This is a genomic window from Nakamurella multipartita DSM 44233 (assembly GCF_000024365.1).
Lineage (GTDB): Bacteria > Actinomycetota > Actinomycetes > Mycobacteriales > Nakamurellaceae > Nakamurella > Nakamurella multipartita.
On record NC_013235.1, the window covers coordinates 2745778 to 2859036 of the forward strand.

Below are 113259 nucleotides of genomic sequence, written 5' to 3' on the forward strand. Positions count from 1 at the left end.
GGCTCTGCATGTCGGCGAGCAGGTGGCCCAGATGCTCGGTGTGCAGGCCCCGGCGACCGCCGCGGGACCGCCGGATGGGTTGCGGCTCGGTCAGTGTCGCTTGCGCCAGGACGGGCCGCAGGTAGTCGGACCAGCCACCGCGCAGGGTGCCGGGGTCCACGGCGATGCCCGGAAGGGCCAGCAGGTCATCGGCGATCTCGGCCGGGTCGAATAGTTCCTCGACGTAGGGCCAGGTCGCCTCCAGCGCGGCCTGCATCCGGGCGTGCGAGAGCTCGGTGCCGTCACCGAGCCGCAGGGTCCACTGGGCGGCGTGATCCCGGTGGTAATCGACCTCTTTGACCGCCTTGGCGGCCAGCGCGGCCAGGGTCGCGTCCGGCGCGCCGGCCAGCGCGCTGTACAGCTCGAACTGGTAGGCGGAGAAGATCAGCTGGCGGGCGATGGTGACCGCGAAGTCGCCATTGGGGATCTCCACCAGCTGCACGTTGGTGAACTCACGCTCGCTGCGCAGGTAGGCCAGGTCGTCCTCGCTGCGGCCCTGGCCCTGCACCTGACCGGCGTAGGTGAGCAGGGTGCGGGCCTGACCGAGCAGGTCCAGGGAGATGTTGGCCAGGGCCATGTCCTCCTCGAGCTGCGGCGCCCGGGTGATCCATTCGGCCAGCCGGTGCGAGAGCACCAGGGCGTCATCGCCCAGCCCGATCACGTAGCGGGCCAGGGCGTCCGCCGGCACCGGGCCCGGCGCGGGCGTGGACGGGACGGTCGAGGCGGTGCTCACAGGTGCGACACCCCCTCGGGCACGTCGTAGAAGGTCGGATGGCGGTAGGCCTTGTCCAGGGCCGGGTCGAAGAACGCATCCTTCTCGTCGGGGCTGGACGCCGAGATCGATGCGGCCGGCACCACCCAGATCGAGACGCCCTCGCCCCGGCGGGTGTAGACGTCGCGGGCGTTACGCAGCGCCATCGCCGCATCGGGGGCGTGCAGGCTGCCGACGTGCTGATGGGACAGGCCCCGGCGGGCCCGGACGAACACCTCCCATAACGGCCAGCCCCGGCTCCGGGCCCGCGGACCCGCGGCGTCCACGGGTTCGCCGGTTCCGGGCCCGGTCACGCGGCCACCACCGACCGGTCGGCGTGCTTGGCGGCGTAGGCACTGGCCGCCTCCCGGACCCAGGCCCCGTCGGTGTGCGCACCCACCCGGCGGGCCATCCGGTCGGCGTTGCACGGACCGTCGCCCCGGATCACCCGGTTCAGCTCGGACCAGTCGATCGGGCCGAAGTCGTAGTGCTGCCGCTGCTCGTTCCAGGTCAGATCCGGGTCCGGCAGGCGCAGACCGAGGATGCGGGCCTGGTCGACGCACATGTCGACGAATCGCTGGCGCAACTCGTCATTGCTGAAGCGTTTGATCCCCCAGGCCGCCGATTGAACCGTGTGCGCGGACGACTCGTCCGGCGGGCCGAACATCATCAGCGATGGCCACCAGAACCGGTTCACCGCGTCCTGGGCCATCTCGTGCTGGGCCGGCGAGCCGTGGGACAGGGTGTGCAGGATCTCGAAACCCTGCCGCTGGTGGAACGATTCCTCCTTGCACACCCGGACCATCGCCCGCCCGTACGGTCCGTACGAGCAGCGGCACAGCGGCACCTGGTTCATGATCGCGGCGCCGTCCACCAGCCAGCCGATCGCCCCCATGTCGGCCCAGGACAGGGTGGGGTAGTTGAAGATCGAGGAATACTTCTGCCGGCCGGTGTGCAGCTGGTCCAGCAGATCCTCCCGGTCGACCCCCAGGGTCTCGGCGGCCGAGTACAGGTACAGGCCGTGTCCGGCCTCGTCCTGCACCTTGGCGATCAGGATCGCCTTGCGGCGCAGGCTGGGGGCCCGGGTGATCCAGTTGCCCTCCGGCTGCATCCCGATGATCTCCGAATGCGCGTGCTGCGCGATCTGCCGGATCAGCGTCTTGCGGTAGCCCTCGGGCATCCAGTCCCGGGGCTCGATGCGCTGGTCCTGCGCGATCAGCCGGTCGAACTCCGCCTGTCGGGCCGCGGCTTCCTCGGTGTCCCCGGTGTCCTCGGTGTCCTCGGTGGACTCGGTGGACTCGGTGGCGGACGCTTCGATCCGGTCGATATTGCCGTACATACGGCCTCCCTGCCACGCTGCAGACGGTCGGACGATCGAATGGCTGTAACTGACCGAACGGTCAGTAAGAATTTTGCCGGCAACCGGACGAGCTGTCAACCACGATTGAGCGCACCTCGATGGGGCACCTGAATCGTGGTCCCCAGTTCGTCGGGCGGCCGGCGCACAGGGACGCACAGGGAGATGTGGATGACGCGGATCGCGGTGACCGGGGGAAGCGGCAAGCTCGGGCGGGCGGTGGTGGCCAGACTGGTCGATGACGGCCACGAGGTCGTCAATCTGGACCAGGTCGCCTCGCCCGAGGCTCGCTGCCCCTTCGTGCGGGTCGACCTGTCGGACTACGGACAGACCGTGGCGGCGCTGCTCGGGGTCGACGACCGATACGACCACATCGACGCCGTCGTCCACCTCGCGGCCATCCCGGCGCCCGGTCTGACCACCAACGAGGCGACCTTCGGCAACAACATTCTCAGCACCTACCACGTTTTCGCGGCCGCTCGGGCGGCCGGGATCAAGACCGTGGTGTGGGCGTCCAGCGAGACGGTCCTCGGCCTGCCGTTCGACGCCCAGGCGCCGCCGCCCTACCTGCCCGTCGACGAGGAGTATCACCCGCGGCCGAACTCGTCCTACTCCCTGGCCAAGACCCTGGAGGAGGAGATGGCCGGGCAGTTCTGCCGATGGGATCCGGAGCTGTCGATGACCGGGCTGCGGTTCTCCAACGTGATGGAACCGGCCGACTACTCGGCCTTCCCGGGATACGACGACGACCCGAGTCACCGCATCTGGAACCTGTGGGGCTACATCGACGCCCGGGACGGGGCCCAGGCTGTCGCGCTGGCCCTGGCCGCCGCCCGGCCCGGGGTGGACGTGTTCATCATCGCGGCGGCCGACACCGTGATGAGCCGGTCCAGCGCGGACCTGGCCGAAAGCATGTTCCCGGATGTCCCGGTGACCCGGCCCCTGGGCACCCACGAGACCCTGCTGGGCATCGACAAGGCCCGTCGCATTCTGGGTTTCGAACCGGCTCACTCGTGGCGCGACCAGCCGTCCGAGGCGCGCTGACCGGGCGCCTCGGCCCGGCCGCCGGTCAGGCCGGCGACTCGAGCTGCTCGTCGGCCAGCTGCTCGGGACGGTGCGAGTCGTCCAGGGTCGCGGCCCCGAGGAAGGCCACCGTACCGACCAGCACCGTGAGCACCAGGTAGGCGATCCGCTCGCCGTGGAAGTACGAGTCGACCAGCTCCGGGCTCCACGCGCCGAGCGGCAGGACGGTGACCACGAGCGCGGCGATCAACGTGCCGACCAGGGCGGTGCCGATGCTGGAGCCGACCTCCTGAGCGGTGTCGTTGAGGGCGGCCCCCAACGACGTGCGGTTCTCCGGCATGGCGTCGACCAGGCCGACCGCGCAGATCGTCATGACGGTGCGCAGCCCGAAGGTCATCACCACCATGCCGGCGGCGATCGCCAGGTACCCGTGGTCGACCGCCCAGGCCAGCCAGGCCAGACCCACGGTCAGCGCACCCGCGCCGACCAGGCAGGCCATCCGGCGGCCGAACCGGGTGACCAGGTACTCGGTGAGCGGGGTGGCGGCCAGCATGGTGACGATGAACGGCAGGTTGGCCAGGCCGGCGACCATCGGGCTCCAGCCGTAGGCGAACTGGAAATGCAGGACCAGGCTGAACATCACGCCGGCCATGGCGATGGCCGTGCCCAGCTGGGCCACGGTCGCACCACGCACGACGGGGTGGCGCAGCAACCGCAGATCCAGCATGGGGAAGGCGGTGCGACGCTCGCGCACCACGAAGCCGATCACGGAAGCGATCGCCCCGGCGGCCGAGAGCAGGGTCGGCAGGGACACCCAACCGTGCTCGATACCGCTGGTCAGCGTGTAGCAGCCCAGCCCGATGGCCAGGATGGTCAGCGCCGCGCCCGGCAGGTCCAGGGGGTCGGCGATGAGATCGTCGGGGTGGTCCTTGGCCACGCCCAGCCGCACGCCGACGGCGGCGATCAGGGCGATCGGCGCGTTGACCAGCAGCAGCCACTGCCAGCCGACGTGAGCCAGGGCGGAGCCCCCGATGAGGGGCCCGAGGATGAAACCGCTCATCCCGACGACGATCATCACCGTCATCGCCCGCCGCCGGAGCGCGTCGTCGTCGAACAGCCGGAACACCAGCGAGTTGGTGATCGGCGCCATGGCGGCGGCGGCGATGCCCAGCCCGGCCCGCAGGGCGATGAGTTCGCCGGTGGTGGTCACCGCGACGACGGCCAGGCTCATCAGGCCGAACGCCGACAGGCCCAGGAGCAGGACCCGCCGGCGACCGAACCGGTCGGCGATCGAGCCGGCCGTCAGCAGCAGCCCGCCGAAGGTGAGCGAGTAGGCGCCGGTGATCCACTGCAGCGAGGTGGTGCTGCCCTGCAGGTCCCGGCCGATCGTCGGCAGGGCGACGGTCAGCAGGGTGTTGTCGACCATCTCCACGAAGAACGCCAGACACAGTGCGGCCAAGGGAATCCAGGCCGCGCGCAGCGATGGGTAGAACCGGCCGGCCGGCGGCCCGGCCGGCGCGCCGTCGGCGGGCGGCAGGGGGACGGGGGAGACCGGGGCGGTGGTGGCCGGCGAGCCGCCCACCGGTGGGGGTGTGGTCATGGGGTACCTCTCAGATCGAACCGCGTTCGATAACCGAACGTCGTTCGAACTATAGAACCGCGTTCGATAGAGTGCAAGGGTGATCCAGGACCCGCAGCTCCGCTCGCCCACCCGGCCGGCCCGCCGGCGTGCCTCGCACTCGATGGAAGCGGTGCTGACCGAGGCGATCCTGCTGCTCGACGAGGCCGGTGAGCCGGCCCTGACCTTCCGGGCCCTCGCGGCCCGGCTCGGTGGCGGCGTCGGCAGCATCTACTGGTACGTCCAGAGCAAGGACGAGTTGCTCGACCGCGCGGCCGATTACGCGTTGGAATCGGTGGTCGCCGACACCGAGCACTTCGTGCACGAGGACGACCCCATCGATGGCCTCCGGGGGATCGCGATCGCGCTGTTCACCGCGGCCGCCGCGCGACCCTGGCTGAGCAGCTACTTCCTGCGCAACACCGGCTTCCAGCCGAACTCGCTGCTGCTCTTCGAACGGGTGGGCGGCCAGGTCCTGCGCCTGCAGTTGACGGCCCGCCAGTCCTTCGACGCCGCCTCGGCCGTGATCGGGTTCGTCATCGGCCTGGCCGCCGACATGAGCCAGGAACCGCCGGCCGAGGTGGCCGCCGGAGCGATGACCCGCGAGCAGTACATGGACGACGTGGTGAACCAGTGGCGGCATCTGGACCAGGCCCAATTTCCTTTCCTGCACAGCATTCTGGACGTCTTCCGGGTCCATGACGACGTCGAGCAGTTCCGCGCCGGCCTGGATCTGCTGCTCGACGGGCTCCGCCGGCAGGCCGAACGCGCCCGCGACGAACGCGCCCACCCTGGTGCAAGGCCGGACGGGAGGGTGTCCACCGCCGGCGGATGAACCCTCGATGTCGGCCCGCGGCGGATCGGTGGGTACGTTGGCGGAGGTGTCAGTGAAAGCGGTGCGGCCCGACCGGCCACGGCCTTCGGCCCCGCCACGATCGGCGACCCGGTCGACCGTGCCCGCCGCCGTCACGGCGTTCTGCCTGGACCAGCTGGTCCGCCGGAACCTGCGCGGGGTGTGGGTCCGCGGCGAGCTGCCGGCCGGGCCGGCGATCTGGGCGGCCAACCACCACAGCTGGTGGGACTTTTTCGTGGCCCGGGCCGCGGTGCGCTCCATCGGCCGGACCGACATCGGCGTCCTGATGGACCCGGCGAACATCGGCTCCCGGCGGATGTTCGGCTGGGCCGGGGCGGTCGGGACGGACCGGCTACGGGCGGCACTGGACGTCTTGCGCTCGGGTGGGGTGCTCGTGCTGTTCCCGGAGGGCGAGCTGCGGGCGCCGGGCCCGCTCGGCCCCGTCCGGCCGGGCGCGGCCTGGTTGGCCCACCGGGGCCGGCGCCCGACGCGGGCCGTGGTGACCCGGGTCGTCCTGCGCGGGCACCAGGCACCGGAGGCCTATCTGGACATCAGTCCCGTCCCGGTCGTGGCCGAGCTGGCCGCCGTCCTGGCCAGCCGGATCGAGGCGGTCGATGCCGAGCTGGCCGGGGCCGATCCCTCGCATCCAGTGCCGGGGTACCGGCCGGTAGTCAAGGGCGTGCGCAGCTGGTCGGAACGGATGTCCCGGTGACGGGACGGCTCACCGGTCGGTCGCCGGCCCGGAGGGCCGCGGTCGACGGTCTCGCCGTGCCCGTGCTGGCCTTCCTGTCGATCAAGCTGGCCGTCCTGATCGCGAACCTGTGGTGGTTCCCGACCCTGCGCCGGCCCCCGGGGCCACGCCCCGACGCGGGTGAGTCGGTGCTGCTCGTGCCGTTGCGCGACGAGGCGGATCGGATACCGGAGGCGTTGCCGGGCATGCTGGCCGCCGGTTTCGGCGAGGTCGTGCTGCTCGACGACGGGTCGACCGACGGGACCGCGGAGTTGGTGGAGCAGCTGGTGCGCAGCGCCTGGTCCGGCTCGCCGGCCCGGTTGATCCCCGGTCGGCCGCGTCCGGCCGGCTGGGCCGGCAAGCCGTGGGCGTGCGCGCAACTCGCGCAGGCCAGCGACGCCGCCACCCTGGTGTTTTGCGACGCCGACGTGCAGCTGGCCCCAGGGGCCGCCGAAGCGATCCTGGCCGAGATGGAACATCAAGGCGCGCAGGTTTTCTCGGTCTTTCCCCGGCACCGGACCGGCAGCTGGAGCGAGCGATTATTGGCGCCGCTGATCGTCGACGTCCTGCTGTGCGGGTTGCCGTTCGGGCTGCTGCGCAGCCCGGTCCGGTCGGCCGCGGCGGCCCACGGCGCGCTGCTCGCCTTTCGCCGCGAGGCGTACACGGCGGTCGGCGGATTCGGCGGCGTCCGGGACGAGGTCGTCGAGGATGTCGCCCTGGCCCGGCTCGCCCGCCGCCGGGGTCTGCGGCTCGGGCTCGCGCTCGGCGGGTCCACCGCGCAGGTGCGGATGTACCGCAACCGGCGCGAGGTGACCGCGGGCCTGGGTCGCGGCCTGCTGCCGATGGCCGGCGGCCGCCGCTGGCTGGTGGTGCTGGCCTGGGTCTGGCACGTTCTGGCGTACACCGCGCCGGTGCTGCTGGCCGTCGCCCGGCCCCGGTGGCGGGTGGCCGCCGCGCTGGGGGTCACCGAGCGGGCGCTGCTGGAGCTCAAGACCGGTGGTCGGGATTGGCTGGCCGCGCTGACGATCGCCGCCGCGCCGGTGGCCGCCGGGCCGGTCGTGGGGCAGGGCCTGCGCCGCCGGCAGGTCTGGCGAGGCCGGAGCTACGTCACGTGAGCCGTCCGGTCATCACGACGGACGCCCGCGCGTCCGGTCGCGCCGCCGCCGGGCTGCCGCGGCCGCCGGTGCCGAAACCGGCGGGGGCCCGGCTCAGCGGCCATCTGCCGCGCTGGGGCCGCGACGCCATCGCCCTGCTGGAGGAAGGGGCGCGGCTGGGACCGGTGTTCCGGGTGCGGCTCTGGCGGCCGGCCCTGGTCGGCTACCAGCCGGGCTGGAACCGGACGATCCTGAGCGACCTGGACGGCTTTCGGAGCCGGGGAAGTATGAGCCAGCTCTCGCCGTTCCTGCGCGGGGGCGTCATCGCCCTGGACGCCCCGGCCCACCGGCCGCGGCGGGCCCAGCTCAACCCGACGTTCCACCGCCAGGCCATCGCCCCGCTGTTCACCGGCCGGTTCCAGGACATCGTCGATCGCTCGCGGCCGCAGGGCACCTTCGACGCGGTGACGTGGGCCTCGGCCGTCGTGCGCCGGCTGTTGACCGAGGCCTTCTTCGGCCCCGGCCGGTCGCCGGCGCTCGAGGAGTTCCTGGCGCCGCTGGACCGGTCGCTGCCCGCGCCGCTGTTGCCGCGGCCGCTGCGGATCCGGCGGATGCGCCGGGTCCTGCGCGCGGCGTTGGCCGATCCACCGCCCGGCACGCTGCTCGCCGCGTTCGCGGCGCTGCCCGGCCCGTCCGACGACGCGGTCGAGGAGGCCAGGGTCGCGCTGGCCGCGGGGTACGACACGACCGCCCACACGGTGGCGTTCGCGTTGTGGGAGATCGCCGCCCGGCCCGACCTGAACGACCCCGATCGGACCGGCGCCGTCGTCCGGGAGGCGCTGCGGCTCTACCCGGCCGGGTGGATCGGCAGCCGGGTGGCGGTGCGGGACGTCGACGTCGAGGGCGTGCGCGTCCCGGCCGGGCACCTGGTCCTGTACAGCCCCTACCTGACCCACCGGGATCCGCAGGTGTGGGACCAGCCCGATCGCTTCCGACCGGAGCGCTTCGACCGGCCGTTGCCGGCCTGGGGGTACCTGCCCTTCGGCGCCGGCGAACGCATCTGCCTGGGTGCCGCGCTGGCCACCGCCATGGTGCAGGCGGCGGTCCGGGCCTTCGCCGGCGGTCGCCTGCGCCGGGTCGGCGGTGACCCGCGCCCGACCGGGGTGCTGACCCTGACGCCGCGCGGACCCCTGATCCTGGACCACCGCCCGTGACCGAGACCGATCCGGAGGTTCACTCGTGCAGCACCTGACGTACCTGGCGGTGTTGCTGGCCTGCCTGCTGCTCACCGCGCCGCTGGAGCTCGTGCTGCGGGCCCGCGTCTACGGCCGCTGGCGGCGGGCCGCCGCCGCGATCCTGCCGGTCGCCGCCGTCTTCGTGCTCTGGGACTACCTGGCCACCGCCGCCGGCTGGTGGTGGTTCGACGAGCAGTTCGTGACGGGCGTGTTCATCGGGATCCTGCCGTGGGAGGAGTTGATGTTCTTCCTGGTCGTGCCGATCTGCGCGCTGCTGACCTTCGAGGCGGTGCGCCGGCTCCGGCCGGGCTGGGCGGACGCGGCCGCACCGGACCTGGAGGCGCGGCGGTGATCGGCGCCTACACCGCTGGCGCGATCGGGGCGATCGTGGCCGCCGTCCTGATGGACCTGGTGATCGTCCGGACCCGGCTGCTGCGCACCCGGCTGTTCTGGGCCAGCTACGCGATCGTGGTGTTCTTCCAGCTGATCGTGAACGGAATCCTGACCGGTCTGGGCATCGTGCAGTACGACCCGGAGGTGATCCTGGGCGTGCGGCTGGCCTACGCGCCGATCGAGGATCTCGGGTTCGGGTTCGGCCTGGTCACGCTGACCCTGGTGATGTGGACCCGGTCGGGCCGCACCGCGGCCCAGCGGGCGACGGAGGAGACGAGATGACCCAGCAGAACGAGCGTGGCCGGTGGCGGCCGGGTCGCGACCGGATGGCCGTGTGGCACCCGGTCGGTGACGGGTCCGCGCGGGTGCCGGCCCCGGCCCCCCGGGTGCTCGTGGTCGGTGGCGGCATCGCCGGCCTGGCCGCGGCCACCGGATTGGCCGAGCGCGGGGCCCGGGTCGTGCTGGCCGAACAGCATCCCCAGCTCGGCGGCCGGGTCCGCTCCTGGCCGGTGACCCACGGCGAGGACCGGGTCACGATGAGCCGTGGGTTCCACGCGTTCTTCCGCCAGTACTACAACCTGCGGACCCTGCTGCGGCGGGTCGACCCCACCCTGGCCGGGCTGACCCGCGTGGCGGACTACCCGGTGGCGATGGCCGACGGGGCGGCGGACTCGTTCGCCCGGGTGCCGCGGACGCCGCCGGTGAACCTGCTCTGGTACGCCCTGCGCAGCCCCAACTTCGGGCCGCGCGCGTTGCTCAAGGCGGACATCGCCGCCTCGTCCCGGATGCTCGACCTGGACTTCCCGCAGGCCTTCGACGACTTCGACCAGCTGAGCGCCGCGGCCTTCCTGGACGAGCTGAACTTCCCGCCGGCGGTCCGGCACCTGGCGTTGGAGGTGTTCACCCGGAGCTTTTTCGCCGACCCCACCGAGTACGCCGCGGGTGAGCTGCTGGCGATGTTCCACCTGTACTTCGTCGGCTCCTCCGAGGGCCTGCTCTTCGACGTCGCGACCGACGACTTCGGCACGGTGTTCTGGGATCCGCTGCAGCGACATCTGGTGGGCCGCGGGGTCGACGTGCGCACCGGGGTACGGGTCGAGGACCTGCGTTTCCGGGCGGAGGGTGGGGTGCGGGCCGCCTTTGACGACGCGAACGGCCGGGACCTGGAGGTCGATGCGGTGGTGCTGGCCGCCGATCCGCGCAGCACCCGCCGGCTCGTCGCCGAGGCCACCGGCCTGGCCGATGACCGGTGGCGGGCATCGCTGGCCACGACGGGCAACGCGCCGCGCTTCGTGGTGTGGCGGCTGTGGCTGGACCGGCCGGTCCGGGCCGACCGGCCGGCGTTCCTGGGCACGGGTGGGTTCGAGCTGCTGGACAACGTCTCGGTGCTGGAACGGTACGAGGCCGGCGCCCGGCGCTGGTCGACCGACCACGGGGGATCGGTGGTCGAGGTGCACGCCTACGCGATCGATCAGGCCCGCTCCGAGCAGTCGTTGCGAGAAGCGTTGCGGGACGAGCTGGCCGCGGTGTTCCCGGAGACCGGGGCGGCGACCGTGCTGGCCGACGAATGGCTGGTCTCCGACGACTGCCCCTCGTTCCGGCCCGGCGAGCGGCGGCACCGGCCCGGGGTCCGCACTCCCGACCACCGCCTGGTGCTGGCCGGCGACGGCGTGCGCTGCGATCTGCCGGTCGCGCTCATGGAACGCGCGGCCACCACCGGCTGGCTGGCGGCCAACGCGTTGCTGGCCGGGTGGGGCACCCGCGGTCACGACCTGTGGTCGGTCCCGATGTCCTCCCGGGTTCCCGCCCTGCGCCGGCTGCGCCGGCTGGTGGCCTGATCAGGGTCCGGTGACCAGGATCCGCGCCGCGGTGCCGGCCTTGCGCCAGGTGGGCACCCGGGCGCGGGTCCGGAAGACGTCGTAGTCGGCGGCTTCGATCCGGTCCAGGATCCGGGAGTAGAGCACTCGGGCGGTGCCCACGCAGCGCGCCGAGCGCGGCGGCAGGAAGGGCAGGCCGCGGTCCGCGGCCCGGTACAGCTCGCGCGCGCGGTCGATCTCGTGGGCCAGGAACGCGCGCCACTGCGGGGTGACCCGCCGACGTCCCAGATCGACGGGTTTGACGCCGAACCGGCGCAGCTGGTCCTGCGGCAGGTAGATGCGACCCCGGTCCAGATCCTCGGCGACGTCGCGCAGGAAGTTGGTGTACTGGAAGGCGAATCCGAGCGCCCGGGCCGGCGCGAACGCCTCGGGGCCCAGCGGTTGCAGCATCGGCAGCATCATCTCGCCGATCACCGCGGCCGAGCCCTCCATGTACCCCAGCAGGTCGTCCCACGTCTCGTACCGGGTGGTGGTCAGGTCCATGGCCATCGCCCCGTAGAAGCGGTCGAAGCACTCCGGCGCGATGCCCACGGTGCGGACCGTGTGGCCGACCGCGGCCAGCACCGGGTCGGCCGACCCGTCGGTCACGGCGCGCCGGAAGTCGGCGGCGAAATCGGCCAGTTGGCTGCCGATCTCGGCGGCTGACCGGCCCGCGGTGGCCGCCTGGTCGTCGACGATGTCGTCGGCCAGCCGGCACAGCGCGTAGACGGCGTGCACGTGCCGGCGCCGCTCCCGGGGCAGCAGCTGGACGCCCCAGTAGTACGTGGTGCCGTTGCGCCGGGTGATCTCGGCGCACCGGCGATAGCCGTCCTGCAGCAGCCGGTCCTGGACGGCGGAGGTCATCGCGGGCCCGTCCCCAGGTAGCTGCCGATGCGGTCGGCGGCCAGCTTTCCGGAGATCAACACCATCGGCACGCCGACACCGGGCACGGTCCCGGAGCCGGCGAAGAACACGCCGGGGACGCGCTTTTCGACGTTCGGTGGCCGGAACGGGCCGGTCTGGCCGAAGGTATGGGCGAGCGAGAACGGCGTGCCCAGGTGCAGGCCGCCGCGTTCCCAGTCCAGGGGCGTGACCATCTCTTCGGCGACGATGTCGGTCGGGTACCCGGCACCGTCCAGGAACTGCAGCAGCCGCTCCCGCATCGGGCCGGCTTCGGTCGACCAGTCCGGGCCGGCCGTCAGGTTCGGCACCGGCTCGAGCACGAACAGGGTGCTCGCGCCGGGCGGAGCCGCACCCGGGTCGGACCGGCTGGGCACCGTGACCAGCCGGGACGGGTCGGGCATCAGCCGCCCGTCGTGCAGCAGGGCGTCGAACGCGGACGCCCATTCGTGCCCGAAATGGATGTTGTGATGGGCGATGTCGTCGTGCACGCGGCCGCGCACGCCCAGGTGCCAGACCACCGCGGAGGGCGAGTACGTGCCCTTGCGCACGGCGCGCGGCGGGCGTAACTCGGGCAGCAACCGGCGGTAGGCGACCGGCAGATCGGGGGTGAGCACCACCGCGTCCGCCCGTTCGGTCTCGCCGCCGGACAACCGGACGCCGGCGACCGCACCGGTGTCGCCGCGGCGCAGGATCTCGGTGACGTCGGCGCCGTACCTGATTTGGCCGCCCGCCTTCTCGACGGCGGCGGCCAGGGCGGCCGGAATGGCATGCATCCCACCGTCGGGATACCAGACCCCTTGGACGGTGTCCATGTAGGTGATGACCGCGTAGAGAGCCAGCGCATCGTCGGGGGACAGGCCGGCGTACAACGCCTGGAAGCTGAACAGCCGGTGCAGGCGCGGATCGGCGAAGCGCCGCCGGACGGCCGGTCCCAACCGGCCGAACGCGCCGAGCCGCAGCAACCGGGCCGCGGCCCGCGGGGAGGACACGAGATCCAGGGCGGTATCGAAGTTGCGGTCGATGAACCGCGACCACTCGGCGTCGTAGAGCTGCTCGAGCCAGTCCACGAAGCGGTCGTAGGCGGCCGCGTCGACCGGTCCGCTGGCCGCGGCGATCTCGGCGCGCATGGCCGCCCGATCGGCCGGCACACGCAAGGTGCTGCCATCGGCGTACACGGCCCGGTAGGCCGGATCGAGCCGGCGCAGGGTCAGCACATCGCTCATCCGGACCCCGGCGGCGCCCAGGGTATCGGCGATGAGCTGCGGCATGGTCAGCACCGAGGGTCCGGTATCGAACACGAAGCCCGCCGACTCCAGGCGGCCCGCCCGCCCGCCGGGCAGGGACTCCCGCTCGGTGACCAGCACCTCGTGCCCGCGACCGGCCAGGTGACAGGCGGCGGCCAGGCCGGCCAGCCCGGCACCGACCACCACGACCCGGCTCATCGCTCACGCCAGGCGATGGCGCGGGCGAGCCGGCGGAGCTCGGCGACGGCGTCGGGGTCCAGCTCCGGGTCGTCCAGGGCCCGCAGGGCCGTCTCGGCCGCCTGCCCGATCATCCGCTCGACGCTCGAGCGGGTGCCGTTCGTCGACAACTCCTCCAGCAGCACCGCCAGATCTGCGCGGCCGAACGAGGGCGTGCCGACCCGGTCCAGCGCGCACCGGGCGGCGGGGGATCGGGTGCGGTCCACCGCGATCGACAGCAGGACAGTCGGTTTGCCGCTGATCAGGTCGTCCCCGGCGGGTTTGCCGGTGCGGGCCGGATCGCCCCACACCCCCAGGACGTCGTCGCGGAGGGCGAACGCCTCACCCAGGTGCTGGCCGTAGTTGCTCAACGCCAGTCGCGTGGAGTCCGGCGCGCCGGCGATGACGGCCCCCAGCTCGAGCGGGCGCTGCACCGTGTACCGCCCGGACTTCAGGATCGCCACCGAATGCGCGAAGGGCAGATCCCGGCGGCGGGCCGCGGTGCCGGTGAGGTCCTGACGCTGCCCGACCACGAGTTCGACGACCAGGTGACGCCAGAGCCGGCGGGTCGCCGGCGGTGTCTCGGCGATCATGCCCTCGGCCTCGGCCAGGGCCAGGTCGCCGGCCAGGATGGCGATACTGGTGCCGAACAGCTCGGGGTCGCCGACGGCTCCGGTCGCGGCGTGCCGGCGGCCGGCCTGCCGGTGCACCGTGGGCACCCCCCGGCGCGAGTCCGACTCGTCCATCACGTCGTCGTGCACGAGGGCGAACAGGTGCAGCAGCTCGAGCGCGGCGCTGACCGTGACGATCTGCCGGCGTTCCCCGGTGCGGTCCGGGCCGGCGCAGGCGGCCCAGCCCAGGTAGGTCATCGTCGGCCGGATCCGTTTGCCGCCGCTGCCCAGCAGGGCCAGCAGCAGCTGGGGCAGATCGGCGTCGCCGAGCACATCGGGCGGCTGGCCGCCCGCCAGGTCCGTCCAGTGCCGAGTCAGGGTGTCCATGGTCTGACCCAGCAGGGCGTCGACGGCCGCGAGATGGTCCCGGACTCCGCCCGGGCGATCGAGCAGGGAGTCGGGTCGGGCGACCGGCCGGCCGGGTGCGGCGGGCTGGTCCGGGATCAGGCTGGTGGGTCGGGTCACGTCACTTCCGGCCGTCGGTCGGGTGGGCAGGTGCTATCGGTACCTGCCGAACCCGCCCTTTGGAGGCGGAGAACGCGGATTGGTGTTCCTGGGTGTGTTCCGGCCTCATCTGCCGCGTGTTCCCGACCCGCACCGGATCGACACCGTTGTCGGAAAACCCGCCCCGCCGGCGGGGCCGTCGACGTGATACATCGCCGGGAACGTCACCGGTGGGCGGTCTTCCGGGGACCCCGCGAACCGGGTCCCGTCCTGGCCGGGGTCAGGAACCGGCCGCGGCGGTGCGGGCCCGGGCCATCCGCGGCCGCATCAGCAGGTACGCGATGACGGCCATCCCGATCATGACGAACAGGCGGTTCGGGTCGACCGCGGGCAGCCACTTCACCTTGCCGCCCTGGACGACGTACGCACCGGCCGGAGCGCCGGTCATTCCGAAGCCGCCGCCCTCACCTTCCTGGCCCTTCTCGTCGTGACCGGAGCCGCCGCCGGCACCGCCTCGGACCGACGCGGCGGGGATGACCGCCAGCCCGTCGCGTTCGAACGGCTCCCCGAAGACCCGCTTGACCGTCAGGGTGTCCCGGGTCGAGTTCACGAGTTCGTCCAGCTTCATGGCTCCTCCTCCCCGGTGCCACCGAGCCGGTCGGCACCGTTCAGTCAACCTTCGTCCGCATTTGTCCGGATCCCCCAGAGGAGAAGGTCCCGCCGCCCTCGGCTGGACGGGGTGAGAGGTCAGTCCGGGGGCGCCCACCCGGTCCGGCCTGGGCGGCCAGCCGGTCCGGGACCGTCCGCTTGCGTTGACCGGATCCGCGTCCGGCCGGACCCTCGATCCGAGGCGATCACTCGGAATTCTCGGTGCTCTGGGCGGACACGGCCGCCTTCAGAAACTCCCTGATGAGGTGCTCCTGCTGCTCATCGGGTTGGCCGGACAGCGTGAGCATCGAGTCACCGACCGAGATTTTCACTCGGCAGTCCTTGGTGGTGCGGGTGACCCATCCGCGGATGATGGTGACCGCCTGAGCGATCGCCAAGGTGGAGCTGGCGACGGCCACCAGCAGCGATCCGAGCGTGGCGGCATCCACACCTCGGGCCCCCTCGGGCGCGCGATCACCCGCGGTCCGGCCGACGTCCCCGACGTCCGCGACGAGCAGTTCCTGGCGCAGGGCCAGCGTGAGGTCCTCGATCCGTCCGGGATCGGCGTCGGTTTCGGCGACCTGAACTCGCAGTTCGAGACGGTCCATCGATCACCCCTGCGGTTCTCGTGGGGCACTCACGCCCACGCCACCGGTTCCCGGGCCGTCTGCCCGACCGGCGCTCCGGCCAGGACGGGGGAGCTGGCCGATGACGCAACCGATCGCCACCACGACCGGGGGTAGGGCGAGCCGCCACCAGTCGGTCGCACCGAGCCACGGATACGCGCCGGCCGCGACGACCCAAGGGGCATCGTCGATCCACAGAACTACGAACGACACGATCATGGTCAGCGCCATCCTCCGCTGGGAGCCGGACAGCCGCAGCAGCGGGACGGGCAGAGCCAGGATGGCCAGCTCAACCGGGGGGACCCACATCCACGGCTCGGACTCGCTCTGCTCGGACAGATCGATGACGGCGGCGAGCAGCCCGACCACGACGACGACCAGACCGACCGCGCCTCGCCAGTCCCAGCGCGCGGCGACCGAATCCGTCAGCCCGGGGGCAGATCGGAGTGCGATCAGGCCGCCGGTGCCCGTGAGCGCCACGCCGGCCGCCTGGGCCAGCACGCCGGGGTACCAGGTGGTCTGGTCAGAACTCGCGGTCGCGATCACGGTGACGAGCAACAGGCCGAGGCCGGCGAGGGCCGTGCCCAGAAGGCCACCCACCGCGATCCCGCTCCACCGACCGGCCACCAGTGCGGCCACCGCGGCGAACACGACCGCAGCGGGCAGGAGCAGGATGACGCCAGGCGCCCGGGTGACGCTCCAGTAGCTTTCGCCACCGAACGCGCTGCTGGCCCACGGGAAGAACGGCGCCATGGCCAGCAGGATCCCGCCCCCGACGGCCAGCAGTGGGGCTGTCCCGTATCGATCCCCGGACCGATGGTGGGTGGCCGGCTCGTCGGCCGGGATGTCCGTGACGTCGGTGGCTGCCGTGACGGCCGCAGCGGCTTGGGCACGCACCGGGTCGGCCGTGTCCGCGTCGTCGGGACGGGACACCGGGTCGGCGTCGCGGACCACGCCGGTGAGCGGCACCCGAACCTCCCCGGCCGGCGACCGGACGGCCAGGGTGCCGGCGAATCGTCCGGGCGTCGACACGTCCATCCGCACGCGAACAAGCCGACCCTGCACCGACACTCGGAAAGTCTCCGGTTCCGCGGAGATCTCGGCGAGCTCCACCAGGGGCGGTCCGCGGAGCTCGCAGGTCAGCCAGATCGGGCTCCGGTCCGACCGGGACCTCACCGAAGGACAGCGCTGCCGCCGACACCGACATCGCCGTCGCGTCCAGCGCGGCCGCGGCTGCGGTTGCGACGCTGCGGCTGTCGTCGTCGCACAGGGACTGCAGGGATTGCCGGGCCGCCCACGCGACCGGCAGCTCGCCGCTGTTGGCCAGGCGGGCCAATTCCTCCACGGCGCCCCGCCGAACCACCGGGTAGGCATGGTCGATCACCTCGATCAACGGCGCCGGCAGGTCGCCCGGCCGCAGGGTCCGGCGCGGTGACCGGGCGATCACCAGGTCACCCTCCAGCCCGTACTCCCATTTCGACGGGGTCTGGTGGGGTGTCTGCCCGAGCACGCGGTCGTAGACGTAGTCGTACAGTTCGCCCAGCGAGACCAGACCATCGCCGTCGCGATCGGCCTCGCCCGAGCGAATTCCCTGCACGACCGCTCCGGTGAACAGCGACGGCGCGGGCGGCCCCTGCTCCTCGCTGAGCCGGGTGCCTTCGAACGCGTACTGGACGGCACTGGAGGCCGTGATCACCACCCGCCCCCGGCCGCCGCCCAGCGGCTCCTGGGAGAACTGGTCGCGGACGGCCACGTTGCCGGCGGCGCGGGCCGTCATGCCCCGTTCGAATGCCCCGCCGTAGCAGCAGTCCAGCAGCAACACGACGCTGCGGGCGCGGCTGCGGCGAATCAAGTGATTGATCAGCCCGGCGTCGGTCGCGGTCGAGGCCAGGCGGGTCGGAATGGTGTTCCGGGCGGCGAGGTAGAGCCCTCCGGATTCGTCCTTCAAGCCGTGACAGGAAAAGTGCAGTAAGGCCAGGTCGCCCGGCCGGCATTCCATCAGGAAGTCTTCCAGTATTTCGGCCGTCTCCGCGGATGTCGCGTTGTGGCTGGTCCGAACGTCGAAACCACCCAACTTCGGGTCGCCCAAGGTGCCGGCCAGCGCGTCGGCGTCCGCGACCGGGGCGGACAACCGCTGCAGGTCCGGATGGTCGTAGACGTCCACGGCGAAGATCAACGCCATACGGCGTTCCATGGCCGAATTGCACCTCCCATCGCCAACGCCGACAGGAACTCTCGCGCTGCCAAGAAGTGTTCGCCGACCAGATGCGGAAGGCAACCGGTTTGCCGTTCCTGGTGGCGGCTTGAGCGGCCGCAGAAAGGCTGGACGGTCGCGTCGGCCGGCCTGCAACGGCCGAGAGCGTCGAGTGCCCGGGCAGCGACGGCATCGGGTGGCCGCCAGCAGCCTCCATCTCAATGGTGGCCGGAGCGGGAGGGTCTGATCCGTACCACTAGGAGCATGAGCAGAGCCAGTGCGGTGACCAGTCCCGACGCGACGAAGACGCCGCGGTAGCCCAGGGCGCTGGTGGAACCGAAGGCGATGATCGCCCCGGAGGCGATCGCCCCGATGCGGCGGGTGTTCGCGTAGATGCCGACGGCCAGGCCCGGCTGCGGGATCATGTCCTGGAACAGGGTCATGCCGATCCCGGCGACGGCCGCGACCAACCAGGCACTGAGCACCTGGACGGCCAGCAGGGCGATGGGGCCGGACAGCGCGGCCATGGCCGCGCAGTAGGCGATGCCGGCCAGGCAACCGGCGATGATCAGTCCCAGGCTGGTGAAACGGCGGCTCAGCCGGCCCATGATCAGCAGGGCAGGAATCTCCAGCCCCGCCGCGACGGCCAGCGCGGCGCCGGCCCACACGACGCCGAGCCCCAGCGATTCGGTCACGTACAGCGTCATCACCGCAACGGCGGCCGCGTTCCCGGCTTGCACGGCCACGAACGCGCCGATCACCACCGCGACGGTCGACCGCGACGGTCTCATCGTCGTCTGCTGTTCGACGACCGGTGGTCGGAGGCGGTCCGACGCCGCTCCTCGCATCATCAGCGCGGTGACGGCCACACTGAGCACGCCGATGACGCCGAGTGCGGCCAACAGTGAGCGGTCGCCGAACGCCCCGACCAGGAAGGTGGCGATGGGCGGCCCGGCGACCCAGGCGAACGAGACCACGGCGCGGGTGTTGACCACCTGATTCGGTGTCGCTCCGGAATGCCGCAGGTGCGCGAACAGCAGCGAAAACCCCGAGCTCGCCGGCCCGCCCAGCACGGCCAGCGCCACTGCGGCGATCGGCAAGGACGTGCTCAACGCCAGCGCGGCGGCCAGTGCCGCAGTGAGGGCCGCGCAGACCACCAGGGACGGCAGGTACCGGCGCGCTCGGTCGGCGCGGGCCGGGATGACCAGCGCAGCAAGGAACCCGCTGGCGTTGTAGACGGCGATGACCCAGCCGACCTGCACGGTGGTCGCGTCGTACAGCGAGACCAGCAGCAATGCCAGCACGGGCGTGAGGAACGCCGCCTGCAGACCCCACAGCAGCGCCGCCGACGGCACCAGCACGCTCGATCGCGCCGGTGGCATCATCGAAGCGGCTCCGTCCGTGGGTCGATCTGGTGCGGCTGATCTCGATCAGTGAACAGGACCCGCCGACAGTCCGTGCCATTGCACCGGAATCGGAGCGGGCCAGGGACGGCATCGTCAGTCCTGCGGATCGACGGCAGCCAGGGCATCCACCGACGACCCTTCACCCACGCCTTGGTGATCGGCGAATCCAGGACCGCTGGGTCTGCCCGGCCGGCCCATCAACCGGCCGAGTCAGCTTGAATGGAGGTGAGCCGGCGGCGGAAGGGACATCGGATGTCCATTGGATCGGTCGAGTCAGGCACCATCGACCCGTCATCGAGTTGGCGATCAGCGGCGGAACTGGCCGCGTCGGCGCTGCCGCGAGCTCGGTCCGGCGAACCGACAACCGTGGTCGTCACCGGCGAGCCCGGCATGGGGAAGTCGACGCTGTTGGACGAGGTTGCCCGCCGAGCAGAGGGTTTCCGCGTCCTGTCGGCCGAGGGACTGACCGGGGACATCGACCCGTATTCCAGCCTGGCCGGCTGGGGCGTGTCGATCGGCCGGGCGGACCCGAGGATGTCCTCGCCGTTTCTCATCGCCCAGGAGATTCGCTCGGTGCTGGACGAGATCGGATCGGATCAGCCGGTCCTGCTGCGACTGGACGATCTGCAGTGGGCCGATCCGGAGTCGGTCCGGGCGCTGATCGCCTTGATGCGGCGGATGTCCGGGGATCGTCTGCTGTTGGTGGTGGCCACCCGGCCGCTGGGTGACGTGCACCCGCAATGGCAACGGTGGGTGGACCGGTCCGATCGGGTCGTGCGGGTGGGACTTCAGGGGGTGAGTCTGGCCGAGGCGGAGGAACTGGCCCGGCCTCGGCAGCCCGGGCTGGACTCGTCGACCGTCCGGATGTTGTGGGAGCACACCGGACGCAATCCGCTTTACCTGACCGCACTGCTGTCCGAGTACGACCGGGCCACGTTGGTGGGCAGCCGGGTCGCGCCGGCACCGGAACAGTTCGCCCGCATCGTCCAGCAGCAGGTGGCCCGGCTCGGTGCCCCGGCCGCGCGCATGCTGTGGGCCGTGGTCGTGCTGGGGGCCGGATGGGTGCCGCTCGCCGATGCCGCGCAGGTCGCGGGTGTCGCCGATCCGGAGGCGACGGTCGATGCGCTGACCGCCGCGGGACTGGCCGTGGCCCGCGACCTGGCCGGCGGCGTCGAGGTGCGGGCGGCCCACGCCCTGCTCCGATCGGCCGTGTACCAGCAGATACCACGCCTGGATCGACGCGAGATGCACACCCGTGCAGCGCAAGTCGTCGTGCTGCCGGAGGCCGTCCTGGATCATCGGGTGGCGGCCACGTCGGGATCCGACGATGCCCTGGCCGAAGACCTGGCCCACTTCGCCTGGTTGTGCTACGACCAGCAACGGTATCGCGACGCCGCCCGATTGCTCCGTCAGTCGGCCGGTCTGACCGCGGACGTCGACCGGCGCGAGCGTCGGTGGCTGGACTCGCTGTACGTGGGGGCGGTGGCGGGTGATGTCGGCGCCGTGCGTGCGGAGTCCGACCGCGTGCGGCTGGCCCGGGATGCCATCCGGCGCGCGCTGGTGCTGGGCGCAACGGAGGTCTTGCAGGGCGCTGCCGTGCTCGGCGTGCAGATCCTGACGGCGGACCCCAGCCTGCTGAGCGAGCCCGTGGGCGATGATCCCGATCGCGCCCGGGTCCACTACCGCCTGCAGGTCTTGCTCGCCTGGGCCCGAACGACGTCCGGGGCCCCGACGGACCTCGTGCTGGCCGGGATCCGGCGGTGCACCGAACTTGGCATTGGTCACCCAGTTGCGGCGCGCCGCGGGCCTGGCCAAGTCCGCGTTCATCGCTGATCGGGCCGCCGCCTGGCTGACCGATCATGCCCAGGCCACGCCCGCCGCGGCGGACGGGTGCGACCGTCCACTGATCATCTGGACCTGGCACCAGCAGGTCGCCGAAGCCATCGCCGCGGCCCTGGCCCACCACCAGGTCGCCGCCGACCGGGTGGGTGTCATCACCGGCGCGACGCCCGGCGCGGATCGCACCCGGCTCTGTGACGCCTACCAGGCCGGCCGGCTTTCGCTGCTGGTCTGCTCGATCCCGACGATCGGCGTCGGGGTCACCCTCACCCGCGGATGTGACGCATGGATGGCCGAGACCAGTTGGACGCCATCCGAGATCAGCCAGGCGGAGGACCGGCAATGGCGGCGTGGTCAGTCCCGCGACGTGGTCGTGACGACGTTCATCGGCGTCGGCACGCTCGACGAACGGGTCCAGGACAGCCTGGCCCGCAAGGCCGACGACCTGGACCAGGTACTGACCGGCGGCGACAACCAGGTGGCGGTGCTGAACCGGTCGAACCGCGGGGAGCAGGCGGACCTGTTGTACAAGGTGGTCGCCGACCGGGTCGCCCACCTCGACGGGGCACGACGCCGGACGGCCTGAACCGCGGCGCCGATCAGCAGGTCCCGCTCGCTGACCACGTCTGTTCCCTGGCGGCGACCCGAGGGCGTGCGACGCACACGATGGTGGCATGGGGAGATCGGCGAATCCGCCCGGCGCGTTCCGTGAGCACATCTGCTACGCGGACTTCGCGTGGGCGACGAATCGGATCGGGCCGGGCGAGGACGTGTATCTGCGCCACATGTTCACCCCCGCCCGGTACTTGGTGGTGGGTGCCCTGTCAGACTCCGAGTTTCTGGCGCGGGGTGAACGGTCAGGCGCACCTGTGCTCGCACGGCTGGAGCCGTCCCGGTTTCGCAGCGAGAATTTCGTGATCTTCGCGGGCTTGGTCGACAACGGCAGGGACGCGCAGGACGTCATGCTCGACGTCGACCGATGCAACACCTGGTTCGGGTTGGCGCCCAACCCGGAGATTGCGGGCCTGCGGCGCCGGATCCGGCTGCGTCTGCTGCGTAACCCGGGATGACCGGCGGGTCGCCGTGCCGTGCCGCACACGACGACGGCATGAGTGAAGCCACCGGCATTGTCGGCGTTGACCATCTGGCTGATACCGAACGAGGCCGTTCGATCGACTACCTCACCTACCTGCTGGACGAGTCGGATGATCCGGATCTGCTGGTGTAGCAAGCTGTTCACCCCCAGCAACTCGCTCTTGCTGGGGCCGCTGTGCACCCGGACCGGGAACAGTAGTCCGCCGGCGTTGAACTCGGCCATGGTGGCCGCGCGGCGCCGGTTCGGCCGAACACGGTGACCACGTACCGCAGCGCGTCCTGCACCCCGGTGTCCGGGTCCAGCACGACCTTGCGGGCCGGGTCGTCGACCAGGCCGACCGGCAGCGGCATGGCCAGTTGCCCGCGGCTCGCCTTGAACAGTTGCCCGCCGCGGAGCCGGGCCTTGATGAAGTGCAGTTCGGCCTCGCTTATGGTGCCCTCCAGGCCGACCAGGAGTCGGTCGTTGAACTCGCCGGGGTCGTGAGGCCGTCCTCGTCGCAGATCAATGTGCCGTTAGCGTACGGACCAAAGAGCGGGGCCTCGGCATACTCTTGGCAATTGGTCGATCGCTGCCTGTACCGAGGGGAATATTTCGTCGCGATTCTTGTAGTTCAGCAGTGACTTCGGTCGAGGCCGATTGCTCTCGCAAGCCCGGAGATCGTCAACGGCCGCTGTTCCGTCATGATGTCCTGCTGTGCCCACGCCGTCTGTCCGCGCTCGTTGAAGCCGGTGGCTTCCATGTGCTTGATGATGTGCGGGTCTTGCTCGTCGAAGTAGGCCTGGATAGCCATGCGGAGTTCAGTCTCGGTCTTGAATTTGAGCGACCGACCGACCGGATTCTTGTCGTCCGACTGATTCTGTTCAGCTTGTTGGGTGGTGGATTCTGCCATACATTTTCAACATAATATCAACTCGGCGGATTTACTTCGTATAAGCCATCGCTATTCTTCGCGACAACCACTACGCTCGTGGAGCTACCATCGATATCCAGGGTGCACTTAAACGAGGTGCCGGCCTTCACTGGCTGGTTCTCCGGGCACTTGAGATTAGTGATACCGTTAAGCCCGTAGCCGGAGGGTGGCAATGCGGATAGGACATTCAGAACGCCCTGCTCAACCTGGGCTCGGTCGAATACTCTGCTCAGTTGAGAAGAACCTTGAGTCTCAGTGACCTTAACGAAACTGGTAACGGTCACTGTCGGCTGGGTTTGGACTATCGTCGTGATCGTCGCCGCCGGCAGTGCCGAGGCAGACTGAACGACTGCGGGCGAGCAGGCGACTATTGACGCCAGGGGGATGAACGCAGGGAGCCGGCGCCAGTTCAAAGCCATGGGACATGTTAACGGATGCGCTTGCCGCTTTCGGTGTGGCAGGATGCCGCGGGTATGGGGGCCGGTCTGTCCAGTATGGGGGAGCAGCAAGTGGCGAAGTTCGAGTACGGCCAGTGGACCGAGTACACCACTCGCAAAGGCGGCTTCGTTCGCGGCGAGCCGGTCATGGCTTACTTCTTCACGACGGAGACGTCCGAAGTTCTACTGGCGGCCACGTCCATCATCGCCGCCTTGAACGAAGTCGGGCGTGATGGGTGGGAAGAGTATCGGGTTGAGAACCAACCCGAGCCACCTGGCAAGCGTCCAGGCATGGAAATCGAACGGGCCAAGCGATTCCAAGAGCGGCACGATTACATGCCGGGTTCGATAGACCTGCATGCGACGCGATGGTTCCGACGTGTGGACATAGTTGGGTACGCCGTCAACCTTGGAAAGAATGAGCTATAACAACCACGGCCGGGGCTCGACAGGCGGCACACCCAGTCAAGTCCGGGCCGAGCCCCGGAACCGGCGGGCTGGATCTTCGCGCGATCGCTACGCCATCCGGCCGAATTTCCAAGTTGTCGGTTGTCGAAACGGCTCCGTTCGGCGGCATAACTAAGCGATTACTGGTCGTCTTGTCTTGGCGGTGTTTGCCGTCTAGGCTGATCAGCAACTTTGCGGAGAGTTTGCAGGCATCGACATGGGATGGCCAGCCGATCGCCCACGGATCCGACCTGGAAGGAATCTGCATGAAGCAGAGATGGAGAATCGCGACCATTCTCGGTGCCGTGTGTCTGGGTGTCGGCGTGGCCCAGCCGGTCAGTGCGGAGCCCATCGGCGATTTTGCGCTTCCACTGCCAGCCGGGCAGGCCTGCGAATTTGACATTGCGTGGCCGGTACAGGCGGTGACCTCACCGTGGTCGAGAACCGCGGTAAAAACAAGAAGCTGGTCTCATCGCTCCTGGAGGGAACCGGCTCGAATTTGACATTCACGAATCCGGCGAACACGAAATCGGTCTACCTGGCATCGGCGCCGGTTTCGAACAAGACTTTCTATTATCCCAATGGCAGGCCGGAGCTGATGATAAATTCCGGTGCTAACCTCGATCTTTCTTCCGGTGGTCGGGCGGCCTCGTAGCCGTTCCTCATGATCATTTTTGTCCTCCTCTGTTGATCGTGGGTTGGCTGCTGAACCCGTGGTCGCCTGGGTGGGCGCCGGGTTCCACTGCCCGGTTCGGGTCCTTGGTCGGAGATGGTGGTCGGGTCGGTGGGTCAGGTCAGTTGCGGCAGGTTCCGCAGCCGGGCCAGGCCGTGCAGGAGGAGGTCGCGGTGGGGTGCGTGCGCGGACAGGCGGAGCCAGGTACGGCGGGCTTTGCGGCCGATCCGGGCGGCGACGCTGAACAGTCGGTGCCGCAGCTTCTTGGGCTCCCAGGTCCGCGCCGGGGTGCCGGTGAAGGCGAGCATCTGCATCCATGCGGTCAGTTCGGTGGCCAGTTGCACGACCGCGATCCACACTTGATTCTGGGCAAAGTCGTTGAGGGGCAGGTTGTTCAGGCCGGTGTCCTTCGAGTTGCGGATCCGGTCCTCGCAGCGGGCGCGGCGCCGATGCCGCAGTTCCAGATCCGCGAGCTGTCCGCCTTTGGTGTTCGTGGCGAACGCGGTGAGCCGGTTGCCGTTCGAGTCGGTGAACTTCAGCTGGGCACCGGGATGGGGTCGTTCGGCGCGGACGATGACCCGCATGTCCTTGGGCCAGCCCTTGAGCTTGAGGACCCCGGTCAGTTCGGCCACCCAGGCCCCGTCCCGGGGCTCCTGGTCGGCGTTGTACGCGGGTGTCCACGCCGCCTCCGGCAGGGCGTCGACCTTGGCGGTGATGTCGGTGGTCAGGGTGAACCCGACCGAGTACTGGACCCGTTGCCGGGCCATCCAGTCCACGAACTCGTGGGTTCCGCCGGCCCCGTCGGTGCGGACCAGCACACCGCGGCCGGGCCGTCGGTCCGCCGTGGTGCAGGGCAGTTGCGCGAGCGCGGCCTTGACCACGCTGATGTGGTCGGCTGCGGTGTTGGAGCCGGCGTTGCCCGGCCTCAGCAGCATCGCCAGGGGTTCACCGGTGCCGTCCGGGCCGTGGTCGGCCCACGCGCCGATCGGGTGGAACCCGAAGCCCTTCTTGAATGTTGCTGCTGCCAGCTGCTTTTCGGAGTGCGCGGTGACCAGGGTGGCGTCCACGTCGACGACCAGCGGCGCCTTCGCCGACCGGTCATGGTTCGGTGCGGCGGGTCCGGCCAGCTTCCACGCCCGGGCGCGGGCTGCCGCCCGCGCGGTGTCGATCGCCTTCAGCGCTGCCGTCGCGTCCGAGGCGAGGGTGTCGATCAGCCGGGACACAGTCGGGTCGGACGCCACATGACCGAACACGGCGGGCTCGGCCCGCAGTTGGGCGATGTCGGCCAGGCAGTCACCGCCGATCGCCAGCGAGATCGCCAGGTCGAGCAGGATCTTGCCCGGGTCGTGCACCGCCATCGGCTTGCGCCACGGCCTCAACGCCGCCGACAACCCACGACCCAAACCGACCCTGTCCGCGGCCAAGGCCAGCAGCACCGACCCGCCGTGGGACACCACCCGCTTGCCGGTGGCATCGACTCGGAGCGACGGGTACAGCCCGGTAGACTTCCGCATCGGAAAGGTGCTCCTGGTTCTGGTTCGATTGGTCCCTCAGCAAGACCTATCTTCCCAGGTCAGAGCACCTTTCCTCATGATCAACACTCTGCCGATCAGAATTACGATGAAAGCGGCAGGCTAACGTGATACTGCTGGACGTCACCGATTTGGGTGGCCCGTGGACCACCCTCTATCAAGGAACGGTCGTTGTCTCCATTGACCACAAGGGCGACTGGGATGTCCTGCAGCACACGGGCAGCACTCGCGACATCTGCACCGAGCTTTCGTGACGTCGCCGGTCTGGCTTGTCACCACCCAGACGGGTTGGGCACGGGTCGGGCCAAGATCATCGACCGGCGCTCGGCGTAGCGCTTGTTGTGATTCCAGCAGCGGATCGCTGACGAAAGACGACTTGGAGCTGGGGGCGTACTGACGTCGTGAGATGTCCTGGATCTGCTGCAGGCTCTGATCTCGCAAGGAGAATCGAGCCATGCCAGCACCACGCCAGTACGACCAGGAGACCCGTGACCGTGCGGTGAGGATGTACCGGGAACGCCGATCCGCGCATCCGGGTGAGTCGGCGATCGAGGCCCGCCGGCAGATTGGCGCGCTGATCGACGTGAAATCCGAGACCCTCCGGGGGTGGATCGAGCGGGCCGAGATCGACGCCGGGCAGCGTCCGGGCACCAGCAGCGACGAACACACCGAGTTGGTCCGGCTGCGCCGGGAGGTGGCCGAACTACGCCGTGCGAACGAGATTCTGCGCACCGCTTCGGCTTATGTGGGTGATCGGTGTCAAGTAGCGGTGTCGGCGAGTCGCTGAAGGAGTCCGTCGTAGACCTTCTGACGGCCGCTTTGACCCTTGCGGGCGGCGTCGTCACGTTGAGCCTGCAGGGTGGGTCGGAATTCGATGGTGGTGACGAAGAAGGTGCAGGACTCGCAGATCGTTTCGTAGTGGCATTCGAGTTCGGCGGGTCGGGTGCAGAAGCCGTTGCCGAGCATGCGTTTGCTGTGTTCGGCGCGGAGTTTGCGCATCGGGGCTGGTTCGTCCGCGGCGGGTAGCATTGCGGGTTGCTGCTGTTGGTAGAGAGCTTGGACCTTCTCGGTGACGGTGAAGTACTGGTCGGCGACGGTGCGGTCGGCGATGCGCGCGTAGACCAGGGTCATGCTCATCGTCTTGTGGCCCAGCAGCGCGGCGATCGCTTCGAGGCTCATGCCGCGGTTGATTGCCTGGGTGGCTAGCGTGTGCCGGAGTTGGTGTGGGTGCACGTGACCGATACCGGCTGCGGTGGCGGCTGTTTGAACGGCGTGGTCGACTCGGGTGGGTGGGATCGGCCGGCCCCGGTCGGTAAACAGCAGGTGGCTGTTTTGCCAGTCGGGTCGCTGTTCGAGCCAGTTGTCGATCATGGTTTTCAGTTGCGGGTGGAGAGGAACGTAGCGGTCGTTGTGGAGTTTGCCGACAGGGATCCGCAGCCAGTAGGCGGAGCCGATCTGCACAACGGCGTCGGTGGTCAGACCGAGTAGCTCACCCTTGCGCATGCCGGTGCGGGCCAAGATCTCGATGGCGAGCCGACCGAACGGGTCGGGCAGCTCCCGTGCCGCGGCCATGAACTTGGCGGTAGCAGCGTCGTCGAGGAACCGGGGCAGCGGCTTGTCTTTGGCCGGCCGGTCGGAGGAGAAGACCGGTGGCCGAAGGGGTGCGTCGGGGTAGCCCCATTCGATGATCCGGCGGAAGAACGCGCCGAGGTGACACATCCGCATCCCGATGGTCGTTTTGCTGATTGTGCTGTTCTTGCGGTAGCCGCCACGCCCGGCCAGCCAGGTCCCGTAGGCCTCGATCTGCGGCCGGCCGATGTCGGCGACCGTCGTGACGCTGCTGGTGGAGATCAGGTGCCCGGCGATCTGCCGCAGGGTGATCTCGATGCTGGCGACCGATGAAGCGCGCAGGCTGACCCGCAGCTGGTCCAGGTAGCGGTGCATGGTGGCGGCCATCATCGGGGCGGCGGCGGTGATCTGGTCCCAGCTGGTCTCCGGCACCGACCGGGCAGCCCATGACTTGCGTGTCGTGGGTCGGGGCGCTTGGCCCCGGTGGAACATCACGGCGTCCAGGCCGAACAGGGGGGTCGCCAGTGTTGTCGGGATCGTGCCGCCGTGTTTGGCGACGACCGCGGCCCAGAACGCGGCCCGCCCGGCCACGTAGTTGTCGCTGCTCAGTTCGTCCGGGCGGCTGCCGGTGATGACGCAGATCTGGGCGAGCTTGGACCACATCTTGTCGATCTCCAACCGATTGAAACTCAACGACGCGGCCTGGCGCCGGAATTGGTTAGCCTGCTCCGGATCTCGGTTCGCGACGTGATGGCCCCACCTCGACGTCACGGCTGCGACGTACTCGGCCTCGACCGGGACCCGGTCGTGCACGACAGCGAAGTGCGCGAAGGCTCGCGCCTGGTCTCCGGCGGCGAGCCGTTCGGGCACCGAGCAGGCCCGCCAACCGCTCACGTCACCGAACTCGGTGACGAACCGCCCGATGCTCCGCGACCGGGACAGTCGTGCCGGCTGGGTGCCAGCGTCGGCCAGGTAGGCCGCCCGAGCCTGGCCGATCCCGGGTTCCTCGGCCCGGGCCGCGGTCGATTCGGCGGTCCCGCTCATCCTTGAGCTCCCGCGATGTCGTCGAGGATGTCCATCGCCTTTCGGTACTCGTCGACCAGCCAGTCCGGGGCCAGATGCAGGTAGATCTTGGTGGTCTCGATCGAGACGTGCCCAGCCTGGGCCTGGATCGCCTCCAACGCCATCCCGGATTCGCGGAGCCGGGTGAAGCAGGTATGGCGCAACTCATGGCAGGTGGCGTGGGCGAGCCCGGCCCGCCGGCGGGCGCCGGAGAGCACCTCGTCCACCCCGGCCGCGGACAGCGGCTGGCCTCGGCGTTGTCCCTTCAACACAACGAACACCTGATCGGTGTCGGTGTCTGGTCGCTCCGTGGCGTAATAGCCGGCCAGCTCGGCGAAGAACACCTTCCCGACCGGCACGACCCGCTCGTGGCCGCCCTTGCCGGTGACGAACACTCGCCGCTCGCCCGGTTGGACGTCACGATGCCGCAGGCCCAGGACCTCGCAGCGGCGAAGGCCGCCGAGCAGCATCAGCCACACCATGGCCCGGTCCCGGGCCGTCCGCAGCGCGCTGATCAGCGCGTTCACCTCGGCCGGGCTCAGGATCCGCGGCAGCCGGCGCGGCGCCCGGATCAACGGAGCACCTCGCACAGGTGCCCGGCCCGGCCGAGCAGACAGACTGCGCGGCACCGGGTTCCGTGCCACCAACCCGCGAATGGCCAGATACTCGAACAGGCCGGAGACCGTCGCGAGACGCCGCTTGATCGTCGTCAACGCCAACCCCGACTCGCCATCGGCGAGCCGGACCACGTTGCCGTTACGGGCTGCCCGCTGCCGCTCGATGAAGCGAAGGACGTCGGCCGTGGTCACCTCCACCGGCGGCCGCCCCACGACCGTGAAGAACACCTTCAGGTCGAACATCTGAGCCAGCAGCGTATTCGGCCGACACCGCGCCGCGACGAACCGCAGGTACTCGTCCAACAGCACCTCCCCGAGCCGCGGCACCTCCCCGGCCGGGCGCTGCAAACAGGGCACGAACTCCATCACGGGACCTCCTCGCCCGGCCCCAACCCGGGGCCGGGCACCAAGGCTGACACCCGACGTGTCAGATCACCCGCATATCAAGCCGTTTTTTGCAGCGGCGGAGCTCGACCGCCGACTCAAGTGATCTGCGCCTACATCGACGCGCACAAGCATCGGTTCGGGGTCGAGCCGATCTGCCGGGTGCTGTCCGAGCACGCCATGCCGATCGCCCCGAGCAGCTACTACGCGCACCGCCGCCGGCCGGTCAGCCCGGCGCTGCGGGCCGAGGCGGAGCTGGTCAACACCGTCATCGACCTGCACCGCGAGCACCACGGCGTGTACGGGGTGCGCAAGATGTGGCACCTGATGACCCAGGAAGGGCACCAGGTCGGCCGGGACCAGATCGCCCGGCTGATGAGCATCGCCGGCCTACAGGGCGTGCGCCGCGGCGATCACACAACCACGACGACCCGGCGCCGCACGACCGATGACCGGCCGCGACCGGCGGACCTGATCAACCGGGACTGGGCGGCGCCGACCCGGCCGGACCAGTGGTGGGTCGCGGATTTCACCTACGTGTGGACCCCGGCCGGGTTCTGCTACGTCTCGTTCGTGGTGGACGTGTACTCCCGTCGGATACTGGGCTGGCGGGTCGCCTCGTCGATGACGACCGCGCTGGTCACCGCGGCCTTGGAGCAGTCCCTGTTCACCCGGCGCCGCACCGATACCCGTTTCACGGCAACCGGTCTGGTGCATCATTCGGATGCCGGGTCGCAGTACACATCGATCGCCTACACCACCGCGCTGGTCGAGGCCGGGATCGCGCCCTCGATCGGTTCGGTGGGCGACGCCCTGGACAACGCGCTCATGGAGTCGACCATCGGCCTGTACAAGACCGAGCTGATCGACCGGTACCGGCGCTCTTGGGCCGGCCCGCAGCAGGTCGAGACCGCGACCGCCGGCTGGGTGCACTGGTTCAACACCCGCCGACTGCACTCCTCGATCGACTACCGGCCACCCGTCACCTACGAGCAGCTGTACCGTCAGCAGACCAGCGCCCCGACCGGGGAGGCTGCGTAACCCGAGCCTCCAGCAAATCCAGGGCGATTCATCGCGCAGGTGAGTCCTGGTCACCAAGCGGCCAACACATGTCGCTCGCCCGGTGGCGCGCGGCTCCGTCGTCGAGCTCGCCAATGGTTAGCCGTTCAGTACCCGAGATCGAGCCGGCCGTCGTCCTCGTGCACCCAGATTGGGTTCTTCCTCCAGGCCAGTTGCTTGAGTGTAATCAGGTACCAGGTGCCAGCTCTGTCGGGCTCGTTCGACGAGGCGGTCTCAGCGTCGACGTCGCGGTGGCCGATCGCGTGCACCCGACACTTCACGTCGAAGTCGCTGCCCACAGGCTCGCGGCCGTCCTGGATGTGGACCCGGTAGGTGCCCCGCAGGTTAGTCGTGCACGACACCATCACGAAGGCCGGATCGTTGTCCATGCACCCACCCTATAGAGGACGTGAATCGGTCACACGGGCCGATCGCAGCGCCCAGGGAGCCTGGTCGTGTCAACTCGGTTCTTGAGAGTCGATGGGGCTCCGGGCCTCCGACCTGCGGCGGCGTGTCGGGTGCCCGCGACCGCCGCCGGTCGGGTGATCGACTGCGGGCGCCGACCCGGCTTGGGCGCAGGAACGGTTGGCCCAGGTGTACGACGTCGCGGCGGCGGCGAAACGGCTTGGTGTTCGTGTGGTATGGGCCTGATCCGGCGGGCCAGCGGCGTACGCGCAGCAGGTCACCGCGGATTTCAGCTCAACCTACCTCGGGATCAGCGCTCCGGCCGCGCATGAAGGGCATGTCGCCGCGACCGTCGCGGTCGAGCGACCGGAGGTGACGAGGGATGGCGACCTACGACATCCGACCCGTCGACGCGGTGATGCCTCGGAACCCGGCGTTCGACGAGCGGGCCGCCTGCCGCGGGTTGGACACCGAACTGTGGTTCTCGCCGAATGCGGTGGCACGCGAGTTCGCCGTGGAGACCTGCGCGGAATGCCCGATCCGGAGCATGTGCCAGGAATGGGGGATCGCGTCGAGGCAGACGGGAATCTGGGGCGGTGCACTGCTGGACCGGGGCCGTCCCGAGGGGGCCACGCGTGGCTGGCGGAACCCATATCCGACCCGTCCGGCGGGCCCTCGGCGCCGTCGTCCCGTGCCCGCGTGAGCGCGGCCGGCCATTGGCTGCCAACCGGCCAGCATCGCGAGTACCCAAGCGCCATCCTGGTCCTCTCTGGCCAGGTGACGCGCGTGACTGGATCCGGCGAATCGACGAGGGGAAGCCGATCCTTGCCCGGCCATGCCACCCGGCCGATCCGCAGGACGGTGTTCTCCTGGCTCGGCTGCGGTATTGGTCGGGCTGCGGTGGCCGCAGGCCGTGCCGACCCTCAGCGAACTTCGCCGCCCGCGTCTGGTTCGCCGTCGAGGCCTGGACACCCCGTGAATCCTCGCAGGCAGGCGTGCGACTCGGGACGGGTCCGATGAAGCGGCTCACTTGACGATCAGGACGGGTCCCGCTCGACCACGGGATACGAACGGGCCTCCTCAGCGATCTCGCCACGCATCTGCCCCTGTCGGATGTTCGTCCCTGATGCTTGGAGCAGCATCCGCGCCGGCACGAGATGTTCCTGGTGCAGGTAGTCGCCGTGCTGGATCTTCACCTGGTACCGGACGGCGCCGAGCCAACCGACGCTCGACAACACCCAGGCGTCCAACATTCCGACGACCTGGACGGACAGTTCGGCCAGCACGGTGACGTTCGGCCTGCGGAAGTGCGGTGGCCGACCGTACAGGGCACCCAGGTCGATCAGGACCATTCGAGGCGGCTGAACCGGCCTGATGATCTCGGTCGTCGCCGGCGTGCCTGACCAGCGGGAGGGCTGGGCAGGATTCAGCACTGATCGATCATACGTTCGATGGTGCCTGCTGCCTGGTCTGGTCAACGGCCAAGCTCGAGGCGTCGAGTCCTGGTCCGAGCACTTCCGGATCGCGGCCCCCCAAGTCGTCGGCTCAGTTCTTGGTGTAGCCGGCGTCCCGGAGTGCGCGTTCTGCCTGACGTTGCGTCTTGCCGCGGGTCAGGAAGTCCGCGTCCTGACCGTCGCGGATCCGGTTGACGGTCTCCGTCAGGTCGGCCAACTGCTGCGAGACCCGGTCCAGCTTTCCGAATCCGTGGACGGCCGGGTCGAGCCACACCCAGTCGGGATAGAGGCTGCGACCGTAGTGGTAGCAGACGTTGTTCCAGGTCAGGTCGCGGCCTGCCCAGGAAATTCCGGATGGTTCCGCCCGCACTCGCTCGAATTCCTCGTCGGCGAGTTTGGAATCCCCAGCCTGGCGGACAGCTCGCATGGCTCGGACGATCGATCTGACTTGCCCTGCTGGCATCGGCGCCGGAGGGAAATGGGCTTCCGCTTCGACGGCTGCTTGATGGTGACCGGTGTCCCATTCGGCACATGCCTGCTTCGACTCGGAGCTGAAGGCGCGCTCTTGGGGTCTGGTTCCAGGATGGGCCTTCTCGATCCGATCCTTGACGAGTCGCTGCCGGACCGCTGCATGCGACCGTTGAACCTGCGAGAGGACAGAGTCCGGAATCGGGCAACGACGCCAGAACGCGACGAGCTGCTCGGCATTGATCGGTTCCGGGGGGTAGGAGTAGCTGCCATCAGCGTTGTATTCGTCCCACTCCGTTTCCGGCATGCACCCATCATGAGCGTCGTCGCCGAGGGTGGCACGCGTGGTTGTGTCAGGTTTGAGTGGCCCCGCCGGAGCAGGGAATCGCAGGTTTGAGTGGCCCCACCTGCGACTCTCCGGGCAGGTTCTGTCAGGTTTGGGTGGCCCCACCTGATCGTCGTCGGAGGCGACGACGTCAGGAGGAGACGTGAGGTCCAAGGTCATGCTGTTCGAACAGATTGAATCCCCCCGGCGTGTCCGGAGGCTGTCTCAAACGGTGAGTCCGGCGGTTTGCTGGGCTCGGTGGTGAGCGTAGAACGCGTCCTCGAGTTCGGCTGGTGGGATGTCGCCGCAGTACTCGTGCAGGCGTCGGTGGTTGTACCAGTCGATCCATTCGGCGGTGGCGAATTCGACGGAGTCGATGCTGCGCCAGGGGCCGCGGTGACGGATCACTTCGGCCTTGTACAGGCCGTTGATTGTTTCGGCCAGGGCGTTGTCGTAGGAGTCGCCGACGCTGCCGACCGATGCTGCGATGCCGACCTCGGCGAGGCGTTCGGAGTACCGGATGGATGTGTACTGGGACCCGCGGTCGCTGTGCGCCACGACGTGTTCCACAGTCCGGTCGGCCCGTTGACGGGTCCAGATGGCCTGCTCCAACGCGTCCAGGACGAGCTGTGTGGTCATCGTGGTCGCGACCCGCCAGCCCAGGATGCGGCGGGCGTAGGCATCGGTCACCAACGCCACGTACACCCATCCCGACCAGGTACTCACGTAGGTGATGTCGGCCACCCACAAACGATCCGGCACGAGCGCGCCGAACCGTCGTTGCACCAGGTCAGCGGGCCGCTGCGCACCCGGATCGGCGACCGTCGTCCGCTTGATCTTGCCCCGGCGGACACCGACCAGGCCGGCGGAGCGCATCAGCCGTTCCACGGTGCACCGGGCCACCGAGACGCCTTCCCGGTTCAGCTGCAGCCACACCTTCCGGGCACCATAGGTGCCGTGGTTGTTCTCTGTGTGGACCCGGCGGATCTGCTCGAGCAGGGCCGCATCCCGCACCGCGGCCGGCCGCGTCTGGGCGGGCCGGGCGGCGTGCTCGTAGTAGGTGGACGGGGCGATCCGCAGACCCAGGTGCTCGGACAGGACCTTGCAGATCGGCTCGACTCCCCACCGCAGACCGCCGGCCTCCCGGCGGCCTGCGTGGCGGCGGATGAACTCCGCGATCAGTGGGAAGGCCGGTCGAGCTCGGCCGCGAAGAAAGCCGAAGCTGCCTTCAGAATGGCGTTGGCGCGCTTGAGTTCTGCGTTCTCCCGACGCAGCCGGCGCAGCTCGGCCGACTCCTCCGAGGAGGTGCCGACCCGGGTCCCGGTGTCGACCTCGGCCTGCCGCACCCACTTACGGACCGTCTCGGCAGTACCGACGCCGAGCAGCTCAGCCACGCGGCTCATCGCCGCCCATTCGGACTCGTGCTCACCCGCGATCTCCGCGACCATCCGTACAGCCCGCTGCTTCAGCTCCAGCGGGTACCGCCTCGTTGAATCTCCCGGCATGACTCCAACCTTCCCAAGCTCTGGAGTCTCCGGACACGCCGGGGGGATTCAGATCCGGCGGGATTCCCGGGTGGAGGGCTTGTCGGTGCGGGCGTTGGCCAAGCGCCACCATGTGCACCGTCGAACGGTGCGGCAAGCGTTGGCGTCGGCGGCGCCGCCGGAGCCGGCCCGGCGCAGGTGGCAGTCCCGCAAGATCGACCCGTTCGTGACCGCGATCGACGCAATGTTGCGGTCGGATCTGACGGCCCCGCGCAAGCAGCGACACACCACGGTGCGGATCCTGGACCGGTTGGTCGAGGAGCATCAGGCGACCGGGTTGTCGTATTCGACGCTGCGGGCCTATGTCGCCCAGCGGCGGCGGGAGATCTGGGCTGAGGCGGGCCGGCCGTTGGCGGAGGTGTTCGTCCCGCAGACGCATCAGCCGGCCGCCGAGGGTGAGGTCGACTTCGCCGAACTGTGGGTGGATCTGCCCGCCGGTCGGACGAAGTGCTACCTGTTCACGATGTGGTTGTGCTTCTCGGGTCGGTCGGTGCATCGGGTGTTCCCGACTCAGTCGCAGGAGGCGTTCCTCGAGGGTCATATCGCCGCGTTCACCGAGCTGGGTGGTGTTCCAACGGTGCACGTGAAGTACGACAACCTCAAGTCCGCGGTCTCGGCCGTGCTGTTCGGCACCGACCGGCGGCGGACCGAGAACGAGCGGTGGGTGCTGTTCCGTTCGCACTACCAATTCGATGGGTTCTATTGCCTGCCCGGCGTCCACGGAGCCCACGAAAAGGGCGGTGTGGAGGGCGAAGGCGGCCGGTTCCGGCGCAACCATCTGGTCCCGGTGCCGAAGGTGAAATCGTTGGCCGAGCTGAATGTTCGGCTGGCCAAGGCGGACCGGGCCGATGACCACCGGCGGATCAACGGCCGGGTGCGCACCGTGGGCGAGATGTTCGCCATCGAGCAGCCCCTGCTCCGGCCGTTGCCGACCGAGGTGTTCGAACCGGGCCTGTCGTTGAACCCGCGGGTCGACCGGCACGCCCGGATCATGGTGCGTAACTGTCAGTACTCGGTGCCAGCCAAGTTCATCGGACGCCGGGTCCGGGTCCACCTCCGGGCGGGTGAGGTGATCGTGTTGGATGGCCGGACCGTCATCGCCACCCACGAGCGGTCGGGCCGTAAGGGCGCCCAGGTGTTGGACCTGGATCACTACCTGGAGGTGCTCAAGTACAAACCCGGCGCCCTGCCCGGGGCGACCGCCCTGGTCCAGGCTCGCGCCTGCGGGGCGTTCACCAGTGCGCACGAGGCGTTCTGGGCGGCGGCCCGCAAGGCTCACGGCGACGCCGCCGGCACCCGGGAACTGATCGACGTGCTGCTGCTGCATCGGCACATGCCGGCGGTCGACGTCGTCGCCGGGTTGACCGCCGCCCTGCGAGTCGGCGCGACCCAGGCCGATGTGGTGGCCGTGGAAGCCCGCAAACAGCAGCGTGGGGCCACGCAACCCGAGCATCCCGTCGGTCAGGACGACAGTGCCGGGCAGCGGGTGGTCAGTCTGACCGAGCGGCGGCTGTCCGACCCGACCGCGGTGATCGCCGGGCTGCCGCCGGATTCCCGGCCGTTGCCGTCGGTCGACCGTTACGACGAGCTGCTCACCCGCCGCAAGACCGCGCCGCCGGCGGCGGACCTGTCGAAAGGCAACGTGTCATGACCGCACCGATTCGCCGCCGCCGCGGCCTGACCGAGCAGGCCGCGTCCGCGGCGATCGACACGGCCTGCCGGCAACTACGCCTGCCGACCGTCCGCGGGCTGGTCACCGACATGGTCACCGTCGCGGAGAAGGAACAACTCACCTACCAGGGATTCCTCGCCGAGCTACTCCTGGCCGAATGCGACGACCGGGCCCGTCGCCGCTCTGTCCGCCGGGTCAAGGCGGCCGGCTTTCCACGAGAGAAGTGGCTGGCCGATTTCGACTTCGACGCGAACCCGAACATCAACTCGGCGACCATCCACACCCTGGCCGGATGCGGCTGGATCCGCGCCGGGCAACCGTTATGCCTGATCGGAGACTCCGGCACCGGCAAGTCGCATCTGCTGATCGGGTTGGGCACCGCCGCCGCGGAGAACGGGTTCCGGGTGAAATACACCCTGGCCACCAAGCTGGTGAACGAACTCGTGGAGGCCGCCGACGACAAGATCCTGGCCAAGACCATTGCCCGATACGGACGGGTTGATCTTCTCTGCATCGATGAACTCGGCTATATGGAACTCGACAAACGCGGCGCGGAGCTACTTTTCCAGGTTCTCACCGAACGGGAAGAGAAGAACTCCGTGGCCATCGCCTCCAACGATTCCTTCTCCGGCTGGACAAAAACGTTCACCGACGCCCGCCTCTGCGCCGCGATCGTCGACCGGCTCACCTTCGGCGGGAACATCATCGAGACCGGAACCGACTCCTACCGGCTGGCCCGGACCAAGGCCCAACAAGCCGCCAGCTAAGACCCATCAACGTCAAGCTCCAGGCGGGGATCCGCTAAACCAACCTCGCCCACGGGTGGAGCCAACCAAACCTGACATGGTGGGGCCAACCAACGTTGACAAACCCACACGCGCGGGTTCCTCCAGCTGCAATGAGGATGAGGGCGCCAGATTCATCCGGCGATCGAACCGGCCATCTGAGGTTCGAGGTTGGTCGTCCCTCCGTGTGATAATGACGCCTCGGCGCCTTGATCATCTTCGAAGGGGCTGGCGGCGTCAGCCAGGCGTCGCGGTCGCGGCGATGGCGGACCGGCAAAATGATTGGCGGCAGGGTCAGGCTGCCCAATGACCTCACCAGTGACCTCTTGGTCGTCGTCGCTCCATCTGCGTCCGTTCGGGCGGGCCTCAGCGGCTTGATCACTGAGAGTTGGTGGTTGCCCGGTCGAAGACGTCGGCGGACCCCGGGGAGGCTCGTTCCCGCCGCTGGTTGTCGCCGCGATGTTCTTGCGGTACTGGTGAACGCGGTTGCGCAGGGCCTGGCCGGCGGCCGCGGTCATGGCTGTCGCGACGGGCGAGGCGATCGCGGCCCCGCCGGCGCCGGCGACGGTCTGGGCGGCGGCGACTACGGACAGCCTGGAAGCCGTAGAGCTGCTTGACGACACTGAACCGGCCCGGATCGGGGTTCCGGATCGATGACCCGCCGGGTGACCAGCTGATCTGCCCGTTGTAGCCTTGCGCGGCTTGGTCGATCGCGTCGTCGTCAGGGTTGTCCTTGGCGCCGAGGTCGGCCATGTAGTGGGCGGCGCCGAAGACGGCGTCGGCGAACAGCAGGACGTTCGGGTGCTCGGGGGAGCGGTAGGTTCGCTCCCAGATGGGCCCGAACTGGAATGGGCCGCGGAACGTGCCGCCCGCTGGCCACAGTCCGGTGCTGCCGTAGGTGGCCAGTTTCCATTGCGGGCTGCTGGTGCTGAGCCGGAACGCGGATAGGTTCCGGCCGTTGTCGTAGTACTGGTTGGCGAAGCTGAAGCCGTTGTTCTCGGTCAGGTAGAGCGCGGCGACCACTGACGGTGGCACGTCGTAGGCCTGGCCGGCCCGGATCGTCTCGGAGCGCATCGGCTCGGGGATCATCGCCGATGACAGCCCACCGCCGACGATGCCGGCGGATCCAGTCGATGCGGTGGTGGCGCAGGCCGCTCGAGGGATCAACGACCATCGCAACGCGATGTCGTAGACGGCGCCGGCGAAGGAATCCGAGTTGCCGGCGATCGGCAGCCGGCCGATGGCCGCGACCCAGGCGGACCGTTGTTCCTGCACAAGGTCTTGCATCCGTGCGGGGAACGCCAGGACCGTCGGACCGCCGTTGGCCTTCACCGCGCCGTCGACCAGCGTGCTGATCCGGCCCGGACCGATGGTGGCGGCCATGTCCGCGGCCAACAGTGCGCCCAGGGCCTGCTCGGAGCCGGCAGCGTCGGTGGACGTGGCCGCCCCTGTCGGGGCATCGGGGTGGACGTCGAGTGTTGTGTGGCCGCTCGTCGCGCCGGTGGGTGCGCTCGATCGCGTGGATGTCGCGGTCAATGGGTCGGTCGCCGGCGGAGTGGAACCGGTGGTGGTGAGCGCGCTTTCCATCAGATCGGTGCGGTTACGGACGTCGACGTGCAGGTGGTCGCAGCTGTCGGCGAACGTGTAGACCAGGCTGCTGTCGGGTGGGAAGACTGGGTTGACACCGCACTGCTTCTGGCCGATGCCGCCGTGCACATGGCTGCCGTCGCCTTGGCGGGGGAGCGCGGCCAGGAAGTCGGTGGCGAAGTCGCTGGCGATCTGCGCGTCCGCACCGACGAAATCGAGGCCGGGGCTGGATGCCTGCCCGGTCTGCCGGTTCAGCAGACCTTGCAGGTCGACCGCATTGCCCTTCGGGTGCTGGAAGCTGCCGGTCTCGCAGTACTCGCGGTCGCCGGGGAACCCGAAGTCGTCGATGGTGATCTTCCACCTGGCCGTCGTGAGGCCGGCCAGTGCGCCGAGCAGGATCGGGGAGAGCACCATCGGCTCACCGCAGGAGTTTACCGTGGGTTCCCCCGCCGCGGTGGCCCGCAGACCCTCCCGGGTGGCGTCCTGCTGGAGGGTGACGGTCGGGTCGTCGCCGCTGCTTCGGTCCAGGAGCTGCTGGGCGTAGGTCTTGGCGTCTGCCGGGGTGGTCCCGGTGATCGGCGCGTTGGCCGGGTCGGTGGTCGCGGCCTGCTGGTCAGACACCGCGTAGAGGGCTCCAAGGATCTGCCAGGGAATGCCCTGGGACGCGGCGACCGCGCGGATGCTCGCGGCCCGATGCGCCGGCAGCCCATCGGCGACGGCTGCCTGTTCGCCTTGGGACTCGGCTCCGGCGTGGCTGCCGACGGCAGAGATGGTCGCGATGAAGACGACCGCCCCGATGCCGGCGGCGATCATCGCCAAGATCAGGATCGGCACCAGGTACGGGGTCAAGGCGATGATCAGCTTCGACTTCGCCTTCCGGGCCGCCGGCCTGGTGATGGTCGCGACCGGTCCGCTCTGCTCGGATTCCACGCTTGTCCCATGCGCGGACGCCGGTATCACCGGCGGCCAGGGATACGCGGGGATCCGGTCAGCTGCCGGCGGCGGCGTAGCTGCGCCGGGGTGGGACCGTGGTGCAAGCCGAGGCCGGTCAGCGCGCGAATCGCCGTCAGGTCGTCGGCCATCAGTCCGACGGCCGAGTGGACCTTTACAGGGCGCTGCCGGCCGGATGTCGGGTGGCCAGGTAGTCGGCGTCGTCGCTGGTGACCTGGAGGTAGAGATGATGCCATGAGATTCAGCGCCTTGAAGCCCACCTCAGGCCCGGGTCGAATGAGTGCACCGGTGACAAGGTGTTCATCTCGATCACTTCAGAACGTTTTAAGGCCGTGCGATCTGGCGGTGCTGGCGTGGTTCCTCGTCAACGGCGGGATGTCGGGCCCTGGTGACGCCCACCGCCGACCACCTGCAACCTCGAGGACCGCGTTCGGGTCGAACCGGTGGCGGATGATCAGCCCTTCAGTCTCGGCCTGTTGCCATTGCCGGGTCGGCTGGTGGGTGGCGTCGCTGAAGAAATCCGAGCCCATCAAACATGCGATGCCCTTGTCCCAGGTCAGGAGGGGCCGGAGGCCGCGGCCATGGGGCGGGAAGCGGAAGGGCCGGTCGAGCAGGTGGTTGCGCTGGTCGACTGCATCATGCGGATCAGGTGGCGAATCAACGGGGTCGACGAGGCCGATGATTTCGTCGTGCGCAGGATTCACAGGACAACGCGGGATCCGCAGGGTATGCAGAACTCTCAGAACCACGATCCGGCGTCCTTGGCCGCCAGCCAGGACGATGAAGGAGGGGCTGCGGCCACCGCCGCCGAGCTACGCCGACGCATCCGCGACGTTGAAGTGAAGATCGCCAACCTGGTTGCCTCGATCGAGGCTGGGATCGACCCCATGATGATCGCACCCCCGATCGCGGCTCGAACGGCCGAGCGCAACGAACTGCAGTCTCGGCTGCGCACACCCACCAGCGCGAAGCGCGCGTCTGGTCAGCAGATCCAGGACGAGGTCAACTTCTTCGGTGGAATCGCCCCGATGTTAGCCAGGGCGACGCCCGGTGAGCTGCTCGAGATCTAGAGCTCGATGCAGCTCCAGCTGATCTACCACCCTGGGTCCAGAACAGTAAAGGCCCAGGTCACGCCGGGGGTGTGTGAGAACGTGCGTGTCCGAGGGGGGACTTGAACCCGTCCACCGGACCAATCGCCCGGTGTCGCGACGTTCTTGACCTGGTGAAACGTCTGGAAGAACGTGGTCCGGCCCGGGCTGTAGGCCGGTCTGTTGGCCCACGATGGGCCAGGCTCCGCGTTCTGGCCTTCGGCCCTAGTAGTACTTTGTTAAGTTGGGTACTGAGCGTGGCATGTGGGGCAGACTCCGATCCAGTACGCGAGGAACCGCTGGAGTCTGTCCAGCAGGGCGTAGAGGGTCAGGCCTGCCCAGATGCTTTTGGGTTGGTCATTCGGAGCCGGGTCAGGAACACGTGCGCGGCGGTGACCAGGGTGGCGTGGTGGTGCCAGCCGGTCCAGCTTCGGCCTTCGAAATGGTCAAGGCCCACACCGGTTTTCAGTTCGCGGTAGTCGTGCTCGATCCGCCAGCGGATCTTGGCCAGACGGACCATGGTGGAGATCGGGGTGTCGGCGGGCAGGCTGGCGAGCCAGTAGTCGGTGGGCTCGGGCGCGCCCGCCGGCCATTCCGCGATGAGCCACTGTTCGGGCAGGGTGCCGTCGTCTGCGCGGGGGATGTCTCGGTTGGCCGGTCGGATCCGTAGAGCGGTGAACTCCGACCGCATCGCGGCGGTGCGGTTGGTCGGACCGGTCCTGGTTCCGCGCCGCCAGGTGACTTTGCGGCGGGCGCTGCGGCCAGCAGCCATGATCAGGTCCTTGCAGTTGCTGGGCGGGTCCGGGTAGGACGGTCCGGGTGGCCGGCCCCGCCCGGGCGTGCGGGCAGGGGTGACCGGTACGGCGTCGGCGGGATGGGCGCTGGTGGTGCCCTTGATCGCGAGGACGTAGTCCAGGTCCCGCTCGGTCAGGGCAAGCCGGAACGCGGTGGTGTCCCCGTAGCCGGCGTCCGCGACCACCACCGGGGGGCGGTGGCCCAGGGCCAGCAGGTCGTCGATCATCTCCAGCGCGAGCTGCCACTTCGGGCGGTGGTGCTGGGTGTCCGGGATCTGGCATCGACGCCGCCGGCGCCGCACCTCGGCGGCTGACTCTTCGGTCGATGCGGACCTATCGTCCCAGCTCACGGGCATGAACAGGCGCCAGTCCAGGGGCGCGGACGCCTTGTCGGTGACCGCGTGCACGCTGACCGCGACCTGGCAGTTCCCGATCTTGCCCAGGGTCCCCGAGTACTGCCGGGCCACGCACGCCGACTCGGTGCCCTCCTTGGCCTGACCGGTGTCGTCGACCACCCACGCCTGCGGCTCGATGGCCTGGATCGCCAGCCGGGCCAGCGTCCTGCGCACGGGAACCACGTCCCACGGCGAGTTCGTGATGAACTGCTGCAACCGCTGGTGGTCCACTCCCAGCCGCGCCGCCATCGGCTGCATCGACTTGCGTCGACCGTCCAGCATCAGCCCCCGCAGATACACCCCGGCGGTGGCCCGCTGATCCGATCGCAACAACGACGAGAACACCTGCCCGGCAAAGGCGTCCAGTTCCTCACCCACAGCAGCGAAACCAGCAGCATCCACACCCCAATTCTCTCCGAAAACCGGTGCAGCACAACGTAGACACGCCGACCTAACAAAGTACTACTAGTGTGCTGAGTCATTGATTCGCTGACAATATGCGGCGAGGGTGTCGAGGATGTCGTCTGCGGTCTTGGTCCAGACGTAGGGCTTGGGGTCGGAGTTCCAGTTCTCGGCCCAGTTGGTGATGTCCTTGGCGAGGTCTTTGACGCTGCAGTGGACTCCGCGGCGGATCAGTTTCATGGTGATTTCGGCGAACCAGCGTTCGACCAGGTTGAGCCAGGACGACCCGGTCGGGGTGAAGTGCAGGTGGAATCGGGGGTGCGCCAGGAGCCACTTGTGGATCGCCGCGGTCTTGTGGGTGGACAGGTTGTCCACGACCAGGTGGACGTCGTAGCCGGCCGGGACCGCCTTATCGATCGCGACCAGGAACTTACGGAACTCGATCGCGCGATGCTGCGGGTGCAGTTGAGTGATCACCCGCCCGGCGGTGGGGCCGGCAACCTCGAGGGCGGCGAACAGGTCCAGCGTGCCGGCCCGGATGTAGTCGTGGGTGAGGCGTTCCGGGGTGCCGGGCATCATCGGGATGACCGGCTGGGATCGGTCCAGGGCCTGCACTTGGGTCTTCTCATCCACGCAGAACACCAGCGCCTGCTCCGGCGGGTTCAGGTACAGGCCGACGACGTCGCGGACCTTCTCCACGAATTGAGGGTCCGTGGACAGCTTGAAGCTCTCCTGCCGGTGCGGTTTGAGCCCGAACGCCCGCCAGATCCGCGAGATCGCCGTCTGGCTCATCCCGGTGGCCGCGGCCATCGACCGCGTCGACCAGTGGGTCGCGTCGACCGGCTTGGACTCCAGGGTTTTAACGATCACCCGCTCCACCGCGTCGTCGATCACCGTGCGCGGCGCGCCCGGACGCGGCTCGTCCGTCAGCCCCTCCAGCCGGTGCCGCACGAACCGGGCCCGCCACTTGCCCACGGTCACCTTGTTGATGCCCAGCTGCTCGGCGACCGCGGTGTTCGTGTGCCCGTCCGCGCAGACCAACACGATGCGAGAACGCAACGCCAGCTGCTGCGACGAGGTGGGTCGACGGGCCCACCTCGTCAACGCTTCTCGCTCATCATCAGCGAGCTCGAGGGCAGCCTTCGGGCGACCGGGATGCGGCATACCGTAGTCTACCGAATTTGCTTGCCTTTTTCTGACTCACCACACTAGTAGTACTTTGTTAGGTCGGCGTGTCTACGTTGTGCTGCACCGGTTTTCGGAGAGAATTGGGGTGTGGATGCTGCTGGTTTCGCTGCTGTGGGTGAGGAACTGGACGCCTTTGCCGGGCAGGTGTTCTCGTCGTTGTTGCGATCGGATCAGCGGGCCACCGCCGGGGTGTATCTGCGGGGGCTGATGCTGGACGGTCGACGCAAGTCGATGCAGCCGATGGCGGCGCGGCTGGGAGTGGACCACCAGCGGTTGCAGCAGTTCATCACGAACTCGCCGTGGGACGTGGTTCCCGTGCGCAGGACGCTGGCCCGGCTGGCGATCCAGGCCATCGAGCCGCAGGCGTGGGTGGTCGACGACACCGGTCAGGCCAAGGAGGGCACCGAGTCGGCGTGCGTGGCCCGGCAGTACTCGGGGACCCTGGGCAAGATCGGGAACTGCCAGGTCGCGGTCAGCGTGCACGCGGTCACCGACAAGGCGTCCGCGCCCCTGGACTGGCGCCTGTTCATGCCCGTGAGCTGGGACGATAGGTCCGCATCGACCGAAGAGTCAGCCGCCGAGGTGCGGCGCCGGCGGCGTCGATGCCAGATCCCGGACACCCAGCACCACCGCCCGAAGTGGCAGCTCGCGCTGGAGATGATCGACGACCTGCTGGCCCTGGGCCACCGCCCCCCGGTGGTGGTCGCGGACGCCGGCTACGGGGACACCACCGCGTTCCGGCTTGCCCTGACCGAGCGGGACCTGGACTACGTCCTCGCGATCAAGGGCACCACCAGCGCCCATCCCGCCGACGCCGTACCGGTCACCCCTGCCCGCACGCCCGGGCGGGGCCGGCCACCCGGACCGTCCTACCCGGACCCGCCCAGCAACTGCAAGGACCTGATCATGGCTGCTGGCCGCAGCGCCCGCCGCAAAGTCACCTGGCGGCGCGGAACCAGGACCGGTCCGACCAACCGCACCGCCGCGATGCGGTCGGAGTTCACCGCTCTACGGATCCGACCGGCCAACCGAGACATCCCCCGCGCAGACGACGGCACCCTGCCCGAACAGTGGCTCATCGCGGAATGGCCGGCGGGCGCGCCCGAGCCCACCGACTACTGGCTCGCCAGCCTGCCCGCCGACACCCCGATCTCCACCATGGTCCGTCTGGCCAAGATCCGCTGGCGGATCGAGCACGACTACCGCGAACTGAAAACCGGTGTGGGCCTTGACCATTTCGAAGGCCGAAGCTGGACCGGCTGGCACCACCACGCCACCCTGGTCACCGCCGCGCACGTGTTCCTGACCCGGCTCCGAATGACCAACCCAAAAGCATCTGGGCAGGCCTGACCCTCTACGCCCTGCTGGACAGACTCCAGCGGTTCCTCGCGTACTGGATCGGAGTCTGCCCCACATGCCACGCTCAGTACCCAACTTAACAAAGTACTACTAGTTCTCCATGACCTCGCGACGAGACTACCGTCCGAGCGGTTTGGCTGTCGGTATGGCAGGGATTGAAAGTGATGGTGACACTTCCGGAGGAAGTCCGGGATGCGGATCGGGGAGATCGCCAACGGGGTCAGGCCATTGTCCGCATACCGGCGCAGGGCGCGCTCCAGGGCCAGGTTGTAGGCGGTGTGGTCGACCGCACCCTTCGCCGCGCCCTCGGCGGTCAGCTCGGGCCAGCGACGCAGAGCGTCCGGGTACTCGTCGACCGGGAACCAGGCCAGCGCGAGTGTCCGCACGGGCCGCCGGGCGTGGCTTCGTCCGGCGTCGTCGATCCGGGCGGTTCCCTGTCCGGCCGTTCGGTCGGGATGCGGGGCCGTCGGAACGGGGACGCCGCGGGCGGCCCGGGCATCGTTGAGTCCCGCGCCGCGGATCGGCGGGGTGGGGGAGCGCTCGATCGGTGGCGGGCCGGGGTGGGCTGGTCCAGGAACTGCCGGGCTCGGGTCTGCATCCGGTCGGCGGACCGGCCGAGACGGGACAGCACGCCGCCACGCAAGTCCAGCAGCTGGTCGACCAGGCGTTCCGGATCGCCGGTGGCCAGGGCAAGCTCGAGGCCGTCGGTCAGCCACATCAGCGCAGCGGCGTCATCGCCGAGGGCGGCGTATTCCAGGCCGGCGTTGTTGTACAGCCACACATCGTCGGGGGTTTCCGCCTTCACCTGATTCCACAGCGGTGTCGCCTCGGCGACGCGGCCGGCGCGCATCAGCAGCTCGGCGATCCGGCAACGGCCGTCCGGGCGTCCCCGACAGCCCGCGGCGATCGCCGACCGCATCGCCGCGTGCGCGTCGTCGGTGCGACCCAGCTGCTCGTAGACGTCGACGAGCTCATCCAACAGCTCCGGCTCGTGCCACCGGTCCGCGGCCGCCGGATCCGAGCGGCAGGCGGCGACCGCACGTTCCAAAACCGCGGCCGCGGCCACCGGATCCACCGGCCGCTCGGCCAGGACGCGGTCCAGCTCGCCGGCCAGGACGTCCAGGCTCTCCCCGGTCACTCGGCTCCTCTCGGGTCGACGACCAACCCCGGCTCATCGGTGGCCGACCTGCGCTCGGCCGCGGTGTGGGACTGGCCCGAGCATGACGAATGTATGGGTGATGGTCTGCGCCCGGCGTCGCCGGCCGAACGCGCCGAGGCACGCGCTGGGGAGGCAGGCCTAGTGGCGGCAGCCGGGATCCTGGCAGGTAGCCGCACGATCATGCCTGCCGGTTCATGTCCGACGACGACCGGCGGGTGCTAGGCCGCTGGCGGTTGGGCGGGTTGGGGCACCCGTGTCACCGGCCGGGAGGAACCGTTCGAGCCGACGGTGCGCGGGCTACGGTATCCGGTCGAAAGCCTGCTGGAGTTGCTGTCGTCGGGCATGTCGATTGATGACGTACTGCAGGATTATCCCGACCTCGAGCGAGATGATCTGCTGGCCCCCCTGGAGTTCGGGGCACTCACGGCCGGCGGCGGCCGGGTGGTTCCGCGCGGCGCTGCGCGAAGTTCCTCGTCGACGCCCAGCTTCCTGCTCGACGCGCCGGGTTCCTGCAGCAGGCCGGCCATGACGCCGTGCACACCTCCGCACTGCCGACGGGCAACCGCACGACCGACACGCGGATCACCCGGATCGCCGACGGTGAGTCCCGGGTCGTGGTGACCAAGGACCGAGACTTCCGGGACGGTCACCTGCTGTCGGGATCACCGCGCCGGCTGCTGGTCGTCGCGACCGGCAACATCACCGACACCGAACTGCTGGCACTGTTCCAGGACAACCTCCACACAATCGTCGATTCCTTCGGTGAAGCCGACTTCGTTGAGCTGGGACCGCACACGTTGGTGATCCATCAGCGGCGTGACCCCGGCCCGCCGGGCAGCGAGCCACCCTCCACCTGAGGCGGGCGCGCACATCGGCCGTCGCCGGTCGCCCGGACAAATGGCGGCATCACCCCCGCGATTGTCACGGCGGTCGGTTGGCGCAACAGACGCCACAACTTTCGAGGGGGGCTGACCCGGACTCAGGCCGACGACCATCAGACATGGCCGGTGCGACGCGCCGGATCGAGAGCGCCGGGCCGGAATCAACAGGGATGAGAGCGACCGAGCCCTGGCAGATCCGCGTCGGGACATCCCCACCGGCATCGTGAGCCCGGCAACGGACCCTGGCCCGGGCCTGATGCACCGACCGCGACAGTCTTTCCGGCGGGCCCGGCCACCCGCGCCGGCACGTCGGCGATGTGGCCCGACGGGACGCCGCGGTCATCCCGTGGCCGCCGACCCGCAACCAGCACTCTGGTGCGGCTCGGGCCGCACGTCGAGCTGTGCTGCGGCCCCCGCCGGGTCACGGTGAGCCGGCCGGTTCGCGAGCAGGTTCGGCACCGTCCGACCCAGTACGACCAGAGTCAGGTCAGTTGATCGAGCAGGTGCTGCACGTTCGTCTCCAGCCAACCCTCCACCGCCTTGCCGTCCTGGATGCGGAAGATCTCAATCCAGGTGGTCGTCACCATCCGACCGCTGGGCGGTCGTCCCATGAACTCCCCGCGATGGGTGGCTTGGTCGATGCCGCGCACGGCCAACCGATCTCCGGCTGCGAAGACGTCGGCCAGCGTGGTGACCAGGTCCGGGAACGCTTCCCGCTACTGCAGGACGGCCCGGCCGTAGTCCAGGGGGCCGACGATGCTAACCTCGAACGAGTTGTGGCTGATGAACTCGGGGGCCAGGAAGTCGGCGGCCGCCTCGATGTCCGCCTCATTCCAGACCCGCTGAAAGACCCGGCGGACAGCCGTTTCCAGTTCCGACATGACAGCACCACCCTTTCGGCCACGGACCCGTCCGGCGCGTCGATCGGTTCGTCGCCGGACCACGGGTCTGAGCCTGCCGCTGATCCAGCGGAAAGGGAAGCCGTCCGACGACTCCGCGCCGCCCTGCCGTGATATGTGTCCAGTCCGTGCGACTCGCGTTCGGTGGATCGCCCCCGGGGGCGGGCTGGTGAATCGCGCCAGCAGGGCTCTGGCCGTCGACAGGCTCGGGCGCCCGATTCGGTCATCCCGGTGCGTGAGCCCGGTCCCAGCGACGGCGGTCACCAGCGATACTCGACCTGGTGGTGTCCGGTCGGGAAGGCGGGTTAAGCAGCGGGGGAGGAGGCCGGCCGAGTGTCCGAGGTGACGACTGCAGCGGTGCCGGTCCTGGGCCCGACCCAGCGGATCGAGGGCGGATGGCGGGTGCACTCGACCAGGCGGTTCCACGTCGACATCCTGCGGATGCTGGGTGCCAACCTCCGCTGGTGACCACTCCGGAGGATCAGCCGTTCACCTACACCCGGGCCTGGTGCTATCAACGCCCCCTGGTCGAGGTGGTGCTCGCCGCCGTTGCGCTGGACCCCGACGGTGACGGCGAGCCCGTGGGATGGATCAAACAGGTCGGGACCGAGCGCCGCGCCTGCGGCTGGCTTCGCCGGTCCCGGTTGCACAAGCATGCCGGCTTCGACCCGCAGTGCCCGGACTGCGGCAACGCCGCACTCGCGTAACCCGACGCCGGGGAGTGCTCGGGTTGCGCGATCCGATCGCCCGAGGCCAGCGGAGTAGCGCTCGTCGGGCGCAGAGTGATGGCCGCTTTCGGGTCACCACGGCGCTGTCGCTCTGGTCGAGCCACCGTCGGCGGGCACGCCGCCGACGTCACTGACCGCTCGGCGGACGAGGACGCCCAGCCTGAATCAATCACCGCGGTGGTGACCCTCTGCCGCAGCCATCAGGGTGTCTGGCAGTCCTGGGCGCGTGATTCGGTCATCCGGTGCGTGATCACCCGCCACGGGCTGCCTCGGATAATGAGCGATTATCAGTGGTAGCCGAACACCGGGTGAAGGTGACTACCCCCTAATCAGGGCGATCCTCCGCAAGATTCCGCCCACCGCCCGATACCTGTCCCGTGCCAGGGAAAATGGCACCTGTGCCAGGTTCTTGGCACCAACATGGCACCGGCGCCGGCTGCGATGGCACCGCTCTGCGGGCCACTGTCGGTGTCGTGGTGCAGGGTGCGGCTCGTGATCATCACCCGACCAGGGTCGCCGCGGCCCGCCGACCATCTCGAGCCATCGCCGTCGGCTTTGCCGTCGGATGTCGCGCTCGCCCACGTACCACCGGGCGGGCGCCGGACCGCGGTGACGCTGGCCGACGCCGGAAACGTCGCCTTCGAGTTGTCCGCGCCGGCCCGGCGAATTCCCGGCTTCCGGGGCCAGCGGAACCTGCCAGGCTGGTGGTGGTCGGCGACGACGCGAGGCCATGTCGTGTACGAGTCGTGGCTGGAGCGGCACCATCTGATGGTCTTCGACCGGTCGCCGCGGGTGGTCGGGATCAGCGCAGCCGTTCGTGCTGTCGTGGGCCGACGGGTTGCGCCGCGAGCGGCACGTCCCGGACCTGTTCGTGCGGTTCACCGACGGCAGGGGCCTGGTGGTCGACTGCCGACCGGTCGAGCGGGCCGACGAGAAGTTCCTCCGGGTCGCGGCCCTGACCAGCGCCGTCTGCGACGAGGTGGGCTGGGAGTACCGGTTGGCGGCGGAGCCGGACCCGGTGCTGGCGGCGAATCTGACCTGGTTGGCCGGGTACCGCCGGCCCTACGTGGCGGACGAGCGCACCCTCGGGTTGCTACTCGAGGCCACCGCGGACCCGGCGCCGCTGCTGCCGACCGCCGCGGCGGTCGGCGACCCGATGAGGGTGCTGCCGACCCTGTTCCACCTGCTGTGGACGGGCCGCCTGGTCTGCGACCTGGACCGTCCATTGACCGATCACACGACGATCTGGCAGGACTGTGGCTGACCGCGGGCCGACGATCGCCCTCGGACAGCGGCTCGTCTTCCAGGAGCGGACCTGGACGGTGGTCGCGGTGACCGGCTCCGGGGTGACGTTGCAGGGCCAGTCCGGGCAGGTGACCGCGGTACTGGTGACGCATCTGGTGGCGTCCGACGGGTTCGAGGTGCTGGACGAGCCCGCGCCGGTTCCGGTCCCACCGGATTCGCTGTTGGACGGTCTCGATCAGGGTGAGCGTGACCGGGTCCGGCGGCTGGAGCGCCACATCGGGCAGGTCGACACCGGGGTGCTGCCCGGCGACGAGGATCCGATCCGCGACGACCGCTACGACCTGCGCACCACGACGGTGAACGAGCGGGTCCACGCGAAGGTCGCCGAGTTGAAGGGGACGGATCTGGCCGTGAGCGTCCGGCAGTTGCACCGGCTGCGCGTCGCGTACCGCGCCGACGGCGCGATCGGACTGGTGGAGCGGCGGGTGCGGGATCGGTTGGCCGGTCGTGACCCGCTGGCCGCCGCGGACGGACGGGTGCTGACCGCGTTGGCGGAGGCGATGACCGGGCAGGCGGCGCAGTCGACGGTCTCCCGCAAGACGACGTTCACCCGGGTGCGGGCCGCGCTGACCGCCGAACACGGCGACGGGCTGATGATTCCGAGCGATCGGGAGTTGTACCGGTTGGCGGCAGCGCTGGACCGAGGCCGGCACACCTTCGGTGCGGCGACGACCCGACGCACCCGCGACAACCGGCCGGACCGGCCGTTCACCGCGTCGGTGCTGGTGCGGCCGGGGGAGCAGGTGCAGATCGACACGAACACGATCGACATCCTGTGCCGGTACCCCGACGGCGTCGCCCGACGAGCGGAGCTGACCATGGCGGTCGACGTCGCCACCCGCAGCATCCTGACCGGGGTGATCGCACCGTCCACGAAGGCGGTCGACGCGGTCGCCGTGCTGGCCCGCCTGCTGGTCCCGCAACCGCTGCGGCCGGGATGGCCAGAGACGCTGCTGCTGGCGCAGTCGGTGCTGCCGTTCGACCGGCTGGTGGGCATCGACGCCCGGTTCGAACTGGCCCAGGCGCTGCCGGTGATCCTGCCCGACACCCTGGTCTGCGACCGCGGCTCGGTGTACATGGCGGAGACATTCCGGCGGGCCTGCCGCCATCTGGGGATCTCGGTGCAGCCGGCCCGCCCCTACACGCCCACCGACAAGGCCACGGTGGAAAGAACATTCGGATCGATCAACACCCTGTTCTGCCGGCACATCCACGGGTATGTGGGGTCCAGCGTAGCCATGCGTGGGAAGGACCCGGCAGCCGAGGCGGTGTTCACCTTGGCGCAGCTGCAGGACCTGTTCGACGAGTGGGTAGTCGCGGTCTGGCAGAACCGCCCGCACGAATCACTCACGACGGTGTGGGGTGAGAACCGGCCGGTGTCCCCGAACGAGGCCTACGCAGCGATGGTCGCCCGCAGCGGCTACGTCCCGATCCCACGGTCTACCGCGGACTATGTCGAGCTGCTGCCGGGCGAGTGGCGGCGGATCAACGAGGAGGGCGTCACCCTGCACAACCGGGTCTACGACAGCGCCGAGCTGAACCCCTACCGGCGGGCCGATTCCGGGGTCACCGCGCAGAACGGCCGGTGGGAACTGCACCACGACCCGTACGACATCACCCAGATCTGGATCCGGAACCACCACAGCGCCGGGTGGATCACGCTACCTGGGTGCACCGGGACCTGGTCCGGCAACCGTTCAGCGCGACGATCTACGAAAACGTCCGGGCGCGCAGCGTCGCCGCCGGCGAACCTGTCCGGGACGACTACATCGCCCGCCGGGTCGCCGAGTTGCTCAGGAACCCGGACCGGACCGGCCAATCACCGGCGGACCGGCGGATCGTGGCGCAGGAGACGAACACGTCCCCGCGGTCGTCAATATCCACATCGTCGGAGGGCGCCGAGATTGCAGACGACGACCGGCCCGACCAGAGGATGGCCGGCGAGCACCCGGACACTGACGCGGCGGCCACCCTCAGCGAGGAAAGCGACAACGGCGGGGACCGTGTGCTGGCCGGGTTCGGAATGTTCGACCCGGCCGCCGGCGACTGGGGTCTGCGGTGACGGCGCCGCCGGTCGGCCCGCTGACCAGCCTGACCGGGTGGCGAGCGTTCGTGCACCGCACCATCAGCACTCCCACGCCGCTGCCCGCGGACCGGGCCAGCCTGGACCCCGGCGACCGAACCGCCGATGCAGAGGAACGGATCGGCTATCACGCCGAACTGCTGGCATTGCAGACACCGGACCTGCACAAGATCGTCTCCACCGGACGAAGCCTGCTGCTGCTGAACCACCGCCAGCCCGGTGCCCGCCGCGGGCTACTGGTCAGCGGGGCTCCCACCACCGGCAAGTCCACCGCGATCACCCAGCTGGGCCGGGCCGTCGAGCTGGCCCCGGCGCACCCGCCCCAACCCGGACGACGGCGCACCGGTCGTGTATCTGACGATGCCGCCGCGGGCCACCCCGAAGTCGTTGAGCATCGAGATCCTCAAGTTCCTCGGCGCCCCCTGGCTGGCCCGGGCCTCGCAGATCGAACTGACCCGGCAGGCCTGCCACCTGCTGGCCGATCTGGGCACCCGGCTGATCCTGGTCGACGAGATCCACAACCTGAACCACCATACCCGGGCAGGCGCGGACGCCAGCGACCACCTCAAGTACCTGGCCGAGAACGTCGCCGCCACCTTCGTCCATGCCGGTGTCGACGCCGCCCGCACCGGCCTGTTCAGCAACGTCCGCGGCCGGCAGCTCGCCGGCCGGTTCGTGCCGATCCACACCCAACCCTTCGCGTACACCAGCAAGGCGGATCGGGAGCAGTGGACCCGGCTAGTCGACGGGTTCGACAAGCTGCTGCGCCTGCACCGGCACCGTCCCGGTGCGGTCACCCGACTCGCCGGGCACTTGTACGGGCGGACCGCCGGGTCGATCTCGTCGCTGTCGATGGTGGTCCGGTCCGCGGCGATCACCGCGATTCTGGACGGCACTGAACACATTACCAAGACCGGCCTGGACGCCGTCCCCCTCGACCACGCGGCAGCCACCACCGCCGCCCAGAGCCGAAAAGACCGACCCGCCAAGGCACCCGCCGCCGGCGGCGCCGCATGAGTGGGGACCGGCGGGTCCGCCCGCACAATGTCGTGCCGCAGCTGCTTCCGTTCCGGGTGAGACCAAGGCACCGGGAACGAACCGGTTCGTTCCTGATCCGCCTCGCCGAGGCGAACCGCTGCCCACCCTGGTCGTTCCTGTGGCTACTCGGCACCGTCCGCGGCGGCCAACGAGCGGAACTCATCCCGCAGGCCCGCGTCACGCTCAACGGGGCGGCGCTGACCAGGCTGGTCGCCTACCTCGGCCGGCCGGTCGACCAGATCATCCGGGCCCTGCCCACCCTCCCGGCTACCGACCAAACCGGGGAACCCGCAGTGCGGATCCAACGACCCGGACGGAACTTCCTGCGCAGCTGCCCCGGGTGTGAGCTACGCGCCGGCGGCCTGTCCCTATTGCCCGGCTCGAACCCGCTGGACCTGACCTGCCGACGGCACCACGAGTGGCTGGTCGCCGGCGAGGACATCGCCCTAGACCAGGCGTCCGAGGTCCAGGCCGCGGTCAACCGTCTGCACCGTCTTCGTCGCCGCCACGGCGACCGGATCGTCAGCGGCGACTATCGAGGGATCCACCACTACCTGACCGACGACTGGCGGGGCACCCGCTGGCATCGGCTTCTCGCGCAACGCTGGTTGTTCCGCCAACGCATGATGTTCACGGCGGCACATCCGAACGATGAGTTCGTTCGCACGCACACCCACCACTGGTCCATGCTGCCCGAAGTCACCGCTCTGGTCTGGTCTCTTGCCAACTCGTCCTGCGCGGTGAGCTCGGCGGAGGGCATCAGCCGGGCACTTCGCCTCGAGGAGTACGGGTCGACCATCCGACTGGGCTCGGCGTGATTCGGCTGAACCGGTCGCCTTCTTCACGTCAGGGGTGGCCGTTGTCGACAGCCGTCTCGTGCCGGGCGGCTGCACGGGCCAGCGGTGGGGATGTCGTAGCCTTCGTGGGTTCCGGTCGCTCGCGGCGCCAGTAGTTTTCTGCGAGTGGGCACTGTAGGCAGCGCGGCAAGTCCGCCATCGTGGACGACACGTCAATCAGCGCCGAGTGCCGGTACCGGTTCAAGAAGCGTGAGTTGACCAAAAGGCTGCAGCGTCTACTACTTGAAGGTCGTTCCTCAAGTCGGCCGCCAAGGAGACACACGAGTGGACCTTGCCGGGGTTAACCTCCGTTTAGTCAACGCCTCGATCTTCAGGATGACCGTGAACGCACTGCCCCCCCGACGGGCGGCCACCGGCCGGCTTCTCATGTTGCTGGCCTCGTTCGGGCGGATCGTCTCCGACGCCCTCGCGGAGGTCGCCCCGGACGGTGAGTTCGCCTCGAACCTGCCCGTCCTGGTCCTGTGCCACCTCGAACTCGACGGGCCGGCCAGGCCCGCTGAACTGGCCGAACTGACCGGATTGTCCAGTGGCGGCATCAGCAAACTCATCGACCGGCTGGAGCTGGCCGAACTGATCAGTCGGCGCCGCCATGGCGTCGACAGCGACCACCGTGCGGTGATCGTCTCCCTGACCGCGCGGGGACGGCGCACTATCCGGCAGTTCATCGAGATCTTCGACCGGCACCTCGACGACGCGTCCGATCTGTTCGACCGGATGACTGACACGGTGCGCACCCGCCGGGAAACGTCCGGTTCACCAGGGGAGTGAGTGACGACCGGTGGTGGCCGATCCGTCGGACGCCGCCGCGCGAATGGTCGCCGCCATCCCCAGCAGCAACGTCCGCAGCATGCGTTCGGCCAACCGCTGTCCGGCCGCCGGGTCGGCAGCGGGGGGCGGCGGTCGGTAACTGGCCACCACCATCAACTCGACCGTGCCATGACCGGTGCTCACGACTTCCACGTTCGCGTCCAACAGCGGCTTCTCATCGGGTGGGGCGGTGCGGCGCAGCCACCGCACCGGCATCATCGTGGCTCCGGCGTGGTGCCGGACCGGAGCGCTCAACACCTCGATCGGCATGACAGACCCGGGCCTGCCGCCGACCGAGTCCAGAACAGTGTGCAACGCGACTTCGAGTCATGACGCAGCGCGGCCAGGTCCGCCGCGTAGGCGGCCAGGCCCCGCCGGGCCACCACCAACGGCGTCGCTCCCAACCCGACCTGTGCAGCCACGAACATCCGTCGATTAACCCGCCGCCCCCCGTCCGAGGACGGGGTCGAAGGTCACCGGCCTTCTGGGCCGGACCGCCTGGTCACCACCGGCACCGCATGAGGGGCGGCCGGCGGTCATGACCGCGTCGAGAATTGTCGTAGTTCGCGGTATTGACCGTGATCCGTCTGAAGCTGGGCCAGGAGTCGAGGATCTGCCAACCCGACCACCTGTCTACGACACGCTGACCCGTCCGCAGGGTCCGATCCGCGACGGGAGGCCAACAAGAGGAGCGGGTAGTGATCCGGCCGGTGCGGGGCGGTCGACCCGGCGGCACACGGGGGTAAGCCGACCCGTTCGGGCGGGTCGGGGCGCTCCGACCGCGGGTGTCACACCGACCACGCCGTCCGGATGAAACCGCGCCGGCACCGGACGGAAAACAGCCCGTCAGGCACGGTTACAAGGCGACGAGTATGGTCACCGCCAGGGATGAATCACTGATCCAGGAAGTCAGATCTCTCGTGCTGGCTCATTCAACGCTTCGAATTGACATGGGATGGTGGCCATGGTTCAGGCGAGGGGCAGCAGCGGACGACGGCGTGGACGGGATCCATTTCCGCGACGCTTGTCGACAACGCGTGAAAACTCGTGGCCATCAGCGGGCACTTTCGTGGCCGCCCATGGGCAGCTTCCCATGGCCGCCGTCACGCGTCCGCGGCTCCGAGGAGCATCGTGCGGATCGTGGGGATGCGCTGGTGCATGAGGGACCTCTTTCCTGGATGGATCCAGACTGACCTCGGTGGCTTGCCACGGCTTCGTTCCACCCCCGCTGTGTGCGTCGGCCTGAGGTCGACGACGACCACGGGGCCGCAGCGGCCGACGGGCTGCCAGTCGGGGTATGCGCGGCGCAGTCCGTCGCCCGCCTCGACGACCGTGGTCGAGCGGGCGGTGAGCAAGTCGAGGATCGCCACAGCGCTGCTCGCAGGATCTCGAAGGTGAACTGCCACGTAGACCGCCCGCCTGGGAGAGGGCCGGGCTCATGCATCTCCGGCTGTGCCTTGCTGCGCCTCGGATGACTCTCATGTGATGCCCCTCCAACACGACACGAGCGATCGAGCGACAAAGCCAGTTGAACATGAGCGCCGGCGTCGGCCTGCGCCGTGGAAGCGGAGTCGCCGCCCTGGGAACGGCGAAGGCGACGGTCAGCGTAAGAGCCGCGACGACCGCGGCGTGGCGCTCAGTCGCCGCCACAAAGGGCAGGGCTCATGCTTCTCCGGCTTAGCCGACATCGCGAACCTTGCCATTCACTCAGGCCAACTTGACGTCGTACTCGGTCAAGTGCGGCACTGTGATCGTGGCGCCGTTCAAATTCCGCAGTTCGAACTGCATGGTGTAACAAGCCGGCCCGTGGTCATCAACCTCGACGATGCGGCCCAGCGTTCCTGCTTCGATGATTCGCGTCCGGAAGCGCACAATGTCATGTACCGTGCGCGCCCTGCTTCCCGGGGTCATTCCGTCCTTCTCTCCGTCGACCGCAGAATTGCCCGTGCCCATGCTCGCGGGGCCTCGCGATGTCGGCAATGATCGGGCTGATCGAAGACTGCTATCAGCGTCTGCCTGGCGCCGGCCTCATTCCGGGCGGTACGACGACGGGTCGAAATCCGGCCAGCACGCGGCAAAGGCAAGGGCGTGGTCGCTGCGGCGGTTGATCACTATCTCGCGCGGTGAGTGAAAGGGGCGGTCCAAGGGTAGTTCGACACAACGCACTCCCGACGGCACCGGCAGGCCGGCCGGCCACAGCGCCACCCCACCGATCTGCATGAACCGGTTGACCAGGCTGTAGAGGTCGGAGTCGCTCGGGCCGTCACGCAGGACGGACAGCGACCTCGACGGAGCGGCGTCACGCATCTTTCGAAGCGTCCAATGCCTGCTGTATCGATCACCCAGTTCGATCGGCGTTTGAAACGTCATCCGCCGGGCCACTACTTCGAGTTCGACGGTTTCCTCCCGCGTCAGCGGGCTGTTCGCCGGGACGATCGCAGACATCTGGTCATCGCGAATCGGAATGACCTGCTGAAGCTCGGTATCGTTCGACGGCCCCATTTTCAGGACGACGTTCACCGTTCCGCGATCGATGGCCACGCTTCCCTCGATAAAACTCAGTGATCGAATGTCGAGGCGGACCTCCGGCCGCAACTGGTGAAACGCCTGGAGCAGCGGCCATGTGCCATCGCCGATTCCGTCGACCACCATGCCGACCCGCAGCACGGGTGACGACCGCTGAAGACCTGACGGCCTCATGGCGTGCGCGGCACTGATCAGGTCCTCAACCGATCCGACGGCATCGGAGGCCATCGGCAACAACCGGCGACCGGCCGGAGACAGCCGGGTCCCCGAACGGTCGCGACGGAACAGGGCGACCCTGAGCTCCCGTTCCAGTTGTCGTATCTGATCCGATAGCCCGGGTTGGGTCAGGGCCAACCTTTCTGCCGCCCGTCGAAAATTCAATTCCTGGGCGAGAACGAGGAACGCCTTTAAGTGATGCAGCTGCACGGTGCCCCCATCGTCCACGCCGGTCAAGCCAGTGGATCGGACGTTCGGCTCAGTTTACCCAAAACGGTCAATGTGGATGCCTGGGCATCAGAACTTTTCGGAGTGCCAGGAGTCGTGAGCGTCGGGTGTCACCACCGCCTTCCCCGCCGGGGTCGGTTCAGGTCGATGCCCCGACCCGGGTCGTCCCGATCTGCGGGGCGGTCGGGAGTTGGTCGAGGATCCCGTCGGGCAGGAAACCGACGTCGACGCAGTCGAGCATGCTGGTGAACCGGTCCACCATGCCGGCCAGTCGCTGTCGTTGTTCGCGATGGAAAAGTCCCCGCTGGTGGCCAGGTGAGGTCCCCGTTGGTGGCCAGGTAGAAGATCCCCACTGTGTCGCTCGTCGTGTCGGACGGGAGCTTTAGGCCCTGGGCGGTGACGGTGGCGGTGCCAACCAGTCACCGCACCGCCCAGGGGATTCCCATGCTGTCAGCGAGGGACCGAATGAATCATTGCCGCCTACCAGATGGTGGGCACGTATCGAGCCGCGGCCGAGATGTGCGGGGTGACGCACAAGACGGTGCGCCGGGTGATCGAACGCGCTCAGGCCGGTGGACCGGTCGCGGCGCCGCCGGTCAGGGCCCGGCCCCGGAACTTCGACGAGGTGACGGATCTGGTCTTCCAGCGGGTCGACAAGTCGCACGGGCGGGTTTCGGCGAAGCGGCTGCTGCCGGTGGCCGGGCGGCCGGCTACCAGGGGTCGGCGCGTAACTTTCGCCGGCTGGTCGCTGAGCAGAAGCAGCTGTGGCGGCGGGATCATCACCGGGGTCGGCGACCGGCGGTGTGGACACCGGGCGAGTACCTGGTGATCGACTGGACCCCCTTGGATCACGAGCTGCACCTGTTCTGCGCGGTGCTGGCTGGTCACGGTGGCGGTACGTGGCTTTCGCCACCGACGAACGGGCCACGACCACGATGGCCCTGGTCGCGGACACGCTCGCGGTGATCGGCGGGGTGCCGGGCAAGTTGTTGGCCGACCGGATGGCCTGCTTGAAGGGCGGGGTCGTCGCGAACGTGGTCGTGCCGACCGCCGCGTACGTCAGATTCGCATCCCACTATGGGTTCTCACCTGACTTCTGCCACGCCTCGGATCCCGAGTCGAAGGGAGTCGTGGAGAACCTGGTGTCGGGGATCATGGGGTGTGCCGGCTCTCCGGATGCGACGCGACGCAGGCTGTCGGTCAAGCGCGAGCCCCGGCGTCAACGGCCTCGATCGCGACGGCGGGGCCTGCGCACAGCGCGGTCAACACCGGGTGTGACCACCGGTCACACCTCAAACCGTACCCCGGCGCGACGCCGTAGGTCGCCGCCCTGCCTGTCCCTTTTGTCCGGTTCGGGGCGGACGTCGGGGATCCTTCGAGGTGGGGACTGAACGCAGCGTCCGAGCGGGTGAGTCCGACGGCGGTGGATATTTCGTCGTGCGCCGATCCGGTGATGTTCCGAATCGGCCGGCCGGTCCGGCGCCGACCGCCGGTATTGTCCAATTTGCCCCGCTTGTCGGGGGACGAGGCGGGAGCCGGTGTGGGCCACTCCGGGAGTGCACCGGCTCTGCCCGGGTAGCCCTCAAGCCGGCGAATGGTTCGACTCGCTCGTCGTGCCCGAAGCTTGATCGCGAGATCGGCCGCGACAACGCCATCAGGCTTCCTCACGCTGGGAAGGGCGACTGGGATGACCCGCGGCGCACCCGCGCGGACCACCCTTCCGCTCGTGCGCTAACGGCCGAGTCCCCGTCCGCGGGGTGATCAGACGGCCAGCGGGGTAAGGAGTTCGCGGACCTGGGCGGCCGTGGGGACGCGGCCGGACAGCACGAGTTTCTCGTCGACCACGAGGGCGGGGGTGGCCATCACGCCGTACCCGACAATGGTGGGGTAGTCGGTGACCTTCTCGATGGTGGCGTCCACGCCGAGCGCGTCGACGGCCTGCCGAGTGACGCGTTCGAGGTTGACGCAGTTGGTGCAGCCGGGGCCGAGCACCTTGATGATCATCAGGAGAGTCCTTTCGGGAGGTGGGTTTTGCGGGGTCAGGTAAGGATCGGGGTCAGGTAAGGATGAGGTTGAACAGGTAGCCGATGATCACGATGCCGGTGGCGGTGACGCCGATGAACGCGGCGAGCAGCGGCGGCTTGAGCACCCGGCGCAGCAGGATCAGTTCGGGCAGGCTGAGCGCGACTACGGCCATCATGAACGCGAGCAAGGTTCCCATCGGCAGGCCCTTGTCGTACAGGGCCTCCACCAGCGGCATGATCCCGGCGGCGTTCGAATACAACGGCACCCCGATGGCGACGGCGACCAGGACGCCGAAGGGGTTCCCGGGCCCGGCGTAGGTAGTGAAGAAGTCGGTGGGCACCCACCCGTGGATGACCGCGCCGAGCCCGATCCCGACCAGCAGGTAGGGCCAGATCTTGCGCAGGATGGTCACGACTTCCTCCATGCCCATCTGGATGCGCTGATCGAAAGTCAACCCGGCGGAGGAGTCGATGACCTGCCCGTTCAGCTTGGTTTCGAACACAAATGGTTCGACCCATTTCTGCACGCCGAGGCGACCCAGGACCCAGCCGGCGACGATCGCGACGATGAGTCCGGCGCCGATGTAGATGGCGGTGACCTGCCAGCCGAAAAGGCTGAACAGCATACCGATGGCGATCTCGTTGACCATCGGGCTGGCGATCAGGAAGCTCAACGTGACCCCGATCGGCACGCCCGCGGCGACGAACCCGATGAACGCCGGGACGGCGCTGCAGGAGCAGAACGGGGTGACCACCCCGAGCCCGGCGGCCATCACGTTGCCGACGCCTTGGCGTTTGCCGCCGAGCAGGGCGCGGGTGCGTTCGATGCTCATGTAGGACCGCAGCACGGTGACGATGAAGATGATCGCGACCAGCAGCAGCGCTATCTTGACCGTGTCGTACAGGAAGAAGTGCACGGTGCCGGTCAACCGGGCGTCCGGGTCCATGCCGAACCCGTTGTACAACAACGCATCCCATAGCCAGCCGTTCACCCAGTACGCCGTGACCCAGGCCGCCGCCGCGGCCGTCAGGGTGAGGACCTGACCGCGGTGGGTGGTGGGGACCCGTTCGGCCAGGCTCATCACGGCACCGGGCCCGGTGTGATGGCGCCGGGCAGCGCGGCGTGCAACCGGTCGAGGGCGTCCGGGGCCAGGGCGTAGTCGATCCACCGACCACGGCGGCTCGCGGTGACCAGGCCGGCCTCCCGCAGCACCTTCAGGTGGTAGCTGAGCAGGTTCGCCGCGATCGGCAGGCGTGTGTGCAGGTTGCACACACACGACGCGCTGACAGCCAGCTGGGTCAGCAGGGTCCACCGGATCGGGTCCGCCGCCACCGCCAACAGCTCGGCGCCCGTGAGATTCTTGGCGCGGGTGGGTGTCGTTTCAACCGCTATTGCACCAGTCATGATTGAATCATCGGCCCGATGCGATCCGTGCCACATGGCCGAAGGTCCTGTTCTGACTGAGCTGTGGATCACTGCCGGTTTGGCTGTGGTGGGCTTCGCGTTCATGGGCGGTAAAGCCCACGCAGGGGCTTGCCGGGCTCGCTTTGGCGGCGGCGCTGGTAGGTACCCGGCTCCCATCCCCGTCCCGTTACCCATCCCACGGGTGTCGCCGCTGGGTACCCGGGCGCTGGTGCCGAGCTGAGCGACGTCAACTGCCGTGGAGCACGCCGCCACAGCTCTCGGGGCGTATCGGGCGGATGGTGCTGCGCTTCGGCGAACCGGCCGGGCGCGGCCGCCCCCGACCTGAGATTCAGAAGTCTCCTACGAACCGGGTTCGGAGCAAGGCGGCCCGGGCTCGGGTAGCTCTGCCTGGATGAATGGCATAGGCGCGCGGGGCACGGTGAGCGTCACGGGAAAGGGCGGGACTCGGGCCTTTAGTCCATGGTGCGGCAGGCGTGGGCAGAATACCGTTGGGGGTATTCGTTGAGGGCGTGGCTGAGGCAGCGCAGGCCCGACGCGGCTGTCGAGAGGACCTCGGTCATGAGGGAAGAGTTGGCTGTCCGCCATCTGGATGGTGACCGCTTCGCGGTCGATGTGCGGGGCCACACCCTGCTGGTCGACCAGCCGGCGGAGGCCGGTGGGACGGACACGGCTCCGACGCCCACCGAATTGTTCGTCGCGGGACTGGCCAGCTGCGTCGCTTTCTATGCGCGCCGCTACCTGGCGCGGCATCAGATCGATGCTGCGGGCCTGACGGTGTCGGCGAGCTACGAGATCGGCGGGAGGCCGACCCGGGTCCTCCGCATCATCATCGTGGTGACTCCGCCCGCTGATCTGCCGGCCGAACGGCGCGACGCGTTCCTGGCGGTGGCGTCGCACTGCACGGTGCACAACACGCTGACCGAGCCGGCAGACATCGAGATCGCTCTCGCCGCTACGGCGGCGGCACTGAATTGACAGGCGCGCGGCCAATGCAGTCGATGCTGCCGACGGCCGGAAACGGGCCACCGACGGCCCACTGAGGAGATGTTGTGGTGAAGCGACTGTTGGTATTGGGCGGAGGTACCGCCGGAACGATGATCGTGAACAAGCTGCGGCGGGCGTTAGCCGCCGCGCAGTGCGAGATCACGATCGTCGACCAGGACGATGCGCACCATTACCAGCCCGGGTACCTGTTCCTGCCGTTCGGTACCTACACGCCTGATCAGGTCACCCGGTCGCGGCATGCCTTTCTGCCCGACGGGGTCGACTTCGTCGTCGGCGAGGTCGACGTCATCGATGCCGCCGCTGGAACTGTCTCATTGACCAACGGCCGATCGTTGCCGTACGACTATCTGGTCATCGCCACGGGCGTGGCGCCCCGCCCCGACCAGACACCGGTGTTTTGCTTCTGACTTCGTGTCAGAGATCGGCGTGTTGATCAGCCAACATCCGACGACTCCTTCGACCCGTCTCGGAGGATCCGAAGATGACCCAACCCGATCGTGGCAAGGACCGTGCCGGCCGGCGCACCAAGCGGTTCCTGACGCCCTCGGAGAAGTACGAGATCTGGCTGCAACTGGTCCGGCAGGAGGTGACGATCGCCGAGGCCGCCGAGCAGCAGCAGGTCGACCGATCAACGATCATGCGGATACGCACCGTCGCCAAGGAGGGTGCGTTGGCCGCGCTCGCTGCGTCCAAGCCCGGCGTCGCGGCGGCGCAGCGGGACTACGAGATGGAGGCCGCGAAAGCCGAGATCGCCCGGCTGTCCGAGGCGGTCAAGCAGATGGCGGTCAAGCTCACCCTGGTCGAGGGAAAAGGCGGCTGGGCCTAGATGGCCGGGTCCCGCGCCGCGTCGAGGCGGCCATCAAGGATCAGCTGCTCACGCTGCTGGACCAGGCGCTGGACGCCGGCTGGTCCCTACGCGACGCGTGCGGCGTACTGGAGCTGCCCGAGCGACGCGCGTACCGCTGGTTGGACCGCCGAGCCGAGGGACGGTTGGCCGACTCGCCGCCGGGCGGGTCGCCGATGCACGGCCTGCTCGACGATGAGGTGGCCGCGGTCCTGGCCTTGTTCGACGAGTGGGGCGAGACCGACCGCAGTCATCGCAAGCTGGCCCACCGGGGCTCCTACCTGGGCCGGGTATGGGTGTCACCATCAACGGTGCGGCGAGTGTTGTTCCTGGCGGACAAGCACTTCCGGCCGCTGCCCAAGCCCGGCCGCAGCTCCAAGCGGCCGTTCCCGGAATGGGCCGAGTACAAGCCGAACAGTCTGTGGATCTACGACACAACGCACTTCACCAGGGCCGGGATGGCGGTGCTGATCGTGGAGGACCTGGTCTCCCGCAAGTGGCTGAGCACGGTCGTGTCGGCCGAGGAGACCTCGACGCAGGTGCAGGTCGGCTTCACCCGCGCCCTGCACGCCGAGGGGCTGCTACAGCTGGTCGACGCCCGGCACGACGACGGCCGCGTCGACCTGGGCGTCGACGACGAGCACCGGCCGATCCTGCTGGCGATCTCGGACAACGGCCCGCAGATGACCTCCGGGTCGACCCGCGAGTTCATGGCGTTGTGCGCGATCGCCCAGCACTTCGGCCGGCCCGGCACACCGACCGACCAGGCGTGGATCGAGAGCCTCAACGGGCACCTCAAGGCCGAGTACCCGCACCTCCTGGCCATCCGCGACCCGGCTACGCTGCGTGCCGAACTGGACCAGGTGCGGGCGCACTATAACGGGGTCCGGCTGCACCAGGGCATCGGCTACGTCTGTCCCAACGACGAACACCAAGGACGAGGAGCCCAGATCCGCAAGGCCCGCCAGGCCGGCCTGGAAACCGCCCGCCAACGACGGCTAACCTGGCACCGCGAGCACCGGAACGACCAACACCAACCACCCGCCCCGGAGCCCGACGATGTTGGCTAATCAAACGCCGAAATGCGTCATTAAGTCAGACACACGTCACCGGGAATGCTCGGTGAACAATGGCGAAAGAGCATCTTCGACTTCTACAGCCTCGACGGTGCGCTGGCGCTCGCGAAGGCATTGGAAGGTTTCGACGGTGGCCGGTTCGTTGTGCACATCACCGATATGCCGATCAAATGCCCGGTCGCGCCGCTGGAGTTCACCTTCCTCGCCGACGATTACTTCCGCCGCCGGGGCATCCGGGATCGGGTCGAGATGGTGTATGTGACACCGCTGTCCGGCGCCTTCACCAAACCCATCTCCTCGGCGAGACTGGGCACGATGCTGGACGAGCGAAAGGTCACGGTCGAGACTGACTTCCTGGTCGAACGCATCGACTCGGACACGAAAAAGCTGGTTTCCTATGACGAACGGGAAATCCCGTTCGACCTGCTGGTCACGATTCCGCTGAACATGGGCGCCGATTTCATCGCTCGCTCCGGGCTGGGTGACGAACTGAACTATGTTCCGGTGAACAAGAAGACGCTGCGATCCACGGTCTATCCGAACATCTTCGCCGTCGGCGATGCCTCCGACATCCCGGCCTCGAAGGCCGGCTCCGTGGCGCACTTCTCGGTCGAGATCTTCTGCAACAACTTCCTGCAACTGGTTGCCGGTAAGCCGATGACCGGCGCGTTCGACGGGCACGCGAACTGCTTCATCGAATCGGGCAATGGCAAGGGCCTGCTGATCGACTTCAACTACGACACCGAACCGATGACCGGCAAGTACCCCGTGCCGGTCGTCGGCCCGTTCAGCCTGCTCGAGGAGACCAGGGCGAACCACCTTGGCAAGCTTGCGTTCCGGTGGATGTACTGGAATGTCCTGCTCCCGGGCCGGCCCATTCCGTTGCCGTCACACATGTCGATGGCCGGCAAGAACACCGAACACTAAGGAGCGAACACCATGCCTGTCACCACCCTGGACGGACGCCAGATCCACGTCAACGACGAGGGATTCCTCACCGACCCCACCGAATGGAACGAGCAGCTGGGCGACACGCTCGCCGCCCAGATCGGAATCACCCTCACCGAACCGCACTGGAAGGCAATTCACTTCCTGCGCGACGACTACGCGGTCAAGGGCGAAACACCGACCATCCGCCGAGTCTCGACCTCGGGCGGAATACCGGTGAAGGACCTGTTCAAGCTCTTCCCCGGCAAACCCGCCAAGAAGATGGCCTACATCGCGGGACTGCCCAAGCCACACGGCTGCGTCTGACGAACAGTGACGTCGACCCCTACAAGCCCGGAGAGATCCCCATGACTACCACCGAAACCGCACCCGCGATCGTTCCGCAATTCGACACCGAAAACAACGGCCGCAAGCTCGCCATCATCTGCTCCAAAGGCACCCTGGACATGGCCTACCCGGGACTGGTGCTCGCCAACGCCGCCCTCGGCGAGGGGATCGAAACCCATCTGTTCTTCACCTTCTGGGGCTTCGAGATGATCAACAAGAAGACGATGAACGATCTGCAGTTCACCCTGCTCGGTAACCCGGCAACGCACATGCCCCAGGGGCTCGGCGGCCTGCCATGGATGACCGCGATGGCCACCTCGAAGCTGAAGAAGTCCATCGCCGAGGTCGGCGTCCCGGAGATCCCCGAGTTCCTCGAACAGATCGTCGCCTCGGGCGGTCATCTCTGGGCCTGCCGGATGTCGGCCGACATGAACCACCTCACCGAGGACGACCTTTACGACCAGGTCGAGGGCATCATCAGCGCCTCCGACTTCATCGAGAAGACCGAAGGGGCCCAACTCCTGTTCATCTGACAGCCGGCCGTTGCGTCCGGTGCCCGGGGTTGGCCGAGCGTCGGGCCCCGCGGGCCCTGGAATGCCAGCGCCAGGTCAGCGGCCGCGGAGTCTGTCCATCAACGACTTGGTCGGTGCAGACCCCCACGCGTACACCGCTGCGCGGATCGAACCCGGCCGTAGCGTCTTGCACATGTTGTCCGCACCTGCGATCCGTTTGTGCACGTAAGGGAAGCTGGCGGCAGAACACGTCCACAACCCCCGATGAGAATCGGGGTTGATGACGAGTTGCTGCCGCGGCCAGTCACCAAGACGCGCACCCGCTCCGGTCCAGCGGTGCTCCGACCCTTGTCCTTGGCCGCGGCTCCTCGCTGCCTATTGAGGCTCTTCAGAGTTAGCAGGGCTTCGCGTGGCTGGTTGACGCCCGGGATTTCCGGGTGCAGGCGTAGCGTACCCGGCGCTTCTGGTTGTCCTGGTTGCGGAAGCCGAAGGCGATCCGGCCGATGTGTTTGACGATCCGGTTGTAGCCCTCGGTGCGGCCGTTGCTGATGCCGGTGTGCAGGCCGGCGATGATCGAGTTCTGCCAGGCATGCACCGTCCACGCGAGCCTGCGCAGCTGGGAGATCTCGGAGTCGGCGCAGTGCAGGTAGAACGCGGTCAGCGCGTTGAAGATCTGTCCGCGGTCGGGGTTGGTGCCGGCGAGCTTGAGCAGCTTGCGGAGCAGTTCCTTGCCCTGCCAGCATTTCTCGAGGCCGCCGGAGGGGTCGGCCCGGCGCATCGCTTCCCGCACCTTGGCCAGCTCGTCCGGAGTGAGAGTCTCCACGGCGCGCAGCAGCCGGTTCCGTTGCGCCCATTCCGGGTCGCTCTTGCGGCCCCGCCGGCCACGCAGCGCCCAGGCCAACTCCCGCCGGTAGTCGGTGACCGCCTTGTTGGCCAGGGCGACCAGGTGGAACCGGTCCACGACCACGACAGCGTTCGGCAGGGCCAGCCGGGCGGCCCGGGCGTACGTCGCGGACGTGTCCATCGAGATGTGGGTGATGTTGGCGAGCCAGTCCGGGTCCTGCGCCTGCAGCCACTCGATGAGGACCTTGCTGGTGCGGCCGTTGACCTGCGCGAACAGCCCGCCGTTGCCGCTCAGATCGACCAGGCCGGTGTCGAAGCGGTCCACCCAGGTCTTCGCCCCGGTGGTCGGGTCGGTCTCGTAGTGGGCCTTGCCGCGGCGGGTCTCGTCGACGCCCAGCACGGTGACCGGCGGCGGCGCGTCGGGGAGCACCGCGGCAGAGTGGGCGACGAACGCGTCGTGCGCGATGCGCCAGTCCATGCCGAACTCGGCCGCGACGCCGGACACCGGCCGGGTGTGGTCGCCGATCGCCTCGGCCGCCAGCCGGCGGGCGCGGGGTGGTGATCCGGGCCCGGGCGGGGATCTGCTCGGGTAGGCATTCGGTGAACACCTTCCGCTCGCAGCTGTCGACCTGGCAGCGCCATTTCCGTTTGCGCCACAACAGGATCGGCCGATCCTCGCCCAGCCGGACGTCCCGCGGGCGGGTCGTCACCCACGCCTTCGGCGACCTCGACTGCTCACCGCACTCCGGGCACCAGCCGGCCAGCTGCGGGTCGGTCGAGCAGTGCACGACCCGTCGGCCGACGTCGTCGCGGACGACCTGGTCGACGACCAGCCCGTCGATGTCCAACAGCAGCGAACTACTCTGGTCCATGCTCGTGGTCCTTCGGCAGGTTGCGTAGAGAACAACCAGTTTCGAAGGCCACGAGCCCTCATCTCACCCGACACGCCGCCGCAGGTCGGAGGCCCGGAGCCCTATCAAGTCCGAAGACCCCCTATTGAGGGACGGGGCGGCCGCTGGTGTTAGGGCTTGCCGCCCTGTCGAAGTCTTGGAAGGAACCGCGGAGTGTGAGCTGCGTACTCTGCGTAGCCGGGGAATCGTGCGGTGAGATGCCGCTCCTCGAACTGGGCCTTCCCGGTCAGCAACCCGGCCAATGCCATGAATGACACCAGCGCCCACCTGTTTCCCGAGATGGCCGCACGGGCGGCCGCGCCGATCAGCAGCCCGCTGTAGATCGGGTGCCGCACCCAACGGTAGAGACCCCCGGTGCGCAACTGTGCTCGATCGTTCGGTAGGGGCAACGCGGTCAGCCCCCGATCCAACGACGCCGCCCCGACCGCGGCGAGACAACCACCGGCGGCAATGCCCAGGTATCCGGCCCGGCGGAGGGCCGGAGGGACCGGCCAGTGGGTGCGCCCAGGCAGCGCGCTGATCACCGCCAACAGGATGACTTGCGCGAGAACCAGCAATAAGGCGAATCGGCGGTCGGCCATGCTGGGCTGCTTGAACGTCAACTCTTCCATCGACAAAGCCTCGAGGCGTAGTGAGGTGGCGCCGAGGCGAAGGTTCCTTGATGATCGCCTGGGGATGGACATGCTTCGGCTCGACGGTGGTGGTCATCAGCGTTGTCGGGTCGGGGGTCTCGGTGGTGAGGTTGAGCCGGTTGGCGCGACGACCTCCAGATGGGTAGCTCGGTTCTGGTGGCCGAGCTGCTGGTCTGTCGGGCATGCACCTGTCGACCTGGCGCGGTGGATCGTTGCGACATTTCGATCGGCTTACCGTTTCCCAGAGCCCGGCGAGCACATCGACCGAAGACCGGGAACTTCGGTCGATCTGCTGCCCGAGTACAGCGGTCAGCGGATCAGCGGCCGAACAGTCGTGACAGGAAAGAGCCGCCGCTGGTGGATCGCGCAGCGGGGGGACAGCTGCAGCGTTGGTGCGCGGGCACGCCGGCCAGCACCTGGTCGACATGCTGACCACATCCGGTGTAGCTGGCCTTGCCGCAGGAGGGGCAGGTGGCAGGACTGCACATCAGGTTTCGCCCTTTCGAGGTGGAGACTGTCGAATGCGGCTCTCGGAGGATGCGAGGGATGCCATCAGGTTACCTGATACCCAGGGGGGTATCAAGGGAGGGTGTGGTCCCGCGGATGGGTGGCCGGCTGACCACGCTGGCGGATCGGGCCGAAGGAGGGTCATGCGAAAGGTTCTGGTCGTCGACGACGAGCCGCACATCCGGACCGTGTTACGCGGGTATCTGGAGGCCGACGGGTTCGAGGTGGTCGACGCCGCGGACGGGGAGACCGCAGTGGATCTGGTCCGGCGTGATCCGCCGGACTTGGTGCTGCTGGACGTGATGCTGCCGGGGATCGACGGTCTGGAGGTTCTGCGTCGGTTGCGGGCCGTGAGCGATGCGTACGTCATTCTGGTCACCGCGCGGGCCGAGGAGGTCGACAAGCTCGTCGGGCTCGCGGTGGGGGCGGATGACTACGTGACCAAGCCGTTCAGCCCGCGGGAGGTCACTGCCCGGGTGAAGGCGGTGCTCCGGCGGGATCGCGGCGGGCGAACCGGAGAGGATGTGGTGCTGCGGTTCCGGGGCCTATCGATCGATCTGGCGGGTCGGGAGGTTCACGCCGACGGAGCGCCGGTGGCGTTGTCGAGTCTGGAGTTCGACCTGCTGGCCGCACTGGCCGGGGCGCCCGGACGGGTCTTCTCCCGCGCCCAACTGCTCGAGCGGGTGTGGGGGTACGACTTCTATGGCGACGAGCGGGTCGTCGATGTGCACATCCGGAGCCTGCGGTCGCGGTTGGGTGACCCGGCCGCCGACCCGCGTCTGATCGCCACCGTTCGGGGTGTGGGTTACAAGTTCGTGGGCAGCCCTCGATGACGATTCGGATGCCCCTGCGGTTGTTCTTGTCCTACGCCCTCGTGGCTTCCGTCGGAGCCGTCGTGGCGTACCTGACGGTGTGGCTGCTTGCGCCGGCCCTGTTCGATCGCCAGGTCGGCATGATGAACAACGGCGGCATGGGCTCGGGGTCGGGGGGCGGAGCGCAGGCCGGTTTGCGTGACGCGTTCCGGTTCGCCCTCACCACGGCCCTGGCCGTCGGGCTCACCGCCAGCGTGGTGGCCGCCGTCGTCGTGGCCTGGTTCGTCACGCGCCGGCTGATGCGCCCGCTGCACGCGGTGCGGGCGGCCACCCGGCGGATCGCGGCGGGTGACTACCGAGTCAGCGTGCCGGTGCCGAGGGAGCCGGAACTGGCCGCGCTGGCCACCGATGTGAACACCCTGGGCTCCGCGCTGGCCGACACCGAGGCCCGCCGCACTCGGCTGCTCGGCGATGTCGCGCACGAACTGCGCACGCCGTTGACCGCCCTGGACGGATATGTCGAGGGCCTGATCGATGGAGTGTTCGCGCCGACTCCGGACATCCTTGGGTCGCTCAGTGACGAGCTGCGCCGGCTGCACCGGTTGGCCGAGGACCTTTCCAGTCTGTCCCGGGCCCAGGAGCAGGGCCTGGATCTGCATCCGGTCGACGCGGACCTCGCCGACCTTGCTCGTCGTGCGGCCGCCCGGCTGGCCCCGCAGTTCCGGGACGCGCAGGTCACGTTGACCGTCCAGGCCGACCAGATGGTGCCGGTCACCGCCGATCCCGACCGGATCATCCAGGTGCTGACGAACCTGCTCGGCAACGCGCTGCTCGCCACCGCGGCGGGCGGGGCCGTGACGATTGCCGCCCGCGCCGGCGCCCGGAGCGGCGAGGTCTCGGTGACCGACACCGGGGTGGGTCTGGCCGAGGCGGACCTCGAACGGGTCTTCGAGCGCTTCTACCGGGCGCCGGGCCAGCCTCGCCGGTCGGCCGGGTCGGGCATCGGGCTGACCATCGCCCGGGACATCGCCCGCGGACACGGGGGAAACGTGACCGCCTCCTCACCCGGCCCCGGTCAGGGCGCCCGCTTCACGGTGACCATTCCGCTGCGTGCGCATCGGCGCTCCGAAATCGCCGAGCACCTTCAGAGCTGAGTGCCGTCAGATTTATTCCCCGTCGGGCGACAGGCGATCACCAGCATCGACGTCGAAGAAAGGACCTCGGGGGAGGGCCGGGTGCGGTCAGCGTGTCCGGATATTCCCGGGCGAGGGGAGGGCGGTGATGACGGCGGCGGTCAGGGTCAATCCGGCGAGGACGGCGGCGGTCACAGCCCCGCCCCGGGCGGCGTCCACAGCGGTGACCGTGGTGGGGTCACCCGATCCGGCGGCGGCCGTGAACGCAAGGGTTCCGGCCGCGACGCCGAGTGCGGTGCCTATCCCGCGGGTCATGTTCAGGATGCCCGCGGCGGTCCCGGCGCGGTCGGTCGGTGCCGAACTCATGATCGTGGCGTTGTTGGCCGGAGTGAACAGCGCCATACCGACACCGACCAGCGCGAAGGCCGCCATCAGTTCCGGTAGCGCCGGTTGGCGGGTGATCAGCAGCAGTCCGCCGGTGGCCAGCACCATGCCCGCGGTGGTGACCCATCGCGTTCCGATCCGGTCGGCCAGTCCGCCGGCCAGCGGCGCCGTGAGGGCCAGGGCCGCGGGTAGGCAGGTCAGCGTGAGTCCCGCTTGGCCATGCGAGAGGTCGTATGCCGTTTCCAACAGGCCGGGGGCGCTGAACAGCAGCCCGAACGTGGCGGTGTAGGACAGCAGACCGGTGGCCAGGCCCACGGTGAAGGGGACGCTGCGGAACAGGGTGATGTCCAGGGCTGGGCTGGGGTGGCGACCGGCGTGCCACACGAATCCCCCACCCAGCAGCAGCGCGGCCACGGCCAGGGCACCGAGCATCCAAGGTGCCGCGCCCTCGGCTGCCAGGGACAGGCCGAGCATGACGGCGGAGACGGCGGGCACGAACAGGGCAAGCCCGGTCCAGTCCATGCCGCGGTGAGGTGCCAGGAAGCGGCTGCGGGGCAGGAAGAACCATACGGTGATCAGGCCGAGGACCGAGGCGGGCAGGTTCACGACAAACAGCAGCCGCCAGCTGCCGAACTCGAGCAGCAGTCCGCCGACCGCCGGTCCAAGCGCGAGACCGACGGCCTGGGCGGCGCCCTGCACCCCGACGGCCCGGCCCAGCCGGGCCCGGGGGACGGCGAGACTGATCAAGGCGACGCTGTTGGCCTGCAGCATCGCTGCGCCGACCGCCTGCAGGACCCGGAAGGTGTCCAGCACGATCAGGTTGCCGGCCAGCGCGCAGCCAACGGAGGCGACGCCGAACACGGCGAACCCGTAGGTGTAGAGCAGTTTTCGGCCGACCGAGTCGGCCAGCTGGCCGATCGGGGCAACCAGCGCGACCAGGGTCAGCAGATAGGAAGGGCGACCCATTCGATCTGTCCGATAGTGCCGCCGAGGTCGCGGCCGATGGCGGGCAGTGCGATGGAGACGATGCTGGCGTCGAGCTGCCCGATGAATGCCCCGATACAGACGGTTGCGACGACCAGCGACGGCGCCCGCGGCGACGAGGCGACCCGCCGGGGCCGGGCCGGCTCGCGCAGCAGCCAGGGAGCCGATCCGCCGCCGAAACGGCGGCCGTCGGCCGGTCCGGGCTGAGCGGCCTCCGTCATCGGACCGGGGGGTCTTTCGGGGGCTTCGGTCCCGCGGCGGGGGCCGGCGGAGAGGGCGCGACGCCGGTGGCTGATGTCAGGTCAGTCTCTGCGGTCGGCCGGGGACGCCTCAGTATCAGGTAGGCCACTGCGCCGACGAACACGAGCAACGAGGTCCAGTCGTTGAGCCGCAGCCCGAGGAAGTGGTTCGCGTGGTCGACGCGGAGTGCCTCCACCCAGGCCCGGCCGACTGTGTATGAGGCGACGTACAGGGCGAACAATCGGCCGTCGCGCAGTGCGAACCGTTTGCTGGCCCAGACCAGCAGCACCGCCACCCCGACGTCCCAGAGCGACTCATACAAGAATGTCGGGTGGTACAGCGCGATGTCCGGGGTTTCCGGTGGTCGGTTGGCCGGGTCAATCCACAGCGCCCACGGCACGGTGGTGGGTGCGCCGTACAGCTCCTGGTTGAAGTAGTTGCCCCATCGCCCGATCGCCTGGGCGACGGCCAGCCCGGGCGCGAGGGCATCGGCGAAGTCCCGCAGCCGAATTCCGCGGCGGCGGCAACCGATCCACGCGCCGACGCCGCCGAGCGCCACCGCACCCCAGATGCCCAGCCCGCCGTCCCATATGTACAGCGCCCGGATGGGCTGCGCTCCGGCCGCGAAGTACAACTCGGGGTCGGTGACCACGTGATACAAGCGGCCGCCGACGATGCCGAACGGCACCGCCCACATCGCGACATCAACGATGTCCTCGGGATCGTGCCCGGCGGCCTGCCACCGGCGCCTGGTCCAGAACACCGCGACCAGAATCCCCGCGATGATGCACAGAGCATAGGCGCGGATCGGTACTGGTCCCACGTACCAGACGCCCTGCGACGGGCTCGGAATGAAGGACAGCAAACTCAGATCACCACCGCTTCCACGCTCCCCGCACCAATACCTCTGCAACAGAGCTACTCGATCGCCGATGAAGCGCCGGTTAAGATGACCCGCATGCCGGGCAGCGACGTCGATCGAGTCGACCCGGCGACCACCCGGGTGCTGACAGACGTCGTCAACCGTCTGCGGCGGACACTGCGGACCAGCATCCGTGCCGACTACCCATGGGAAATGCTGCCGATGGCGCAGGTCGAGCTCCTGATGGCCCTGCAGGACCAGCCCAGCAGGGTCGGAGACCTCGCCGCGAGGCTTCGATTGGCCGGCAACACCGTGAGCACCCTGGTGCAGCAGCTGGTCCATGCCGGCTTCGTCCACCGCAGTCCGGACGCCGCGGACCGGCGGGCCGCCGTGATCGCCCTGACCGACGCGGGCCGCAGTCAACTCGCCGGCTGGGATGCCGCCCACCAGCAGCGCATCGGTGATGCGCTCAGCGAGCTGTCCCCGGCGGACCGCACCGCCATCCAGGCGGCGTTGCCGGCGCTGGACCATCTCGTCGAGGAACTCGCCGGCCAAAAACGCCCATGACCACTGCTTGAGACCGCTCGGGAAGCGCCGCCGGCCGCGATGATCTGGCTGATTGAGTAGGCCGTCGCAGGCAGAGGCGGGTACCGGATTCGAACCGGTGTTCACGGCTTTGCAGGCCGCTGCCTCGCCTCTCGGCCAACCCGCCACCCGGGCACACACTAAGGCTGTGCCTCATCGTGCCGTGCCTGGTCGCACACTACTCGAACCTCGTCGCGCGTTTCGGCACAGGTTCACACCCGCCCCCGGGCGGGACATGCGAATCAGGTCGGCACAACGGGCCGATCGCTGCCGGGTCACTGCCGCGCCCGCCAAGGAACGTCACCCCGGCCTCAACCGGTGCCAAAGCCGATCGGCCCCGCTGGCCAGGGTGGGGCCGATCGACGATCTGCCACATCGGTCACCTATCGGTCACGCCCATCCCGTGGCCCGTTCCCATGCCCGACCCGCGAACGTCGGTGCCCGTCCGGTTCACGACACCCATGGCATCTCCAGTTCCGGAGCAGCGGGCACCGCTGGCGTTGCTGGTGAACGCGGCCAGGTGGTGCCGCGAGGCGGTGAGCAGATGAGTGAACACCTGCTGCACGTCCGTGTCCGTGTTCCGCGCGAGAAGCTTCTCCAGGTCAGCGATATCGGCCTGCTCGAGCGCGACGCCAACGGCGAATGCGGCGTCCTGGGATTCCAGGCCCTGCGCCTTCCACTGGTCGTACAGTGCCTGCACCTCCGCGTTGGCGTAGGTTCCCGCCGGTAGTCCGGCGGCCGGATCGGCCACGCCATAGGTGGTCAACAGAGCCCCGACCTCGTCGAAGTGCTGTTGTTCGCTGGCCGCGATCCGATCGAAGACCGGCGCGTCATACGTCTGCCCGAACAGCGTGTACAGATCCCTGGCCATCCGCTCCTCGTCCCGGCTGTAGGCGAGGTCGGCGTCCCGGCTCTCGTCCGACGCCACTGCCACGGTGGCCGTGGCCACGCTCGGTGCCGATGGCCCCGCGACCGCCGTCCCCACCAATCCGAAACCCACCAACAACGCCATGCCGCCGGCCACCGCAGCCTTCCCGAAGCTCCTCATCGTCCGCCACCTTTCGTTCGATCCGCCTCTGCGCGGACATCCCCAGTCAACGTCGGGGCGGTGAAGCCCCGACCGCGGCAACCATGAAGCTTGGGTGAAAGCTGCGGCCTACCGTGCCGCCCCGCCTCCGTCCTCCGGGCACTGGCCCGGCCTGGCCCGCCCCGTGGGCCGAAGGTCCCGAAATTCGCCGCGACCGGGGCGGAACCGGGTCCCGTCCCGTAGGGTGAGCTGATACCCCCTAAGGTATATTCGCCCTGCTTCGACGGCGGCCGGCACCGATGAGGAGTCCCATGAAGATCGTTGTTGTCGGCGGCGTGGCGGCGGGCATGTCATGCGCGGCGCGGGCCCGGCGGCTGGATGAGTCCGCCGAGATCGTGGTGTTCGAGCGGGCGAATCATGTGTCGTTCGCCAACTGCGGTTTGCCGTATCACATCGGCGAGGTGATCAAGGACCGCAGCCGGCTGCTGCTGCAGACCCCGCAGAGCTTGCACGAGTCGTTGGCGATCGACGTGCGCATCGCCACCGAGGTTCTCGCCATCCGCCCCGACCGCAAGTCCGTGACCGTCCGGGACCTCGACAGCGGGCGCGAGTACGAGGAGCCGTACGAACAGCTCGCGTTGTGCCCCGGGGCGTCGCCGATCACGCCGCCACTGCCCGGGGTCGACCATCCCGACATCCACGTGTTGCGCCGGATCGGCGACATGGACGTGATCAAGGCCGCGGTCGACGGGCGGAGCGCGTCGGGCCGGCCACCCATCACGCACGGGGTGGTGATCGGCGCGGGGTACATCGGCCTGGAAATGGCGGAGAACCTGCACGAGCGCGGCGTGCAGGTCGTGGTCGTCGAGATGGCCGACCAGATCATGCCGCCGCTGGACCGTGAACTGACCACCACCATGGAGAGCTACATCCGGGCCCACGGCGTCGAGCTGCGGCTGGGCACCCAGGCGGCCGCATTCAGCCGGTCTCCCGGCGGCTGGCTACGGGTCGAACTGACGAACGGCGAATTCGTCCAGACCGACCTGGTCCTGCTCGCCGCCGGGGTGCGGCCCAGCACCGAACTCGCGGTCGCGGCCGGCATCGACCTCGGACCGCGGGGCGGCATCAAGGTCGACGCGCACATGCGGACCAGTGTCCCCGGCATCTACGCCGCCGGCGATGCGATCGAGGTCGAACATCTGGTGCTGCCCGGGACCTGGCTGATCCCGCTGGCCGGGCCGGCGAACCGGCAGGGCCGGGTGGCCGCGGAGAACATGTGCGGCCGGGACACGGTGTTCGACCCGGTGCAGGGCACCTCGATCGTGAAGGTGTTCGACATGGTCGCCGGCGGCACCGGTGCGAACCAGCGGCAGCTGGATGCGGCCGGAGTGCCGTACGAGCGGGTGCAGATCCATCCGTCCGGGCACGCCGGCTATTACCCGGGCACCGCGAAGATGCAGCTCAAGGTGCTGTTCGAACCGGTGACCGGCAAGCTGCTGGGCGCCGGCATCGTGGGCTTCGACGGGGTCGACAAGCGGCTCGACGTGCTGGCCACGGCGCTGCGTGGCGGGATGACGGTGCACGACCTGGAGGGTCTCGAGCTGGCCTACGCGCCGCCGTTCGGGTCGGCCAAGGACCCGATCAACATGGCCGGGTTCGTGGCCGCCAACCTGCTGAAGAAGGACCTGCGGTTGTGGTACCCCAGTGAATACCCGGGGGCCACCGATGGTGCTCGGATCATCGACGTTCGGGGTCCTCAGGAGTACGCGATCTGGCATCTGCCCGGCGCGGAGAACGTCCCGCTGCCGACCCTGCGGGAGGCCCAGCAGGACTGGGACCGGAGCCGGCCGATCCGGCTCTATTGCGCGGTCGGGTTCCGCAGCTACCTGGCCTACCGGGCACTGGTGCAACGCGGCTTCACCGATGTGCGGACCCTGTCCGGCGGGATGACGACCTTCCGCTCCTACCATGATGTCCCGTCCGCGGAGAGCGTCGACACCATCGAGCCGGTGGTCAACTACGGCGAGGACCGCACCGGCATCAACGCCGTGCGGGTGACCGCCGCCGGGCCGGTCGCGGCCACCGGAGTATTGGTGGACCTGGACTGCACCGGCCTGGCCTGCCCCGGACCGATCATGGCGTTGCAGGCCAGGATGGCCGAGCTCGCCCCGGGCGACGAGGTGCTGGCCCACGTCTCCGACCCCGGGTTCCGGCTCGACGCCCCGGCGTGGGCGGCCAAGAACGGTCACTCGATGCTGGAGCTGGTGCCCGAGGGACCCGGCTACGCCGCCCGGTTCCGCAAGGGCGGTATCGGGATCGTCCCCGGCGGCCCGGCCGCCCGGCTGAAGGACAAGAAGTCGTTCGTGGTGTTCTCCGGCGAGTTCGACCGGGTGCTGGCCTCGTTCATCCTGGCCAACGCCGCCGCGTCGATGGGCGACGAGGTGTCGATGTTCTTCACCTTCTGGGGTCTCAACGCGCTGCGTCGGCTGGACCCGCCGACCCGCGAGAAGAATGCGCTGGACCGGGCGTTCTCGGCCGTCCTGCCGTCGGGGCCGGACAGCCTGCCGCTGTCCACGATGAACATGTTCGGGGGTGGACCGGCGCTGATCAAGAAGATCATGAAGGATCACCACGTGCCGAGCCTGCCCGAGCTGATCGCTTCCGCGCAGCAGACCGGGGTGCGGTTGATCGCCTGCACGATGACCATGGATCTGTTGGGCATCGCCCATGAGGACCTGATCGACGGCGTCGAACTGGGCGGGGCGGCGATGTTCTTCGGTGAGGCGAACGAGTCCAACGGGGCGTTCTTCATCTGAGCGACCCGGGACGCGATGGTAGGGAGATGCGTCTGATGACGGTTGGCACTGAGTACTCGTCGGGAGTAATCGGCCGGGCCGGCCGGGTGGAGCGCCCGGAACCGCGCCTGCGCAGCGCCGAGTTCCGGCTCGCCGGCGCGGCGTTGCCGGTGGTCAGCCCGGCCAGGATGTACGTGTGCGGGATCACCCCGTACGACGTGACGCACCTGGGGCACGCGGCGACGTTCGTCTGGGCCGATGCCGCGCAGGCGGTGCTGAGGTCGATCGGCGTGCACACGGTGTCGTGCCGCAACGTCACCGACGTGGACGACGTGCTGACCGCGGCCGCGGACGCGCATGGCCGGCACTACGACGAGCACGCGGTCTACCAGGAGTTCCTGTTCGAGCAGGACATGGCTGCCCTGCGGGTGGCGCGGCCGACGCATACGCCGCGGGCCCGGCACTTCGTCCCGCAGGTGCGGCAGCTGGCTGCCGCGCTGCTCGCCACCGGCCATGCCTATCAGCGGGACGGGTCGGTGTACTTCCGGGGCCGCGGCGCCGTGGCTGCCGCCGGGCTGTCCGGCGACCTGGCCGTGGAGTTGTCCGCGGAGTTCGGCGACGCCCCCGAGGATCCGGCGCGCGAGGACCCGTTCGATGTGCCGGTGTGGCGACCATCCACGGACCGGGACCCGGCGTGGCCCAGCCCGTGGGGGTGGGGCCGGCCGGGGTGGCACGCCGAGTGTGCGGCCATGTCGATGGCGACGCTCGGGGCCGGTGTGGACGTGCTGATCGGTGGTCAGGATCTGGTGTTCCCGCACCATGCCTATCAGGCCGCCCTGGTACAGGCGGCGTCAGGAGTGGCGCCGTTCGCCCGCCGCGCCATGCACGTCGGCGCGGTGCATTACCAGGGCCGGAAGATGGCGAAGTCGACCGGCAACCTCGTGCTGATCAGTGACTTGTTGCGTAGTTGCCCGCCGGCCGCGGTCCGGATGCTGTTGCTGAATCGGCCATGGGGGTCCGGGTGGGAGTACCACGAGGCGGATCTCGAGGCGGCGTCCGCCGACCTGGAGGCTCTGTACGTCGCGGCCGGGCGACCGAACCGGTCCGCGGGGGCCGCCGAGGCGGTCACCGCGGCCTTGTTGAATGACCTGGATGTCCCCGCCGCCGTGGCGGTCGCCCGGCAGGAGGGGGGCGACGCCGCTCGTGGACTGGTCAGCGTGCTGGCGCTGTCTTGACCCCGCCGGCGCCGGGGTCGGGGCCGGGGCCGGTCAGGCCAGCGACAGGAACAGCTTCTCCATGGTTTTGGTGTCCAGCGTGTCCTGTCCGTCGGACTCGACGAGGCATTGTTTGAGGCCGGCGGCGATGACGGCGAATCCGGCGCGGTCGACGGCCCGGCTGACTGCGGCGAGTTGGGTGACGATGTCCTGGCAGTCGCGCCCTTCCTCGATCATCCGTAGCACACCGCCGATCTGGCCCTGGGCGCGGCGCAGCCGGTTGATCACGGCGGTCATCGATTCCGGGGCGATCTCGACCATGGTGGCTCCTTCGGTGGTGGGGGCGGCGTGATGGTGTGCTCGGTGGTCAGGGCGTCGGAGGGGACTGGGTGAGCGAGCCCAGTGCGCTGGTGAGTCGGGCCCGCGCTTCGGTGGCCACCGCCTGCAGGTCGGGGTTGTCGGTGACGCTCACCATGATCGCCGGATCGATGGTCTCCACCCGGGTCCGGTCGCCGGCCACGCTGCGGACCACGACGTTGCAGGGCAGCAGGAGTCCGATGGACGGTTCGGCCAGCAGCGCGGCATGAGCCAGTGGTGGTCGGCATGCACCAAGGATCACCTGGGGTGCGATGTCGGCACCGATTTTCGCCTTCAGGGTGGCCTGCATGTCGATCTCGGTGAGCACGCCGAAACCCTCTGCGGCCAGCGCGTCCCGGGTGGCGCTGAGCACCTGGGCGAACGGCCGGTCGACGGTGACCGCGATCGCGTAGCCGGGCTGGGCCCCGGCGTCGGGGCCGGTCATGCCGACTTCGCCTTGGCTGCGGCGACCTGCGCCCGGACCTGGTCCATGTCCAGGTCACGCACGGCCGCGATGAGGTGGTCGAGGGACTTCGCCGGCAGGGCGCCGGGCTGGGAGAAGACCAGGATGCCGTCCCTGAAGGCCATGAGGGTGGGAATGGACCGGATACCGGCCGCGGCGGCCAGGTTCCGTTCGGTTTCGGTGTCGACCTTGCCGAACACGATGTCCGGGTGGGCCGTCGCGGCCTTCTCGAAGACGGGTGCGAACATCCGGCACGGCCCGCACCAGGAGGCCCAGAAGTCGACCAGGACGATGCCGCCGCCGCTCACCACACCTTCGAACGTGCGGTCGGTCAGCGTTGTCGTTGCCATGTCAGAACGATCCTCTCACGAGTGGAAGTATACCCACAGGGGTATCAACGGGCGTGTCATCCAGATTGTTCCCGGCGCCGAGCACGTGCCGGGTGGGGTATCTGTGGCGGGCCCGGGATACCCCCGGGCGGCGTAGGGTTGGTCGTAGCAACATACCCCGCCGGGTATCAGGTGAGAGGAACGTTGGGTGCTCGAGATGCGTGAGGTGTCGATGACAGAGGTCGAGAAGGCCCGCACAGCAGGGGCCGTGGTGATCGACGTGGGTGACGTCGAGGAGTACGACCGTGGTCATATCCCCGGTGCCGCGTCCCTTCCGTTGGGGGATCTGTCGCGGGACCTGAGCGTGGCCAGTTGCCAGATCCGTCGCGACGCGCCCGTCTTTGTGGTGTGCGCGGCCGGCAACCGCAGTCTGATCGCCGCCGGGATGCTCATGCACGCCGGCTATGACGCCTTCTCGGTGCGCGGCGGCACTCGTGCCTGGGTCAAGGCGGGCAACGCCGTGGTGGGTGGTGACCATGTCCGTTACTGATGTCCCTCGCGTCGGGATCACCGATCAGGACGGCGGCACCGGGGTGACTGTCGTGCCGATCGAGACCCCCACGTTGGGGGACCGCAGCTACCTGGTCCATGACGGGCGGGTCGCCGTGGTGATCGATCCGCAGCGTGACATCGACCGGGTGTTGGACGCCGCCGCCGCTGCCGCCGGCGTGCGGATCACCCACATCTTCGAGACCCATATCCACAACGACTATGTCACCGGCGGGTTGGCCCTGGCCCGGGCCACCGGCGCGGCCTATCACGTGAACGCCGCCGATCCCGTGACCTACGAACGGGTGGCAGTGCGCGACGGCGACGTCATCGGGATCGGGTCGGCCTGGCGGCTGCGGGTGCTGGCCACCCCGGGCCACACCTACACCCACCTGTCCTACGTGCTCGAGGACCACGGCACCGCCACCGCGGTCTTTTCCGGCGGGTCGCTGCTGTTCGGGTCGACCGGCCGGCCGGACCTGCTCGGCCCGGACCACACTCACGACCTGGTGCATCACCAGTACGCCTCGGCCCAACGGCTGGCCACGGAGCTGCCCGAGCAGGCGCAGGTGCTGCCGACCCACGGGTTCGGCAGCTTCTGCTCGTCCACCCAGACCGAGGCCACCGCCTCCACGATCGGGGCCGAGAAGGCCAGCAACCCGGTGCTCACCCTGGACGAAGATCGTTACGTCAGTGAGCTCCTCGCCGGTTTGGATGCCTTCCCGGCCTATTACGCGAAGATGGGTCCGGCGAACACGGCCGGTCCGGCCGCGCCGGATCTGTCCCCGCCGGAGCTTGCCGACGCCCGCCAGTTGCGCCGGCGGTTGGAGCGGGGCGAGTGGCTGGTCGATCTGCGGACCCGCACCGCGTTCGCCGCCGGCCACGCCCCCGGCACCCTGAACTTCGGGCTCGACGGATCCTTCGCGACCTACCTGGGGTGGCTCATCCCGTGGGGGACGCCGGTCACGCTGCTCGGCGAGACCGCCGATCAGGTCGCCCAGGCGCAACGGGAGATGGTCCGGATCGGCATCGACCGGCCCGCGGCCGCGGCCACCGGCGGACCACGGCGGTGGACCGACGGGCCGCTCGGCACCGTCGAGCGGGCGACGTTCGCCGACCTGGCTCAGGTCCGGCATCACCGCCGCGTCACCGTCCTGGACGTGCGGCGCAATCTGGAGCGGTCCGAATCGCACATCGACGGCGCCCTGCACATCCCTCTGCACGATTTGCTACGTCGGGTCGACGAGATCCCCGCCGGTGAGCTGTGGGTGCACTGCGCAGCCGGCTACCGGGCCTCGATCGCCGCCTCGATCCTGCTGGCCCGAGGACACCAGGTGGTCGCCGTCGACGACGACTACACCAACGCGGCGGGCGCCGGCCTGCCCGTCATTGTCGGTACGTGAGCGAGGCGTCCGATGGTGGTGCTCGTCGCGATCCTGGCCGGGGCGCTGATCGGCCTGAGCCTGGGCGCGCTCGGCGGCGGCGGATCGATTCTCACGGTCCCGGCCCTGGTGTACCTGGTCGGGATGGACACCCGCGCGGCGACGACGGGGTCGCTGGTCATCGTCGGGGTCACCGCGGTGGTCGGGATGCTCGCCCACCGCCGGGACGGGCACGTCCGCATGCTGCAGGGCGTGGTCTTCGGGCTGGTGGGTGCCGCGGGGGCGGTCGCCGGCACCCGACTGTCGCTGGCCGTGGCCCCGGAAGTGCTGCTTGCCGGGTTCTCCGTGCTGATGCTGGCCGTGGCGGGCATCATGCTCACCCGCCGTCGGGTGCCGGCCGGCAGCGGCGGCCCGAGTATGGCCGAGCGCATCCCGCTCGACGTGCCGATCATCACCTTCAAGCCCCGCTTCATCTGCGCCTGCCCCCGCGCCGCGAAGGTGGTCGTCGCCGCGCTGGCGGTCGGACTGATGACCGGGTTCTTCGGCGTGGGCGGCGGTTTCCTGGTGGTGCCGGCGCTCGTGCTGGCCCTGGACTTCCCGATGCCGGTGGCCGTGGGCACGTCGCTGCTGGTCATCGCGATGAACAGCGCCACGTCCCTGGTGGCCCGGGCGGGCTCCGGCCTCGAGATCGACTGGACCGTCATCGCCCTGTTCACCGGGGCCGCCGTCATCGGCAGCCTGCTCGGGGCCCGGATCGTGACGAAAGTCCGCCCGCAGACCCTGCAGATCGCGTTCGCCGGGCTGATCATCGCCGTCGGCCTCTACACCGCCGCCCGCAGCTTCCCCGCGCTGCTGGGCTGACGCCTCCGGACCCGCGGCCCTGAGCGGGGTCGGCTGGGGTCGAGCCGGGTCGTCAGTCTCCGACGGCTACGACGGTGTCCGGGGTCAGGGTGACGTCAATGGTCGGCGGTTGCACGAGGGTGTTGCACGGTGCAGTGCGAGGCCACCGCCAGAAACGCATCCCGGCGTTCGGCGGGCAGCGCCGCCGGGGGCGGCGTCACGACGATGGCGATCCGGCTGACGCGGGCGGGTCGGCCGCCCTGGTGGACCAGCCGGTCGGGGCGGGTGGTACCGACACCGACCGAGCTGTTCTTCGCCGGCCCGGCCAGTTGCGTCGCGTTCTACGCTCGCCGGTACGCCTCCCGGCACCAGTCCCCGGCCGACGGCCTGCAGGTCGCGGTGACGTACGAGCTCGGCACGGTGTGCTCCCTGATACCGACGGTGAACCGGTCACCGCCCACGTGGCGGACCCTGACCTCGTCAGTCATCGCATTCGTCCCTTTTAGATCGGCGTCGGTCGACGCGGCCCTCCCCAACGCGATGGACCGCGCGGACCACCGATACCCGGCACGGTATCGACGCCGCAACGGCCGCACCTCAGGCCGAAGTCCTGAACGAGCCCTCGCGTTGGATGAGCACCAGCCGGGAGGAAGGGGCGATGGCATCAATTACGGTTCCCCGGGTTCGTGCGGAGGTTCCATCGGGTCCGTCGGCGGCGGGATGTCCCGTACCCTCGGCGGGAGCGAACCGTGACGAAGTTGATGCCAGTGCAGGTACGCGGCAACGGCTGTCGGGAGTGTGGGAAAGATCATGTCGGTACCGATTCGGTTCACCAGGCCGGCCCGGACGAGGTCACCACGCAGATCCTGTTTGACTCGGGCCATCGCGAAGGTCACCCCCCGTTGTTGGAGTTCGTCTCTCAGCTGGTCGAGGGCATCGGCTGAAGTGAGATCGATCTCCACGTTCGCCTCGGCGTTGAGCACGAACCACTCGACGCGGTGCGGCCGCTCGCCGTTCTCAGCGGTGATTCGAGCGGCCGCCTCATCAACGGTGATCGCGTTCAGGGCCCGCTGACGAAAGTCCTCCGCGTTCGCGAAGCACAGCGGCGCGTCGTACCGGTACACGACCAGGCCGGGAATCTGGCGACCCAACGGATAATCGTCGACATCATGCCTCCCGGCGATGCCGGGGACGTATCCCAGGATGCCGTCGTGCGGGTGAGCGAGTCGACGCAACAGATCGACCACCGACAGGGCAACGGCCACCAGCACGCCGAGGAGAATGCCGACCCCCAGCACCGCAATGGTCGTCGCCACGGCCAGCATCAGCTCGCTACGACGGAAACGACCGATCCGCCGCAACTCGCCGACATCGATCAGGCGCACCGCCGCGAAGATCACCAGGGCGCCGAGTGCCGCCTTCGGAAACGTCGCCAACAAAGGCCCGGCGACCAACAAAGTCAACAGCACCATCAGCAACGCGACCAGTGAGAACAGCTGAGTCCGACTACCGAGTGTGTTTTGCTTCTGACTTCGTGTCAGAGATCGGCGTGTTGATCAGCCAACATCCGACGACTCCTTCGACCCGTCTCGGAGGATCCGAAGATGACCCAACCCGATCGTGGCAAGGACCGTGCCGGCCGGCGCACCAAGCGGTTCCTGACGCCCTCGGAGAAGTACGAGATCTGGCTGCAACTGGTCCGGCAGGAGGTGACGATCGCCGAGGCCGCCGAGCAGCAGCAGGTCGACCGATCAACGATCATGCGGATACGCACCGTCGCCAAGGAGGGTGCGTTGGCCGCGCTCGCTGCGTCCAAGCCCGGCGTCGCGGCGGCGCAGCGGGACTACGAGATGGAGGCCGCGAAAGCCGAGATCGCCCGGCTGTCCGAGGCGGTCAAGCAGATGGCGGTCAAGCTCACCCTGGTCGAGGGAAAAGGCGGCTGGGCCTAGATGGCCGGGTCCCGCGCCGCGTCGAGGCGGCCATCAAGGATCAGCTGCTCACGCTGCTGGACCAGGCGCTGGACGCCGGCTGGTCCCTACGCGACGCGTGCGGCGTACTGGAGCTGCCCGAGCGACGCGCGTACCGCTGGTTGGACCGCCGAGCCGAGGGACGGTTGGCCGACTCGCCGCCGGGCGGGTCGCCGATGCACGGCCTGCTCGACGATGAGGTGGCCGCGGTCCTGGCCTTGTTCGACGAGTGGGGCGAGACCGACCGCAGTCATCGCAAGCTGGCCCACCGGGGCTCCTACCTGGGCCGGGTATGGGTGTCACCATCAACGGTGCGGCGAGTGTTGTTCCTGGCGGACAAGCACTTCCGGCCGCTGCCCAAGCCCGGCCGCAGCTCCAAGCGGCCGTTCCCGGAATGGGCCGAGTACAAGCCGAACAGTCTGTGGATCTACGACACAACGCACTTCACCAGGGCCGGGATGGCGGTGCTGATCGTGGAGGACCTGGTCTCCCGCAAGTGGCTGAGCACGGTCGTGTCGGCCGAGGAGACCTCGACGCAGGTGCAGGTCGGCTTCACCCGCGCCCTGCACGCCGAGGGGCTGCTACAGCTGGTCGACGCCCGGCACGACGACGGCCGCGTCGACCTGGGCGTCGACGACGAGCACCGGCCGATCCTGCTGGCGATCTCGGACAACGGCCCGCAGATGACCTCCGGGTCGACCCGCGAGTTCATGGCGTTGTGCGCGATCGCCCAGCACTTCGGCCGGCCCGGCACACCGACCGACCAGGCGTGGATCGAGAGCCTCAACGGGCACCTCAAGGCCGAGTACCCGCACCTCCTGGCCATCCGCGACCCGGCTACGCTGCGTGCCGAACTGGACCAGGTGCGGGCGCACTATAACGGGGTCCGGCTGCACCAGGGCATCGGCTACGTCTGTCCCAACGACGAACACCAAGGACGAGGAGCCCAGATCCGCAAGGCCCGCCAGGCCGGCCTGGAAACCGCCCGCCAACGACGGCTAACCTGGCACCGCGAGCACCGGAACGACCAACACCAACCACCCGCCCCGGAGCCCGACGATGTTGGCTAATCAAACGCCGAAATGCGTCATTAAGTCAGACACACGTCAAGTGCCGCGCCGAGCGCCGTTCGGCTACCGCTGGAGCTGACCGGGAAGCCGTGGAAAAGCGACGCGGAAATGTTTGCTCCCGCCAGCGCCGTCCACTCCTGGTTGGCATCCACCCGCTGCCCGGCCTTCAGTGCAAAGGCCCGACCGGTGAGGACATTGTCGGTGTAGCCGACGAACGAGATGCCGAGTGCCGGAATCATCAACACCGCCAGATCGGCGAAGTTCAGGGTCGGGAGCGACGGCGTGGGAAGGCCGGTCGGGACGGCTCCGACCACCAGGATTCCGTAGTCCTGTAACGAGAACTTGGCCTATGCCGAGGTGGCCGGCCTGCCGCCGGTCACCGGGCTGTGGGCCATCATCGGGCCTCTCGCGGTCTATGCCGTCCTCGGGACATCCCGGCAACTTTCGATCGGGCCGGAGTCGACGACCGCGCTGATGACCGCCTCGTTCTGATGCCCATCGCGGCCGGTGATCCGGCCCGGTACGCTTCACTGGCCTCGACTGCGGCCCTGCTGGTGGGTGGCCTCTGCCTGTTGGGACGGTTGGCCCGACTGGGCTTCCTGGCGGAACTGCTGTCCAAACCCGTCCTGGTTGGTTACATGGCCGGGGTCGCCGTCATCATGATCTCCGGGCAGTTGGGGAAGATCACCGGGGTGGCAGTGGAAGGTGACGAGTTCATCCCACAGATTTCGTCGTTCCTCGGCCGGCTCAACCAGTTGCATTGGCCGACGGTCACAATGGCGACAGTGCTGGTGGTGATGCTGTTCATCCTGCAGCACCTGCTACCGCGCGCGCCCGGACCACTGATGGTCGTTGCTTTCGCGGCCACCGTGGTCGCACTTGTCCTCCGGCGGCGGCACCCGGGTCGACGACACCGGGGTGGAACTCGCCCCCAGCGCGGCCGCCCGCGTCGCCGGGTACGCGTGCCTGGCCGTGTCCGGGACACTGGTGCTCTACGGGCTTTACCTGATCATCCCCCAGTTCCATTAACCAACCCCGCACCTGACAGACCCCACCCTCCCGGCACCCGATGCGGGTCTCTTTTCGTTCACGCGGCTCAGACACCCCTGGACGTTCCGGGCTGCCGGGCCTCCCGCGGTCGATATCCGGCCACCTCCGGGAGTCATGGGCAATCCCAAGGTGATGCTGGTCGCCGCGATCACCGGGTGGTACGCCGTTAGACCATGAACACCGATAGGAACAAGGCCGTCATCGCCCGGATCGACGCCCTCGGCAACGGTGACGCCGATCTCGCGGAACTGGATGAACTCTGCCAGCCCAACCTGGTCAATCATGCTCTTGCCCCGAACATGCCTGTGGGCCTTGAAGGCACCCGGCGGTTCCTGGAGCGGGCACGGCGCGAACAGAATCCAGCTCGCTGGACGTGGTCAGCGCTGGTCGCGGAGAACGACTACGTCGTCCAGTTCGGCGAGCGGGAGCAACATTGGCCCGGCGGCTCCTTCCGTGGCTTCGACACATCACCCGGGATGTTGCGGCGGGACTGCGCGTTCGCCTATCGGCTGGTCGACGGACGTCTGGCCGAACGATGGGCAATTCGAGACGACCTGGCCATGCTCATACAACTCGGCGCGATCACTCCGACCGGTGACAGGTAGCGCCGATGACGCGGACGTCGTCGGCGTCGGCGTCGATGATGGCCCGGCCCGGTCGGGTCGGCCGGGTCGGGTGAGTTCGAGGGCTCCGTCGGTTGGACGGCGGTTGCCGTACTCCGTTGCCCCGGCGGTCGCCCCGGCCATCCTCGCCGTGAGCGGCGGCCAGTACCCGGCGCTCTTCGCGTTCGCGGGTGCGTGCGCGCTGGCGTCGGCGCTGATGGTGAGCCGGGCGCGTTCGGTTCGCTCACTCACCCCGCACTGCACTGAGGCGGCGGGAAGCAGACGAGCGAACGCACCGCCCGGCGAGCGAAGGCGCGATTGTGTGCGACGAGGGCGACCCGGGGCACCGCGAGGAGTCAGTGGCCCGGGCGCTCCCGCCGCCGGCCCCAACCAAGCGTTCAGTGGCTGTCGGTCCGGGCACGCGGGTATGTGTCCTCGAGCCCGTGGTCATGAATCGCAGCGCCGAAAACCGGGCAGCGGCCGCGATCGGAATGGACATCTGGTCCCTCCTCGATGGTGGGCGTGCGGTGCGAGTCATATTCGGTCTCCTTCGGACGGCATCGGCGTCGCCGAGGTGACCTACGTCGGTGAGCGTCGTGGGTGCGCTCCTCCGGCCACAACGAACGTTGCCGTTTCCGGGACTGGAGGCGACTGATCATGGCCGGTGTCGGTCGCGGCGGGGGCCCGGTGCGTATACCGATCCGCGGCCGCGCACACCCACCGCGCCGGATCTGCCGCACGAGCGGCGAACGCTCGGGACCACCGACGACGCCGGGAGGCGGCGTGGGCGCGGCTGGGTGGCGGCTCCGGTCAGTGTGGAGTGCTGTCACCGATCGCTCGGGTGTGCGTTTCCTCTCCGTGCCGGCCGAACAGGCTGAGCACCTCGGCCGGCTCGTGCCCGGTGCTGCCGAACCAGTGCGGGATGCGGGTGTCAAACTCGACAACCTCACCCGGTTGCAGGGTGAGGTCACGGTCGCCCAAGACCAGCCGCATCCGGCCGGACAGCACGTACAGCCACTCGTGGCCCTCGTGGCTGCGCGGTTCCGGGTTCGACTTCGTCGTGGGGATGACGATCTTCCAGGCCTGGGTGGTGCCCGGCTGTTGGGTCAGTGGAATGACGGTGCGGCCCTTCACCCGTCGGGGCTTGAGCCGGACCCCGGGGTTCAGCTGCAGCCACACCCTTCCGGGCACCGTAGGTGCCCTGGTTGTTCTCGGTGTGAACCCGCCGAATCGCTTCGAGCAGGGACGCATCCCGCACCGCGGCCGGCCGCTGCTGGACCGGCGGGCGGCGTGCTCGTAGTAGGTGGACGGGGCGATCCGCAGACCAGGTGCTCGGACAGGACTTTGCAGATCGGCTCGACTCCCCACCGCAGACCGCCGGCCTCCCGATGGTCCGCGTGGCGGCGGATGAACTCCGCGATCAGTGGGACGGCCGGTCGAGCTCGGCCGCGAAGAAAGGCCGACGCCGCCTTCAGGATCGCATTGGCGCGCTTGAGTTCTGCGTTCTTCCGCCGCACACCGGGCGCAGCTCGGCCGACTCCTCGGAGGAGGTGCCGACCCGGGTCCCGGTGTCGACCTCGGCCTGCCGCACCCACTTACGGACCGTTTCCGCGGTGCCGACCCCGAGTAGCTCGGCCACCCGGCTCATCGCCGCCCACTCCGACTCGTGCTCACCCGCGATCTCCGCGACCATCCGCACCGCCCGCTGCTTGAGCTCCTGCGGGTACCGCCTCGTTGAAACTCCCGGCATGACTCCAACCTTCCCAAGCTCTGGAGTCTCCGGACATGCCGGGGGATTCACGCCGCGCCTTGAAGAGCTTATGGGTCTAGGTTGTCGACGCGCTGCATCGGTCGGCGTGCATGTACCGGTCCAGACCGGATGTTGTTGACTGTCAATGTCTCTCGCGCCGGGGTTGTCGCGCGGAGGTTCCGACGATCGGCGGAGGCATATCATTGGAGGTCGGGTCCTGGCCTGGGTTGTGCCCGTGGGGAAGGGGTGCGTCATGCCGTGGTGGGCGTGGGTGATCGTTGTGTTGGTGGTCGTCGTCGTGGCGGTGGGTGGCTTTCTGGTGGTTCAGGCCCGGCGTCGGGCGGGTGGGGTGATCATTAGTGATCCCGGACCCCGGGATACCCGATGAGTGTCCTGTTGCGATCCAGTGAGATCACCACGCTGCCGGTCGTCACCGTCGGCGGTGAGGACGTCGCGCAGATCAAGGACGTCGTGTACGCCGCGCACGGCGGCCGGGTGGGCGGGTTCACCCTCAACGGCCGCGGCGTGTTCGCCGGCCCGCTGAGGACGGCTCTGCCGTGGTCGAATGTGGTGGGGTTGGGCCCGGATGCGGTGATCATCCAGGACGAGGACGCGCTGGAGCCGATCGAGCGGGTGCTGTCGGCCCAGGGGTCGGGCGGATCGCCCGGTGACATCCTGGGTTCGCAGGTGCTGACCGAAGACGGGACCGCGTTGGGGGTGGTGGTCGACGTGGTTGTTCAGATCACCGGTGGCGGGACCAGTCAGGCCGATGTGGTGGGTTATGAGATCGACCCGTCGGAGGTGTCCGGCCCGGGCAGTAACCGGATGTTGATTCCGTTGCCGGACGCCCTGTCCGCGTCCGGTGAGCATCTGATGGTGCCGTCCGCGGCGCGGGCGTTCGTGACCGATGACCTGGCCGGGTTCGGTGCTGCGGTCGACGATTTCCGGGCGCAACTGAGAGGCCGACGGTGATGCTGTTCTCCGAGGCCACCGGCCGCAAGGTGGTCAGCACCGAAACCGCGACCAGCGTCGGGGTAGTCGCCGACTATGTGGTCGATCCGACCCTGCCGGGGGTGGTCGCGTTGACCCTGGCCAAGACGGCCGGCCAGGGCAGCACCCTGCCCTGGCCCGGTATCACCGCGTTCGGGGCGGACGCGGTCACGGTGAGCACCGCGGCGGCCGTCGTCGCGCCGGACGCCCGCTTGGTCGAACTCGCCGGTAAGTCCCATGCCCTGGTGGGTAAGCGGGTGCTGTCGACGGCGGGGGTTGCCCTGGGGTCGGTGCTGGACGTCGATTTCGATCCCGGTTCCGGCCGGCTGGCTGCTTTGCTTTTGGCGGGCGGTCCGATCGACGCGACCCGGCTCCTGGGCGTCGGCTCCTACGCGGCGATCGTCCGGGCCTAGTCATGTCCTTTGTCCTCGAGTGTTGCCAACGGTAAGGGGTGGCTGGAGGGGTCATGCCATTGTCCGAGGACGACCAACGCCGACTCGAACAGATCGAGCGTGCCTTGACCCGGGACGATCCCGGGTTCGCCGACCGGATCGGTGCGGTGACCTGGCGCCGGCGTCGACGGTTGATCACCTCGATCGTCGTGTTCGCTTTGGGTATGGTCGTGTTGATCACCGGGTTGGTGACCACTCATGCGTGGCTGGTCATCGGCGTGCTCGTCAGCGTCATCGGGGCGGCCGCGATGGCGGTTTCCGCGGTGCTACTGCTGCGTCGACCTTCCCGTGGTGGCCCGCCGCCCTGACCGGACCGGTCACGACCACATCGGGGGCAGCGCCGCCGACGCCGGCCCAGCCCCGCGCTCAACCAAACAGGGTCCGGGGGTACGGTCAGGGGGGTTGAGGAGCAGCCACGAGAAGAGTCACGCTAAGGCCGACCTCGCGCCGAAATGAGCTGCTCTGTCGGTGATTCCATAGCGGCGTAAGCGGGCGCGGCTGGTCGAGGCCTCGGTTCAGGTTGGTCGTGGGCGGAGTTGGAACGGTGCGGTCTTGGGGAGGCCGGCGGATCCCCGATGGTCGTGTGTCAAGTCCAGCGGATCGGCAGCGGGAGCGCACTGAAGGTGCCGATCAGTACGGCCACCCAGATCAGTTCCCGCAGGATTCCGGAGCGGGAACCCGACCGCCTCGACCAGCCACGATTTCCATTGTCGGGTCATGGGCACCGTGGCGACGACCACCGCCGCAGGCGAGTCCATTGACCAGCACTAGACCACCGGTCTAGACTGACGGTCTAACCACCAGTTTAAGGAGGCGGGATGCAAACTCTCATCGTCGGGGCCGGCATCGCCGGGCCGACGCTGGCGTACTGGCGGTCCGGGCATGAGGTCACGCTGGTCGAACGCGCGCCGGAGTTGCGCCGCGGTGGGTACATGGTCGATTTCTGGGGCGCCGGGTTCGACGTGGCCGAGCGGATGGGCATCGTTGCGGAGCTGCGTCGGCGTGGCTACGTGTTGAAGGAGGCGCGAGTCGTTGACGACGCCGGGCACCGCATCGCGTCGCTGCGGCCGGCAGCGATGCTGGGCAACACTGGGCGGTATGTGAGTATCGCGCGTTCGGACCTGGCCGCGGCGATCTACGACGCCCTCGACGGCGGCGCCGAGTTGATCCTGGACGACACCGTGCGGACGCTCACGGACGAGGGGGACCGGGTTCGGGTGACGTTCGAGAAGGGGGAGCCTCGGGTTTTCGATCTGGTTGTGGGGGCCGACGGCCTGCACTCCCGGGTGCGCAGGCTCGCCTTCGGGCCGGACGGACAGTTCGAGCGGTATCTGGGCATCGTCGTCGCGGCGTTCGAGGTGAAGGGATACCGGCCGCGCGAGGAACTGATCGGGATGATGCACGCCGAGGTCGGTTTCCAGGTGGTCCGAGTGCCCCTCCGCGACGACGTGACGTTGTTCCTGCTCAGTGTGCGCCATGACGGCCCGGCCCCGGTGGAGGATCGGGCTGCTGCGGAGGCCCTGCTGCGCCGGGCGCTGGCCGGCGGCGGCTGGGAGACACCGGCGATCCTGGATGTGATGCCACGGGCGGAGACCTTCTACTTCGACACGGTCAGCCAGATCCGCATGCCGTCGTGGTCCCGCGGGCGGGTGGCCCTGGTCGGCGACGCCGCGGCCTGCCCGTCGTTCCTGGCGGGTCAAGGATCCGCGCTGGCGATGGTGGAGTCCTACACCCTGGCCGCCGAGCTGTCCCGATGCGGCGATCACGTCGAGGCGTTCGCCCGCTACGAGCGGCGGCTCGCGCCGTTGCTGCGGTCCAAGCAGGACGCCGCGACAAACCTGGGCCTGGCCTTCGCGCCAAAGAACCGGTTCCAGTTGGTCACCCGGAACAGTGTGATGAAGCTGATGGGACTGCCTAAGGTGGCGGACATGGTGATGGGCCGGAGTTTCCGCGACAAGGTCGAGCTCCCCCCCGTCGCGGCCGCCTGAACACCCCGCCCAGCCCGTGGTTCGACCCCGATTCGCCAAACTGCCGGCCGAGCAGCAGCAGGCCATCGTGCGGGCCGCCCGCGACGAATTCGCCGGCCGAGGGTTCCACGACGCCTCGCTCAACCGGGTCATCGAGGCTGCGGGCATCTCCAAGGGCTCGATGTACTACTACTTCGACGGCAAGGAGGACCTGTATGCCTACATCGTCCGGACCGAACTGGAACAACTCTTCGTCCACCTGGGTCCATTCCATGTTCCGGACGACAAAACGGCGGACGGGTACTGGTCCACGCTGGAGGACTACTACCTGCGGCTGATGGCGGCATTGACCGCGACGCCGGAGCTGGCCGCGATGATCCGCGGCCTGCTCGCCGCGTCCACGACGCCGGTCCTTGCGCAGGCGCAGGCGGACCTGACCCAGGCGGTGCTGCCCTGGTTGGAGCAGGCGGTGGCGAACGGTCAGCGAGCGGGCGCCATCCGCACGGACGTGCCATCGGACCTGCTGATCTCCGTGGTCATGGGGATGGGTCAGGCCATGGACGTCTGGCTGATGACCAGCAAGCCCGCGGAGGATGAGCTGCCGCGCCTGGTGAGCGTCCTGATCGGGATGATGCGCGGCGCGGCCCAGCCGTAGCCCCGCCCACCCCGGGTGGGTCGAGCATCGGAGTTCGGAGCGGCCGCGCTGACGGCGTGCCGACATGCTGTCCCGACGAAAGGAACGAGCCCATGGACATGCCCGCCAGGCCGCGATCGGTTCGCCTTGCGGTGTCCCTGCTGCGCACGAGATGGCTAGTGCGGGCCCCGATCTGGATTTTCCGGTGCCGGCTGGGGTTCGTCTTCGGCGGGCGGTTCCTGCTCCTGGAACACACCGGTCGGCGCACCGGCCGCCCTCGCTACGTGGTGCTGGAAGTGGTGGACCGGCGGCCGCCCGGAGAGCTGTTCGTGGTGTCCGGGCTCGGGCGGCGGTCGGCCTGGTTCCGCAACATCCTGGCCGAACCCCGGGTGCGGGTGCAGACCGGCGTCGGTCCACCGCGGATCGCTGAGGCGCACGAGCTCGAACCCGCGGCGGCCCGGCATGCCCTGGCCAGGTATGCGGCGGCCCATCCGAGTGCGTGGCAGCAGTTCCAGCCGGTTCTCGAGGCGGCCAGCGGCGCAAGGGTCTCCGACGCCGGGTCAGCGCTGCCCGTCGTGGAGCTCTGCTTGGAACGCCCGGCTCGGTAGGCTGTCCCGACGCCTCACTGGATCGCGGGGGCCCGCGGCGGGAGTCAGGTCCCGCAACGCGGACTCGATGGCCACCATCGGATGGTAGGACTCGAATTCCGCGCTGATGCCGGCGACGCCGGCGTCGATCTCGGGGTCGTGCAACACCCGGTGGACGGCGGCCCGGATCCGGGCCGGCCGGGGTCGTTCGGTGCGCAGATCGATGCCGAGCTTGTTGTATCCGATGCGGGCGTTGATGTCGTTCTTGCCTTCCCGCTTGCCCGCTCCCACCACGCGGACGCCGTGCCGCAATGCGGCGACGGTGCTGCCGTAGCCGCCGCTGGTCACGAAGACGTCGGCGTGCGGGAACAGGTCCGTGTAGTTCACGAAGTCCTCGATCACGACATTTGGTGCCGGGAAACGCTTCCGCAGTCGTTCGGTGCCCACTCCGCCGGTGGTCGCGACGACGACGTACGGCTGATCGCTCAGTGCCGTCAAGGTCGGCACCAGCAGTTTGTCCTGGTCGGCGTTGTCGACGGTGCCCTGGGAGACGACCACGACGGGCGCACCGGGTTCGAGGACCTGGGGTGGCAATGTGGCTTCCGGTCCGGGTCCCAACGCCGCCCGGGCCGGGACCAGCGGTCCGACGAACTCGGCGTTGGCGGGCGACCGGTAGCCGGGGAATTCCAGGCCGGGTGTTCCGTCGAGCAACAGGCGCCGGGCACTGGCCATCGGCAGGTGCGGGAAACCGTCGGGAGGCAGGGGGGCGATGCCGTACCCGGCGAGAATCTCGTTGTAGGTCGTCACGCCCGGCCGCATGGTGCTGGTGAGCATGCGCCGGACGACCGCATGCGTCGTTCGACCGATCACGGTGCGCGCCGGCCGGAGACCGAAGAACGGCGGTGGACCGCCGTCGCCGGGCAGGACGGCGCTGATGCCCGTGGCCAGCACCGGGATCTGGAGCACCTCGGCGATCAACTTCTCGACATACATGGCACCGTCGCAGAAGAAGACGTCGAACGCGAACTCGGAGCGGATCTCGACGATGTCCTGGAAATGCTGGTCCACGTTGGTGACGAAGTACTTCTCCAGATCGAAGGCGATCAGCTTGGGACCCTTGAGCGCCGCGCGCTCCGGATAGAGGCGGTGGATGTTTCCGCCAGTGACTTCGGTCGCCCGCCGATAGGGGAAGTGGCGCATGCCCAGCCGGTCGAGCTTGGCGCCGTAGGCCGGACCGGCGTACCAGCGCACGTCGTGACCGGCCCGCGCGAGGTGTTCCGCGACACCGGTGAGGGGATTGAAGTGCCCGTCGGCGGGCATCGAGGCGAAGAGGATCTTCATCGCCACCTCCTGAGGTGTCGACCCGATCTCACTATAGTAGAACTATAGTGATTGACCGGCTACCATCGATCGGGTGCCGAGCACGGTCACCCGCGCCGAACGCACGCTCGCCACCCGGCGACGGATGGTGCAAGCGGCGTACGACCTGTTCTGCCGCGACGGGTACCTGGGAGCGACGATCTCCGCGATCGCCGATCGCGCGGGCGTCGCGGTGCCGACGATCTACTACACCTTCCACACCAAGTCCGCGCTGCTCGGTGATGTGCTCGGTGCTGCCATCATCGGTTTCGACCGCTGGCGGGAGCCCCCGCCCGAGCCGATCGTGATGGCCGAGGTGATGGGGTGGCACCGATGGTGGAGCGAGTTCCAGGCCGCGCCCACGTCGGAGATGGCGCTGTGGGTCTTCGTCCGCCACGGCGCCGCCATACTGCAGCGGGTCGCCCCGCTGGTGCCCGCACTCCACGTGGCGACCGGGGATCCGGAGGCCGGCCAGATCGTCCGTACCAGCGAGGAGAGGCGGGTCGAGTCCTACCGCGAGGTGGTGAACGTGCTCGCCGACAAGCCCGCCGGGCTACGCGAGGGCCTCACTAGGGCCAGCGCGACCGATGTCTTGGTCGCCCTGTTCAGCGCAGAGGCCTACCAATGCCTGGTGCTTCGCGGGTGGTCGCATCGCCGGTGTACAGCGTTCTTCGCCGAGTTGCTGTCCACGCAGCTGCTCGCCCCAGGCTGACGGGATGAAAAACGCCCGCGGGACGACTCCTGCTGCCCAGCCGACCGCCGGAAACGTGTTGCCTGCTGGTGATTCCATGTCGGCGTGAGTGATGAGGGTGTGGCCGGTTACGGCCGGTTCGGGTCGCTGTCGCGGGTGGAGCTGGAACGGTTCTTCCACCTCGACGACGAGGACCGCAGGATGATCGCCGCGCGGCGGCGCGACTACAACCGGCTGGGCTTCATTGTCTGCGGTAACACCTTAGCGTGACTTCTCTCGCGGATGTTCCCGGACCCCCTACTACGCCCCGGTGGCGCTGGGTATCTGGTTGGCGAACTGGGAGCCCGGATGCGCCGCCGAAGGCGTTCGTGGGCGCACCACCGTACGTCCCGATTCCACGCTCACCGGCTACGGCGCGACCTGGCAGCGGGCAGGCTGATTCAGGACGGCGGGAATCGGCTCCGGGTTTCCGGGGGGATCCGGAGGCACCCCGAACCTGACGATTTCCCGACAATTTGTCGGCACTGGATCCGGCGGGAACCGGATCGATGCCGGCCATCACCTCCCCGCATTCCGGCACCGACCTGTGGCGCCCCGATGTGCCGGTTCGTCACGGGCCGGTCGGGGGCCGGATCAACCGGGTTGAATCGAACTGAAGACCGATCGCCATCGAGTCGATCGCGGTCGGCTTCGAGCGACCGAGCCCTCTTGGACAGGTCCGAATGGGGGCGATCCCCACGAATGCGGGATCAAGGGGGCCAGCGGTCCGCGGATTGTCGAGTCGTCGGATACTTCCTATTCTCGGCGGATGGGGCGAATCGGGCGTGGGTGGCAGCTGACGAAGAAGAGCTGGTCGGTCGTTCGGGCCGATGGTTCCTTGCTCGGGTTCGCGGTCATCGCCGCGGTCTCCGGAGTGCTGTGTGCGGCGGTCTTCTTCGGCGCGGGCGCCGGACTGGTGCTGGCCACGACTGCCGATTGGCTCGCCGTCCCGGTCGCGCTCGTCGGGCTCTATGTGCTGGTGACCATCGGGATCTTCTGCAACGTCGCGCTCGCCTGTTGCGCCACCAGGGCACTGGACGGTGAGAGGACCACCGTCGGCCAGGGCCTGGCGGCGGCCGGATCGCGGCTGGGCCTGATCCTGAAATGGGCCGCGGTGCAACTGGTGGTTGGCACCGTCATCTCGCTGATCCAGTCGGCGCTGCGCCAAGGCGCTGGCCAGGTGATGGGTCTGATCGTCGGTGGGCTGGCCAACTTCGCCTGGATGGTGGCGACGTTCTTCGTCGTTCCCGGCATCGCGTTCGAGGGGCTGGGACCCAAGCAGGCGCTCAAACGCTCCACCGAACTGATCTGGGCCCGGTGGGGCGAGGGGTTGACGGGGACCACCGCGATCGGGCTGGTCGCCTTCCTGGTCGGATTCCTGCCGGGGGCGCTGCTCATCGGCATCGGCATCGGCATGGCGCAGCAGTCGGCCGGCGCCGGGGCGGTCACGATCTCGATCGGTGTCCTGCTGATGGCCCTGACGATGCTGCTGCAGACGACGATCACGACGGTGTTCAAGGTCGCGCTGTTCCGGTTCGCCACCCAGGGCGCGGTCCTGGGCCCGTTCGACCGGGCGGAGCTCGAGCATGCCTTCAGCAGTGCGCCGGGCGGCCTGCGGAACCCGCCCGGGCGGAAGCGATCCTGACCGGCGCCCGGCCGCTGCGGATCCGGCCATGACCGACCGATTGACCGCCGGCGAACGCCGCGCGTCGCTGGCGCTGGCGCTGGCCCGAATCCTCGCAGCGGTCGACGTCGGCGCCCTGTCGGTCGCCGTGCCGACCATCCAGGACGACCTCGGCGTCCCGCTGTCCGACCTGCAATGGGCGGCCGCGGTGTTTCCCATCTGACGTTCCGCACTTCTCGGAGCTGATATGGCCCCCCAACCGGCGGTGGAGGTCAGCTGGGGCGGTAGGCGGTGGCGGAGACGCCGAGCAGGTCGAGGATCTGCTGTTGTAGTGGGGTGAGTTCGGGTTCGAAGGCTTGCACGAGTTCTCCGTCGCGGTGCAGTTCGTGGCGGGTCAGGTCGGCGAGGACGGCGAAGATCCTTTCAGCGGTGGGTGCTTCGCAGGCGCGTAGCTCGGGGTAGAGCGGGATGTTGGTGGTGGCAGCGGCTTTCATGGCGGTGCGGATCTGTCGTTCGATGAGTGCGCCGACGAGCAGGGCCAGGAACTGGCAGCAGAAGATCGCCTCGATGCGGGCGGGGTCGCGCAGCCAGATCGGGTCGGCGTCCTGGACGCTCTTGAGCACGTGGTGGCGGCGTTCCAGGTTGGGTTGGTACCGGTACGCGGCGAGGACCTCCTGGTCGGTGAGGTGCCGGTCGTTGGTGATCATCGGGAAGCAGCCGTCGCTTGCTGTGTCGTGGGCGATGGCGTCGTCCCGGGATCGCCAGCTGACCGTGTAGCGGGTGCGGGTGGTGCGCCGGTAGCGGGTGTCGGCGCCGGGCCGACCACGCTTTTCCTGCCGGAAGCCCTCTTCGATGCTTTCGGTGACGGTGACCTGCAGCCAGCGGGCGGAACCGGTGTCGGTCAACACGGTGGTGATGGCCTGCTCGACGGCGGCGCGGGTCTTGAGCCGGGTCTTCGGCCCGGCCAGCCTGCCGGCGAGTTCGTCGACGGCGGCGGCGCCGGCCTCGATGCGGCTACGGCGGGCGTGCTCGTCGCGGGCGGCCTTGACAGTGGAGTGGACCCAGATGATCCGGTACCCCTCGGCCGAGGGCAGCGGCGCGGGGAAGGTGGACCAAACCCTGGGCAGGTCGCCGATCCGCTGCCCGGGCAGCCGGATCGCCTCGGTCCATGCCGGCTGGTTGGTCCCGATCCAGTCACGGAACCACTTGTCCTCGCCGCGGGTGCGGGGCAGCACGGTGACGAACCGGCCGCCCTGGCCGTCGATGTGCCGCATCGCCTGCCCGGAGCACAGCTTCGAATCGGCCACGTACAGGAAGTCCCGCCGGCCCACCACCTTGACCAGCCCGTCCCAGGTCGGGATGTGCGTCGGGTCGTCGCTGGTGTTGCCGTCGGCGAGGCGGTAGGCCATCGGCACCGACCCGTCCGCCGAGACGGTCAGGATCCACACCAACTGCTTCAGGTCCGGCCGGTGGTCCTTGGAATGTCCGAAGGTCACCGCCGGCGTCGGCTTGCCCCGCCGCGGGGTGCCGTCCGCCTGCTTGTACTGGCCGTGCACCGACACCGAGGTGGAATCGTTGTGCATCTCGGCGGTGTCCACGCCGAACTCGTCGACCACACCGACGATCAGTTCGGTGAGCAGGCTGGCCCGGTCCGCGTCGAACAGGGCGACCAACGCCCGCCCGATCCGGTCGTCGTTGAGCCAGGCGGTGTCCGGACCCGGCAGACCCAGCAGGGCCGGCGGGTACCCGGCGGCCCACTCACCCAACCCGTACAAGGGTGCCCGGCCCACCAGCAGGTTGACCACCAGCAGCCGGATCGCCGCCGCGGGCGTGAGCTTGAACCGGCGGTCCGGCTCCGGCAGCCACCGATCCAGCGCTGCGTCCAGGCCGATGCGGTCCAGGAAGTGGTTGATCAGCGGCAGCGGCCCCAACCGCTGACTGACCAGCCCGAAGCCGGCCTCCGCGCCGGACCCGCCGCCCGCCTCGCCCATTCCGGCCTCCCGCGTGTCATCCTCGACATCAGCTGTCCGCAGTACATATACTGTGGACAGTGGAGGCAGCGATGGATCTCGGAGGCGTGTCGTGCAGATCGATCCCGAGCACCGGGCCGGGGCCGACCAGATCAGCGCGCAGCTGGCCGCCCTCGGGTTCGTCCTGCCCGGCAGCGTGACCCACCGTCAGGCCCGATGTGGCAAGCCCAGCTGCCGATGCCACGCCGACCCGCCCGTGCTCCACCCACCGTTTTGGAGCTGGACCCGAAAGCTCGCGGGCAGGACCGTCACCCGGCGCCTGACCGAGGACCAACTACGCGATTACCAGCCCTGGTTCGACAACTCCCGCCGGCTCCGCGCCTTGGTCACCGAGCTTGAAGACCTGTCACTACGCGTGCTCGACCAGGACCCTCGGTGGGGGCACAAATAGCGGCCCAGATGTGCGGAAAGCGAGTCCCATTGGCTATGCCGCGACATCGATCCCCGGCGGTGCGCTGGCCGACCGGTTCGGACGACGGCGCATCTACCTCATCGGCATCGGCGTGTTCGCCGGCGGGGCGCTGCTCGGGTCGCTGGCGCAGGGTGCCGAGCTGCTGACCGCGGGCCGCGCCATCCAGGGCGTCGGATCCGGCCTGGCCCAGCCGTCGTCCCTCGCGCTGCTGGCCACGGTGGTGCATCGCGACCGGTTGTCCCGGGCGGTCGCCATGCGGTCCGGCGCCTCGGCCGCGGGCACGGCCGCGGGTCCGCTGGTCGGGGCCGTGCTGGTGGCCCTGCTCGGCTGGCGCAGCGTCCTCTGGACCTCGATCCCGGTGGCGGTGGTGGCCGCGGTGGCCGCGGTGCGGGTCGTCGGCGAATCACGGGCGAGGCAACGTCGAGCGGTGGACTGGTTCGGTGCGGTGCTGGTGGCCGCCGCCGTCACCCTGTTCTGCAAGGGCGCCATCGACCTCGGCGAGGACGGCGGCTGGGCCGCGGGACTGCTGGTCGGGCTCGGGCTGCTGGCCGGCGCGGGATTCGTCCTCAGACTGGCCACCGCGAGGGTTCCCCTGGTGGATCCGCGCGCACTGCGCCGCCGACCGGTGCCGTTGGCGCTCGCCGTCGGGCTCACCGTCACGCTCGCGCTGACCGGTGCGCTGTTCCTGCAACAGGTCGTCGCCCAGTCGGTGATCGGGTTGTCCCCGCTGACCGCCGGGCTGCTGTCGATCCCGATCACCGTGCTGTTCATCGTCGGCACCGCGGCCGCGCCCCGGTCGACCAAGCGCTTCGGCCTGGCCAGGGTGACCGCGACCGGCCTGTTCCTCGGCGCCGTCGGGCTCGGTGTGCTGGCCACGATCAGCGAGACCGGCGTGGTGCAGCTCGCCGTCGGCGATGTGGTGCTCGGCCTCGGGCTGGGTCTGGCGTTGCCGGGGCTTTGGGCTGCCGCGCTGGCCGGCGCCCCCGAGGACGACCGCGGCGCCGTATCGGGCGGTCTCGGACTCGCCCAGCACCTCGGCCAGGCGATCGGGGTGGCCGCCTTCGCCGCGCTGACCGCCGCGGTCACCACGCTGGCCTGGCGGGCCAGCTCGGTGCCGGCGGGCCAGCAGGACGCCTTGTTGACCGAGGTGCTCGCCGGCGATGTGGACGCGGTGAGCGCGCAGGCCGGGCCCGGCGTCGCGCAGATCGCCGGGGAGTCCTTTCTGCGCGGCAACACCGTGGCCTGCCTCGTCGGTGCCGTGGTGCTGGTCGTCGTGGCCATCGTCGCGCTACGCCGGGCGTCGGCGGGCACCGCGGGAGGCCAGCCACCGATCGGACCGATGGAGGGTGAAAAGGTATGACGGACAAGGCGATTCCGCACCCGAAGGCGTTGCCCATCATCGGCAACGCGCTGGTCTCGATCAACCCGGCGACGGCATTCACCGACCTGCAGCGCCTGGCCGACGAGCTCGGCCCGATCTACGCCCTGGACATGCCCGGCTACCACGACCAGGTCGTGCTGACCGGGCCCGACCTGTTCGGCGAGGCGTGCGACGACTCCCGATTCGACAAGTCGCCGGCGCAGCGGCTGCGTGCCGTGCTGGGCGACGGCCTGTTCACCGCCTTCACCGACAGCCGGGCGTGGCAGCGCGGTCATCGGATCATCGCCCCGGCGTTCACCGGTGCCGCCATCTCCCGGCTGTACCCGAGCATCGTCGACCCGATCCAGCAGCTGGCCGAACGGTTGGTCCGGATGGAGCCCGGGTCGGACGTGGACGTGCCCACGCTGACCAGCGCGATGACCCTGGACGTGGTCGGGCTGTGCCTGTTCTCGTACCGGTTCGGCAACGTGTACACCAACACCCCGACCCCGTTCCTGCAGGCCCTCGACCGCGCCCTCACGCTGCTCGCGGAGGGCGCGGGCAAGAAGGATCTCTACGCGGTCATGCATCCCAGGGCCACCCGTGACCTGCGGGAGTCCGCTGAGGTGCTCATCTCCTTCGTCGACGATTTCGTCAAACGGCGCCGGTCGATGCCGGACGGGAACGCGCCGGACGACCTGCTGCAGCACATGCTCACCGCCGCCGACCCGGACACCGGCGAGCGGCTGAGCGACATCGAGGTTCGCCAGCAGACCCTCACCCTGCTGATCGCCGGTCACGAGACCACCAGCGGCACCCTGGCCTTCGCCCTGCACCATCTGGCCGCCCAGCCGCAGGTCCAGGACTGGGCCCGGGAACAGGTGGACGAGGTGCTGGGGTCGGATCGCTCCGTCCTGCCGACCATGGAGCAGGTCGGGCAGCTCGACCGGATCCACCAGATCGTCGACGAGACCCTGCGCCTGCATCCCACCGCCCCGGTGCTGCTGCGACATCCGCGCCGGGCCACCACCATCGGCGGCGGGTACCACCTCGACGCCGGTGCCACCATCCTGATCCCGCTGCCGAAGGTGCACATCGACCCGGCGATCTGGGGCCCGGACGCCGAGGTCTTCCGGCCGCGCCGATGGGAGTCGGTCGGTCAGCTGCCGGCCGGCGCCTACCAGCCGTTCGGCGTCGGGGTCCGCGGGTGCATCGGCCGGTTGTTCGCGCTGGCCGAGGCCCGGGCCACGCTCGCGGTGTTGTTGCACCGGTTCGAGATCCGGGACCCGCACCCTGCGCCGTTGACGATCGCCCTGCACATCACGCTCAAGCCGCAGAACGTGACCCTGCGGTTCCTGGCCCGCCCCGGGGTGTCGGCGGGCACCGCGGCGGCGACGGCGTCCCCGGCGGACGTACGCCCGGCGGACGGCCGGACCGGCACCGACATGCCGGGCGCCACGGCTGCCGGCTCGGTCGCCGCCGGTTCGGTGCAGCCGCCCCCGAACTCCGACGGCCACCAGCAGCGGCTGGTCGTCGCCGCCTCCTCCGACGGTGGGACGGCTCGGCATCTGGGCTACGACCTGGCCCACGAGGCCGTCGACGCCGGCGACGCGGCGGACGGGGTGGAACTCAACGCGCTGGTCGACCGGCTGCCCGTCGACCGGCCGCTGGTGGTCATCACCGCGTCCTACAACGGTCAGCCGGCGGCGGGCGCCCGCGATTTCGTGTCCTGGCTGTCCGCCGCCCCGGACGGCGCCGCCCACGGTGTGCGGTTCGCGGTGTTCGGTTGCGGAGACCACAACTGGCCCACCACCTATCAGGCGGTTCCCGCGCTGATCGACCGGGAACTGGTGCGGATCGGCGGCGAGCGGCTGATCGACCGGGGCGAGGGCGACTCGTCCGGCGACCTGGACGGGGCGTTCACCCGGTGGAGCCGCTCCTTGTGGCAGGCGCTGGACGCGGGCCGTCCCGGCCCGCCCCGGGAAACCCGCAATCCGGTCGGTCGCTACGTGGCCTCCGAGGTCGGCCGGGCTTCCGCGGACGGCCCGGCCGACGCCTTCGGGATGGGCGAGGCGTGGGTGCGGTCGGTCACCGAACTGACCCGCCGACCGCCCGACCTGGGCAGCGATCTTGCGGACATCCCGGACGCCGGACCCGGGGCGGACGGCGAGCGGGTCACCATGCACCTGGATGTGGAGCTGGACCCGGCCGTCTCCTACCGGCCCGGTGACCACCTGCTGGTTCTTCCGCAGAACCGTCAGACGATCATCTGGCGGGCCGCCCGGACGCTGAAGTTCGACCCGTCCCTGGTGGTCGAGCTGCATGCGACGACGACGGTGGAGACCGGCGTCCCGCTGGGTCAGCCGACCATGATGTACGACCTGCTCGCCGGGTATTGCGACCTGCGCGCCCCCGCGACCCGGCGCGGCATCGACATCCTCGCTGCGCACGTCGACCGGGACCCGGCCCGGGCCGCGCTGCTCGCGCTGACCGCGGACGACGACGCGTTCGCCGGCGGAGTGCTGGCGCGGCGGGTGTCGCTGCTCGACCTGGCCACCGAGTACCCGCCCGACCAGCCGATCCCGCCGGCCCTGGTGGTCGAGGCCTTCCCGATGCTCAAGCCCCGGCCGTACTCGATCTCCTCCGCCCCGATCGGCGAGCCGAACCGGGTCGGCATCACCGTGGGACTGGTCTCCGGGCAGGCGCTCTCGGGTCACGGACGGTACTACGGAGTGACCTCCAGCTATCTGGTCACCCTGGGCGCGGGCCTACGGATCCTGGCCAGGGTGGCCGATCCGGGCCCGCAGTTCCACCCGCCGGCCGATCCGCGGACCCCGCTGGTCATGGTCTGTGCCGGCACCGGCGTCGCCCCGTTCCGCGGCTTCCTGCAGGAGCGGGCCGCCGAACGGGCCATCGGCCGGCCGGTCGGACCCACCCTGCTGTTCCGCGGATGCCGGCACCCCGACCTGGATCGGATCTACGGCCGCGAGCTGGACACCTGGGCCGGGCAGGGCTGGCTGGACCTGTACGAGGCGTACTCCCGGCCGGACGGCGGGTCCGGCCGTTACGTGCAGCAGGCCGTCCGCGACCACGGCGCCGACGTGCTCGACCTGCTGGATCGCGACGCGGTCGTGTACGTGTGCGGGAACCGGCACACGATGGCCCCGGAGGTCAGCTCGACGATCGCGGCCCTGCACGCGGATCGAACGGGTGAGGCCGGCGAGCCTTGGATCTCCGAACTCGCGGCCGCCGGCCGCTACGTCGAGGACAACTGGGGTGCCGGATGAACACCGACCGCAACGATCCGACCGGAGCCGACGACGGACCCGGACCGGCCGGCGCCGACCACCTACTGACCGCCACCGGCCTCGATGCCGTGCTGGCCAAGACGCTGCCCGCCGGCGCCCGGGTGGTCCGCGTCGACGTCCGGCCGCTGGGCGAGGCGCAGGGCCACGCCTCCCGGGTCGACCGGCTCGCGGTGAGCTACGAACCTCCCGGCGCGGGCCCGGCCTCGCTGATCATCAAGCGGTCACTGGGCGAGCCGGCCCTCGCGGCCGACTACGGTCGGCCGTTCGCCCGCGCCGCTGCCGCGCACCGGATGTTCGCCGGCCACGAGCCGCCGATCCGGGTCGCCCGCTGTTACCACGCCGAGGTGACCGGCGACGGCGACACCGGCACCCTGATCCTGGAGGACCTGGGGGACTGGGCACCCGCCGACGGCCTCGCCGGACTGTCCGACGCTCAGCTGGAGAGCGCCCTCCGGGCGGCCGCCCGACTGCACGCCTGGCACTGGGGCGACCCGGAAACCCTGGCGGCCGGCCTGCGGGACGGCGACTACCCCACGGTCACCGCGTTCGCCGAGCACTGGTCGCAGCTGCGGCCCTACGTGCTGCGGGGCGCGGGATCGCCGGCAGCGGCCGCGGGGGACGCCTTCGTCGCCGCGCTGCCGACCGCGCTGGCCTGGGCCCGGCGCCGGCCGGTCACCCTCACCCACGGCGACTACTACGCCGACAACCTGCGACTGCGCGGTGAGCGGGTCGCGGTGCTCGACTGGGGGCTGGCCTTCGCCGGGCTCGGCGCCTACGACACGGCCCGCCTGGCCGCGACCAGCGCCGCCCGGACCCCGACCGCGGAGTCCCTGCGCTGGGCCTGCGGCGTCTGGGCCGCCGAGCTCCGCGCGTGCGGTGTGCCGGACTATCCGGACACCGTGGCGTACGCCGACTTCCGCCTCGGGGTGGCGCTGGCGTTCCCGACCGTGCTGGCCGCGCTCGTCGACGAGAACGATCCCCGGCGGGCGGCCACTGCCGCGGCCAGGTCCGCACGGGTCCGGTCGTCCCTGGCGGCACTGGGCATCGAATCCCCGGCCTCGATCCTGCCCCCCGCATGACGGTGCGGTGGGCGCCCCCGCTTGCCCCGGGCCGATCGGCGCCGCGGACGACCCCGCCGGGAACGCTGCGACGATGTCGCGACGGGTCGCCGCCCGGTGCCGTCGTCGTCGGCGGGCATCGTCCGGGGCCCGGCCGCATCGTTGCGCGAACGCCGATCCGGCTGGCCGCGGTGCTGATGGTCGGCGCGTGGTGCTGCCTGCTGACGACGGTCGGGGCGCCGGTGGCGGCCGCAGAGGTCGATGCGCCCGGCTGCCGCACGGTGCCGGTCGATGCGGACGCACCGCTGCGGTCCGATCAGGCGCGCGAGGTATTCGGGGTCGACGGGACGGGCGTCACGGTGGGCGTCCTCTCGACGTCGTTCGCCACGGACCCGACGTCGCCGACGACACCGGATCAGGACATTGCGGCCGGATTGCTTCCCGGCCCCGGGAATCCGTGTGGGCGCACCCAGCCCGTCACCGTGCTGGTCGACGCGACCGGTGCCGGTAACGACGAGGGCCGGGCCATGCTCGAACTCGTGCATGGGATCGCCCCGGGAGCGGACCTGCTGTTCGCGTCCGCGGGGGACGATCAGTTCCAGATGGCCCAGCGCATCTTCGATCTGGCCGCGGCCGGCGCCGACATCATCGTCGATGACATCGGCCACCCGCAGGAACCGACCTATCAGCCCGGGCCGATCGAGGTGGCGATCCAGGACGTCCGCGCGCAGGGGGTGGTGTACCTGGCGGCGGTGGGCAACAACAACGTCATCGGAACCGATGACGGTCCCAGCGCGGGGCGGCCCATCGGGTCCTGGGAGACCCTGGAGTACCGGCCGACCCCGTGCCCGGACACGCTCGGCCTGGCACCCGGGTACGACTGCATGGACTTCGATCCCGGGCCCGATACGGATCCGACGATGGAATTCGGGGTCGGCGCCGGCATGTCGGCACAAGCCCGGCTGACCGGGGCGCTGAACTGGGGCGAACCCTGGTACGGGGTGCAGCAGCAGTTCCGGCTGTACGTCCTGCAGGACGATCAGGTCGTCGGCTGGAGTCCGGAACCGGACGGCGTCACCGCCTCCGTCGAATGGTCGGCCCAGGAGCTGGTCGCGGGGGCGGCCGCCGAGCTGTCCATCGTCATCGTTCGGCAGACACCCGGCGCCGACCTCCCGCCGCCGCGGGTCAAGGTGGATTTCCGCGGGGACGGGCGGCCCTACCCGACCTTCCTGGAGTACGACCAGACCACCGGCACCGACATCGTCGGCCCGAACGCCACCGGTCACAACGCCGGCGTCGGGGTGATCAGCGTCGCCGCGGCCGACTACCGGACGCCGACGATCCCCGAGAAGTTCTCCAACCACGGCCCGCGCACGCTGCTCTTCGGCCCCGTCGACGGCACCCTGCCCGCCGCGCCGTTGAGCCCCGTGCAGCCGGTGGCCGCCCCGAGCGTGATGGCCGTCGACGGTCTGCGCACCGACTTCTACGGCGTCCTCGAGCCGGACGGCGATCGGTTCTTCTACGGCACCTCGGCGGCCGCGCCCACCGTGGCGGCCGTCGTCGCGCTGGGCCGCCAGCTGCGCACGGACGCCGACCCGGACGAACTCACCCGGGCCCTGCTGGACAGCGCGACGCCCGTCGACAGCCCCTGGCCCGGGGTGCCCGCCGAGGACGTCGTCGGGGCCGGGCTCGTCGACGCGACGGGATTCCTGGAGGGCCTGCTGCGGGTACCCACCGCACCGCTGGACGTCCGGGCCGTCGCCGGGCCGGAGCCGGGCACGGCGACCGTCACCTTCGCCCCACCCGCGCTGCCCGGCACGTCACCGATCCTGAGCTACACGGTCCGCTGCGACGGCGGCGGGCGCGCCGGAACCCCGCTCTCCGTTCCCGACTCACCCGCCAAGGTGACCGGTCTGGTCCAGGGGGCGGTGACCACCTGCTCGGTGGCGGCGGTCAACGCGCAGGGGCCGGGCGCATCCGCCACCTCCGATCCGTTCGAGGTGACCGCGGCGCCGCCCGTGGTGACACCGACGACGACCACGCCCGCCCCGACGGTCCCGGCCGGGTCGGCCGCGGCCGGGCCCACCGGGCCGGAACAGGCCGCGACCGGCACCGCAACGACCGCCGCGGCCGGCGGTGCCGGCGCGGCCTACCGTCAGCCGCCGTCCGCCACCTTGGCCGCCACCGGGACCCATGCCGCCCCGCTCACCCTTGCCGGTGGCCTCCTGCTGACGGCCGGCACCATCGTGCTGACCGCATCCCGGTGGCGCAACGGGGTCGGACGGCCCGGTCTGCCGCCAGGAACCGGGGGAGCCGGCCGTCGACGGTCCGATCAACGGTGGTGGTGATCATCGGCTCCACGGGTGCCCTCGCGCTCACCGACCGGATGAGCGTTTGTCGACCGGGGGAGGTACGTAGGTGTTGTCCGCGACCGCGCTGCCCGGCACGGGCCCGTACACGCGGAGCATCACGTTGAAGTTGCCGTTACCGACCGGGAGCCAGTTCGCCTTCGGAACGCCGGCGGGTTTGGTCTTGGAGATGTAGATCGACAGGGATCCGTCCTTGGGATTGGTCTGCAGGCCGTGTGTGTCGCTGGCCACGACGTATTTGCCGGCGGTGTTGGGAATCAATTCGATCGCATCCGGCGTGTACGCGGTCAGTGACCAGAACCGTTTGCGTTGTGGCTGCCCGTCCGGCGGAAACGTCAAAACGTACCCATTCGCGGCGTTTCCCGTCAAGGCGGCGCCGTCGCCGTCTCGGAACGTGTCGTAGTACGCGGCTGTGCTGATCCCGTTGCCGTACTGGATGAACTCGGTGATCGATGCGCGGTCCAGCACCTGCCCACCCCAGGCCCCGATGTCGGTGAAATGGATCCAGTTGTTCGGGCCCAGATTGTTCAGGTAGTTGTCCAGGATCTCGTGATGGGCCGACCGCGTGGCCTGGCCGAACACGATCTTCTCGGCCGGGCCGAGCCCGGCCCCGCCGTGACCGAACAGCGCGTCGAAGTCGTCGGACAACGCCTGCTCTTGCGGGGTCAAGGGTGGCGTGTTGGTGGAGTGGACCGCCTCCTGCAGCTGCTGGAGGAACCGTATCGGCGCGATCCGGATCAGCGTGTCGGCGATCGTCTTGAACGGAATCGCGAATGCGATCTCCGGCAGGATCCGCGTCGCCCCACCGGTCGGGTCCAGGTTGTAGCCCGTCGAGGTCTGCAGCAGCAGCGACCGTCTGAAGGCATCGGCCTGGGCGGTCATCTCGGTGGTGCCGGTAGTACCGGTCGATGCGGAAGATCAGGAACGTGAAATCCGCCGGCATCACGATCTGGACCGCGCCCTTCGGAAGGTCCTCGACGGGCTCCAGTTGGCGAACCAATGCATACACGGTCGTCGGCAGATCCGTTCCCGCCGGTTTGGACGGAATCTCCGGCTGGAGATCGAGCACATTTCCGTACGGGTCCAACGCCAACACCGAATAGCTCAGGTTCGAATCGGTCTGCGGAACCGTCACGATCACCGGTTCGTACGGCCGGGTGGGCGTCGAGGTGAGATCGATCGGCGAACTGGCGTACAGCGTGTCGTCGTTGATCGCCACGACGGTCCGGTAGATCGGCGAGATCCGATTCGGCCCGATCAACTGATCGTGCGGCGCCAGTTGGGTCTGCCGATAGGTGAACCACAGTGGGTAGAACCCCTCGACGTAGTTCGTCGTGACCGACGCGGCATCGGCGGCGGCACCACGGGTCTGCGAGCCGGCGCCACGGGCCGGGGGTGCCACCACCCCGGCCAGGATTCAGACCACCAGCACCGGCAGCAGGATCCTCCACACCCTGACGACAGCCCGACCGCCTGTTCGCATCATGGCCTCCAGCAACTGTGTTCACGGTGAGGGTAGTCCTTTCGAGGCCGGCCGGCCACAGAGCGTGCTCTCACCAGGAGCGGCACCGGCGGGGTTCGGCGGCGAGGTCGGCACGAAGCGCGTCGATGCCTGGGTCCGGGTCCGGGTCAGCGAGTCCCGAATCGTGCGGCGGTCGGTCTGCCGTGGTAACAACCGATCGTGTAGGGGTACTCGAGGGTTGCCACGTAGTGATAGATCGTGCGCTGCTGGCCGTTCCAGGTGACCTGACTGGTCCGGCCGTGGCACGCATCCAGATCGGCGTTCGGGGGCAGATTGCCGGCCTGGTCTCGCTCGACGTAGATGCCGTATCCGTCCAGGGCGTAGCCCACCAGCGTGGACCGGCCGGTGGCGCGGTCGAGCAGGCACGCGGGGATGCTGTGGTCGTGATAGCGATCCTGGCCGTCCGGGTGCCCGTCGCAGCTGTCCTGGGTTTCGTGGGCGACTGCGTCGCGGCCGGCGTCATCGACGGCGCTGTACAACAGCACCCCGCTGTCGAGTAGACCGATCGGCCCGAGTCTGGTGCACGACGGCATGGCCGCTTCCGTCGGGTCGAGCGGAAGTCCGAACGTGATGTCCTGGGTCCCGATGTGGTTCGGGTTGGGATCGTACCGGTAGGCGGGATCCTCGGACCGAATGGGGAAGATCCCGGTGGTGAATTCGACCGGCAGGCCGTTGGTGTGCAGCGTCCGGGTGTTATCGGAGTCGGTCTCCGTGTGGTCCGCGGCCGGCCAGTGCACCGCGCCCTGCACGGCCACCTTGGCGGCCATGTTCCAGGTGCCCGCGGCGGTGTCGATCCAGTCGCCGCTGTGCGAGGCGCCGCCGCCGGGAAACGCGGTGGTGCACGTGTCCAGGTATCCGACATGGGGGGTGGTGGAGACCTTTCCGTCGCCCAGCGGCACGGCGGTCGGGTCGATGGTGCTGCTCCAGACGTTCGCCGAGGTGGCGGGTGGGTTCGTCGCCGCTGTCGAGCCGGTCGTGGCGGGAGGGCCGGCCACGGACGCGTCGGGTGCCGGCGAGGTCTGGACGGAACTCGCGGACCCGCGACCGGAATCGCAGCCGGTGCCGGCCGCGAGGAGAAGGGTGGCCAGGACCGCAAGCACCAGCCGAGCTCCACGTGCTGCCATCGCCGCACCTCCGGCCCGGACGCTACACTGATCAACTCGGCAAAACCCATCCGATGGTAGGGGTTTCGCGCCACGATGATCAGCGCACCGACGCGCTGCTGACGGACCCTATTGATCGACCCGGAGCGGGTGGCCTTCCGCCATTCGGATTCGAGCGCCGAGGATGATCGCGCAGACCGGCACCAGAACGATGGAGCTGAGCGCCAGCATGACGTCGGTCAATGGCTCGGCCCGAGCAAACGACGCGGCGACGAGAATGATCAGTCCCGCCGACAGGATCAGCGCCGCGGCGCGCCACCTGACGGTGTGGCGGTCATTGCTGGGCGTTCTGAGTAGCAGAAGTGCCACGGCCAGCAGCACGAGCCCGAGATTCTCCACGTAGTCGTCGGTGCGATCGATGACCTGGGTCCAAGTGCCCAGATTCCGAGCGTCGAAGTCGGGGATCGCGCTCGTCGTCAGGACTTCGGCGATTGCCCCGAGATACGCCAGTTGGGTGGCCGCGTACACCACCGACCCGGTGAAGGCGAGAAGTCCACCCACCCTGCCGGCCAAGTCGTTGCGTAGCGCGCCGATCCGCGGTGCGATCACCAGGAGGACGCCCAGGAGCAATGAACCCACCACCACGGCGACGTTCGCGATCTGCTCGGCGGCCATTGTTTCCCGCCGGAAAGTGAGATAGGCGTCCAGGTAGGCGTCGAGGTCCTGGTCGATCGCGAAGGTCGGTGGAGCGGGCCCGATCCAGGTGAGCGCGGTCGCAATGTAGGTGAGGCCGGCGATCAGGAACGCGACGACGCAGGACGGGACCAACCACCAGCAGAGCCCACGAGCGGTCATGGACGTTCTCCCGTCGGAAAGGTCGTTCAACCGAATCAGCGTGTGGAGTCACCGCACCCGGATGAGCATTGCCCCGACCTCCTCGGGATGAAGGCGCGGACCCGATGGCCTCGTCGGGCGGATTCCGGCGGCCGGAGGTCCGCCCCTCATCACCTTTGCCCGCAAGGTCGCCCAGCGCAAGCGGATTCGACGCCGGTCACACCGTCCAGCGCAGCGATGACCGCGTTGGCGCCGGCGTCATGCACCACGACGCACGGGAAGCGCGATCCGTTCGCCGTTGCCGCTAGATCCGGCCGAGGTAGTAGCTGTTCACGAAGTCGCCGTCCACGGCGCGCACGTCCACCGACCCGAAGCCGGCCGCGTGGAGCATCCGGATGGCCGTCTGTTCGCCCCAGGCCGCGCCGAGGCCCGTCCCGCCCTGGGCCAGCGACACGGTCATGCAGTGCAGCAGTGAGACACCGTAAAGGAACGCGGCGGCGGGCACCCCCACGTTCTCGTGCGGGTTGCTGGAGGCCCGGAGGTCCACCATCAGGAACACCCCGTCCGGAGCGAGTGCGCGGGCGACCCCGTCCAGCACCGCCGCCGGATGGGCCTGGTCGTGGATCGCGTCGAACGCGGTGACGAAATCGAATGGCCCGGTGCCGGTCAGGTCCGCGACATCCCTCAGTTCGAACCTGACGTTGGGAAGGCCCTTCGCCGTCGCGCCGGCCCGCGCCGCGGCGATCGCCTCCTCCGAGAAGTCATAGCCGACGAACCTGCTCCGCGGGAACGCAGCCGCCAGCACGGTGAGGTGATGACCGCTGCCGCAGCCGACGTCCGCGACCGAGATGCCGCGCTCCAGTCGCTCGGTCAGACCATCGACCAGCGGAAGGACCTCGTCGATCAGGATGCCCTCCGCCATGTCCTTGCTGTCCTCGGCCATCAGGGCGTGGAACTCGGTGTACGCGCTGTACGGAACCCCGCCACCGTCACGGAAACAGGCGGCGACGTCGCGTTCGGCTCCGGCCAGCAATCCGATGAGCTGGGCCAACTTCGCCAGATTGTCCTTGCCGGCGCGGCGGGTGAGCACCGCGGCATGCTCGGCCGGAAGGTGCCAGGTGCCTTCGGCCGGGTCGTGGTCGACAATGCCGCCGACCAGCATTGCGGCCAGCCACTCCCGCACGTACCGCTCCTGAAGTCCACCCGCGCGGGCGATCTCGGCACTCGTGGACGGGGGTAGCTCCTCCATCGTGTCGAAGAGCCCGGTGCGGTGGCCGATGCTGACGGTGAGGGCGGTCGCTCCGTCGGAGATGACGTCGAGAACGCGTCCGGCGAAGGCCTCGATGCGGGCACCGTCAGCGTCGGGTGCGGTCGTGACGTTGGTGTCGGCCTCGGTGTCG

General features: G+C 69.3%; 106 protein-coding genes, 1 tRNA gene, 15 pseudogenes and 1 other annotated feature (2 of these 123 cut by a window edge). Of the genes and pseudogenes, 66 read left to right on the forward strand and 56 right to left on the reverse strand.

Features of this window, described 5'->3' with window-relative positions; all coding sequences use genetic code 11:
* The 3 genes in view from paaC to paaA are tightly spaced (each overlapping or abutting the next) and all read right to left on the reverse strand, a layout consistent with a single transcriptional unit that may run on beyond the window.
* On the reverse strand, positions 1–772 hold the 5' portion of the coding sequence (paaC, locus tag NAMU_RS12380; RefSeq protein ID WP_015747744.1) for a 1,2-phenylacetyl-CoA epoxidase subunit PaaC. 32 nt of this gene lie to the left of the window's left edge; only the first 772 of its 804 coding nucleotides appear in the window; its start codon is at positions 770–772; the stop codon falls past the left edge of the window.
* Complete coding sequence (gene paaB, locus NAMU_RS12385) at positions 769–1104, reverse strand: 1,2-phenylacetyl-CoA epoxidase subunit PaaB (RefSeq protein WP_015747745.1); 336 nt, start codon at positions 1102–1104, stop codon at positions 769–771. The genes paaC and paaB overlap by 4 nt, the downstream gene beginning before the upstream one ends.
* Positions 1101–2129, reverse strand: coding sequence for a 1,2-phenylacetyl-CoA epoxidase subunit PaaA (paaA, locus tag NAMU_RS12390; protein ID WP_015747746.1), 1029 nt, complete (start codon positions 2127–2129; stop codon positions 1101–1103). Before paaA ends, paaB begins: the two co-directional genes overlap by 4 nt.
* A gap of 189 nt (positions 2130–2318) precedes the next feature.
* Here paaA and NAMU_RS12395 point away from each other — a divergent pair, with 189 nt between their 5' ends.
* A complete protein-coding gene (locus NAMU_RS12395; protein ID WP_015747747.1) occupies positions 2319–3191 on the forward strand; it encodes an NAD-dependent epimerase/dehydratase family protein in 873 nt (290 codons plus the stop codon).
* 25 nt (positions 3192–3216) lie between these two features.
* Here the strand turns inward: NAMU_RS12395 and NAMU_RS12400 are convergent, their stop codons facing one another.
* The gene (locus NAMU_RS12400) at positions 3217–4770 is read right to left on the reverse strand and encodes an MFS transporter (RefSeq protein ID WP_015747748.1); all 1554 of its coding nucleotides are present in this window, start codon (positions 4768–4770) and stop codon (positions 3217–3219) included.
* Positions 4771–4912: 142 nt separating this feature from the next.
* Here NAMU_RS12400 and NAMU_RS12405 point away from each other — a divergent pair, with 142 nt between their 5' ends.
* The 7 genes from NAMU_RS12405 to NAMU_RS12435 all read left to right on the forward strand — a co-directional run bounded on the left by NAMU_RS12405 (position 4913) and on the right by NAMU_RS12435 (position 10931).
* Positions 4913–5623, forward strand: a complete 711-nt coding sequence (locus tag NAMU_RS12405; RefSeq protein WP_052308181.1) for a TetR/AcrR family transcriptional regulator — start codon at positions 4913–4915, stop codon at positions 5621–5623.
* A gap of 118 nt (positions 5624–5741) precedes the next feature.
* Complete coding sequence (locus tag NAMU_RS29240) at positions 5742–6353, forward strand: lysophospholipid acyltransferase family protein (protein WP_015747750.1); 612 nt, start codon at positions 5742–5744, stop codon at positions 6351–6353.
* On the forward strand, positions 6350–7486 hold the full coding sequence (locus NAMU_RS28265; RefSeq protein ID WP_015747751.1) for a glycosyltransferase family 2 protein: 1137 nt from the start codon (positions 6350–6352) through the stop codon (positions 7484–7486). Before NAMU_RS29240 ends, NAMU_RS28265 begins: the two co-directional genes overlap by 4 nt.
* Positions 7483–8679 (forward strand): cytochrome P450, encoded by a 1197-nt coding sequence (locus NAMU_RS12420; RefSeq protein ID WP_015747752.1) that lies wholly within the window; start codon positions 7483–7485, stop codon positions 8677–8679. Before NAMU_RS28265 ends, NAMU_RS12420 begins: the two co-directional genes overlap by 4 nt.
* Positions 8680–8704: 25 nt before the next feature.
* The gene (locus NAMU_RS12425) at positions 8705–9052 is read left to right on the forward strand and encodes a lycopene cyclase domain-containing protein (RefSeq protein ID WP_015747753.1); all 348 of its coding nucleotides are present in this window, start codon (positions 8705–8707) and stop codon (positions 9050–9052) included.
* On the forward strand, positions 9049–9375 hold the full coding sequence (locus tag NAMU_RS12430; protein WP_015747754.1) for a lycopene cyclase domain-containing protein: 327 nt from the start codon (positions 9049–9051) through the stop codon (positions 9373–9375). Before NAMU_RS12425 ends, NAMU_RS12430 begins: the two co-directional genes overlap by 4 nt.
* Complete coding sequence (locus tag NAMU_RS12435) at positions 9372–10931, forward strand: FAD-dependent oxidoreductase (RefSeq protein WP_015747755.1); 1560 nt, start codon at positions 9372–9374, stop codon at positions 10929–10931. The genes NAMU_RS12430 and NAMU_RS12435 overlap by 4 nt, the downstream gene beginning before the upstream one ends.
* Here the strand turns inward: NAMU_RS12435 and NAMU_RS12440 are convergent, their stop codons facing one another.
* The 8 genes and pseudogenes from NAMU_RS12440 to NAMU_RS12475 all read right to left on the reverse strand — a co-directional run bounded on the left by NAMU_RS12440 (position 10932) and on the right by NAMU_RS12475 (position 19280).
* Entirely contained in the window at positions 10932–11813 is an 882-nt protein-coding gene (locus NAMU_RS12440) for a phytoene/squalene synthase family protein (RefSeq protein WP_015747756.1), read from the reverse strand.
* On the reverse strand, positions 11810–13294 hold the full coding sequence (locus tag NAMU_RS12445; RefSeq protein ID WP_015747757.1) for a phytoene desaturase family protein: 1485 nt from the start codon (positions 13292–13294) through the stop codon (positions 11810–11812). The genes NAMU_RS12440 and NAMU_RS12445 overlap by 4 nt, the downstream gene beginning before the upstream one ends.
* Entirely contained in the window at positions 13291–14448 is a 1158-nt protein-coding gene (locus NAMU_RS12450) for a polyprenyl synthetase family protein (RefSeq protein ID WP_015747758.1), read from the reverse strand. The genes NAMU_RS12445 and NAMU_RS12450 overlap by 4 nt, the downstream gene beginning before the upstream one ends.
* 259 nt (positions 14449–14707) lie before the next feature.
* The gene (locus NAMU_RS12455; RefSeq protein WP_015747759.1) at positions 14708–15055 is read right to left on the reverse strand and encodes a spore germination protein GerW family protein; all 348 of its coding nucleotides are present in this window, start codon (positions 15053–15055) and stop codon (positions 14708–14710) included.
* A 226-nt stretch (positions 15056–15281) separates the two neighbouring features.
* On the reverse strand, positions 15282–15683 hold the full coding sequence (locus NAMU_RS27380; RefSeq protein ID WP_015747760.1) for a hypothetical protein: 402 nt from the start codon (positions 15681–15683) through the stop codon (positions 15282–15284).
* Between the two features lie 3 nt (positions 15684–15686).
* A complete protein-coding gene (locus NAMU_RS30975; protein ID WP_245544888.1) occupies positions 15687–16745 on the reverse strand; it encodes a hypothetical protein in 1059 nt (352 codons plus the stop codon).
* Positions 16746–17193: 448 nt separating this feature from the next.
* Positions 17194–17895, reverse strand: a pseudogene (locus NAMU_RS31765) (caspase family protein); the annotation flags it as partial.
* A 218-nt stretch (positions 17896–18113) separates the two neighbouring features.
* A complete protein-coding gene (locus NAMU_RS12475; protein WP_015747763.1) occupies positions 18114–19280 on the reverse strand; it encodes an MFS transporter in 1167 nt (388 codons plus the stop codon).
* A 273-nt stretch (positions 19281–19553) separates the two neighbouring features.
* On the opposite strand from NAMU_RS12475, the gene NAMU_RS27385 reads away from it, so the two are divergent.
* The 3 genes from NAMU_RS27385 (at position 19554) to NAMU_RS12490 (ending at position 22210) form a co-directional block, all read left to right on the forward strand.
* Complete coding sequence (locus NAMU_RS27385; RefSeq protein ID WP_169312488.1) at positions 19554–21134, forward strand: ATP-binding protein; 1581 nt, start codon at positions 19554–19556, stop codon at positions 21132–21134.
* A complete protein-coding gene (locus NAMU_RS12485) occupies positions 21073–21726 on the forward strand; it encodes a helicase-related protein (RefSeq protein WP_015747764.1) in 654 nt (217 codons plus the stop codon). The genes NAMU_RS27385 and NAMU_RS12485 overlap by 62 nt, the downstream gene beginning before the upstream one ends.
* Before the next feature lie 88 nt (positions 21727–21814).
* Entirely contained in the window at positions 21815–22210 is a 396-nt protein-coding gene (locus NAMU_RS12490) for a hypothetical protein (RefSeq protein ID WP_015747765.1), read from the forward strand.
* A gap of 166 nt (positions 22211–22376) precedes the next feature.
* On the opposite strand, the gene NAMU_RS30235 is transcribed toward NAMU_RS12490, so the two are convergent.
* The 3 genes from NAMU_RS30235 to NAMU_RS31770 all read right to left on the reverse strand — a co-directional run bounded on the left by NAMU_RS30235 (position 22377) and on the right by NAMU_RS31770 (position 23565).
* Complete coding sequence (locus tag NAMU_RS30235) at positions 22377–22586, reverse strand: hypothetical protein (RefSeq protein WP_041368817.1); 210 nt, start codon at positions 22584–22586, stop codon at positions 22377–22379.
* 260 nt (positions 22587–22846) lie between these two features.
* Entirely contained in the window at positions 22847–23125 is a 279-nt protein-coding gene (locus tag NAMU_RS12505) for a terminase small subunit (protein WP_015747767.1), read from the reverse strand.
* Positions 23126–23142: 17 nt separating this feature from the next.
* Positions 23143–23565: a DUF4333 domain-containing protein gene (locus tag NAMU_RS31770; RefSeq protein WP_015747768.1), complete on the reverse strand. Its 423-nt coding sequence runs from the start codon at positions 23563–23565 to the stop codon at positions 23143–23145.
* A gap of 90 nt (positions 23566–23655) precedes the next feature.
* Here NAMU_RS31770 and NAMU_RS12510 point away from each other — a divergent pair, with 90 nt between their 5' ends.
* Positions 23656–24012 (forward strand): hypothetical protein, encoded by a 357-nt coding sequence (locus tag NAMU_RS12510; RefSeq protein WP_138180134.1) that lies wholly within the window; start codon positions 23656–23658, stop codon positions 24010–24012.
* A gap of 451 nt (positions 24013–24463) precedes the next feature.
* On the forward strand, positions 24464–24685 hold the full coding sequence (locus NAMU_RS29245) for a hypothetical protein (protein WP_015747770.1): 222 nt from the start codon (positions 24464–24466) through the stop codon (positions 24683–24685).
* Between the two features lie 134 nt (positions 24686–24819).
* Here NAMU_RS29245 and NAMU_RS12515 read toward each other — a convergent pair whose 3' ends face one another.
* On the reverse strand, positions 24820–26217 hold the full coding sequence (locus NAMU_RS12515) for an IS1380-like element ISNml2 family transposase (RefSeq protein WP_012814030.1): 1398 nt from the start codon (positions 26215–26217) through the stop codon (positions 24820–24822).
* 125 nt (positions 26218–26342) lie between these two features.
* On the opposite strand from NAMU_RS12515, the gene NAMU_RS29900 reads away from it, so the two are divergent.
* Positions 26343–26489: a hypothetical protein gene (locus tag NAMU_RS29900; RefSeq protein WP_015747771.1), complete on the forward strand. Its 147-nt coding sequence runs from the start codon at positions 26343–26345 to the stop codon at positions 26487–26489.
* Positions 26490–26689: 200 nt separating this feature from the next.
* Positions 26690–27022 carry a transposase gene (locus NAMU_RS31775; protein ID WP_015747772.1) on the forward strand — a complete coding sequence of 111 codons (333 nt, stop codon included), beginning with the start codon at positions 26690–26692 and terminating at the stop codon, positions 27020–27022.
* Here the strand turns inward: NAMU_RS31775 and NAMU_RS12525 are convergent.
* Both NAMU_RS12525 and NAMU_RS29905 read right to left on the reverse strand, forming a co-directional pair.
* A complete protein-coding gene (locus tag NAMU_RS12525) occupies positions 26995–28848 on the reverse strand; it encodes a tyrosine-type recombinase/integrase (protein ID WP_015746554.1) in 1854 nt (617 codons plus the stop codon). The two genes, NAMU_RS31775 and NAMU_RS12525, sit on opposite strands and share 28 nt — an antisense overlap.
* Positions 28845–29849 carry a tyrosine-type recombinase/integrase gene (locus NAMU_RS29905; protein ID WP_015746553.1) on the reverse strand — a complete coding sequence of 335 codons (1005 nt, stop codon included), beginning with the start codon at positions 29847–29849 and terminating at the stop codon, positions 28845–28847. Before NAMU_RS29905 ends, NAMU_RS12525 begins: the two co-directional genes overlap by 4 nt.
* Before the next feature lie 81 nt (positions 29850–29930).
* Positions 29931–30062: a sequence feature (AL1L pseudoknot), on the forward strand.
* Between NAMU_RS29905 and NAMU_RS29910 the strand changes: the two are divergent.
* Positions 29931–30908, forward strand: a pseudogene (locus NAMU_RS29910) (IS3 family transposase); the annotation flags it as partial. It overlaps the preceding feature by 132 nt.
* Before the next feature lie 125 nt (positions 30909–31033).
* On the opposite strand, the gene NAMU_RS12540 reads toward NAMU_RS29910, so the two are convergent.
* Entirely contained in the window at positions 31034–31315 is a 282-nt protein-coding gene (locus tag NAMU_RS12540; RefSeq protein WP_015747774.1) for a hypothetical protein, read from the reverse strand.
* 434 nt (positions 31316–31749) lie between these two features.
* Here NAMU_RS12540 and NAMU_RS28280 point away from each other — a divergent pair, with 434 nt between their 5' ends.
* Positions 31750–32034: a WhiB family transcriptional regulator gene (locus tag NAMU_RS28280; RefSeq protein WP_245544919.1), complete on the forward strand. Its 285-nt coding sequence runs from the start codon at positions 31750–31752 to the stop codon at positions 32032–32034.
* A 334-nt stretch (positions 32035–32368) separates the two neighbouring features.
* On the opposite strand, the gene NAMU_RS12545 is transcribed toward NAMU_RS28280, so the two are convergent.
* From NAMU_RS12545 to NAMU_RS12555, 3 genes are all read right to left on the reverse strand, one after another.
* Entirely contained in the window at positions 32369–32683 is a 315-nt protein-coding gene (locus NAMU_RS12545) for a hypothetical protein (RefSeq protein WP_015747776.1), read from the reverse strand.
* Between the two features lie 193 nt (positions 32684–32876).
* Positions 32877–33560 (reverse strand): hypothetical protein, encoded by a 684-nt coding sequence (locus NAMU_RS30985; protein WP_245544889.1) that lies wholly within the window; start codon positions 33558–33560, stop codon positions 32877–32879.
* Between the two features lie 243 nt (positions 33561–33803).
* Positions 33804–35083 (reverse strand): IS3 family transposase gene (locus NAMU_RS12555; protein ID WP_138180138.1). Its coding sequence is split into 2 segments (ribosomal slippage): positions 33804–34795 and positions 34795–35083, totalling 1281 coding nucleotides; the frame shifts between segments, so codons are not numbered across the junction.
* A gap of 70 nt (positions 35084–35153) precedes the next feature.
* On the opposite strand from NAMU_RS12555, the gene istA reads away from it, so the two are divergent.
* Together istA and istB are read left to right on the forward strand one after the other, a co-directional pair.
* Entirely contained in the window at positions 35154–36773 is a 1620-nt protein-coding gene (istA, locus tag NAMU_RS12565) for an IS21 family transposase (RefSeq protein ID WP_015747780.1), read from the forward strand.
* Positions 36770–37561, forward strand: a complete 792-nt coding sequence (gene istB, locus NAMU_RS12570) for an IS21-like element helper ATPase IstB (protein WP_015745763.1) — start codon at positions 36770–36772, stop codon at positions 37559–37561. Before istA ends, istB begins: the two co-directional genes overlap by 4 nt.
* Before the next feature lie 396 nt (positions 37562–37957).
* Here the strand turns inward: istB and NAMU_RS12575 are convergent, their stop codons facing one another.
* Positions 37958–40096, reverse strand: coding sequence for a hypothetical protein (locus tag NAMU_RS12575; protein WP_015747781.1), 2139 nt, complete (start codon positions 40094–40096; stop codon positions 37958–37960).
* Positions 40097–40560: 464 nt separating this feature from the next.
* On the opposite strand from NAMU_RS12575, the gene NAMU_RS12585 reads away from it, so the two are divergent.
* Positions 40561–41187: a hypothetical protein gene (locus NAMU_RS12585; protein ID WP_138180140.1), complete on the forward strand. Its 627-nt coding sequence runs from the start codon at positions 40561–40563 to the stop codon at positions 41185–41187.
* Between the two features lie 346 nt (positions 41188–41533).
* Here the strand turns inward: NAMU_RS12585 and NAMU_RS12590 are convergent, their stop codons facing one another.
* Both NAMU_RS12590 and NAMU_RS12595 read right to left on the reverse strand, forming a co-directional pair.
* Entirely contained in the window at positions 41534–42796 is a 1263-nt protein-coding gene (locus tag NAMU_RS12590) for an IS701 family transposase (RefSeq protein WP_041368580.1), read from the reverse strand.
* Between the two features lie 63 nt (positions 42797–42859).
* Entirely contained in the window at positions 42860–43960 is a 1101-nt protein-coding gene (locus NAMU_RS12595) for an IS630 family transposase (protein WP_015747782.1), read from the reverse strand.
* A gap of 111 nt (positions 43961–44071) precedes the next feature.
* Here NAMU_RS12595 and NAMU_RS12600 point away from each other — a divergent pair, with 111 nt between their 5' ends.
* Entirely contained in the window at positions 44072–45334 is a 1263-nt protein-coding gene (locus NAMU_RS12600) for an IS701 family transposase (protein WP_041368580.1), read from the forward strand.
* A gap of 322 nt (positions 45335–45656) precedes the next feature.
* Here NAMU_RS12600 and NAMU_RS12605 read toward each other — a convergent pair whose 3' ends face one another.
* Positions 45657–46481, reverse strand: a complete 825-nt coding sequence (locus NAMU_RS12605; RefSeq protein ID WP_015747783.1) for a tetratricopeptide repeat protein — start codon at positions 46479–46481, stop codon at positions 45657–45659.
* A gap of 309 nt (positions 46482–46790) precedes the next feature.
* Here NAMU_RS12605 and NAMU_RS31780 point away from each other — a divergent pair.
* Both NAMU_RS31780 and NAMU_RS12610 read left to right on the forward strand, forming a co-directional pair.
* Positions 46791–46916 (forward strand): annotated as a pseudogene (locus tag NAMU_RS31780) (DUF433 domain-containing protein); the annotation flags it as partial.
* 95 nt (positions 46917–47011) lie between these two features.
* Positions 47012–47359, forward strand: coding sequence for a DUF5615 family PIN-like protein (locus tag NAMU_RS12610; RefSeq protein ID WP_052307922.1), 348 nt, complete (start codon positions 47012–47014; stop codon positions 47357–47359).
* A 506-nt stretch (positions 47360–47865) separates the two neighbouring features.
* Here the strand turns inward: NAMU_RS12610 and NAMU_RS28295 are convergent.
* Positions 47866–48087, reverse strand: a pseudogene (locus NAMU_RS28295) (ester cyclase); the annotation flags it as partial.
* A 12-nt stretch (positions 48088–48099) separates the two neighbouring features.
* Complete coding sequence (locus NAMU_RS29255; RefSeq protein WP_138180142.1) at positions 48100–48264, reverse strand: ester cyclase; 165 nt, start codon at positions 48262–48264, stop codon at positions 48100–48102.
* Between the two features lie 360 nt (positions 48265–48624).
* Between NAMU_RS29255 and NAMU_RS31415 the strand changes: the two genes are divergently transcribed.
* The 7 genes from NAMU_RS31415 to NAMU_RS12640 all read left to right on the forward strand — a co-directional run bounded on the left by NAMU_RS31415 (position 48625) and on the right by NAMU_RS12640 (position 55061).
* Positions 48625–48750, forward strand: a complete 126-nt coding sequence (locus NAMU_RS31415; protein WP_281023802.1) for a hypothetical protein — start codon at positions 48625–48627, stop codon at positions 48748–48750.
* Positions 48747–48989 (forward strand): hypothetical protein, encoded by a 243-nt coding sequence (locus tag NAMU_RS12615; protein WP_015747785.1) that lies wholly within the window; start codon positions 48747–48749, stop codon positions 48987–48989. Before NAMU_RS31415 ends, NAMU_RS12615 begins: the two co-directional genes overlap by 4 nt.
* An 838-nt stretch (positions 48990–49827) precedes the next feature.
* Positions 49828–50274 carry a TnsA-like heteromeric transposase endonuclease subunit gene (locus tag NAMU_RS12620; protein ID WP_217180843.1) on the forward strand — a complete coding sequence of 149 codons (447 nt, stop codon included), beginning with the start codon at positions 49828–49830 and terminating at the stop codon, positions 50272–50274.
* On the forward strand, positions 50267–52756 hold the full coding sequence (locus NAMU_RS12625) for a Mu transposase C-terminal domain-containing protein (RefSeq protein ID WP_015747786.1): 2490 nt from the start codon (positions 50267–50269) through the stop codon (positions 52754–52756). The genes NAMU_RS12620 and NAMU_RS12625 overlap by 8 nt, the downstream gene beginning before the upstream one ends.
* Positions 52747–53415: a TniB family NTP-binding protein gene (locus NAMU_RS27390; protein ID WP_138180144.1), complete on the forward strand. Its 669-nt coding sequence runs from the start codon at positions 52747–52749 to the stop codon at positions 53413–53415. The genes NAMU_RS12625 and NAMU_RS27390 overlap by 10 nt, the downstream gene beginning before the upstream one ends.
* Complete coding sequence (locus tag NAMU_RS12635; protein WP_015747787.1) at positions 53412–54254, forward strand: TniQ family protein; 843 nt, start codon at positions 53412–53414, stop codon at positions 54252–54254. The genes NAMU_RS27390 and NAMU_RS12635 overlap by 4 nt, the downstream gene beginning before the upstream one ends.
* A gap of 303 nt (positions 54255–54557) precedes the next feature.
* Positions 54558–55061, forward strand: a complete 504-nt coding sequence (locus NAMU_RS12640; protein WP_015747788.1) for a MarR family winged helix-turn-helix transcriptional regulator — start codon at positions 54558–54560, stop codon at positions 55059–55061.
* On the opposite strand, the gene NAMU_RS12645 is transcribed toward NAMU_RS12640, so the two are convergent.
* From NAMU_RS12645 to NAMU_RS31420, 4 genes are all read right to left on the reverse strand, one after another.
* Positions 55047–55370 carry a hypothetical protein gene (locus NAMU_RS12645; RefSeq protein ID WP_041368837.1) on the reverse strand — a complete coding sequence of 108 codons (324 nt, stop codon included), beginning with the start codon at positions 55368–55370 and terminating at the stop codon, positions 55047–55049. The two genes, NAMU_RS12640 and NAMU_RS12645, sit on opposite strands and share 15 nt — an antisense overlap.
* A gap of 1437 nt (positions 55371–56807) precedes the next feature.
* Positions 56808–57053, reverse strand: a complete 246-nt coding sequence (locus NAMU_RS29260) for a hypothetical protein (RefSeq protein ID WP_015747790.1) — start codon at positions 57051–57053, stop codon at positions 56808–56810.
* Between the two features lie 75 nt (positions 57054–57128).
* A complete protein-coding gene (locus NAMU_RS12655; protein ID WP_041368841.1) occupies positions 57129–58070 on the reverse strand; it encodes a LysR family transcriptional regulator in 942 nt (313 codons plus the stop codon).
* A gap of 139 nt (positions 58071–58209) precedes the next feature.
* Entirely contained in the window at positions 58210–58332 is a 123-nt protein-coding gene (locus NAMU_RS31420) for a hypothetical protein (protein ID WP_015747792.1), read from the reverse strand.
* A gap of 182 nt (positions 58333–58514) precedes the next feature.
* Between NAMU_RS31420 and NAMU_RS28300 the strand changes: the two are divergent.
* Positions 58515–59212: pseudogene (locus NAMU_RS28300) on the forward strand (helix-turn-helix domain-containing protein); the annotation flags it as partial.
* Between the two features lie 619 nt (positions 59213–59831).
* Here NAMU_RS28300 and NAMU_RS12665 read toward each other — a convergent pair.
* Genes NAMU_RS12665 through NAMU_RS12675 form a run of 3 tightly spaced genes read right to left on the reverse strand, consistent with a single transcriptional unit; the run spans position 59832 to position 61499 of the window.
* The gene (locus NAMU_RS12665) at positions 59832–60074 is read right to left on the reverse strand and encodes a thioredoxin family protein (protein ID WP_015747793.1); all 243 of its coding nucleotides are present in this window, start codon (positions 60072–60074) and stop codon (positions 59832–59834) included.
* Between the two features lie 52 nt (positions 60075–60126).
* Positions 60127–61176 carry a permease gene (locus NAMU_RS12670; RefSeq protein WP_015747794.1) on the reverse strand — a complete coding sequence of 350 codons (1050 nt, stop codon included), beginning with the start codon at positions 61174–61176 and terminating at the stop codon, positions 60127–60129.
* Positions 61176–61499, reverse strand: coding sequence for an ArsR/SmtB family transcription factor (locus NAMU_RS12675; RefSeq protein ID WP_052308183.1), 324 nt, complete (start codon positions 61497–61499; stop codon positions 61176–61178). The genes NAMU_RS12670 and NAMU_RS12675 overlap by 1 nt, the downstream gene beginning before the upstream one ends.
* Positions 61500–62078: 579 nt before the next feature.
* Here NAMU_RS12675 and NAMU_RS12680 point away from each other — a divergent pair.
* The 7 genes and pseudogenes from NAMU_RS12680 (at position 62079) to NAMU_RS12710 (ending at position 66253) form a co-directional block, all read left to right on the forward strand.
* Entirely contained in the window at positions 62079–62495 is a 417-nt protein-coding gene (locus tag NAMU_RS12680; protein WP_015747796.1) for an OsmC family protein, read from the forward strand.
* Positions 62496–62572: 77 nt separating this feature from the next.
* Positions 62573–62917 (forward strand): annotated as a pseudogene (locus tag NAMU_RS12685) (FAD-dependent oxidoreductase); the annotation flags it as partial.
* Between the two features lie 89 nt (positions 62918–63006).
* Positions 63007–63351, forward strand: coding sequence for a hypothetical protein (locus NAMU_RS12690; RefSeq protein ID WP_015747797.1), 345 nt, complete (start codon positions 63007–63009; stop codon positions 63349–63351).
* Between the two features lie 164 nt (positions 63352–63515).
* Positions 63516–64439: an integrase core domain-containing protein gene (locus tag NAMU_RS12695; protein WP_015747798.1), complete on the forward strand. Its 924-nt coding sequence runs from the start codon at positions 63516–63518 to the stop codon at positions 64437–64439.
* A 36-nt stretch (positions 64440–64475) separates the two neighbouring features.
* A pseudogene (locus NAMU_RS12700) lies at positions 64476–65372 on the forward strand (type III sulfide quinone reductase, selenoprotein subtype); the annotation flags it as partial.
* A gap of 12 nt (positions 65373–65384) precedes the next feature.
* On the forward strand, positions 65385–65699 hold the full coding sequence (locus tag NAMU_RS12705; RefSeq protein WP_015747799.1) for a TusE/DsrC/DsvC family sulfur relay protein: 315 nt from the start codon (positions 65385–65387) through the stop codon (positions 65697–65699).
* A 41-nt stretch (positions 65700–65740) separates the two neighbouring features.
* Positions 65741–66253: a DsrE/DsrF/DrsH-like family protein gene (locus NAMU_RS12710; protein WP_015747800.1), complete on the forward strand. Its 513-nt coding sequence runs from the start codon at positions 65741–65743 to the stop codon at positions 66251–66253.
* A 373-nt stretch (positions 66254–66626) separates the two neighbouring features.
* Here the strand turns inward: NAMU_RS12710 and NAMU_RS12715 are convergent.
* Together NAMU_RS12715 and NAMU_RS27400 are read right to left on the reverse strand one after the other, a co-directional pair.
* Positions 66627–68009, reverse strand: a pseudogene (locus tag NAMU_RS12715) (ISL3 family transposase).
* Positions 68010–68096: 87 nt separating this feature from the next.
* On the reverse strand, positions 68097–68669 hold the full coding sequence (locus NAMU_RS27400; protein ID WP_052307925.1) for a methyltransferase family protein: 573 nt from the start codon (positions 68667–68669) through the stop codon (positions 68097–68099).
* Between the two features lie 599 nt (positions 68670–69268).
* Between NAMU_RS27400 and NAMU_RS12730 the strand changes: the two genes are divergently transcribed.
* Both NAMU_RS12730 and NAMU_RS12735 read left to right on the forward strand, forming a co-directional pair.
* Positions 69269–69958, forward strand: coding sequence for a response regulator (locus tag NAMU_RS12730; protein ID WP_015747803.1), 690 nt, complete (start codon positions 69269–69271; stop codon positions 69956–69958).
* Between the two features lie 41 nt (positions 69959–69999).
* The gene (locus NAMU_RS12735; protein WP_217180847.1) at positions 70000–71091 is read left to right on the forward strand and encodes a sensor histidine kinase; all 1092 of its coding nucleotides are present in this window, start codon (positions 70000–70002) and stop codon (positions 71089–71091) included.
* 87 nt (positions 71092–71178) lie between these two features.
* Here NAMU_RS12735 and NAMU_RS12740 read toward each other — a convergent pair whose 3' ends face one another.
* From NAMU_RS12740 to lgt, 3 genes are read right to left on the reverse strand one after another with little or no spacing between them, the layout of a single operon-like run.
* A complete protein-coding gene (locus tag NAMU_RS12740) occupies positions 71179–72420 on the reverse strand; it encodes an MFS transporter (protein ID WP_052307926.1) in 1242 nt (413 codons plus the stop codon).
* Positions 72396–72659 carry a hypothetical protein gene (locus NAMU_RS27405; RefSeq protein WP_052307927.1) on the reverse strand — a complete coding sequence of 88 codons (264 nt, stop codon included), beginning with the start codon at positions 72657–72659 and terminating at the stop codon, positions 72396–72398. The genes NAMU_RS12740 and NAMU_RS27405 overlap by 25 nt, the downstream gene beginning before the upstream one ends.
* The gene (gene lgt, locus NAMU_RS12745; RefSeq protein ID WP_015747805.1) at positions 72656–73543 is read right to left on the reverse strand and encodes a prolipoprotein diacylglyceryl transferase; all 888 of its coding nucleotides are present in this window, start codon (positions 73541–73543) and stop codon (positions 72656–72658) included. Before lgt ends, NAMU_RS27405 begins: the two co-directional genes overlap by 4 nt.
* 240 nt (positions 73544–73783) lie before the next feature.
* On the opposite strand from lgt, the gene NAMU_RS12750 reads away from it, so the two are divergent.
* Positions 73784–74107, forward strand: a complete 324-nt coding sequence (locus NAMU_RS12750; protein ID WP_245544892.1) for a MarR family winged helix-turn-helix transcriptional regulator — start codon at positions 73784–73786, stop codon at positions 74105–74107.
* A 74-nt stretch (positions 74108–74181) separates the two neighbouring features.
* Here the strand turns inward: NAMU_RS12750 and NAMU_RS12755 are convergent.
* Both NAMU_RS12755 and NAMU_RS12760 read right to left on the reverse strand, forming a co-directional pair.
* Positions 74182–74252: transfer RNA gene (locus NAMU_RS12755), tRNA-Cys, on the reverse strand.
* A gap of 252 nt (positions 74253–74504) precedes the next feature.
* A complete protein-coding gene (locus NAMU_RS12760; RefSeq protein ID WP_138180150.1) occupies positions 74505–75137 on the reverse strand; it encodes a DUF2202 domain-containing protein in 633 nt (210 codons plus the stop codon).
* Between the two features lie 326 nt (positions 75138–75463).
* On the opposite strand from NAMU_RS12760, the gene NAMU_RS12765 reads away from it, so the two are divergent.
* The gene (locus NAMU_RS12765) at positions 75464–77968 is read left to right on the forward strand and encodes an FAD-dependent oxidoreductase (protein ID WP_015747808.1); all 2505 of its coding nucleotides are present in this window, start codon (positions 75464–75466) and stop codon (positions 77966–77968) included.
* Between the two features lie 35 nt (positions 77969–78003).
* On the forward strand, positions 78004–79182 hold the full coding sequence (locus NAMU_RS12770) for a cysteine--tRNA ligase (RefSeq protein WP_015747809.1): 1179 nt from the start codon (positions 78004–78006) through the stop codon (positions 79180–79182).
* Between the two features lie 33 nt (positions 79183–79215).
* Here the strand turns inward: NAMU_RS12770 and NAMU_RS12775 are convergent, their stop codons facing one another.
* From NAMU_RS12775 to trxA, 3 genes are read right to left on the reverse strand one after another with little or no spacing between them, the layout of a single operon-like run.
* Positions 79216–79482: a metal-sensitive transcriptional regulator gene (locus NAMU_RS12775; protein ID WP_015747810.1), complete on the reverse strand. Its 267-nt coding sequence runs from the start codon at positions 79480–79482 to the stop codon at positions 79216–79218.
* 46 nt (positions 79483–79528) lie between these two features.
* Positions 79529–79963, reverse strand: coding sequence for a DUF302 domain-containing protein (locus tag NAMU_RS12780; RefSeq protein ID WP_015747811.1), 435 nt, complete (start codon positions 79961–79963; stop codon positions 79529–79531).
* Entirely contained in the window at positions 79960–80331 is a 372-nt protein-coding gene (gene trxA / locus NAMU_RS12785; protein WP_015747812.1) for a thioredoxin, read from the reverse strand. The genes NAMU_RS12780 and trxA overlap by 4 nt, the downstream gene beginning before the upstream one ends.
* 196 nt (positions 80332–80527) lie before the next feature.
* Between trxA and NAMU_RS12790 the strand changes: the two genes are divergently transcribed.
* From NAMU_RS12790 to NAMU_RS12800, 3 genes are read left to right on the forward strand one after another with little or no spacing between them, the layout of a single operon-like run.
* A complete protein-coding gene (locus NAMU_RS12790) occupies positions 80528–80860 on the forward strand; it encodes a rhodanese-like domain-containing protein (RefSeq protein ID WP_041370584.1) in 333 nt (110 codons plus the stop codon).
* Complete coding sequence (locus NAMU_RS12795; RefSeq protein ID WP_015747814.1) at positions 80847–82262, forward strand: MBL fold metallo-hydrolase; 1416 nt, start codon at positions 80847–80849, stop codon at positions 82260–82262. The genes NAMU_RS12790 and NAMU_RS12795 overlap by 14 nt, the downstream gene beginning before the upstream one ends.
* 12 nt (positions 82263–82274) lie before the next feature.
* Positions 82275–83102 (forward strand): sulfite exporter TauE/SafE family protein, encoded by an 828-nt coding sequence (locus NAMU_RS12800; protein ID WP_015747815.1) that lies wholly within the window; start codon positions 82275–82277, stop codon positions 83100–83102.
* A gap of 647 nt (positions 83103–83749) precedes the next feature.
* Here the strand turns inward: NAMU_RS12800 and NAMU_RS12805 are convergent.
* Positions 83750–84625: pseudogene (locus tag NAMU_RS12805) on the reverse strand (SulP family inorganic anion transporter); the annotation flags it as partial.
* Positions 84626–84685: 60 nt separating this feature from the next.
* On the opposite strand from NAMU_RS12805, the gene NAMU_RS12810 reads away from it, so the two are divergent.
* On the forward strand, positions 84686–85030 hold the full coding sequence (locus NAMU_RS12810) for a hypothetical protein (protein WP_015747797.1): 345 nt from the start codon (positions 84686–84688) through the stop codon (positions 85028–85030).
* Positions 85031–85194: 164 nt separating this feature from the next.
* Positions 85195–86118, forward strand: coding sequence for an integrase core domain-containing protein (locus tag NAMU_RS12815; RefSeq protein ID WP_015747798.1), 924 nt, complete (start codon positions 85195–85197; stop codon positions 86116–86118).
* A 20-nt stretch (positions 86119–86138) separates the two neighbouring features.
* On the opposite strand, the pseudogene NAMU_RS12820 reads toward NAMU_RS12815, so the two are convergent.
* A pseudogene (locus NAMU_RS12820) lies at positions 86139–86441 on the reverse strand (SulP family inorganic anion transporter); the annotation flags it as partial.
* Between the two features lie 19 nt (positions 86442–86460).
* On the opposite strand from NAMU_RS12820, the pseudogene NAMU_RS31785 reads away from it, so the two are divergent.
* The 3 genes and pseudogenes from NAMU_RS31785 to NAMU_RS12830 all read left to right on the forward strand — a co-directional run.
* Positions 86461–87002, forward strand: a pseudogene (locus tag NAMU_RS31785) (SulP family inorganic anion transporter); the annotation flags it as partial.
* Positions 86998–87147: a hypothetical protein gene (locus NAMU_RS29920; protein ID WP_169312452.1), complete on the forward strand. Its 150-nt coding sequence runs from the start codon at positions 86998–87000 to the stop codon at positions 87145–87147. The pseudogene NAMU_RS31785 and the gene NAMU_RS29920, both read left to right, overlap by 5 nt.
* 194 nt (positions 87148–87341) lie before the next feature.
* Positions 87342–87773 (forward strand): ester cyclase, encoded by a 432-nt coding sequence (locus NAMU_RS12830; RefSeq protein WP_015747818.1) that lies wholly within the window; start codon positions 87342–87344, stop codon positions 87771–87773.
* An 807-nt stretch (positions 87774–88580) separates the two neighbouring features.
* On the opposite strand, the pseudogene NAMU_RS12835 reads toward NAMU_RS12830, so the two are convergent.
* Positions 88581–88934, reverse strand: a pseudogene (locus NAMU_RS12835) (cupin domain-containing protein); the annotation flags it as partial.
* Between the two features lie 93 nt (positions 88935–89027).
* Positions 89028–89520: pseudogene (locus NAMU_RS30990) on the reverse strand (transposase); the annotation flags it as partial.
* Positions 89521–89904: 384 nt separating this feature from the next.
* On the opposite strand from NAMU_RS30990, the gene NAMU_RS12845 reads away from it, so the two are divergent.
* From NAMU_RS12845 to NAMU_RS12870, 6 genes are all read left to right on the forward strand, one after another.
* Entirely contained in the window at positions 89905–90492 is a 588-nt protein-coding gene (locus tag NAMU_RS12845) for a PRC-barrel domain-containing protein (protein WP_015747821.1), read from the forward strand.
* The gene (locus NAMU_RS12850) at positions 90492–90923 is read left to right on the forward strand and encodes a PRC-barrel domain-containing protein (protein ID WP_015747822.1); all 432 of its coding nucleotides are present in this window, start codon (positions 90492–90494) and stop codon (positions 90921–90923) included. Before NAMU_RS12845 ends, NAMU_RS12850 begins: the two co-directional genes overlap by 1 nt.
* 53 nt (positions 90924–90976) lie before the next feature.
* Positions 90977–91270 carry a DUF3040 domain-containing protein gene (locus NAMU_RS12855; protein ID WP_015747823.1) on the forward strand — a complete coding sequence of 98 codons (294 nt, stop codon included), beginning with the start codon at positions 90977–90979 and terminating at the stop codon, positions 91268–91270.
* Positions 91271–91780: 510 nt separating this feature from the next.
* Positions 91781–92950: an FAD-binding domain gene (locus tag NAMU_RS12860; protein ID WP_015747824.1), complete on the forward strand. Its 1170-nt coding sequence runs from the start codon at positions 91781–91783 to the stop codon at positions 92948–92950.
* A 16-nt stretch (positions 92951–92966) separates the two neighbouring features.
* Positions 92967–93584: a TetR/AcrR family transcriptional regulator gene (locus tag NAMU_RS12865; protein WP_015747825.1), complete on the forward strand. Its 618-nt coding sequence runs from the start codon at positions 92967–92969 to the stop codon at positions 93582–93584.
* Between the two features lie 92 nt (positions 93585–93676).
* Positions 93677–94171, forward strand: a complete 495-nt coding sequence (locus NAMU_RS12870) for a nitroreductase family deazaflavin-dependent oxidoreductase (RefSeq protein WP_015747826.1) — start codon at positions 93677–93679, stop codon at positions 94169–94171.
* Here the strand turns inward: NAMU_RS12870 and NAMU_RS12875 are convergent.
* Positions 94124–95491 (reverse strand): glycosyltransferase, encoded by a 1368-nt coding sequence (locus NAMU_RS12875; protein WP_015747827.1) that lies wholly within the window; start codon positions 95489–95491, stop codon positions 94124–94126. The genes NAMU_RS12870 and NAMU_RS12875 overlap by 48 nt on opposite strands.
* Before the next feature lie 73 nt (positions 95492–95564).
* Between NAMU_RS12875 and NAMU_RS12880 the strand changes: the two genes are divergently transcribed.
* From NAMU_RS12880 to NAMU_RS29275, 4 genes and pseudogenes are all read left to right on the forward strand, one after another.
* The gene (locus NAMU_RS12880) at positions 95565–96221 is read left to right on the forward strand and encodes a TetR/AcrR family transcriptional regulator (protein WP_015747828.1); all 657 of its coding nucleotides are present in this window, start codon (positions 95565–95567) and stop codon (positions 96219–96221) included.
* 84 nt (positions 96222–96305) lie between these two features.
* Positions 96306–96443 (forward strand): annotated as a pseudogene (locus NAMU_RS28315) (DUF4158 domain-containing protein); the annotation flags it as partial.
* Between the two features lie 565 nt (positions 96444–97008).
* Positions 97009–97884 carry a DUF6159 family protein gene (locus tag NAMU_RS12885; protein ID WP_015747830.1) on the forward strand — a complete coding sequence of 292 codons (876 nt, stop codon included), beginning with the start codon at positions 97009–97011 and terminating at the stop codon, positions 97882–97884.
* Positions 97885–97912: 28 nt separating this feature from the next.
* A complete protein-coding gene (locus tag NAMU_RS29275; protein ID WP_015747831.1) occupies positions 97913–98086 on the forward strand; it encodes a hypothetical protein in 174 nt (57 codons plus the stop codon).
* Positions 98087–98135: 49 nt separating this feature from the next.
* Here NAMU_RS29275 and NAMU_RS12890 read toward each other — a convergent pair whose 3' ends face one another.
* A complete protein-coding gene (locus NAMU_RS12890; RefSeq protein ID WP_015747832.1) occupies positions 98136–99854 on the reverse strand; it encodes an IS1634 family transposase in 1719 nt (572 codons plus the stop codon).
* A gap of 91 nt (positions 99855–99945) precedes the next feature.
* Between NAMU_RS12890 and NAMU_RS12895 the strand changes: the two genes are divergently transcribed.
* From NAMU_RS12895 to NAMU_RS12915, 5 genes are all read left to right on the forward strand, one after another.
* Complete coding sequence (locus tag NAMU_RS12895) at positions 99946–100284, forward strand: DUF6788 family protein (RefSeq protein WP_015747833.1); 339 nt, start codon at positions 99946–99948, stop codon at positions 100282–100284.
* Positions 100285–100294: 10 nt separating this feature from the next.
* Positions 100295–101665, forward strand: coding sequence for an MFS transporter (locus NAMU_RS12900; protein WP_015747834.1), 1371 nt, complete (start codon positions 100295–100297; stop codon positions 101663–101665).
* Positions 101662–104952 carry a cytochrome P450 gene (locus NAMU_RS12905; RefSeq protein WP_015747835.1) on the forward strand — a complete coding sequence of 1097 codons (3291 nt, stop codon included), beginning with the start codon at positions 101662–101664 and terminating at the stop codon, positions 104950–104952. Before NAMU_RS12900 ends, NAMU_RS12905 begins: the two co-directional genes overlap by 4 nt.
* Positions 104949–106052, forward strand: coding sequence for a phosphotransferase (locus NAMU_RS12910; protein ID WP_015747836.1), 1104 nt, complete (start codon positions 104949–104951; stop codon positions 106050–106052). The genes NAMU_RS12905 and NAMU_RS12910 overlap by 4 nt, the downstream gene beginning before the upstream one ends.
* Before the next feature lie 170 nt (positions 106053–106222).
* Positions 106223–108379: a S8 family serine peptidase gene (locus tag NAMU_RS12915; RefSeq protein WP_041368850.1), complete on the forward strand. Its 2157-nt coding sequence runs from the start codon at positions 106223–106225 to the stop codon at positions 108377–108379.
* A 27-nt stretch (positions 108380–108406) separates the two neighbouring features.
* Here NAMU_RS12915 and NAMU_RS12920 read toward each other — a convergent pair whose 3' ends face one another.
* The 5 genes and pseudogenes from NAMU_RS12920 to NAMU_RS12935 all read right to left on the reverse strand — a co-directional run.
* Positions 108407–109282, reverse strand: a complete 876-nt coding sequence (locus NAMU_RS12920; protein WP_015747838.1) for a DUF1214 domain-containing protein — start codon at positions 109280–109282, stop codon at positions 108407–108409.
* A 34-nt stretch (positions 109283–109316) separates the two neighbouring features.
* Positions 109317–109805: pseudogene (locus NAMU_RS31790) on the reverse strand (DUF1254 domain-containing protein); the annotation flags it as partial.
* A gap of 224 nt (positions 109806–110029) precedes the next feature.
* On the reverse strand, positions 110030–111046 hold the full coding sequence (locus tag NAMU_RS12925) for a YHYH protein (RefSeq protein ID WP_015747839.1): 1017 nt from the start codon (positions 111044–111046) through the stop codon (positions 110030–110032).
* 108 nt (positions 111047–111154) lie between these two features.
* Complete coding sequence (locus NAMU_RS12930; RefSeq protein ID WP_015747840.1) at positions 111155–111880, reverse strand: hypothetical protein; 726 nt, start codon at positions 111878–111880, stop codon at positions 111155–111157.
* Positions 111881–112163: 283 nt separating this feature from the next.
* Positions 112164–113259, reverse strand: the 3' portion of a protein-coding gene (locus NAMU_RS12935) for a class I SAM-dependent methyltransferase (protein WP_015747841.1). It continues 47 nt past the right edge of the window; 1096 of the gene's 1143 nt are visible here — the last part of the coding sequence; its start codon lies beyond the right edge, outside the window; its stop codon occupies positions 112164–112166.

Coding starts and splice junctions, on each gene's coding strand:
- NAMU_RS12850 (WP_015747822.1), top strand. CDS start 90,492: ATGCTGTTCTCCGAGGCCACCGGCCGCAAGGTGGTCAGCACCGAAACC.
- NAMU_RS12680 (WP_015747796.1), top strand. CDS start 62,079: ATGAGGGAAGAGTTGGCTGTCCGCCATCTGGATGGTGACCGCTTCGCG.
- NAMU_RS12780 (WP_015747811.1), bottom strand. CDS start 79,963: ATGACCGGCCCCGACGCCGGGGCCCAGCCCGGCTACGCGATCGCGGTC.
- NAMU_RS12800 (WP_015747815.1), top strand. CDS start 82,275: ATGGTGGTGCTCGTCGCGATCCTGGCCGGGGCGCTGATCGGCCTGAGC.
- NAMU_RS12760 (WP_138180150.1), bottom strand. CDS start 75,137: ATGGCGTTGTTGGTGGGTTTCGGATTGGTGGGGACGGCGGTCGCGGGG.
- NAMU_RS12440 (WP_015747756.1), bottom strand. CDS start 11,813: ATGACCTCCGCCGTCCAGGACCGGCTGCTGCAGGACGGCTATCGCCGG.
- NAMU_RS12730 (WP_015747803.1), top strand. CDS start 69,269: ATGCGAAAGGTTCTGGTCGTCGACGACGAGCCGCACATCCGGACCGTG.
- NAMU_RS30985 (WP_245544889.1), bottom strand. CDS start 33,560: ATGCCGGAAACGGAGTGGGACGAATACAACGCTGATGGCAGCTACTCC.
- NAMU_RS12545 (WP_015747776.1), bottom strand. CDS start 32,683: ATGGTCCTGATCGACCTGGGTGCCCTGTACGGTCGGCCACCGCACTTC.
- NAMU_RS29275 (WP_015747831.1), top strand. CDS start 97,913: ATGACCGACCGATTGACCGCCGGCGAACGCCGCGCGTCGCTGGCGCTG.
- paaA (WP_015747746.1), bottom strand. CDS start 2,129: ATGTACGGCAATATCGACCGGATCGAAGCGTCCGCCACCGAGTCCACC.
- NAMU_RS12455 (WP_015747759.1), bottom strand. CDS start 15,055: ATGAAGCTGGACGAACTCGTGAACTCGACCCGGGACACCCTGACGGTC.
- NAMU_RS12795 (WP_015747814.1), top strand. CDS start 80,847: ATGTCCGTTACTGATGTCCCTCGCGTCGGGATCACCGATCAGGACGGC.
- NAMU_RS12540 (WP_015747774.1), bottom strand. CDS start 31,315: ATGGACAACGATCCGGCCTTCGTGATGGTGTCGTGCACGACTAACCTG.
- NAMU_RS12845 (WP_015747821.1), top strand. CDS start 89,905: ATGAGTGTCCTGTTGCGATCCAGTGAGATCACCACGCTGCCGGTCGTC.
- NAMU_RS12860 (WP_015747824.1), top strand. CDS start 91,781: ATGCAAACTCTCATCGTCGGGGCCGGCATCGCCGGGCCGACGCTGGCG.
- NAMU_RS12750 (WP_245544892.1), top strand. CDS start 73,784: ATGGCCCTGCAGGACCAGCCCAGCAGGGTCGGAGACCTCGCCGCGAGG.
- istB (WP_015745763.1), top strand. CDS start 36,770: ATGACCGCACCGATTCGCCGCCGCCGCGGCCTGACCGAGCAGGCCGCG.
- NAMU_RS12870 (WP_015747826.1), top strand. CDS start 93,677: ATGGACATGCCCGCCAGGCCGCGATCGGTTCGCCTTGCGGTGTCCCTG.
- NAMU_RS12910 (WP_015747836.1), top strand. CDS start 104,949: ATGAACACCGACCGCAACGATCCGACCGGAGCCGACGACGGACCCGGA.
- NAMU_RS12775 (WP_015747810.1), bottom strand. CDS start 79,482: ATGGTCGAGATCGCCCCGGAATCGATGACCGCCGTGATCAACCGGCTG.
- NAMU_RS12505 (WP_015747767.1), bottom strand. CDS start 23,125: ATGGCAGAATCCACCACCCAACAAGCTGAACAGAATCAGTCGGACGAC.
- NAMU_RS12665 (WP_015747793.1), bottom strand. CDS start 60,074: ATGATCATCAAGGTGCTCGGCCCCGGCTGCACCAACTGCGTCAACCTC.
- NAMU_RS12790 (WP_041370584.1), top strand. CDS start 80,528: ATGCGTGAGGTGTCGATGACAGAGGTCGAGAAGGCCCGCACAGCAGGG.
- NAMU_RS12765 (WP_015747808.1), top strand. CDS start 75,464: ATGAAGATCGTTGTTGTCGGCGGCGTGGCGGCGGGCATGTCATGCGCG.
- NAMU_RS27380 (WP_015747760.1), bottom strand. CDS start 15,683: ATGGACCGTCTCGAACTGCGAGTTCAGGTCGCCGAAACCGACGCCGAT.
- NAMU_RS12705 (WP_015747799.1), top strand. CDS start 65,385: ATGCCTGTCACCACCCTGGACGGACGCCAGATCCACGTCAACGACGAG.
- NAMU_RS12905 (WP_015747835.1), top strand. CDS start 101,662: ATGACGGACAAGGCGATTCCGCACCCGAAGGCGTTGCCCATCATCGGC.
- NAMU_RS12405 (WP_052308181.1), top strand. CDS start 4,913: ATGGAAGCGGTGCTGACCGAGGCGATCCTGCTGCTCGACGAGGCCGGT.
- NAMU_RS12770 (WP_015747809.1), top strand. CDS start 78,004: ATGACGGTTGGCACTGAGTACTCGTCGGGAGTAATCGGCCGGGCCGGC.
- NAMU_RS12830 (WP_015747818.1), top strand. CDS start 87,342: ATGAACACCGATAGGAACAAGGCCGTCATCGCCCGGATCGACGCCCTC.
- trxA (WP_015747812.1), bottom strand. CDS start 80,331: ATGGCAACGACAACGCTGACCGACCGCACGTTCGAAGGTGTGGTGAGC.
- NAMU_RS29255 (WP_138180142.1), bottom strand. CDS start 48,264: ATGTCGGAACTGGAAACGGCTGTCCGCCGGGTCTTTCAGCGGGTCTGG.
- NAMU_RS12875 (WP_015747827.1), bottom strand. CDS start 95,491: ATGAAGATCCTCTTCGCCTCGATGCCCGCCGACGGGCACTTCAATCCC.
- NAMU_RS31420 (WP_015747792.1), bottom strand. CDS start 58,332: ATGGTGGACCGGTTCACCAGCATGCTCGACTGCGTCGACGTCGGTTTC.
- NAMU_RS12855 (WP_015747823.1), top strand. CDS start 90,977: ATGCCATTGTCCGAGGACGACCAACGCCGACTCGAACAGATCGAGCGT.
- NAMU_RS30235 (WP_041368817.1), bottom strand. CDS start 22,586: ATGCCGCTGCCGGTCGGCCTGGTCGACGACCCGGCCCGCAAGGTCGTG.
- NAMU_RS12645 (WP_041368837.1), bottom strand. CDS start 55,370: ATGCCGATCGAGGTGTTGAGCGCTCCGGTCCGGCACCACGCCGGAGCC.
- NAMU_RS29905 (WP_015746553.1), bottom strand. CDS start 29,849: ATGGAGTTCGTGCCCTGTTTGCAGCGCCCGGCCGGGGAGGTGCCGCGG.
- NAMU_RS31770 (WP_015747768.1), bottom strand. CDS start 23,565: ATGGCTTTGAACTGGCGCCGGCTCCCTGCGTTCATCCCCCTGGCGTCA.
- NAMU_RS12675 (WP_052308183.1), bottom strand. CDS start 61,499: ATGACTGGTGCAATAGCGGTTGAAACGACACCCACCCGCGCCAAGAAT.
- NAMU_RS28280 (WP_245544919.1), top strand. CDS start 31,750: ATGCCTCGGAACCCGGCGTTCGACGAGCGGGCCGCCTGCCGCGGGTTG.
- NAMU_RS12670 (WP_015747794.1), bottom strand. CDS start 61,176: ATGAGCCTGGCCGAACGGGTCCCCACCACCCACCGCGGTCAGGTCCTC.
- NAMU_RS12890 (WP_015747832.1), bottom strand. CDS start 99,854: ATGGGCGAGGCGGGCGGCGGGTCCGGCGCGGAGGCCGGCTTCGGGCTG.
- NAMU_RS12930 (WP_015747840.1), bottom strand. CDS start 111,880: ATGACCGCTCGTGGGCTCTGCTGGTGGTTGGTCCCGTCCTGCGTCGTC.
- NAMU_RS12925 (WP_015747839.1), bottom strand. CDS start 111,046: ATGGCAGCACGTGGAGCTCGGCTGGTGCTTGCGGTCCTGGCCACCCTT.
- NAMU_RS12885 (WP_015747830.1), top strand. CDS start 97,009: ATGGGGCGAATCGGGCGTGGGTGGCAGCTGACGAAGAAGAGCTGGTCG.
- NAMU_RS12710 (WP_015747800.1), top strand. CDS start 65,741: ATGACTACCACCGAAACCGCACCCGCGATCGTTCCGCAATTCGACACC.
- NAMU_RS12810 (WP_015747797.1), top strand. CDS start 84,686: ATGACCCAACCCGATCGTGGCAAGGACCGTGCCGGCCGGCGCACCAAG.
- NAMU_RS12920 (WP_015747838.1), bottom strand. CDS start 109,282: ATGACCGCCCAGGCCGATGCCTTCAGACGGTCGCTGCTGCTGCAGACC.
- NAMU_RS12435 (WP_015747755.1), top strand. CDS start 9,372: ATGACCCAGCAGAACGAGCGTGGCCGGTGGCGGCCGGGTCGCGACCGG.
- NAMU_RS12635 (WP_015747787.1), top strand. CDS start 53,412: ATGAGTGGGGACCGGCGGGTCCGCCCGCACAATGTCGTGCCGCAGCTG.
- NAMU_RS12740 (WP_052307926.1), bottom strand. CDS start 72,420: ATGGGTCGCCCTTCCTATCTGCTGACCCTGGTCGCGCTGGTTGCCCCG.
- NAMU_RS12395 (WP_015747747.1), top strand. CDS start 2,319: ATGACGCGGATCGCGGTGACCGGGGGAAGCGGCAAGCTCGGGCGGGCG.
- NAMU_RS27385 (WP_169312488.1), top strand. CDS start 19,554: ATGTCCATTGGATCGGTCGAGTCAGGCACCATCGACCCGTCATCGAGT.
- NAMU_RS27400 (WP_052307925.1), bottom strand. CDS start 68,669: ATGTCCATCCCCAGGCGATCATCAAGGAACCTTCGCCTCGGCGCCACC.
- NAMU_RS12490 (WP_015747765.1), top strand. CDS start 21,815: ATGGGGAGATCGGCGAATCCGCCCGGCGCGTTCCGTGAGCACATCTGC.
- NAMU_RS31775 (WP_015747772.1), top strand. CDS start 26,690: ATGCCAGCACCACGCCAGTACGACCAGGAGACCCGTGACCGTGCGGTG.
- NAMU_RS12515 (WP_012814030.1), bottom strand. CDS start 26,217: ATGCGGAAGTCTACCGGGCTGTACCCGTCGCTCCGAGTCGATGCCACC.
- NAMU_RS12690 (WP_015747797.1), top strand. CDS start 63,007: ATGACCCAACCCGATCGTGGCAAGGACCGTGCCGGCCGGCGCACCAAG.
- NAMU_RS12595 (WP_015747782.1), bottom strand. CDS start 43,960: ATGCCGCATCCCGGTCGCCCGAAGGCTGCCCTCGAGCTCGCTGATGAT.
- NAMU_RS12400 (WP_015747748.1), bottom strand. CDS start 4,770: ATGACCACACCCCCACCGGTGGGCGGCTCGCCGGCCACCACCGCCCCG.
- NAMU_RS12445 (WP_015747757.1), bottom strand. CDS start 13,294: ATGAGCCGGGTCGTGGTGGTCGGTGCCGGGCTGGCCGGCCTGGCCGCC.
- NAMU_RS12475 (WP_015747763.1), bottom strand. CDS start 19,280: ATGATGCCACCGGCGCGATCGAGCGTGCTGGTGCCGTCGGCGGCGCTG.
- NAMU_RS12525 (WP_015746554.1), bottom strand. CDS start 28,848: ATGAGCGGGACCGCCGAATCGACCGCGGCCCGGGCCGAGGAACCCGGG.
- NAMU_RS29260 (WP_015747790.1), bottom strand. CDS start 57,053: ATGGGCACGGGCAATTCTGCGGTCGACGGAGAGAAGGACGGAATGACC.
- NAMU_RS27405 (WP_052307927.1), bottom strand. CDS start 72,659: ATGACGGAGGCCGCTCAGCCCGGACCGGCCGACGGCCGCCGTTTCGGC.